The sequence below is a fragment of the Yoonia vestfoldensis DSM 16212 genome (genome assembly GCF_000382265.1).
GTDB classification, from domain to species: Bacteria; Pseudomonadota; Alphaproteobacteria; order Rhodobacterales; family Rhodobacteraceae; genus Yoonia; species Yoonia vestfoldensis.
On sequence record NZ_KB907977.1, the window covers coordinates 57,672 to 167,525 of the forward strand.

General features: G+C 62.7%; 115 protein-coding genes (2 of these 115 running past the window's edge). 51 read left to right on the plus strand and 64 right to left on the minus strand.

What is annotated here, in order from left to right; translation table 11 throughout:
• The 3 genes in view from mdoH to H147_RS0106180 are tightly spaced (at most 3 nt apart) and all read right to left on the minus strand, a layout consistent with a single transcriptional unit that may run on beyond the window.
• Positions 1–735: the start of a glucans biosynthesis glucosyltransferase MdoH gene (gene mdoH, locus H147_RS0106170; protein WP_019954477.1), read on the minus strand. Its footprint begins 1,056 nt before the window's first position; the window shows 735 of its 1,791 coding nt (coding positions 1–735); it begins with the start codon at positions 733–735; the stop codon falls past the left edge of the window.
• 3 nt (positions 736–738) lie between these two features.
• Complete coding sequence (locus H147_RS0106175; protein WP_019954478.1) at positions 739–918, minus strand: hypothetical protein; 180 nt, start codon at positions 916–918, stop codon at positions 739–741.
• On the minus strand, positions 911–2,500 hold the full coding sequence (locus H147_RS0106180; RefSeq protein ID WP_019954479.1) for an OpgD/OpgG family glucan biosynthesis protein: 1,590 nt from the start codon (positions 2,498–2,500) through the stop codon (positions 911–913). Before H147_RS0106180 ends, H147_RS0106175 begins: the two co-directional genes overlap by 8 nt.
• A 311-nt stretch (positions 2,501–2,811) precedes the next feature.
• On the opposite strand from H147_RS0106180, the gene H147_RS20495 reads away from it, so the two are divergent.
• Positions 2,812–4,731: an acyltransferase family protein gene (locus H147_RS20495; RefSeq protein ID WP_019954480.1), complete on the plus strand. Its 1,920-nt coding sequence runs from the start codon at positions 2,812–2,814 to the stop codon at positions 4,729–4,731.
• Between the two features lie 77 nt (positions 4,732–4,808).
• Here H147_RS20495 and H147_RS0106190 read toward each other — a convergent pair whose 3' ends face one another.
• Positions 4,809–5,690: an MBL fold metallo-hydrolase gene (locus H147_RS0106190; RefSeq protein ID WP_026352297.1), complete on the minus strand. Its 882-nt coding sequence runs from the start codon at positions 5,688–5,690 to the stop codon at positions 4,809–4,811.
• Positions 5,691–5,989: 299 nt separating this feature from the next.
• Between H147_RS0106190 and rsgA the strand changes: the two genes are divergently transcribed.
• Complete coding sequence (rsgA, locus tag H147_RS0106195; RefSeq protein ID WP_019954482.1) at positions 5,990–7,027, plus strand: ribosome small subunit-dependent GTPase A; 1,038 nt, start codon at positions 5,990–5,992, stop codon at positions 7,025–7,027.
• Positions 7,028–7,096: 69 nt separating this feature from the next.
• Here the strand turns inward: rsgA and H147_RS0106200 are convergent, their stop codons facing one another.
• Entirely contained in the window at positions 7,097–7,552 is a 456-nt protein-coding gene (locus tag H147_RS0106200; protein ID WP_019954483.1) for a protein-tyrosine phosphatase family protein, read from the minus strand.
• 117 nt (positions 7,553–7,669) lie between these two features.
• Here H147_RS0106200 and H147_RS0106205 point away from each other — a divergent pair, with 117 nt between their 5' ends.
• The 5 genes from H147_RS0106205 (at position 7,670) to H147_RS0106225 (ending at position 12,707) form a co-directional block, all read left to right on the plus strand.
• Positions 7,670–9,397 (plus strand): DNA polymerase III subunit gamma/tau, encoded by a 1,728-nt coding sequence (locus H147_RS0106205; protein WP_019954484.1) that lies wholly within the window; start codon positions 7,670–7,672, stop codon positions 9,395–9,397.
• Positions 9,398–9,458: 61 nt separating this feature from the next.
• Positions 9,459–9,803 carry a YbaB/EbfC family nucleoid-associated protein gene (locus tag H147_RS0106210; protein ID WP_026352298.1) on the plus strand — a complete coding sequence of 115 codons (345 nt, stop codon included), beginning with the start codon at positions 9,459–9,461 and terminating at the stop codon, positions 9,801–9,803.
• A gap of 70 nt (positions 9,804–9,873) precedes the next feature.
• A complete protein-coding gene (recR, locus tag H147_RS0106215; protein ID WP_019954486.1) occupies positions 9,874–10,467 on the plus strand; it encodes a recombination mediator RecR in 594 nt (197 codons plus the stop codon).
• Positions 10,468–10,560: 93 nt separating this feature from the next.
• A complete protein-coding gene (locus tag H147_RS0106220) occupies positions 10,561–11,871 on the plus strand; it encodes a hypothetical protein (protein WP_019954487.1) in 1,311 nt (436 codons plus the stop codon).
• Positions 11,868–12,707, plus strand: coding sequence for a hypothetical protein (locus H147_RS0106225; RefSeq protein ID WP_019954488.1), 840 nt, complete (start codon positions 11,868–11,870; stop codon positions 12,705–12,707). Before H147_RS0106220 ends, H147_RS0106225 begins: the two co-directional genes overlap by 4 nt.
• Positions 12,708–12,764: 57 nt before the next feature.
• On the opposite strand, the gene H147_RS0106230 is transcribed toward H147_RS0106225, so the two are convergent.
• Both H147_RS0106230 and H147_RS0106235 read right to left on the minus strand, forming a co-directional pair.
• Positions 12,765–13,532, minus strand: a complete 768-nt coding sequence (locus tag H147_RS0106230; RefSeq protein WP_026352299.1) for a DUF1013 domain-containing protein — start codon at positions 13,530–13,532, stop codon at positions 12,765–12,767.
• Between the two features lie 168 nt (positions 13,533–13,700).
• A complete protein-coding gene (locus H147_RS0106235) occupies positions 13,701–14,474 on the minus strand; it encodes a hormone-sensitive lipase (RefSeq protein WP_019954490.1) in 774 nt (257 codons plus the stop codon).
• Between the two features lie 68 nt (positions 14,475–14,542).
• On the opposite strand from H147_RS0106235, the gene H147_RS0106240 reads away from it, so the two are divergent.
• Positions 14,543–16,021, plus strand: coding sequence for an NAD-dependent succinate-semialdehyde dehydrogenase (locus H147_RS0106240; protein ID WP_019954491.1), 1,479 nt, complete (start codon positions 14,543–14,545; stop codon positions 16,019–16,021).
• 28 nt (positions 16,022–16,049) lie between these two features.
• Here H147_RS0106240 and H147_RS0106245 read toward each other — a convergent pair whose 3' ends face one another.
• The gene (locus H147_RS0106245; RefSeq protein ID WP_019954492.1) at positions 16,050–17,060 is read right to left on the minus strand and encodes a serine hydrolase domain-containing protein; all 1,011 of its coding nucleotides are present in this window, start codon (positions 17,058–17,060) and stop codon (positions 16,050–16,052) included.
• A gap of 455 nt (positions 17,061–17,515) precedes the next feature.
• Positions 17,516–18,103, minus strand: a complete 588-nt coding sequence (locus H147_RS0106250) for a DUF1285 domain-containing protein (protein WP_019954493.1) — start codon at positions 18,101–18,103, stop codon at positions 17,516–17,518.
• 70 nt (positions 18,104–18,173) lie between these two features.
• Here H147_RS0106250 and H147_RS0106255 point away from each other — a divergent pair, with 70 nt between their 5' ends.
• From H147_RS0106255 to H147_RS0106270, 4 genes are all read left to right on the plus strand, one after another.
• On the plus strand, positions 18,174–19,181 hold the full coding sequence (locus tag H147_RS0106255) for an AAA family ATPase (protein ID WP_019954494.1): 1,008 nt from the start codon (positions 18,174–18,176) through the stop codon (positions 19,179–19,181).
• Positions 19,178–20,047 (plus strand): DUF58 domain-containing protein, encoded by an 870-nt coding sequence (locus H147_RS0106260; protein ID WP_019954495.1) that lies wholly within the window; start codon positions 19,178–19,180, stop codon positions 20,045–20,047. Before H147_RS0106255 ends, H147_RS0106260 begins: the two co-directional genes overlap by 4 nt.
• Positions 20,047–22,800 carry a DUF4159 domain-containing protein gene (locus H147_RS0106265; protein WP_019954496.1) on the plus strand — a complete coding sequence of 918 codons (2,754 nt, stop codon included), beginning with the start codon at positions 20,047–20,049 and terminating at the stop codon, positions 22,798–22,800. Before H147_RS0106260 ends, H147_RS0106265 begins: the two co-directional genes overlap by 1 nt.
• A 115-nt stretch (positions 22,801–22,915) precedes the next feature.
• Positions 22,916–24,985, plus strand: a complete 2,070-nt coding sequence (locus H147_RS0106270) for a membrane protein (RefSeq protein WP_019954497.1) — start codon at positions 22,916–22,918, stop codon at positions 24,983–24,985.
• Here H147_RS0106270 and H147_RS0106275 read toward each other — a convergent pair.
• Positions 24,982–25,674, minus strand: coding sequence for a DUF599 domain-containing protein (locus H147_RS0106275; RefSeq protein ID WP_019954498.1), 693 nt, complete (start codon positions 25,672–25,674; stop codon positions 24,982–24,984). The genes H147_RS0106270 and H147_RS0106275 overlap by 4 nt on opposite strands.
• Before the next feature lie 88 nt (positions 25,675–25,762).
• Between H147_RS0106275 and H147_RS0106280 the strand changes: the two genes are divergently transcribed.
• The 5 genes from H147_RS0106280 (at position 25,763) to H147_RS0106300 (ending at position 31,140) form a co-directional block, all read left to right on the plus strand.
• Positions 25,763–27,196 carry an FAD-linked oxidase C-terminal domain-containing protein gene (locus H147_RS0106280; protein ID WP_026352300.1) on the plus strand — a complete coding sequence of 478 codons (1,434 nt, stop codon included), beginning with the start codon at positions 25,763–25,765 and terminating at the stop codon, positions 27,194–27,196.
• A gap of 67 nt (positions 27,197–27,263) precedes the next feature.
• A complete protein-coding gene (locus H147_RS0106285; protein WP_019954500.1) occupies positions 27,264–28,358 on the plus strand; it encodes an FAD-binding protein in 1,095 nt (364 codons plus the stop codon).
• A complete protein-coding gene (gene glcF, locus H147_RS0106290) occupies positions 28,358–29,677 on the plus strand; it encodes a glycolate oxidase subunit GlcF (protein ID WP_019954501.1) in 1,320 nt (439 codons plus the stop codon). Before H147_RS0106285 ends, glcF begins: the two co-directional genes overlap by 1 nt.
• Positions 29,678–29,732: 55 nt before the next feature.
• Entirely contained in the window at positions 29,733–30,542 is an 810-nt protein-coding gene (locus tag H147_RS0106295; RefSeq protein WP_026352301.1) for a trypsin-like serine peptidase, read from the plus strand.
• Positions 30,543–30,672: 130 nt separating this feature from the next.
• Positions 30,673–31,140, plus strand: coding sequence for an Hsp20 family protein (locus H147_RS0106300; RefSeq protein ID WP_026352302.1), 468 nt, complete (start codon positions 30,673–30,675; stop codon positions 31,138–31,140).
• A gap of 89 nt (positions 31,141–31,229) precedes the next feature.
• Here the strand turns inward: H147_RS0106300 and polA are convergent, their stop codons facing one another.
• Positions 31,230–34,040 (minus strand): DNA polymerase I, encoded by a 2,811-nt coding sequence (gene polA, locus H147_RS19425; protein ID WP_019954504.1) that lies wholly within the window; start codon positions 34,038–34,040, stop codon positions 31,230–31,232.
• A gap of 40 nt (positions 34,041–34,080) precedes the next feature.
• A complete protein-coding gene (locus tag H147_RS0106315) occupies positions 34,081–34,260 on the minus strand; it encodes a zinc-finger domain-containing protein (protein ID WP_019954505.1) in 180 nt (59 codons plus the stop codon).
• A gap of 86 nt (positions 34,261–34,346) precedes the next feature.
• Here H147_RS0106315 and H147_RS0106320 point away from each other — a divergent pair, with 86 nt between their 5' ends.
• Positions 34,347–35,270: an ABC transporter ATP-binding protein gene (locus H147_RS0106320; RefSeq protein WP_019954506.1), complete on the plus strand. Its 924-nt coding sequence runs from the start codon at positions 34,347–34,349 to the stop codon at positions 35,268–35,270.
• A gap of 2 nt (positions 35,271–35,272) precedes the next feature.
• Here the strand turns inward: H147_RS0106320 and H147_RS0106325 are convergent, their stop codons facing one another.
• Positions 35,273–35,635, minus strand: coding sequence for an HIT domain-containing protein (locus H147_RS0106325; protein WP_019954507.1), 363 nt, complete (start codon positions 35,633–35,635; stop codon positions 35,273–35,275).
• Between the two features lie 9 nt (positions 35,636–35,644).
• Entirely contained in the window at positions 35,645–37,222 is a 1,578-nt protein-coding gene (locus H147_RS0106330) for a DUF5928 domain-containing protein (RefSeq protein ID WP_019954508.1), read from the minus strand.
• A 144-nt stretch (positions 37,223–37,366) separates the two neighbouring features.
• Here H147_RS0106330 and H147_RS0106335 point away from each other — a divergent pair, with 144 nt between their 5' ends.
• A complete protein-coding gene (locus H147_RS0106335) occupies positions 37,367–38,164 on the plus strand; it encodes a sulfotransferase family protein (RefSeq protein ID WP_026352303.1) in 798 nt (265 codons plus the stop codon).
• 302 nt (positions 38,165–38,466) lie between these two features.
• Positions 38,467–39,192, plus strand: coding sequence for a hypothetical protein (locus H147_RS0106345; protein WP_019954511.1), 726 nt, complete (start codon positions 38,467–38,469; stop codon positions 39,190–39,192).
• On the opposite strand, the gene H147_RS0106350 is transcribed toward H147_RS0106345, so the two are convergent.
• Together H147_RS0106350 and nth are read right to left on the minus strand one after the other, a co-directional pair.
• Positions 39,158–40,150 carry an adenosine kinase gene (locus H147_RS0106350; RefSeq protein ID WP_019954512.1) on the minus strand — a complete coding sequence of 331 codons (993 nt, stop codon included), beginning with the start codon at positions 40,148–40,150 and terminating at the stop codon, positions 39,158–39,160. The genes H147_RS0106345 and H147_RS0106350 overlap by 35 nt on opposite strands.
• Positions 40,147–40,791 carry an endonuclease III gene (gene nth, locus H147_RS0106355; RefSeq protein WP_026352304.1) on the minus strand — a complete coding sequence of 215 codons (645 nt, stop codon included), beginning with the start codon at positions 40,789–40,791 and terminating at the stop codon, positions 40,147–40,149. Before nth ends, H147_RS0106350 begins: the two co-directional genes overlap by 4 nt.
• A 94-nt stretch (positions 40,792–40,885) precedes the next feature.
• Here nth and H147_RS0106360 point away from each other — a divergent pair, with 94 nt between their 5' ends.
• From H147_RS0106360 to H147_RS0106370, 3 genes are all read left to right on the plus strand, one after another.
• Positions 40,886–41,761, plus strand: a complete 876-nt coding sequence (locus H147_RS0106360; protein ID WP_019954514.1) for a methylated-DNA--[protein]-cysteine S-methyltransferase — start codon at positions 40,886–40,888, stop codon at positions 41,759–41,761.
• Positions 41,762–41,850: 89 nt separating this feature from the next.
• Entirely contained in the window at positions 41,851–42,507 is a 657-nt protein-coding gene (locus H147_RS0106365; protein ID WP_019954515.1) for a YiaD family glycine zipper/OmpA-like lipoprotein, read from the plus strand.
• Positions 42,508–42,615: 108 nt separating this feature from the next.
• On the plus strand, positions 42,616–43,383 hold the full coding sequence (locus tag H147_RS0106370; RefSeq protein WP_026352305.1) for a FadR/GntR family transcriptional regulator: 768 nt from the start codon (positions 42,616–42,618) through the stop codon (positions 43,381–43,383).
• A 6-nt stretch (positions 43,384–43,389) separates the two neighbouring features.
• Here H147_RS0106370 and H147_RS0106375 read toward each other — a convergent pair whose 3' ends face one another.
• From H147_RS0106375 to H147_RS0106400, 6 genes are all read right to left on the minus strand, one after another.
• Positions 43,390–44,130: a CPBP family intramembrane glutamic endopeptidase gene (locus H147_RS0106375; protein ID WP_019954517.1), complete on the minus strand. Its 741-nt coding sequence runs from the start codon at positions 44,128–44,130 to the stop codon at positions 43,390–43,392.
• 125 nt (positions 44,131–44,255) lie between these two features.
• Positions 44,256–44,813 (minus strand): F0F1 ATP synthase subunit B, encoded by a 558-nt coding sequence (locus H147_RS0106380; RefSeq protein ID WP_026352306.1) that lies wholly within the window; start codon positions 44,811–44,813, stop codon positions 44,256–44,258.
• Between the two features lie 3 nt (positions 44,814–44,816).
• Positions 44,817–45,362 (minus strand): F0F1 ATP synthase subunit B', encoded by a 546-nt coding sequence (locus tag H147_RS0106385; RefSeq protein ID WP_019954519.1) that lies wholly within the window; start codon positions 45,360–45,362, stop codon positions 44,817–44,819.
• Between the two features lie 81 nt (positions 45,363–45,443).
• Positions 45,444–45,668 (minus strand): F0F1 ATP synthase subunit C, encoded by a 225-nt coding sequence (locus H147_RS0106390; RefSeq protein ID WP_019954520.1) that lies wholly within the window; start codon positions 45,666–45,668, stop codon positions 45,444–45,446.
• 58 nt (positions 45,669–45,726) lie between these two features.
• Positions 45,727–46,479, minus strand: a complete 753-nt coding sequence (locus H147_RS0106395) for a F0F1 ATP synthase subunit A (RefSeq protein ID WP_026352307.1) — start codon at positions 46,477–46,479, stop codon at positions 45,727–45,729.
• Positions 46,469–46,804, minus strand: a complete 336-nt coding sequence (locus H147_RS0106400; protein ID WP_019954522.1) for an AtpZ/AtpI family protein — start codon at positions 46,802–46,804, stop codon at positions 46,469–46,471. The genes H147_RS0106395 and H147_RS0106400 overlap by 11 nt, the downstream gene beginning before the upstream one ends.
• Positions 46,805–47,011: 207 nt before the next feature.
• Between H147_RS0106400 and H147_RS0106405 the strand changes: the two genes are divergently transcribed.
• Complete coding sequence (locus H147_RS0106405; RefSeq protein ID WP_019954523.1) at positions 47,012–47,368, plus strand: ArsR/SmtB family transcription factor; 357 nt, start codon at positions 47,012–47,014, stop codon at positions 47,366–47,368.
• Here the strand turns inward: H147_RS0106405 and H147_RS0106410 are convergent.
• On the minus strand, positions 47,328–48,206 hold the full coding sequence (locus H147_RS0106410) for a DMT family transporter (protein ID WP_019954524.1): 879 nt from the start codon (positions 48,204–48,206) through the stop codon (positions 47,328–47,330). The genes H147_RS0106405 and H147_RS0106410 overlap by 41 nt on opposite strands.
• On the minus strand, positions 48,203–49,075 hold the full coding sequence (locus H147_RS0106415; protein WP_019954525.1) for a LysR family transcriptional regulator: 873 nt from the start codon (positions 49,073–49,075) through the stop codon (positions 48,203–48,205). Before H147_RS0106415 ends, H147_RS0106410 begins: the two co-directional genes overlap by 4 nt.
• 112 nt (positions 49,076–49,187) lie before the next feature.
• Here H147_RS0106415 and H147_RS19430 point away from each other — a divergent pair, with 112 nt between their 5' ends.
• From H147_RS19430 to trmD, 8 genes are all read left to right on the plus strand, one after another.
• Entirely contained in the window at positions 49,188–49,559 is a 372-nt protein-coding gene (locus H147_RS19430; protein WP_019954526.1) for a hypothetical protein, read from the plus strand.
• Between the two features lie 172 nt (positions 49,560–49,731).
• The gene (gene ffh / locus H147_RS0106425) at positions 49,732–51,222 is read left to right on the plus strand and encodes a signal recognition particle protein (protein WP_019954527.1); all 1,491 of its coding nucleotides are present in this window, start codon (positions 49,732–49,734) and stop codon (positions 51,220–51,222) included.
• Complete coding sequence (locus H147_RS0106430; RefSeq protein WP_019954528.1) at positions 51,219–51,779, plus strand: GNAT family N-acetyltransferase; 561 nt, start codon at positions 51,219–51,221, stop codon at positions 51,777–51,779. The genes ffh and H147_RS0106430 overlap by 4 nt, the downstream gene beginning before the upstream one ends.
• A complete protein-coding gene (locus H147_RS0106435) occupies positions 51,772–52,068 on the plus strand; it encodes a chorismate mutase (protein ID WP_019954529.1) in 297 nt (98 codons plus the stop codon). Before H147_RS0106430 ends, H147_RS0106435 begins: the two co-directional genes overlap by 8 nt.
• Before the next feature lie 48 nt (positions 52,069–52,116).
• Positions 52,117–52,503, plus strand: a complete 387-nt coding sequence (rpsP, locus tag H147_RS0106440) for a 30S ribosomal protein S16 (protein ID WP_026352310.1) — start codon at positions 52,117–52,119, stop codon at positions 52,501–52,503.
• A gap of 51 nt (positions 52,504–52,554) precedes the next feature.
• Positions 52,555–52,707 carry a hypothetical protein gene (locus tag H147_RS21165; RefSeq protein WP_019954531.1) on the plus strand — a complete coding sequence of 51 codons (153 nt, stop codon included), beginning with the start codon at positions 52,555–52,557 and terminating at the stop codon, positions 52,705–52,707.
• Entirely contained in the window at positions 52,700–53,215 is a 516-nt protein-coding gene (rimM, locus tag H147_RS0106450; RefSeq protein ID WP_019954532.1) for a ribosome maturation factor RimM, read from the plus strand. Before H147_RS21165 ends, rimM begins: the two co-directional genes overlap by 8 nt.
• Positions 53,208–54,014 carry a tRNA (guanosine(37)-N1)-methyltransferase TrmD gene (gene trmD, locus H147_RS0106455; protein ID WP_019954533.1) on the plus strand — a complete coding sequence of 269 codons (807 nt, stop codon included), beginning with the start codon at positions 53,208–53,210 and terminating at the stop codon, positions 54,012–54,014. Before rimM ends, trmD begins: the two co-directional genes overlap by 8 nt.
• Positions 54,015–54,086: 72 nt before the next feature.
• Here the strand turns inward: trmD and H147_RS0106460 are convergent, their stop codons facing one another.
• Together H147_RS0106460 and H147_RS0106465 are read right to left on the minus strand one after the other, a co-directional pair.
• Positions 54,087–54,785 (minus strand): hypothetical protein, encoded by a 699-nt coding sequence (locus H147_RS0106460; protein ID WP_162561641.1) that lies wholly within the window; start codon positions 54,783–54,785, stop codon positions 54,087–54,089.
• Between the two features lie 2 nt (positions 54,786–54,787).
• Complete coding sequence (locus H147_RS0106465) at positions 54,788–55,564, minus strand: porin family protein (RefSeq protein ID WP_211216521.1); 777 nt, start codon at positions 55,562–55,564, stop codon at positions 54,788–54,790.
• Positions 55,565–56,067: 503 nt separating this feature from the next.
• Between H147_RS0106465 and rplS the strand changes: the two genes are divergently transcribed.
• The 3 genes from rplS to H147_RS0106485 all read left to right on the plus strand — a co-directional run bounded on the left by rplS (position 56,068) and on the right by H147_RS0106485 (position 57,379).
• Positions 56,068–56,451, plus strand: coding sequence for a 50S ribosomal protein L19 (rplS, locus tag H147_RS0106470; RefSeq protein ID WP_019954536.1), 384 nt, complete (start codon positions 56,068–56,070; stop codon positions 56,449–56,451).
• A gap of 11 nt (positions 56,452–56,462) precedes the next feature.
• Positions 56,463–56,684, plus strand: a complete 222-nt coding sequence (gene rpmE / locus H147_RS0106475; protein WP_019954537.1) for a 50S ribosomal protein L31 — start codon at positions 56,463–56,465, stop codon at positions 56,682–56,684.
• A 317-nt stretch (positions 56,685–57,001) separates the two neighbouring features.
• On the plus strand, positions 57,002–57,379 hold the full coding sequence (locus H147_RS0106485) for a hypothetical protein (RefSeq protein ID WP_019954539.1): 378 nt from the start codon (positions 57,002–57,004) through the stop codon (positions 57,377–57,379).
• A gap of 73 nt (positions 57,380–57,452) precedes the next feature.
• On the opposite strand, the gene H147_RS0106490 is transcribed toward H147_RS0106485, so the two are convergent.
• Positions 57,453–58,778, minus strand: a complete 1,326-nt coding sequence (locus H147_RS0106490) for a DEAD/DEAH box helicase (RefSeq protein ID WP_026352311.1) — start codon at positions 58,776–58,778, stop codon at positions 57,453–57,455.
• Between the two features lie 394 nt (positions 58,779–59,172).
• Here H147_RS0106490 and H147_RS0106495 point away from each other — a divergent pair, with 394 nt between their 5' ends.
• Positions 59,173–59,982 carry a division plane positioning ATPase MipZ gene (locus H147_RS0106495; protein WP_019954541.1) on the plus strand — a complete coding sequence of 270 codons (810 nt, stop codon included), beginning with the start codon at positions 59,173–59,175 and terminating at the stop codon, positions 59,980–59,982.
• 3 nt (positions 59,983–59,985) lie between these two features.
• Here H147_RS0106495 and H147_RS0106500 read toward each other — a convergent pair whose 3' ends face one another.
• From H147_RS0106500 to H147_RS0106510, 3 genes are read right to left on the minus strand one after another with little or no spacing between them, the layout of a single operon-like run.
• Complete coding sequence (locus H147_RS0106500) at positions 59,986–60,963, minus strand: DMT family transporter (RefSeq protein WP_019954542.1); 978 nt, start codon at positions 60,961–60,963, stop codon at positions 59,986–59,988.
• Complete coding sequence (gene leuB / locus H147_RS0106505; protein WP_019954543.1) at positions 60,963–62,066, minus strand: 3-isopropylmalate dehydrogenase; 1,104 nt, start codon at positions 62,064–62,066, stop codon at positions 60,963–60,965. Before leuB ends, H147_RS0106500 begins: the two co-directional genes overlap by 1 nt.
• A gap of 56 nt (positions 62,067–62,122) precedes the next feature.
• Positions 62,123–63,019, minus strand: coding sequence for a LysR family transcriptional regulator (locus H147_RS0106510; protein ID WP_019954544.1), 897 nt, complete (start codon positions 63,017–63,019; stop codon positions 62,123–62,125).
• Positions 63,020–63,110: 91 nt separating this feature from the next.
• On the opposite strand from H147_RS0106510, the gene H147_RS0106515 reads away from it, so the two are divergent.
• On the plus strand, positions 63,111–64,019 hold the full coding sequence (locus tag H147_RS0106515) for an NAD-dependent epimerase/dehydratase family protein (RefSeq protein WP_019954545.1): 909 nt from the start codon (positions 63,111–63,113) through the stop codon (positions 64,017–64,019).
• Here H147_RS0106515 and H147_RS0106520 read toward each other — a convergent pair.
• The 5 genes from H147_RS0106520 to H147_RS20290 all read right to left on the minus strand — a co-directional run bounded on the left by H147_RS0106520 (position 63,957) and on the right by H147_RS20290 (position 69,308).
• On the minus strand, positions 63,957–64,922 hold the full coding sequence (locus H147_RS0106520) for an endonuclease/exonuclease/phosphatase family protein (protein ID WP_019954546.1): 966 nt from the start codon (positions 64,920–64,922) through the stop codon (positions 63,957–63,959). The genes H147_RS0106515 and H147_RS0106520 overlap by 63 nt on opposite strands.
• A gap of 17 nt (positions 64,923–64,939) precedes the next feature.
• A complete protein-coding gene (locus H147_RS0106525) occupies positions 64,940–65,719 on the minus strand; it encodes a hypothetical protein (protein ID WP_245541114.1) in 780 nt (259 codons plus the stop codon).
• A 327-nt stretch (positions 65,720–66,046) separates the two neighbouring features.
• Positions 66,047–66,652 (minus strand): 3-isopropylmalate dehydratase small subunit, encoded by a 606-nt coding sequence (gene leuD, locus H147_RS0106530; protein WP_019954548.1) that lies wholly within the window; start codon positions 66,650–66,652, stop codon positions 66,047–66,049.
• Positions 66,652–68,055, minus strand: a complete 1,404-nt coding sequence (gene leuC, locus H147_RS0106535; protein ID WP_019954549.1) for a 3-isopropylmalate dehydratase large subunit — start codon at positions 68,053–68,055, stop codon at positions 66,652–66,654. Before leuC ends, leuD begins: the two co-directional genes overlap by 1 nt.
• A 182-nt stretch (positions 68,056–68,237) precedes the next feature.
• The gene (locus H147_RS20290; protein ID WP_019954551.1) at positions 68,238–69,308 is read right to left on the minus strand and encodes a calcium-binding protein; all 1,071 of its coding nucleotides are present in this window, start codon (positions 69,306–69,308) and stop codon (positions 68,238–68,240) included.
• A gap of 163 nt (positions 69,309–69,471) precedes the next feature.
• Here H147_RS20290 and H147_RS0106550 point away from each other — a divergent pair, with 163 nt between their 5' ends.
• Positions 69,472–70,836, plus strand: coding sequence for a mechanosensitive ion channel family protein (locus H147_RS0106550; protein ID WP_110570928.1), 1,365 nt, complete (start codon positions 69,472–69,474; stop codon positions 70,834–70,836).
• 88 nt (positions 70,837–70,924) lie between these two features.
• Entirely contained in the window at positions 70,925–71,239 is a 315-nt protein-coding gene (locus H147_RS0106555; protein WP_026352315.1) for a hypothetical protein, read from the plus strand.
• 58 nt (positions 71,240–71,297) lie between these two features.
• Here H147_RS0106555 and ureG read toward each other — a convergent pair whose 3' ends face one another.
• The 12 genes from ureG to H147_RS0106615 form a co-directional block, all read right to left on the minus strand.
• Positions 71,298–71,921, minus strand: coding sequence for an urease accessory protein UreG (ureG, locus tag H147_RS0106560; RefSeq protein WP_019954554.1), 624 nt, complete (start codon positions 71,919–71,921; stop codon positions 71,298–71,300).
• Positions 71,921–72,556 (minus strand): urease accessory protein UreF, encoded by a 636-nt coding sequence (locus tag H147_RS0106565; protein WP_019954555.1) that lies wholly within the window; start codon positions 72,554–72,556, stop codon positions 71,921–71,923. Before H147_RS0106565 ends, ureG begins: the two co-directional genes overlap by 1 nt.
• On the minus strand, positions 72,549–73,004 hold the full coding sequence (locus H147_RS0106570; protein ID WP_019954556.1) for an urease accessory protein UreE: 456 nt from the start codon (positions 73,002–73,004) through the stop codon (positions 72,549–72,551). Before H147_RS0106570 ends, H147_RS0106565 begins: the two co-directional genes overlap by 8 nt.
• Positions 73,004–73,591 (minus strand): hypothetical protein, encoded by a 588-nt coding sequence (locus H147_RS0106575; protein WP_019954557.1) that lies wholly within the window; start codon positions 73,589–73,591, stop codon positions 73,004–73,006. The genes H147_RS0106570 and H147_RS0106575 overlap by 1 nt, the downstream gene beginning before the upstream one ends.
• Positions 73,592–73,670: 79 nt before the next feature.
• Positions 73,671–73,895 (minus strand): DUF1127 domain-containing protein, encoded by a 225-nt coding sequence (locus tag H147_RS0106580; RefSeq protein ID WP_019954558.1) that lies wholly within the window; start codon positions 73,893–73,895, stop codon positions 73,671–73,673.
• 114 nt (positions 73,896–74,009) lie between these two features.
• Complete coding sequence (gene ureC / locus H147_RS0106585; protein ID WP_019954559.1) at positions 74,010–75,770, minus strand: urease subunit alpha; 1,761 nt, start codon at positions 75,768–75,770, stop codon at positions 74,010–74,012.
• A gap of 1 nt (position 75,771) precedes the next feature.
• Entirely contained in the window at positions 75,772–76,077 is a 306-nt protein-coding gene (locus H147_RS0106590) for an urease subunit beta (RefSeq protein ID WP_019954560.1), read from the minus strand.
• Positions 76,078–76,122: 45 nt separating this feature from the next.
• On the minus strand, positions 76,123–76,425 hold the full coding sequence (locus H147_RS0106595) for an urease subunit gamma (RefSeq protein WP_019954561.1): 303 nt from the start codon (positions 76,423–76,425) through the stop codon (positions 76,123–76,125).
• A 3-nt stretch (positions 76,426–76,428) separates the two neighbouring features.
• Positions 76,429–77,262: an urease accessory protein UreD gene (locus H147_RS0106600; RefSeq protein WP_019954562.1), complete on the minus strand. Its 834-nt coding sequence runs from the start codon at positions 77,260–77,262 to the stop codon at positions 76,429–76,431.
• A gap of 139 nt (positions 77,263–77,401) precedes the next feature.
• The gene (locus H147_RS0106605; RefSeq protein WP_019954563.1) at positions 77,402–79,690 is read right to left on the minus strand and encodes a glycosyl hydrolase family 28-related protein; all 2,289 of its coding nucleotides are present in this window, start codon (positions 79,688–79,690) and stop codon (positions 77,402–77,404) included.
• A gap of 102 nt (positions 79,691–79,792) precedes the next feature.
• A complete protein-coding gene (locus H147_RS0106610) occupies positions 79,793–80,197 on the minus strand; it encodes a DUF4864 domain-containing protein (protein WP_019954564.1) in 405 nt (134 codons plus the stop codon).
• Between the two features lie 126 nt (positions 80,198–80,323).
• A complete protein-coding gene (locus H147_RS0106615; protein WP_019954565.1) occupies positions 80,324–81,898 on the minus strand; it encodes a lysine--tRNA ligase in 1,575 nt (524 codons plus the stop codon).
• 111 nt (positions 81,899–82,009) lie between these two features.
• On the opposite strand from H147_RS0106615, the gene H147_RS0106620 reads away from it, so the two are divergent.
• A complete protein-coding gene (locus tag H147_RS0106620) occupies positions 82,010–82,429 on the plus strand; it encodes a tellurite resistance TerB family protein (RefSeq protein ID WP_019954566.1) in 420 nt (139 codons plus the stop codon).
• A 54-nt stretch (positions 82,430–82,483) separates the two neighbouring features.
• Here the strand turns inward: H147_RS0106620 and dacB are convergent, their stop codons facing one another.
• The 6 genes from dacB to mgrA form a co-directional block, all read right to left on the minus strand.
• The gene (dacB, locus tag H147_RS0106625; protein WP_019954567.1) at positions 82,484–83,956 is read right to left on the minus strand and encodes a D-alanyl-D-alanine carboxypeptidase/D-alanyl-D-alanine endopeptidase; all 1,473 of its coding nucleotides are present in this window, start codon (positions 83,954–83,956) and stop codon (positions 82,484–82,486) included.
• Positions 83,950–84,561, minus strand: a complete 612-nt coding sequence (locus tag H147_RS0106630; protein ID WP_019954568.1) for a nicotinate-nucleotide adenylyltransferase — start codon at positions 84,559–84,561, stop codon at positions 83,950–83,952. Before H147_RS0106630 ends, dacB begins: the two co-directional genes overlap by 7 nt.
• A gap of 44 nt (positions 84,562–84,605) precedes the next feature.
• On the minus strand, positions 84,606–84,986 hold the full coding sequence (locus H147_RS21325) for a TolB family protein (RefSeq protein WP_019954569.1): 381 nt from the start codon (positions 84,984–84,986) through the stop codon (positions 84,606–84,608).
• A gap of 120 nt (positions 84,987–85,106) precedes the next feature.
• Entirely contained in the window at positions 85,107–85,427 is a 321-nt protein-coding gene (locus H147_RS21330; protein WP_019954570.1) for a TolB family protein, read from the minus strand.
• On the minus strand, positions 85,424–87,010 hold the full coding sequence (locus H147_RS0106640) for a glycoside hydrolase family 43 protein (protein WP_019954571.1): 1,587 nt from the start codon (positions 87,008–87,010) through the stop codon (positions 85,424–85,426). Before H147_RS0106640 ends, H147_RS21330 begins: the two co-directional genes overlap by 4 nt.
• Positions 87,007–88,041 carry an L-glyceraldehyde 3-phosphate reductase gene (gene mgrA / locus H147_RS0106645; protein ID WP_019954572.1) on the minus strand — a complete coding sequence of 345 codons (1,035 nt, stop codon included), beginning with the start codon at positions 88,039–88,041 and terminating at the stop codon, positions 87,007–87,009. The genes H147_RS0106640 and mgrA overlap by 4 nt, the downstream gene beginning before the upstream one ends.
• Positions 88,042–88,111: 70 nt before the next feature.
• On the opposite strand from mgrA, the gene H147_RS0106650 reads away from it, so the two are divergent.
• The 4 genes from H147_RS0106650 (at position 88,112) to H147_RS0106665 (ending at position 91,182) form a co-directional block, all read left to right on the plus strand.
• A complete protein-coding gene (locus H147_RS0106650; RefSeq protein ID WP_245541116.1) occupies positions 88,112–88,828 on the plus strand; it encodes a DUF2306 domain-containing protein in 717 nt (238 codons plus the stop codon).
• Positions 88,825–89,757 carry an aldo/keto reductase gene (locus tag H147_RS0106655; protein WP_019954574.1) on the plus strand — a complete coding sequence of 311 codons (933 nt, stop codon included), beginning with the start codon at positions 88,825–88,827 and terminating at the stop codon, positions 89,755–89,757. The genes H147_RS0106650 and H147_RS0106655 overlap by 4 nt, the downstream gene beginning before the upstream one ends.
• Entirely contained in the window at positions 89,754–90,824 is a 1,071-nt protein-coding gene (locus H147_RS0106660) for an NAD(P)/FAD-dependent oxidoreductase (RefSeq protein ID WP_019954575.1), read from the plus strand. The genes H147_RS0106655 and H147_RS0106660 overlap by 4 nt, the downstream gene beginning before the upstream one ends.
• 64 nt (positions 90,825–90,888) lie before the next feature.
• Positions 90,889–91,182, plus strand: coding sequence for a hypothetical protein (locus H147_RS0106665; protein WP_019954576.1), 294 nt, complete (start codon positions 90,889–90,891; stop codon positions 91,180–91,182).
• Here the strand turns inward: H147_RS0106665 and H147_RS0106670 are convergent.
• The 3 genes from H147_RS0106670 to H147_RS0106680 form a co-directional block, all read right to left on the minus strand.
• A complete protein-coding gene (locus tag H147_RS0106670) occupies positions 91,179–93,671 on the minus strand; it encodes a GcvT family protein (RefSeq protein WP_019954577.1) in 2,493 nt (830 codons plus the stop codon). The genes H147_RS0106665 and H147_RS0106670 overlap by 4 nt on opposite strands.
• Before the next feature lie 126 nt (positions 93,672–93,797).
• Complete coding sequence (locus H147_RS0106675) at positions 93,798–95,009, minus strand: hypothetical protein (protein WP_019954578.1); 1,212 nt, start codon at positions 95,007–95,009, stop codon at positions 93,798–93,800.
• A gap of 106 nt (positions 95,010–95,115) precedes the next feature.
• Positions 95,116–96,102 (minus strand): 2-hydroxyacid dehydrogenase, encoded by a 987-nt coding sequence (locus tag H147_RS0106680; protein WP_026352316.1) that lies wholly within the window; start codon positions 96,100–96,102, stop codon positions 95,116–95,118.
• 107 nt (positions 96,103–96,209) lie between these two features.
• On the opposite strand from H147_RS0106680, the gene H147_RS0106685 reads away from it, so the two are divergent.
• Both H147_RS0106685 and H147_RS0106690 read left to right on the plus strand, forming a co-directional pair.
• On the plus strand, positions 96,210–96,740 hold the full coding sequence (locus H147_RS0106685) for an SH3 domain-containing protein (RefSeq protein WP_026352317.1): 531 nt from the start codon (positions 96,210–96,212) through the stop codon (positions 96,738–96,740).
• 45 nt (positions 96,741–96,785) lie between these two features.
• Positions 96,786–97,694, plus strand: coding sequence for a cation diffusion facilitator family transporter (locus H147_RS0106690; RefSeq protein WP_019954581.1), 909 nt, complete (start codon positions 96,786–96,788; stop codon positions 97,692–97,694).
• Positions 97,695–97,759: 65 nt separating this feature from the next.
• Here the strand turns inward: H147_RS0106690 and H147_RS0106695 are convergent, their stop codons facing one another.
• From H147_RS0106695 to H147_RS0106715, 5 genes are all read right to left on the minus strand, one after another.
• Positions 97,760–99,781 carry a M3 family metallopeptidase gene (locus tag H147_RS0106695; RefSeq protein WP_019954582.1) on the minus strand — a complete coding sequence of 674 codons (2,022 nt, stop codon included), beginning with the start codon at positions 99,779–99,781 and terminating at the stop codon, positions 97,760–97,762.
• Positions 99,778–100,845, minus strand: coding sequence for a HesA/MoeB/ThiF family protein (locus H147_RS0106700; RefSeq protein WP_019954583.1), 1,068 nt, complete (start codon positions 100,843–100,845; stop codon positions 99,778–99,780). Before H147_RS0106700 ends, H147_RS0106695 begins: the two co-directional genes overlap by 4 nt.
• Complete coding sequence (gene dut, locus H147_RS0106705) at positions 100,842–101,297, minus strand: dUTP diphosphatase (protein WP_019954584.1); 456 nt, start codon at positions 101,295–101,297, stop codon at positions 100,842–100,844. The genes H147_RS0106700 and dut overlap by 4 nt, the downstream gene beginning before the upstream one ends.
• Positions 101,294–102,487 (minus strand): bifunctional phosphopantothenoylcysteine decarboxylase/phosphopantothenate--cysteine ligase CoaBC, encoded by a 1,194-nt coding sequence (gene coaBC / locus H147_RS0106710; RefSeq protein WP_019954585.1) that lies wholly within the window; start codon positions 102,485–102,487, stop codon positions 101,294–101,296. The genes dut and coaBC overlap by 4 nt, the downstream gene beginning before the upstream one ends.
• Before the next feature lie 66 nt (positions 102,488–102,553).
• On the minus strand, positions 102,554–103,432 hold the full coding sequence (locus H147_RS0106715) for an RNA polymerase factor sigma-32 (RefSeq protein ID WP_026352318.1): 879 nt from the start codon (positions 103,430–103,432) through the stop codon (positions 102,554–102,556).
• Positions 103,433–103,522: 90 nt separating this feature from the next.
• Between H147_RS0106715 and cobU the strand changes: the two genes are divergently transcribed.
• From cobU to H147_RS0106735, 4 genes are read left to right on the plus strand one after another with little or no spacing between them, the layout of a single operon-like run.
• Entirely contained in the window at positions 103,523–104,038 is a 516-nt protein-coding gene (cobU, locus tag H147_RS0106720; protein ID WP_019954587.1) for a bifunctional adenosylcobinamide kinase/adenosylcobinamide-phosphate guanylyltransferase, read from the plus strand.
• Complete coding sequence (locus tag H147_RS0106725) at positions 104,035–104,613, plus strand: histidine phosphatase family protein (RefSeq protein WP_019954588.1); 579 nt, start codon at positions 104,035–104,037, stop codon at positions 104,611–104,613. The genes cobU and H147_RS0106725 overlap by 4 nt, the downstream gene beginning before the upstream one ends.
• Positions 104,614–104,671: 58 nt before the next feature.
• On the plus strand, positions 104,672–105,361 hold the full coding sequence (locus H147_RS0106730) for a glutathione S-transferase (protein WP_019954589.1): 690 nt from the start codon (positions 104,672–104,674) through the stop codon (positions 105,359–105,361).
• A 42-nt stretch (positions 105,362–105,403) separates the two neighbouring features.
• Entirely contained in the window at positions 105,404–106,918 is a 1,515-nt protein-coding gene (locus H147_RS0106735; RefSeq protein WP_019954590.1) for a YifB family Mg chelatase-like AAA ATPase, read from the plus strand.
• Positions 106,919–106,956: 38 nt separating this feature from the next.
• Here H147_RS0106735 and gshB read toward each other — a convergent pair whose 3' ends face one another.
• The 3 genes from gshB to rsmI all read right to left on the minus strand — a co-directional run bounded on the left by gshB (position 106,957) and on the right by rsmI (position 109,191).
• The gene (gene gshB / locus H147_RS0106740) at positions 106,957–107,910 is read right to left on the minus strand and encodes a glutathione synthase (protein ID WP_019954591.1); all 954 of its coding nucleotides are present in this window, start codon (positions 107,908–107,910) and stop codon (positions 106,957–106,959) included.
• 67 nt (positions 107,911–107,977) lie between these two features.
• Positions 107,978–108,334, minus strand: a complete 357-nt coding sequence (locus H147_RS0106745) for a YraN family protein (protein WP_019954592.1) — start codon at positions 108,332–108,334, stop codon at positions 107,978–107,980.
• Positions 108,331–109,191: a 16S rRNA (cytidine(1402)-2'-O)-methyltransferase gene (rsmI, locus tag H147_RS0106750; protein ID WP_026352319.1), complete on the minus strand. Its 861-nt coding sequence runs from the start codon at positions 109,189–109,191 to the stop codon at positions 108,331–108,333. The genes H147_RS0106745 and rsmI overlap by 4 nt, the downstream gene beginning before the upstream one ends.
• A gap of 105 nt (positions 109,192–109,296) precedes the next feature.
• Between rsmI and H147_RS0106755 the strand changes: the two genes are divergently transcribed.
• Positions 109,297–109,854: the 5' portion of a penicillin-binding protein activator gene (locus tag H147_RS0106755; RefSeq protein WP_019954594.1), read on the plus strand. It continues 621 nt past the right edge of the window; the window shows 558 of its 1,179 coding nt (coding positions 1–558); it begins with the start codon at positions 109,297–109,299; its stop codon lies beyond the right edge, outside the window.

Genomic DNA, 109,854 nt, shown 5'->3' on the forward strand with positions numbered 1-109,854 from the left:
GACGGGGGAATTGAACGCCGCCGAAAACTGCATCGCGCGGCCAAACCGTGACCGGGCCTGAATGATGCGCGGCAAGGTCTGAAGCAGGCCAAGCTTGGGGTCCGCTTGGATGCGGCGCGCCATCTCGACCATCGTGGCCCCTTCGATCAGGCTGTCGGCATCGAGGATAATGGCGAAATCATACGCCGCCCCCGAGGACCGGATGAAATCCTCGACATTGCCTGCTTTCTTGCCCTTGTTGCTGGCACGCCTGCGGTAGAATATCCGCCCCTGACCGTCGCGGTCGCGCAGCAGGCGCAGATACCAAATCCGTTCGCGCGCCGCGACAAGATCGTCACGTGTGTCGGACAGGATTGCGAAATCGAAACTGTCGCCGTGACCGGTTGCCTGCAAGGACATGTCCATCGCGGCAATCCGCGCGAAAGTGGTCACCGGATCCTCTTCGTAGATCGGCACAAGGACGACGGTCCTTCCATCCAACGGCCCGGTGCGGTCGATGTCGGGCGCCGAGCTTTGGGTCATCAGCCCAAGGACGGCTTGCATCGCCCCCCAGGACAGCCAGAAGGTCGAGACCAGCAGCAGGCCGCTGCGCAATACGTCGATGGCGTCCAGGCCGTCAGCGGCCCCAAATCGCAGAAAAAAGAAGAAAGCGACGAAACCGGCGGTGACGCTGGCCGCCAGCGCCACTGCACGCACAGCCGCCACATTGCGGTCAACCTGCACCGCGTCGGCCATGATCTACTGGCCAGCTTTCTGTGTGAGAACACCCAGCAGACGCGGAAAGAACCCGTGTTGCGGATGCGCTCTCGCGCGTTCAAGGTCCTGACGCACGACGACCATCGGCGCGGCGGGAGGCGCGCCGATCAGGGCGACCATGTGTTCGATATCGAAATCGTCTTTGTGTGCAGTATCACGCATCAGGTCTGATCCATTGGTAGAGCCATGTTTCTGTCAGCTTGCGACCATAACCCGCGACATGCGCAGAAAGTTCAACGAGAGCGTCGTCAGATTGGATATCCAGCACGATGCGCCAGATGTCGCCGTCATCAACAGGGCCAAGCGTGGCGCTGACCACGGTGCCGCCCATGACGTTGACAACTGGTGTCACCTCGTCCGCTTCGGTCAGGCGGGACAGAAAGCCACCCTTGAAATCAGTAACGAATTTGCGCTTGTTCTCGGGGTTGATCACGCCCGACACGCCCCCGGCCCCGGCGCGGGTCTCGACCACATGGGCCAGTTCGGCATTGTCGTTTTCGGGCAAATCGCCCCAACGCAGCCGATAGGCGAATTCACGCGTATCGCCTGCGGTGACCGTACCCTCGGGGATGAAATAGGCGACGATATTGTCTTCCACTTCCAGTTCGGTCGGGATTTCGATCAGGCGGACATGGCCCGGACCCCAATCACCCATCGGCACGACTTCGAGAGAGGGGCGCATTTCATAATGCGCGCCGGCATCGAGGTATTTCGCGAAATCGCGTTCGCGCTGGTGCAGGGCAAAGCTGACCGGATTGTTTTCCACGAAATATGACCCTGCAAGACGCGACGGGTTGTTCAGCGGTCGCCAGAGAACATCACCGCCGCGCTGCACGATCCGCAGGCCGTCGCTGTCATGCACACGCGGGCGGTAATCGTCAAAGCCGGCGCGGTTAATCCCGTTGAACAAAAACATTGACGTCAACGGCGCGATGCCCAGTTCAGTGACGTCTGCTCGGAAAAACAGCCGGGCGGTGACGTCCATCTCGGTCGTGTCACCGGGGCGGATGACAAAGCGGTAGGCGCCGGTGACGCTGGGGCTGTCAAGCAGCGCATAGACCACGACCTCGGCAGCAGAATCGGACGCTCGTTCAAGGTAGAACCGCGTGAAACGTGGAAATTCCTCGGGCTGGGGGCCTGCCGTATTCAACGCCAATCCCCGCGCGCTCAGCCCATAGCGGCTGTCGCGCCCCAACGCGCGGAAATAGCTGGCGCCCAGAAAGGATACCAGTTCGTCGAACCTGTCGGGATGGTTGAGCGGCGTGTTCAGCCGAAACCCTGCAACGCCCGGAAGCTCGGCATCGGCGGGCACACGGTCGGCCAGATCATTGAGATATTCGAAATCCTCGGTCGAAAAGACCATCGGGGTGGCGGTCATGCTTTCCCCGGTCCCGGTGACCTCGAACAGCTTCACGGGTTCGCCGAACAGCCAGCCCGTGTGGAAGGAATGAACATGAAACCGTGCATCCGTGTCGGCCCAGCGCGCACGATCAGCCCTGAACCGGATCAGCCGGTAATCGTCATAATCCAGCGAGCCCAAAAATCCTTCGGGGCGCGCAGGCGCGACATAGGGCTCTGCGGCTTTTGTCTGTGCCAGTTCAGTCAGCACGTCAAAGGAAAACGGTGCCGGTACGGTCTGGGCCGCGACATCCTGCGCTGCGCCGCGCCCGGCCATCAGCACCGCTGCGGTTGCAGCGCCGGATTTCAACAGATGACGCCTGTTCATGAGTGTCGCAAAAACCATGTCAGTTCCTAAACTATCCGAGTCCACAAGTTGTCATCGCACCAGCGATTCTGCAGCATGGCCCCGAAAGCTGCACATATTGCTGCACCGCAACAAAGCACAAGGAGCAGCGATGCAACGCATTGAAAATAGGCTCGGTTCCGCCGGTTTCCAGATTTTCTGGCCCGATGCATGCCTGTTTTTCATGCGCCCCGCGAAGAAACACGATGATCCCTGCGCGCAGAGACGTTCACCACAGTCTTTGCTATTCAGCGAACAGCCCCGATGGTACATGTTGGGACCATGTCATTCATCACCGCCCCATAGCCAAGATGCATTACAGACGAGAGATCGACGGACTCCGCGCGGTCGCTGTGTTGCCGGTCATTTTCTTTCACGCCGGCTTTGGCGTCTTCAGCGGCGGCTATGTCGGCGTCGATGTGTTTTTCGTGATCAGCGGCTTTTTGATCACCGGCATCCTGATCGACGAAATGGAAACCGGCCGTTTTTCAATCTTGCGTTTCTATGAACGCAGAGCGCGGCGCATTCTACCGGCGTTGTTCATCGTGATACTGGCCTGCCTGCCCTTTGCGTACCTGTGGATGTTGCCGTCGCAATTGCAGGATTTCGGGCAAAGCCTGATCGCGGTGGTCTTTTTTGGATCAAACATCCTGTTCTGGCAGGAAGGCGGTTATTTCGCCGCTGCGGCCGAGTTGAAGCCATTGCTGCACACCTGGAGCCTGGCCGTCGAAGAGCAGTTCTATCTGCTGTTTCCGGTGTTTCTGCTCTGGGGTTGGCGCTTTGGTCGCAATCGTGTGCTTTGGGGCATCGTCGCGGTCGCAGTGCTGAGCCTGCTGCTGTCTGAATTGACCCTGCGTCGTGATCCCGAGGCGAATTTCTATCTGATCAGCACGCGGGCATGGGAACTGCTTGCAGGGTCGATTTGCGCCTTTGCAACCCGTGGCCGGGCGCAGCGGTCCAGCGGCATCCTTGCGGCGCTTGGCCTGGCGCTGATCGTGTTTTCCGTTTTTTATTTCGACAGCCATACACCGTTTCCGGGGCTCTATGCCCTGCTGCCCGTTGCGGGAACAGCGCTGATCATCCTGTTTGCCGACAAGGACACATGGACTGCAAGACTGCTTTCGACCCCTGCTTTTGTCGGGATCGGACTGATTTCCTACAGCGCCTATCTGTGGCACCAACCCCTGTTCGCTTTCGCCCGCTTGCGCAGCAGTACCGAACCAAGCGATGCATTGATGATGGTTTTGGCCTGTGCGACCTTGCTGCTGGCATGGGCAAGCTGGCACTGGGTAGAACAGCCGTTCAGGACCCGCCCCCATCCGCGGATCGCATCGCAACGCGGTGTCTTTGTGGCAAGCGGCACAGTCGGCGCGGTGATCGTGGCGACTGGTCTGGTCGTCCATTTCGGGGATGGCTTCCCGTGGCGCAAGAACGGCGACGTCACTTTCGCGAGCCTCGACGAAAGGCTTGCCTGGAACGTCGGACTGAATCTGGGCTGCCAGGGGACGTTCGTCACGGCACCACCGTGCCAAACGTCGCCAACGCCGGATGTCTTGCTGTGGGGGGACAGCTTTGCAAGCCATCTCGCCCCCGGCATGTTGGCCAGCGAACCCGGCATCGGGATGCAACAACTCACATTGCAAAGCTGTTCGCCGGTCATCGGCATCGCGCAATTCCACACGCGGGAGTGGGCCGAGGGATGCATCGCCTTCAACGACCAGGTCATGGAATGGGTGCGCGCACAGGATAACCTGCGGCTTGTCGTGCTGTCATCGCCATTCGACCATCTTTTCCGTGACAGGTTGATCGTCGCAGGCGGCGATGTCGTCCGCGGATCGGATATTTCGCTTATCGAGGCCCGGTTGGTCGCGACGGCCGACGCGATCCGGGAAACGGGCGCGGATGTCGTGATCGTGTCCCCGACGCCCCGCACCGGCTGGGATATCGGTCAATGCCTGATGCGCAGCGTCTATTTCGGCATGGACGAATCCACTTGCGACTTTGCCTTGCAGACCGACACGGCAACAAACGCCATGCTGCGCAATGTCAGCCAAGAGGTTCCTGTCTACTGGCTCCATGACGATTTCTGCCGCGATGGCGTCTGTGATGTTCTGACGGACGGCATTTTCGTCTACATGGACTTCGGGCATCTGAGCGACGAAGGCAGCGCGCATCTGGGGCGCGTGAACGATTGGATGGGACAGTTCCGGGCGATGGGACATGAGCGGTAGCGCACCGCGTCCAAGGGCCAGGCGCCACGATCAGGCAGCGTCCGGCGGCGTTGGACCTCGGAAAAGACCAAGCCCGATTATTTGCCGGGGCGCGCCTGGAAATAATCCAGCGGCAATTTGAGATAGTGGCGTCCGTTGCTTTCAGCCTCTGGCGCGCGACCACCGCGAATGTTGATCTGTAGCGCGGCCAGCATCAGCTTGGGCAAGGGCAGCGTCGCGTCGCGTGCATCGCGGCGGGCCTGAAACGTGGCCTTGTCAGGGGCATCGGCCAGATGGATGTTCGCGCGGCGCTGTTCCGCTACGGTGGCCATGCAGGCAGGCTCTCGTCCCGGCGCATAATCGTGCCCGACATAAAGACGTGTATCATCGGGCAGCGCGAGGATCCGCCCAAGGCTGTCAAACAAATCCGCGGATGACCCGGCGGGGAAATCCGCGCGGCTGGTCCCGCTGTCGGGCATCATCAGCGTATCATGCACAAATGCCGCATCCCCCACCACATAGGTGACAGATGCCATCGTATGTCCGGGCGAGAAGAGCACATTCACCTTCAGACTGCCGACCATGAACGTGTCGCCATCCGCAAAGAGGCGGTCCCACTGCCGGCCGTCTGTGGCGAAATCATCGCCGAGGTTGTAGATATCCTTCCACAGCGTCTGCACCCTGACGACATGTTCACCTATGCCGGTCTGGGCACCCAGTCGATCCTTCAGCCAGACAGCGGCGGAAAAATGATCGGCGTGCGGGTGCGTATCGAGAACCCATTCGACATCGATCCCGTTGGCGCGCACATAATCGAGCACGGTTTGCGCGTCGCGTGTCGCGGTCGCACCCGACAGCGGATCGAAATTCCAGACCGGATCGACGATCGCGCCTTTCATCGTGGCGGGGTCGTGGAAAACATATTGCCAGCTTCCGGTCGGTTCGTCCCAGAAGGCGGCGACTTCGGGTGTATGTGTCATGTCGTATCCTTTCGGCGGCCAGCGCTCCGCCACCGCGGTGCGCATCGGGCAGGTTTTGCAACACTAATGCGTTTTGGTGCGAAAACACCAATCCCCGGGTTCGTATGCGTGGCAGACCTGCGCGACGGCAGCCACGGTCGCTTGCGCGATCCTGCGACCCCGCGCAACAGGCTTGCGGTGCGGTGCTGCCCTGCGTACGATCACCGGCACGACCAGACGAACCGGGCGGGCAAAGCCTGTTGTTCTGTGCGATAACGAAAGGGTGCTCCGATTACCGAATCCCGCGCAAGCTGCCCGCAATGGTGATCGCCCCGATGCGGCTGGAAGACCTCGGATGGCATGATGCCCAGCAGGCGCAACTGGCCCCCGAAGACGCTGATCTGACACCGGCGCGCATCGCCAATGTTCACCGCGACCGCGTGGTGGCGTTGACCGAGGCCGGACCGCTCGAGCTGACGCTAGACCCCGGCCTGACGACAGCTTCTGTCGCGGTGGGTGATTTCGTGCTTTGTGCGCCGGACCAATACCGGCTGATCCGCGTGCTGGACCGGCAGACCGAACTGTCGCGCGGCACCGAATACCACACCGGCGACAAGCAGCTGATCGCCGCCAATCTGGATACATTGTTCATCACGACATCCTGCAACGCCGATTTCAACCCCGCGCGGCTGGAACGCTATCTGGCGCTGGCGCATGACGCGGGCGTGCGCCCTGTGATCGTGCTGACCAAGGCCGATCTGACCGACGAAGCCGACCGCTTTGCCGATCAGGCGCGTGCCTTGGGCCGCGATCTGGATGTGCTGGCGGTCAATGCCAAGGGCGCGGATCTGGTCGCGCAGTTCGCCCCCTATTGCGGGCCGGGGCAGACCGTGGCGCTGGCGGGCACCTCGGGTGTGGGCAAGACGACGATCGCCAATGCGCTGACCGGGGGCAATGCCGCGACCCGCGACATCCGCGATGATGACGCGCGCGGACGGCATACGACAACGGGACGGTCGCTGCACCGGATGCGGACGGGGGGCTGGCTGATCGACACGCCGGGCATGCGCGGGCTGGGGTTGGCGGAGGTGGGGTTCGGCATCGACGCGACCTTCCCCGAAATCTCGGAACTGGCAGAACAATGCAAATTCCGCGATTGCGCGCATGAGGGCGAGCCGGGCTGTGCCGTGCAGGCCGCTGTGAAGGCAGGACAGGTCGACCCCGACAGGCTGGCGCGCTTCAAGAAACTGAAATCCGAAAACACACAAGCGACCGAGGCCATTGCGCTAGCCCGCGACAAGGTGCGCAAACAGGGGCGCACGGCCAAAGGCAGCAAAAAGCCGCGTCAGAAGTCCTGACGCGGGCGGGGAAAAACTTTTAGGCCTCCGGCGGGGATATTTGTGCTCGGAAGATGATGAGCCCGGCGGCTAACCTTCGGCCCATGCGAATTGTGCATCGGTTTCCACCGCACAGGGGCGCAGCGCGCGCAAGCGGTTCAGGGCGGGGTCCGCTTCCTCGCCCGCCGCGATCATCAGGCGCAGCGCCATCATCCCCGACCGCCCGCATCCGGCGCGGCAATGCGTCAGCACCTTGCCGCCCGCGCGCAGCGTGGCAAGGGCTGCGCCTTCGATCACGGTGATATCGAGCAAAGCGGGCGTGCCATAATCCGCCACCGGCAGGTGATGCCAGCCGACCCCCGCCGCGCGCAGGACCGCGCCCAAATCGCCCGCGCCAAGGCTGTCCATTTCCTCCTGCGCGGTCATCGACACGACCAGATCGGGGCCCCAGTCCAAGAGCACCTGCAAGGCCGGCTCCACCGGCAAAGGCGACAAGGCGAGCGTGCCGCCCGCGACGGGCAAAGCGAAAATCTGAAAGTCCGACATCGGCTGCTCCCTATCCACCCGTAGCCTGCCCGATGGCGCAGGAAGCGGCAACAGCTTGGTGGACCTCTGCCGCGCGTGGCCCTAGGCTGCGGCATCGCCCGAATCCCGAAGGCCGCCATGACCGATCAACCGCGTTACCAAGTGCTCGCCCGGAAATACCGGCCCGAAACCTTTGCCGATCTGGTGGGGCAGGATGCGATGGTGCGGACCCTGCGCAACGCCTTCGCCGCCGACCGGATCGCGCAGGCCTTCATGATGACGGGGATCAGGGGGACAGGAAAAACCACTACTGCACGCATCATCGCCAAAGGGATGAACTGTATCGGGCCTGACGGCACAGGCGGGCCCACGACCGACCCCTGCGGTGTCTGCGAACATTGCGTGGCGATCATGGAAGGCCGCCATGTCGATGTGATGGAAATGGATGCCGCAAGCCGCACCGGCGTCGGCGATATCCGCGAAATTATCGATTCCGTGCACTACCGCGCGGCCTCGGCCCGCTACAAGATCTACATCATCGACGAAGTCCACATGCTGTCGAAGAACGCCTTCAACGCGCTGCTCAAGACGCTGGAAGAACCGCCCGCCCATGTGAAATTCATCTTTGCGACCACCGAAATCCGGCAGGTGCCGGTCACGGTCCTGTCGCGCTGCCAGCGCTTCGATCTGCGCCGGATCGAACCCGAAACCCAGATCGCCCTGTTGCGCAAGATCGCCACCGCCGAAGGGGCGCAGATCAGCGACGATGCGCTGGCGCTGATCACCCGTGCCGCCGAAGGGTCGGCGCGCGATGCGCAATCGCTGCTGGATCAGGCGATCAGCCATGGCGCGGGCGAAACCAGCGCGGCTCAGGTCCGCGCGATGCTGGGGCTGGCCGACCGTGGCCGTGTTCTGGACCTGTTCGACATGATCCTGCATGGCCGCGCCGCCGATGCGCTGACCGAGCTTTCGGGCCAATATGCCGATGGCGCCGATCCCATGGCCGTGCTGCGCGATCTGGCCGAGGTCTGCCACTGGGTCAGCGTCGTCAAGATCACGCCCGAGGCCGCCAACGATCCCACTATCGGCCCCGATGAGCGCGCGCGCGGTCAGGCCATGGCGGATGGTTTGCCGATGCGCGTGCTGTCACGGATGTGGCAGATGCTTCTCAAAGCGCTGGAAGAGGTGGCGATGGCCCCCAACGCGATGATGGCCGCCGAAATGGCGGTGATCCGGCTCACGCATGTGGCCGACCTGCCCAGCCCCGACGATCTGGTGCGCAAGCTCAAAGACGCGACCCCGCCGCCATCCAGCCCCGCCCGCGTGCCGCCTGCCCCGCCTGCCCCGCCTGCGGGCGGACCCAGCGCGCGCAGCACCTCTATCACCCACGGCAGCGCACAAACCGCCCCCGCGCTCGCCCCCGATGGCCTGCAACATTACGCGCGCTTCGAGGATGTGGTCGAACTGATCCGCCGCCACCGCGATGTCAAACTGCTGGTCGAGGTCGAAACCGGCCTGCAACTGGTGTCCTACCAGCCCGGCCGGATCACCGTGCAGCCGACCGCAGATGCGGCTTCTGATCTGGTGGGGCGTCTCGGGGCGCGTCTGCAACTTTGGACAGGCAATCGCTGGGCCATTTCGGTGGTCAGCGAAGGCGGCGCGCCGACCATCGCCCAGACCCGTGACGCCGCTGAAATCAGTCTGCGCGACGAGGCAAGCGCCCACCCGCTTGTGCAGGCCGTAATCGCAGCCTTCCCCAAGGCGCGCATCACCGATATCCGTACCGCCGCCAGCAAGGCGCAGGAGGCCGAAGCCGAGGCGTTGCCCGAGGTCGAAGACGAATGGGACCCGTTCGAGCAGGATTGACCCGCTTGCGGGGCCGCCCCCAAAGACCTATCTCAGGAACAGACCACGAGGGAGACATCCGATGCTCAAAGGACTAGGCGGCCTTGGCGACATGGCCAAGATGATGAAGCAGGCGCAGGAAATGCAGGGCAAGATGGCCCAGATGCAGGACGACCTCGACCATATCATGGTCGAAGGCGTCAGCGGCGCGGGGCTCGTCAAGGCCACGGCGACGGCCAAGGGCGAATTGAAAAGCCTCGATATCGACCCGTCGATCTTCAACGGCGACGACAAGGAAGTGGTCGAGGACCTGATCCTTGCCGCGATCAAGGATGCGCAGGCCAAGGCGGCCGAACGCAGCCAGCAGGAAATGGGCAAGATGGCCGAGGCGATGGGCCTGCCTGCGGGCATGAAACTGCCCTTCTGATCGCATCTTCCGAGCCCAAATATCCCTGCCGGAGGCATCAAAGTTTTTGGCGGCCAGCACATAGGCCCACATGTCGCACGGCACCGAAGACCTTGACCACCTGATCGCCATGATGGCAAAGCTGCCGGGGCTGGGGCCACGCTCTGCACGGCGCGCCGTGCTGCATATGATCAAGAAACGCAGCCTTGTGCTGCTGCCCTTGGCTGATGCCCTCCAAAAGGTCGGCGCGACGGTGCGCGAATGTCTCAACTGCGGCAATATCTGCACCGCCGATCTCTGCGACATCTGCCTGTCGGACAAACGCGCCACCGGCCAGATCGCCGTGGTCGAGGATGTGGCCGATCTTTGGGCGATGGAACGCTCGGGCGTGTTCAAAGGGCGCTATCACGTGCTGGGTGGCACGCTGTCCGCGCTTGACGCGGTCGGGCCGGACGAATTGCGCATCCCCAAGCTGATCGACAGGACTGCCGCCGAAAACGTGACCGAAGTCATCATCGCGCTGGGGGCCACCATCGACGGGCTGACAACGGCGCATTACATCGCCGATCAACTGCCCGGTGTGACCGTCACATCGCTGGCGCAAGGCGTGCCGGTGGGCGGTGAACTCGACTACCTTGATGACGGCACGATCACTGCGGCGCTGAATGCCCGCAAGGCCTTGTAAGGCACCGCGCAAGATACCTTCAATTTGCCGCAGATTGGTACTGCATCCGACAGAATTCGGACCTATGGCCAGGACCGTATGGTGGATTCTGGTATGAGTAACGATAAACGGCCCAATGATTTCTCCGAACGCTTGCGACGGATCGAGGAACTCAACAAGCAGCCCCGCACGACGATTCCTTCGGAGGTGCGCAAGGACCTGACCTATGACAACAGCGGCGCGCCCGATGACAATCGGCTGCGCAATGCGATCATCTGGGCGGTGATCTGCACGGGCATGGGCACCGGCGGATATTTCGCGCTGCAGGCAGTGCCACCCGAAATGTCGGCCAGCCTTGCCGGCATCAGCGCGGTGTTTTCGTCAGGTTCCGCCGGGCAATCGACCGACACGTCCGGTGCCTTCGCCAGCGACAGCCTGCCAAGCCCCGGCACGCGCGGAGCGAACCTGCAAAGCCCTGCGATCGCCAGCACCCTGCCCGAACCGCTGGCACTGGCCGATCTTGTGACGGATGCCAGCCTGCCGGGGGACACCACGGAAATTGGTCGGATCATCCCCTTCGACCGCAATGACCAGTGCAACCTGCGTCGCCCCGGCGACGGCGAACAGATCGTCAATGTCCGTATGGAAAACGGCGCTTTGCCTGTACCTGTCCGTGCTTTTTCCGATGCCGCGATGATCGACCAACTGGCCCGCAACATCGCCGGTGTCACGCAGGAGGGTCGCCCCTATGATTGGGGCGCGCAGGTGCGTGGCGAGATGACAGGCGTCGATGTGTTCCTGACCGACACCAGCGCCCCGATCTATCTGGTGTTGCAAAATCTCGGCAAGGGGGTCGTCTGGAACGTGCAAACCGCGCCCGGCGTGACGCTGGCGCATGTGGCCATTGTGTCATCGGGATCCTCGGGCCTTGTCCGCCCGCCAGAGGCCGTCACGTTCGAGGCGCTGCTGGTCAGCGATTTCGTCCCGGAGCATGCGTTCGGTGCCGACGATACGCTCCGCGCCTGCATGATCCGTCCATGGCGTGACCCGCAACCCGACTGGGTCGCGGTCCAACAAGCCGACGGCAACGCGTCATACAGCAATCAACTCCAGAGTATCACAACGGGCTATGCGGCCTATAACGCCTGGTACACCGGCACGCTGGGCGTCGATGCCGGCACCAATCTGGTCGCGGCTGAAACGGCCGCCCATGTTCATGTCGGACCGATGCCAGCCGCGCCATTCACCTATCGGGGCATAAGTGGACAGGATGTATACCTGATGCGGACCGACCATATGATCACCGGCGACCCGGTCACGCTGCAAGCGACGATCGACGCACTGCACGGCGCGCTGCTGAATGAGGCCATTGGCGGCGACGTGACCTTGCTTGATCCCGCGCCTGTGGCACGGGTGACGCCATGAAACTGCTGCGCCTCATCGTTGCGCTCTGCGTGGGGTGCGCGGCAATCGCGCTGATCGCTCTCAATATCGACAGCCTGCGGATGTCGCTGGGGTCGGACGAAAGGGCTGCCTCGAACGCGGCCGCGGTCGCGGCGGGCCAGGCGGCGCCGGATCGATTGCTTCCCGCCAGCCCCTTGCAGTTCATGCGTGACCGCAGCGCGCTGCGCGACACGTTCGGGACGGAAACCCTGTCTGCGCAACGCGTCGTCGCGATCACGATTATCCTGCCTGTCGCTGAGCTTCTCGCTGCGGATGAAAGCTTGCCCGACCCGATCCGCCTGCCGCTCTATGCCGCGGCGCGGGCACCTGCACGGATGATCCGCTATTGCGACGACGTGATCACCCGGTTCGCAACCGCCTGCGACGTGGCCCGCACATCCAGCCAAGTGCTGCCTGATGGCCGGATCGAGATTTCAGCCGATCTGGCCTATATTCCTGCCACGTTTCCCGGTGACCCCGTCAACGTGATCAACGGTGCCTTTTTCACTGTCGCCGTCCCGCTCCACGACATGCCGGACAGGGACAAGCCGGTGTTCAACGCCGCCGCGCGGATCGATGCGATGCGCACCGCGCAGGAGCTTTGCGATGCGGTGCGCAACGCTTTTGGCAATTGCGTGGTCTCTCGCCTTGAGCTTGCCACGGCAGAGCTTTGGATCACCGATCTGGAACGGCTGCCAGCAGGAACCAACCCGCAGCGGCTGCGGGCGACGGCAGAGATCACGGTCTACGCCAACCAGTCCGAAACCAGCGATGAAAGGCTGCGCGATGTCCTGGGCCTGCTGGCCAGCGCGGACTGACAAACGCAAAACGCGCGCCCCAAGGGCCGCGCGTTTTTCATTCAGGCAAGCGCCGGATCAACGACGGTCGTCGTCATCCTCGTCATCGTCATCATCGGGCAGATTGAAAAAGCTGTCCGCATCCTTGACGTCGCGGGCGTCTTCTTCGTCTTCGGCATCATCGCGCGGATCGCTGAGGCTGAATGTCTCAAGCCCCGCCATCGCCGTCGGCATCTTGGGTTCGGGGGCCATGCCCAGCGATGTTTCCGTGCTCACCAGCTTGCGGCGTTCATCGTCAGTCATCGCACCGCCTTCGCGGGCTTTCTTGGCATTGGCCTTTTGCACGGCGGCATCAAGCTCCGACTGCTTGCACAGGCCAAGGGCGACCGGGTCGATCGGATCAAGGTTGTTGATGTTCCAATGCGTGCGTTCGCGGATCGCAAGGATTGTGGGTTTCGTCGTGCCGACCAGTTTCGCGATCTGGGCATCCGACAATTCGGGGTGGAATTTCACCAGCCAGTAGATCGACGCCGGACGGTCCTGCCGTTTGGACAGGGGTGTGTAACGCGGGCCACGGCGCTTTTCCTCGCCAGAGGCTGCGGCGTAGAACTTCAGCTTGAGCTTGTAGGCCGGATCAGCCTCGCCTTTGGTGATTTCTTCCTGCGTCAACTGGTTGTTGGCGACGGGGTCGAACCCCTTGACGCCGACCGCTACGTCGCCATCGGCGATGCCCTGCACTTCCAATTCGTGAAACCCGCAGAAATCGGCGATCTGCTTGAAGGTCAGCGTGGTATTGTCGCAGAGCCAGACGGCGGTCGCCTTGGCCATGATTGGTTTATCAGACATCTTTGGTCTCCTGATCTGACGGACAAGCCTTACCCAAGCCCTTGCAGGGGCAGACCACATGGGCCGGGTTCACATTGTCGGGGAACTTGCCATCCTTATAGGGGCGGCAAGGCCAAGAGGAAAGATCAAAAATCCGTCCTGTTTGCGCAGCTTTTCAAGGGAAATGGCCTAGGCCACCACCGCCATGGTCAGCGGGCTGGTGGGCAGGGCAAGGTCCTCTATCACGTTGAAGTGATGATGATTTTCCGCAATCGTCAGCGGGCAGGCCCAGACATGGGCCAGCTTGGTCGCCTGTTCGACAAATGCAGGACGTTCCGCACCGCCGACCCAGACCGTCACCGGACAAGGCGGCACGGGCGAATTGACGGGGCTTTCGGCCTGCGCGATTTCCGGGGTGATGCGCAGATCGGCATTCATCGTGGTCTGCATTAACGGGGCCAGATCGGCCACGGGAGAGACCGGCACGACGCAGGCCACGCGTTGCTGCCATGCCGCCCCGTGACGCGGCGCCATCGCGCGGGCCACCAATTGCCCGCCCGCCGAATGCCCGACCAGCCGCACAGGCCCCGGCACACGCCGCGCGATCACGTCGATGGCGCGCACGATCTGGTCGCCGATCTGCGGAATCCCGACCTTGGGGCATAGATCATAGGACGGCATCGCCACCGCCCAGCCCAGCGCCAGCGGCCCCGCCGCCAGATGCGACCAGAAGGATTTGTCGAAGCGCAGCCAATAGCCGCCGTGCACAAAAATCACGACCCCCCGCGCCAACCTGTCGGGGTGGAACAGATCAAACCGCTGGCGGTCGGATTCGCCGTAGACCAGATCAAGCTCGCACCGCGCCGACTGACGAAAGCTGGCCGCCTGCGCAGCCCAGCGATCAGGATAGTCCGCACCGCCGGGGATATAGGCCGCATTTGCATAAGCTTCGTCCAGATCCATGTGGCGGTCCCCCCTTTACCTTCCCCCCTTGCAGGGGCCACATTAGGCCAAAGTCACAGGAGACTACCATGCTCGATGATACGACCAACCTCAAATCCCTGCTGCGCCGTCCCGATCTGGTCTGTGACGCTGCGTTTGTCGGCGGAGAATGGACGCAAGCCGCCAGCGGGAAAACCTTTGCCGTCACGAATCCCGCGCGCGGCGACGTGATCGCGCAGCTGCCCGATCTGAGCCGTGCCGAAGTCGCCCAAGCGATCGATGCCGCGCAAAAAGCGCAGAAACCCTGGGCCGCGCTGGCCGCCAAGGAACGGGCGAAAGTGCTGCGCAAATGGTACGACCTGATGATGGAAAATCAGGAGGATCTGGCGATCATCATGACCTCTGAACAAGGCAAACCCTTGGCCGAGGCGCGCGGAGAAGTCGCCTATGGCGCGTCCTTCGTGGAATGGTTCGGCGAAGAGGCCAAGCGCGTTTACGGCCAGACGATCCCCGGCCATATGCCCGACAAACGCATCACCGTCATCAAGCAGCCCATCGGTGTGGCGGCGGGAATCACGCCGTGGAATTTTCCCAATGCGATGATTGCGCGGAAAGTCGCCCCTGCGCTGGCCGCAGGCTGCGCCTTCGTCGTGCGGCCCGCGTCGCTAACGCCGTTGTCGGCCCTTGCTATGGCGAAACTCGCCGAAGAAGCGGGCGTGCCGAAGGGGCTGTTCTCGGTCGTGACCTCGACCTCTTCTTCCGAAGTCGGCAAAGAATTCTGCGAAAACCCCATCGTGCGCAAACTGACTTTCACCGGATCGACCGAAGTGGGGCGGATCCTTCTGAAACAGGCCGCCGATCAGGTGATGAAATGTTCAATGGAGTTGGGCGGCAACGCGCCGTTCATCGTGTTCGACGATGCCGATCTCGATGCGGCCGTCGAAGGGGCCATCGCCTGCAAATTCCGCAACAACGGGCAGACCTGCGTCTGCGCCAACCGGATCTATGTGCAAAAAGGCGTCTATGACGCTTTTGCCGCCAAGCTCAAGGTCGCCGTCGAAAAACTGCGCGTGGGCGACGGCTTGGCCGATGGCACCACGCTGGGGCCGCTGATCGAACCCGCGGCGGTCAAGAAGGTGCAGGAACATCTGGACGATGCTTTGGCCAAGGGTGGCAAGGTTCTGACCGGCGGCAAGCCGCATGATCTGGGCGGTCAGTTCTTTGAACCCACCATCGTGACGCATGCAACCAAGGACATGCTGGTCAGCACGGATGAGACCTTCGGCCCCTTCGCGCCGCTCTTCATGTTCGAGGATGAAGACGACGTGATCTTTCAGGCCAATGACACGATCTTCGGCCTTGCGTCCTATTTCTACGCCAAGGACCTGTCCCGCGTGACCAAGGTGGCCGAGGCGCTGGAATACGGCATCGTCGGCGTGAACACGGGCATCATCTCGACCGAGGTGGCGCCTTTCGGCGGCGTCAAGCAATCCGGTCTGGGCCGCGAAGGGTCATCGCATGGCATGGATGATTACATGGAGATGAAATACATCTGCACCAGCGTGTAAACCTGTAGGGCGGGGCTTGCCCCGCTCTTCACGCCAACTGACTGCGCGCCAGCGGGATCACGTCACCTTCGATCAGCCGCATGATATCGCCGAAATGCCCTGCGGACCGCGCGGGCAGGTTCGGGTCCGATGTCAGCGCCAGCGTCTTTTCCAGCGCCGGCACCATGCAGATCACCTGCCCGCCGTAGCCGCGCGCCAGCGCATATCGCACCCCGTCCGCCTGCCCCAAAAACCAGCCATACCCATAGCTGAGGCCCGAGAACTGCGACCGCGTGCGCGGTTCCAGCGACCGCGCGACCCAATCGGCACTCAGCACCTGCGTGCCGCCGAACTGCCCGCCCATGCGGTACATCTCGCCGAACCGCGCCATGCCATCCAGCGTCAGCGCCATTTCGTTGCCACCCAGATACCGCCCCTGCGGATCGCGGGTCCATGCGGGGATGTCGATGCCCAAAGGCTGGCCCAACCGTGTGCGCGCAAGGTCCAGCAAGGACCGCCCCGACACTTCGGACAGAACCGCGCCAAGGATGTGGAACGACCCCGTGGAATAAAGCATCTGCGCGCCCGGTTCCGCCACGAAAGGCCGCGACAGCGCATTGGCAACCCAGTTGCGGCTGTTCACCCAAGGCCCGTAATTGCTGCCCGAGGTCCGCTCCAACCCCGCCTGCATGGTCACGAGGTTTTCGATGGTGATGCCTGCCACGCGCGGATCGGCCCCCGACGGGATCAGGTTCGGCGCAACCTCGCCCAGGGTCGCATCGAGCGATGGCAATTCCCCGCGATCCAGCGCCGCCCCCGTTAGGGCCGCGACGATGGTCTTGGACACCGATTTCACCGGCACCGCCCGGCCCAGCGACGGCCCGCGAAACGCCTGAGACAGCACCTCGGCCCCCGACTGCCGGATCACGATGGCGCGGCACTGGTCAAGTGCGCGCACACGCTCGGCCACAGCGGCCCAAGGGTCCGACTGTGCGACCAGCGGCGTTCCGAACGTGGCCGCAGCCCCCAACAAGACAGCGCGGCGTCCCAGCATCGGCATGGCAAATCCTTTTGTTACTCGGTGCTAGGATAGGACAGCGCGCGGGAGGTGCCAGTTACATTTGCGTGTGTGGGGGGTTTGGGAATGAACCGCCGACTGTCAGGTACGAAGGTCTGACAGGCGGGACCTTACGCCCCCTTGGTTTAGTGCGTTCTAAGGTCAGCTTAGGTACACCGTCCAACAACCGGCGGTTTCTAGAGTTTCAATTTCAACCCAGAGGGTGCGAAAATTTTACGTTTATCGGCTGTTGCTATGATCAGTCATGAATCCTGACATGGCGCTCTTCGCGATTTCAACTTGGTCATATCCGGCACCTGGACGATGCGCGGTGTGCGTCTGGCGCGGAGCGCGCGCTTTTCTGTAACGCCTAAGTGCTACCGTCACGACCACTGTGATCGCGAAAATCACAAAAACCAAAGCAATGATGATTTGACTAGCTGTCATACAAAAGGCCCCTACCCCAACTCCGCCGACGGAATGATCGCAAAGAACGCACCCCTAGACCGCACCCCGAACCACCGCTCGCCCTCGTGCTCGGCATGTTCGCCCAGATCGACCAGCCGGTAGAACGACTTGCGGTCAATCAGCGCTTCGAGGTTCGCGCGGACCAGCACATAGGGCGACGGCTCGCCCGTTTGCGGGTCACGCACCACGCGGATCGGGTTCTCAGGGCCTGCGGTCACTTTGTCGCCCACGTTGGTGCGGAAGATCAGATCGTCCCCCTGCCGGTCCACGTCCACCGCCACGAAAGGCGCGTCATCGACCGTGATCCCGACCTTTTCGACCGGAGTTACCAGCACGTAATCATCCCCGTCGCGCCGCAGGATGGTCGAGAAAAGGCGCACCAGCGCTTCTCTCCCTATGGGCGTGCCCATGTAGAACCATGTCCCGTCGCGCGCGATCCGCATGTCGATATGCCCGCAATGCGGCGGGTTCCACAGATGCACCGGCGGCAAACCGCCTTTGGGGCCGCTTTTTTGGGCAGCAAGCGCACTTTGGGCCAGTCCGTCGGCGGTGGGGGCAACAATCTTTTGTGTGGTCATTCTTTTTGCCATTGGGATCGACAGGATTATCTGTTCTCTTGCAGCATATAGGTAATCCAAGGGGAAAGTCATGGCCGACGACGCCGATCTTGTCGCACAGATAGACGCATTGGGTGCAAAACTGGGTGCCGCGCGCGACAGTATCGCCGCCCGTTTCATTGGCCAGCGGCGCGTCGTGGACCTGACCTTGTCGGCGCTGATCTGCGGCGGTCACGCGGTGCTGATCGGCCTCCCGGGCCTTGGCAAGACGCGGCTGGTGGATGCCCTGTCCACCGTCATGGGGCTGGACGGCAACCGCATCCAGTTCACGCCCGACCTGATGCCCGCCGATATCCTCGGGTCCGAAGTGCTGGAAACCGCCGCAGACGGCAGCCGCGCGTTCCGGTTCATCGAAGGGCCCGTGTTCTGCCAGTTGCTGATGGCCGACGAAATCAACCGTGCCAGCCCGCGCACGCAATCCGCTCTGTTGCAGGCGATGCAGGAAAAAGAGGTCACGATCGCAGGCCAGCATCGCCCGCTGGGCGTGCCGTTCCATGTGCTGGCCACCCAGAACCCGCTGGAACAGGAAGGCACCTATCCCCTGCCAGAGGCGCAGCTGGACCGCTTCCTTGTCCAGATCGACGTGCCCTATCCTGACCGGCAGACCGAAAAGGACATCCTGATTGCCACGACAGGGGTCGAGGATGCGCAGGCTGTCGCCGTGTTCACCGCGCAGGAATTGCTGGCCGCGCAGGCGTTGCTCCGCCGGATGCCGGTCGGGGAAAACATTCTCGACATGATCCTCGATCTGGTGCGCGCCTGCCGTCCCGATGACGCCACAGCACCCGATGTGATCCGCCAGAACGTCAGCTGGGGCCCCGGCCCGCGTGCCGCACAGGCGCTGATGCTGACGGTGCGCGCCTCGGCGTTGCTGGATGGCCGCTTGGTGCCATCGGCAGAGGACGTGCGCAACATGGCGGTGCCGGTGCTGGAACACCGCATGGCACTGTCCTTTGCGGCACGCGCGCGTGGCGAGGATGTGCAATCCATCATCAACGAAGTCGCAAGCCAAATCACACAGGTCGCAGCGGCGGCATGACGACACCGCTGACGCTTCGTTCGCAGGCGGAAACGCTTGCTGCCCATCTGCCGCCTCTCTTGGCGGAGGCAGAGCATCTGGCGTCGACCGTGCTGCTGGGCGAACACGGGCGCAGGCGGGCGGGCACTGGCGATACGTTCTGGCAATACCGCCCAGCCCAGAACCACGATGCCGCGCGCAGCATCGACTGGCGCCGGTCCGCACGGTCTGACGCGCGCTTTGTGCAGGACAAGGAATGGCAGATCGCGCAATCCATCATCCTCTGGGTCGATCAGGGGGCGTCGATGGGTTTCGCCTCCGACGATCACGCAACAAAGGGCGACCGGGCGCGCACGCTTGCGATGGCGCTGGCGGTGCTGCTGATCCGGGGCGGTGAACGCGTCGGGCTGACCGGCCTGCGCCTGCCGCCACGGCGGGGGTCGCTGCAATTGCAGCAGATGGCGCAGATCCTGTCAGAAAACGCCACGACCGACCACGGATCGCCTGATGCAACGGGCATGCTGCCGCATTCGCGGGCGCTGTTCGTCAGCGATTTTCTGGGCAATATCGACGGCGTGCGCGACGCGCTGCACCGTGCCGCGGATCGCGGGGTGAAGGGTGCGCTACTGCAGGTTCTCGACCCGCAGGAAGAGGCGTTTCCGTTCGACGGGCGCACGATCTTTCAATCCATGACCGGCAGCGTGCAGCATGAAACCTTGCGCGCCCGCGATCTCAAATCACGCTATCTGGACAGGTTGGCCGCGCGCAAGGATGAACTGGCGCAGCTGGCCCGCCTTACCGGCTGGCAGTTTCACACGCATCTGACAGGGCAATCCGCGACGCAGGCGCTGCTCTGGCTTTACGGCGCGCTGGAAAGGCGACGCTGATGTTCATGATCGGACCTATCGGATTTGTGGCACCGATGCTGCTGCTTGGCCTCATCGCCCTGCCGATCCTGTGGATATTGCTGCGCGCGGTCCCGCCTGCGCCTGTGCGGCGGCGGTTCCCCGGTGTCGCACTGCTGCTCGGGCTGACAGACGACGAAAGCCAGTCCGACCGCACCCCATGGTGGCTGCTGTTGTTGCGTCTGTTGGCTATCGCCGCCGTCATCATCGGCTTTGCGGGGCCGACGCTGAACCCGCAACAGGCGCGCGACGGGCGCGGCGATCTGGTGATTGCACTCGACGGCACGTGGGCCGGTGCGCCCGATTGGCAGGCCAAGATCGACCGGGTGTCGGCGCTTTTGACCGAAGCCGCAGCCAGTGAGCGCCGGGTCGCCGTCGTCACGCTGACCGGGCTGCCACTGGCCGAACCGCTGCCCTTTGCAGCACCGAACGCCTGGCAGGAACGGCTGGCGAACCTGCAACCGCAACCGTGGCAACCTGTTGCTGCTGCTCCTTATTTCGTAGATCAGGGAGATTTCGAGACCTATTGGATCAGCGACGGCCTCGACTATCCGGGCCGCGACGACCTGCTGGCCGCCTTCGAGGCGGCGGGCAATGTGACGGTGTTCCAGACACCACGTCAGGTGACCGGCCTGCGCCCTGCACGGTTCGAAGATGGCGAGGTCCGCGTGAGTGCTGCCCGCACGCCGGTTGGTGCACCCAGCGAGACGACAGTCACCGCCATCGGTCTTGATCCCGCAGGCGTGGAACGGGCGCTTGCCACTGTGCCTCTAATGTTCGAGGCCGGTCAGCAAGTGGCCGAAGCCACGCTCGACCTGCCGCCCGAATTGCGCAACCGGATCACCCGGTTCGAGCTGACGGGCACCCGCTCGGCCGCCGCCGTCAGCCTTGGCGATGATGCCTTGCGGCGGCGAGAGGTTGCGCTGATCGCAGGCCGAGATGACCGTGAAGGGCTGGAATTGCTGTCGCAACTCTTTTACCTGCGCGAGGCGCTGGAGCCCACCGCCGACCTGATCGACGGCAATCTGGAAGACGTCCTGCTTGCCAATCCCGATGTGATCATTCTGGCAGATGTCGCGATCCTGACCGATATCGAGGCGCAGGGCATCGCCGATTGGGTTGATCAGGGCGGGCTTTTGTTGCGTTTCGCCGGACCGCGTCTTGCGGCATCCGACGTGGGCCGCCGCGCCGAGGACCCGCTGTTGCCCGTCCGCCTGCGCGAAGGTGGCCGCAGCGTCGGCGGCGCGATGAGCTGGGGCGAACCCAAGGCGCTGGCGCCCTTTGCCCCCGATACGCCGTTCTTTGGCCTGACCATCCCCGACGATGTGACCGTCACCAGTCAGGTCATGGCGCAGCCCGACCCGACGCTGGCTGACCGCGTGATCGCTCAGCTGGCCGATGGCACGCCCTTGGTCACACGCAAATTTAGCGGTGACGGGCAGGTGGTGCTGGTCCATGTGACGGCAAATGCCGAATGGTCGAGCCTGCCTTTGTCGGGCCTTTTCGTGCAGATGCTGGAACGGCTCGCTGTGTCCACCCGCCCCGCGACGCCCGATGCCACAGAGCTTGAAGGCACGACATGGCAGCCGCAGGAATTGCTCGATGCTTACGGACGTTTGCAGGACGGGCGTGATCTGGCCGGTGTCGCGGGCGAAGTGCTGGCCGCCGGCATGACCGGACCGCAATTGCAGCCGGGGCTCTATGCCGAGCGCGACCGCCAGATCGCGGTGAACGTGATCGGGCCGGACACTGTGTTGACCGCCGCCCAATGGCCCGCGCGGATCGCTGTCGAAGGCATGGATGTGCTGCGCGCGACCGCGCTGAAAGGCTGGCTGCTGACGGCGGCACTGGCGCTGCTGCTGGTCGACCTGATTGCGTCGATGGCCGTGGGCGGCCGCCTGCGCGGGCCGCGCGCGGATGTCGCGGCGGCTGTTTTGCTGGCATTCTTCATCGCGCCGGATGCGCAGGCGCAGGCCACCGAGGACTTTGCGATCCAAGCCACGTCAGAGGTGGTGCTGGCCCATGTGCTGACAGGCGATCCAGAGGTTGACGAGGTGACGGCCGCAGGCCTGTTGGGCCTGTCGCAGACTTTGTTCCGGCGCACCTCGATCGAACCTGCGGCCCCGATGGGTGTGAATATCGAAACTGATGAATTGGCGTTCTTTCCGTTTCTTTACTGGCCGATCACGGCGGATCAGCCGCTGCCCAGCCGCGAGGCCTATGGCAAGCTGAACCGCTATCTGCGATCGGGCGGGATGATCCTGTTTGACACCCGCGATGCCGATACTGCGCGGTTCGGGTCCGGCTCTCCCGAGGGTGCGCGGTTGCAGGCGATTGCGCGGTCGCTGGATATCCCGCCGCTGGAACCGATTCCGGCCGACCATGTGCTGACACGCACGTTTTATCTGTTGCAGGATTTTCCGGGCCGCCACGCCAGCCGCGATGTCTGGGTCGAGGCCGCACCCGTGGATGCCGTCCAGATCGAGGGTGTACCGTTCCGCAATCTGAACGACGGCGTGACGCCGGTAGTGATCGGTGGCAACGACTGGGCGCGCGCCTGGGCCGTGACATCGAACGGTGGGCCGATGTTCCCTGTCGGGCGCGGCACAGCAGGCGAACGCCAGCGCGAGATCGCGCTGCGGTTTGGCGTCAACCTGATCATGCATGTGCTGACGGGGAATTACAAATCCGATCAGGTCCATGTGCCGGACCTGCTTGACAGGCTCGGGCAATGAGAATGCGGCTGAACTTGACCTGTCAGATGTCACGACATCTGACGCCTCCGGCGGGGATTAACGTGAATTGCCACAGGCAATTCACGCGGCACGGAAGAAGTGGGGATTTCGGTAAATGACCGGCACGGTGATCTTTGACCCGCTGATCCCGCTGATCGCGGTTTATGGTCTGGCGGGGCTGGTCGTCGTGGCCGTCACGCTCGCCGTCTGGCGGCGGTTGCCGGGCTGGTGGCTGCGCGGGCTGGCGGGCGTGGCCTTGCTGGCCGCGATGGCGAACCCGTCCTTGCAGCGCGAGGATCGTGCCCCGCTGAGCGATATCATCATGGTCGTCGTGGATGAAAGCGCCAGCCAGCGCATCGCGGGCCGCCCCGACCAGAATGCGCAGGCACTGGCGAACATCACCGAAGAACTGGAACGCCAGCCCAATACCGAAATGCGCCTTGTCACTTTGGGCGATGCCGAGGGGGATCAGGGCACCGCCCTGATGACAGCGCTGTCGCAAGCGCTGGCCGAAGAACCGCAAGGCCGGGTCGCGGGGATCGTCGTGATCTCGGACGGGCGTGTGCATGACATGGAAAATGCGCCTGCCCTGCCCACGCCGCTGCATCTGCTGCTGACGGGCGAGCCTGACGATTGGGACCGCAGGTTGGTCGTGTCCAATGCCCCCGCCTTTGCCATTCTGGGCGAGACATTCAACCTGACACTGCGGATCGAGGATCAGGGTGCCGCACCGGAGACACAAACGGTCGACCTGTCGATTTCCATCGATGGCGATACACCAATGACCCTGCCCGTTCCCATCGGCCGCGACATCGAACTGCCCGTGCAGCTGGAGCACGCGGGCATGAACGTGCTGCAATTCACGATTCCGACCGCCGAGGGCGAGTTGACCGACCGCAACAATGCCGCCGTCATCCAGATCAACGGCGTCCGCGACCGGCTGAGCGTGCTCTTGGTGTCTGGCGAGCCGCATCCGGGCGAGCGGACCTGGCGCAACCTGTTGAAATCGGATGCGGCCGTGGACCTCGTGCATTTCACGATCCTGCGCCCGCCCGAAAAACAGGACGGCGTGCCGGTCAATGAATTGTCGCTGATCGCCTTTCCCACGCGCGAGCTGTTTCTGGAAAAGATCAACGATTTCGACCTGATCATCTTTGATCGTTACCGCCGTCGGGGTATTCTGCCGAACGCTTATCTCGACAATATCCGCAATTACGTCGAACAAGGCGGTGCCGTGCTGATCTCTTCCGGACCGGAATACGGGTCCGCTGAAAGCATCTATCGTTCGCCTCTTGGTGCTGTGCTGCCTGGTGCGCCGACCGCGCGCGTGTTCGAGGAAGGTTTCGTGCCGCAAATCACCGATCTGGGTGCCCGCCATCCGGTGACGGCCGGTCTTGACGATCTGTCGCCGCCTGCGGCCGACGGCGACGGGCCGGGCTGGGGCCGCTGGTTCCGGCTGGTCGATGTGCTGGTCCCGCAGGAAGCGTCGGTCGTCATGTCTGGCATCGATGACCGCCCCCTGCTGATCCTGAACCGGATCGGGGAAGGCCGTGTCGCGCTGATGGCTTCGGATCATTCCTGGCTTTGGGATCGCGGCTATGAAGGCGGCGGTCCGCAGCTGGAACTACTGCGCCGGTTGGCGCATTGGATGATGCGCGAACCTGAACTGGAAGAAGAGGCGCTGTTCGTCGAACCAATGGGCCAGCAGATGCGGATCATCCGCCGCACCCTGTCGGAAACCACCGGTGACGTGACGATCACCCACCCCGACGGAACCGACACCACCGTGCCATTGACCGAGGTCTCGCCCGGCCGGTTCGAGACCTTGTGGGATGCGCCCGAAATCGGGCTTTACCGGCTTGACGACGGTGACGAACAGGCCGTGATCGCCCTTGGCCCCACGGCACCGCGTGAATTCGAACAGACGATCGCCACCGGCGAGGTGCTCGCCCCGATGATCGACGAACAGCGCGGCGGGGTCATGCCCGTGTCGGCGGGGTCCGTCGATATCCGCGCCGTGCGTCCGGGCCGTCCTGCCGCCGGGCGTGGCTGGATCGGGATCACCCCGCGCGAGGCATTCCAGACGGCGGATATCAAGATCACGCCGCTGGTGCCTGCCTGGCTGTTTTTGTTGCTGGCCGCGATGTTGAGCGTGGGGGCGTGGCTGCGCGAAGGGCGGCGCTAATCGTTCATCAACACGTTGCGCGGCAATGACGCAAATTCGCGCGACCAGATGATCCAGGCGACGATGATCGTCGCCACGACCAACGCGCCAGGACCGGCCAGCCAGGCCAGCGCCGCAAGCGCGAAATACATCGACCGCAGGCCACGGTTGAAATTCATCGCCGCGCGGATGTTCAGCTCTGCCGCTTGTGCTGCACGCGGATAGGCGATGGGGTCCGCCGGATCGTTCGGCACCGAGGCCATGACCACAGCGCAATAGCCAAAGACGCGGTTGGACCAGACAAATTTGAGAAACCCGTTGGTCAGGAACAGCGCCACAAGCGCAAGCTTGATCTGCCAGATCAGGACGGGCACCTGGGTATCCGTCACCTCTGCCGCGACGCCGCGCAGGCTTTCGGTATTGCCGAGCAATGCCAACACGCCGCCGATGGCGAACAGACTGGTCGAGGCGAAAAATGCCGTGCCTTCGCGCAACCCCCCCAATATCTGGCTGTCGAAGATCCGCGGTTCGCGGGTGACAAAAACCTTCATCCAGTCGCGCCGCCGTTCGGACATCAGCGTGGTCACAGAGGGGTTCTTTGCGCCGGGATGTTCGATCCGCCAGCCGATCACGAACCAGACCAGCACGATGAGCGCCGCAGCGATGGCGTCGAACAGGCTGAGCAAGGCAAGATGATCAAACAAGGTCATGCAAAATCTGTAACGGGTCCAGTTACGACTTGCCAGACGGCAAAATTGGTCATATAATTTTACCAGTCGCAGCGATAGGAGGTCCTCAATGCAAATGCCATTGCCGAACGCGGGTGTCTTGTCCCGCAAGGACCAGATCGTCGCCCGCTTGACCGCCGTGCTGCCGCCCGATGCGTTGATGTCCGATATCGCGGAAACCCGCGCCTATGAATGCGACGCGCTGACCGCTTATCGCTGCCCACCGCTGGCTGTCGTGCTGCCATCCACGACCGCAGAAGTCGCCGCAGTGCTGAAGGTCTGCCACGAACTCGGTGTTCCGGTTGTGCCGCGCGGATCGGGGACCTCGCTGGCGGGTGGTGCATTGCCGACGGCGGATTGCGTGATCCTTGGCGTCGCGCGCATGACACAGGTGATCGAGACGAATTACCCCGACCGCTATATCCGCGTGCAGACCGGCCGCACCAACCTGTCGGTGACAGGGGCGGTCGAGGCGGACGGGTTTTTCTATGCCCCGGACCCCAGCAGCCAGCTTGCCTGTGCCATCGCAGGCAATATCGCGATGAATTCGGGCGGCGCGCATTGCCTGAAATACGGGGTGACAACCAACAACCTGCTGGGTGTGACGCTGGTCACGATGGACGGCACGGTGATGGAGATCGGCGGCGCGCATATGGATGCCGGCGGGCTGGACCTGCTGGGCGTGATTTGCGGGTCCGAGGGGCAGTTGGGTGTGGTGACAGAAGCGACCCTGCGCATTCTGCCCAAACCCGAAGGCGCGCGGCCTGTGCTGATGGGTTATGACAGTTCCGAAGTGGCGGGTCAGGTCGTGACCGACATCATCAAGGCGGGCATCCTGCCCGTCGCCATCGAATTCATGGACCGTCCCTGCATCGAGGCGACCGAAGCCTTTGCCCACGCAGGCTATCCGATCTGCGAGGCGCTGCTGATCGTCGAGGTCGAAGGATCGCCCGCCGAGATCGACGCGCAGCTCGCCCTGATCATGGACATCGCGCGCAACCACAAGCCGGTGGAATTGCGCGAGGCCAAGGATGCCGCCGAGGCGGGCCGCATCTGGCTGGGCCGCAAATCTGCCTTTGGGGCGATGGGGCAGATCAATGATTACATGTGTCTGGACGGCACGATCCCTGTATCGGCGCTGCCTTATGTGCTGCGCCGGATCGGCGAGATGTCCAAGGAATACGGATTGGCCGTGGGCAATGTGTTCCATGCCGGTGACGGCAACATGCATCCGCTGATCCTGTTTGATGCCAATAAACCCGGCGACCTGGAACTGTGCGAGGCGTTCGGTGCCGATATCCTGCGGCTGTGCGTCGAGGTCGGCGGCTGTCTGACCGGCGAACATGGCGTGGGGATCGAAAAGCGCGACCTGATGCATGTGCAATTCGCCCCCGCCGACCTGGAAGCGCAGATGGCGGTCAAAGATGTGTTTGATCCGGCCTGGTTGCTGAATGCGGCCAAGGTGTTTCCGCTGGATAGCTCTGCCCCCAGGCGCGCGGCTTGAGGGGGCTTTGCCCCCGCCCCGGACCCTGTCCGGGACTCCCCCAGGATATTTGTGCTCGGAAGATGATATGAGACCAGAGACGGAAGAGGCGCTGGCGCAAATGATCGTGTCGGCGGACGGCCCGCTGCGGATTGTCGGGGGCGGCACGCGGCCCATCGGGCGTAGTGTCGGCGCGGCACTGTCATTGGCCGGGATGGCGGGGATCACACTGTATGAACCCGGCGCGCTGACGCTGGTGGCCAAGGCGGGCACGCCTTTGGCCGAAGTGCAGACGCGGCTGGCGGCGGAAAACCAGCGGCTGGCGTTTGAACCGATGGATCACCGAGCACTTTTGAGCACAAGCGGAGAGCCGACGATCGGTGGCATGGTCGCGGCGAATGTATCGGGGCCGCGGCGGATTGCCGTAGGGGCCTGCCGTGATTTCATGCTTGGCGTGCGGTTTGTCGATGGCGCGGGCCATATCATCAAGAACGGCGGCCGCGTGATGAAGAACGTCACGGGCTATGATCTGGTCAAGCTGCTGACAGGGTCCTATGGCACCTTGGGTGTGCTGACGGAAGTCTCGCTCAAGGTGCTGCCCGATGTGGAAACGCAGGCGACGCTGGTGCTCGACGGGCTGGATGACGCCACGGCCGTGGCCGCGATGGCGGCGGCCATGTCCTCGCCTTTCGAGGTGACGGGGGCGGCGCATGATCCCGCAGCGGGGCGCACGCTGTTGCGGCTGGAAGGCTTTGCCGCCTCGGTCGCGTATCGTGCGCAGGCGCTGGCGGGGGTCCTCGCGCCGTTTGGCACGGTGACGGTGCTGGATGATCCCGCGCAAGGGGCGGCAATCTGGGCCGCAATCCGCGATGTGACCGCATTCGCGGGGCAAGAGGGTGATGTCTGGCGGTTGTCAGTCAAGGCGTCGGACGCGCCTGCGCTGGTGGCCAAGGCGGGCGCGCGGGCGGCAATCTATGACTGGGCGGGCGGATTGGTCTGGCTGCTGACAGATGGCGATCTGCGCGCGAGGCTGGGGGATTTTGCGGGCCATGCGACGCTGATCCGGGGGCAGGCGGATGTGCCGGTGTTCCAGCCGGAACCGGCCCCTGTCGCGGCGCTGAGCGCAGGGCTGCGCGCGAAATTCGATCCGCGCGGGATATTCAATCCGGGGATGATGGGCTGATGCAGACGACTTTCACACCAGAGCAACTGGCCGATCCCGGCACGGCGCGGGCCAACCAGATCCTGCGGACCTGCGTGCATTGCGGGTTTTGCACGGCGACCTGCCCGACCTACCAGATTTTGGGCGATGAATTGGACAGCCCGCGTGGCCGGATTTACCTGATCAAAGACATGCTGGAAAACGAGCGTGTGCCCGATGCCAAGACGGTCAAACACATCGACCGCTGCCTGTCGTGTCTGGCCTGCATGACGACGTGCCCGTCCGGCGTGCATTACATGCATCTGGTCGATCATGCCCGCGCCTATATCGAAAAGAATTATGACCGGCCGTGGTCGGACCGGGCCTTGCGCTGGATTCTGGCGCAGGTGCTGCCCTATCCGATGCGGTTCCGGCTGGCGCTGCTGGGGGCCAAGATCGGGCGGCCATTCGCGCGGTTCATGCCCGACCCGCGCCTGCGCGCGATGCTGGAGATGGCGCCGCGCACGATACCGCCGGTCAGCCGCAATGACGATCCGCAGACCTTTGCCGTGGCGGAAAAGAAGATGCGCGTCGCGCTCATGACGGGTTGCGCGCAAAAGGCGCTGAACACCGATATCAACGATGCCACGATCCGGCTGCTGACCAGATTCGGGGCCGAGGTTGTCGTGGCGAAAGGGGCGGGCTGTTGCGGGGCCTTGACGCATCACATGGGCAAGGAAAAGGAAAGCCACGCCGCCGCCGCCGCCAATATCCGCGCCTGGGTGCGCGAGATGGATCAGGGGGGCTTGGATGCTATCGTAATCAATACCTCGGGCTGCGGGACGACGGTCAAGGACTACGGGCATATGTTCCGCAATGATCCGCTGGCCGCCGATGCCGCGCGCGTTGCCGCGATCGCGATGGATGTGTCCGAAGTGCTGATGAAACTCGACCTGCCTGCGGGTGCCGATAAAGGCACCAAAGTCGCCTATCATGCCGCCTGTTCGCTGCAGCATGGCCAGAAGATCAAGACTTTCCCGAAGGATTTGCTGAAAAAGGCCGGTTTCACAGTGCTGGAACCTGCAGACAGCCACCTGTGCTGCGGGTCGGCCGGCACCTATAATCTGATGCAGCCCGAGATTTCCAAGCAGCTGAAGGCCCGCAAGGTCAAGACGCTGGAGGCGCTGGTGCCCGATATCATCGCCGCAGGCAATATCGGCTGCATGATGCAGATCGGCAGCGGGACGGGCGTGCCGATTGTCCACACCGTCGAATTGCTGGATTGGGCGACGGGCGGGCCGCAGCCGCCTGCGCTGACGGCACCTGGTAAAACTGCACCGCCAGTGCCGATCCTGCGCTAGCGTCACAATCCTGCCTTGTGTATCATCAACCCATCGGACGAGGATGGGAGACAGGATGCGCCAGTTGATAGCGTCGGCTTTGATGGTTCTGACCAGTGCCTTTGCGGCGACGGCGCAGGAACGCGAACTTGTCACGTTGCAGACAAGGCAGGACAGCGAAGGCTGGGAGGCCGTAGGCAGGCTTGATATCGCAGGCAAGGGATTTTGCACGGCAGCGCTGATTCGCGAACGGCTGATCCTGACGGCGGCACATTGTCTTTATGACAGCGACGGATCGTTGATCGCGGCGGACAGGTTCGAATTCCGTGCCGGACTTCGCGACGGGCGCGCTGCGGCGACGCGAGGGGTGCAGCGCGCCGTGGCCCACCCCGATTACATGCACGACGAAGCGCTGACCCGCGCATCAGCCGTGGCGATGGATATCGCCGTGCTCGAGCTTGACAGGCCGATCCGCGAAACCCGCTTGCGGCCTTATCTGATCGCAGAGCGGCCCCTGACCGGCGACGAGGTCGGCGTTGTGTCCTATGGGCGCGGGCGCGAAGAAGCCCCTAGCCTGCAAGAGGTGTGCAGCGTGCTGGGCCGGCAGACCGGCGTCATCATCATGACCTGCGATGTCGATTATGGGTCCAGCGGATCGCCCGTGTTCATCGTACGCGACGGGGAAACACGGATCGCGTCGGTGGTATCCGCCATGGCGCATGTCGGTGGGGAAAAGGTGTCGCTTGGCACCTCGCTCGCAGAGCCGCTGACCACGCTGATGGCACATTTCGCCTCGGTCGCACCGGCGCGCCCGGGCGGCACCCAGCGGGTCATGACACTGGGCGAGCGTAACGACACCGGCGCCAAGTTCGTCACCATCGACTAGGGTCTTGAAACGCCGCATTTCCTTTCCCAGATAAACGTCAGCGGGGTGCCAATACCGGGCCCCGCCACACCGGTCTGTCCAGACATGGAAGGCCAGACAATGTTATCGCTTGATGAAAAGGATGACCAAGATGCGTAGTTTCGACCTGACCCCCCTTTACCGTGCCACTGTCGGTTTCGACCAGATCGCCGACCTGCTGGACCGTGCGCTGGCCACCGATGTGGGCCAGAACAGCTATCCCCCCTATAACATCGAAAAAACCGCCGATGACGGCTGGCGCATTTCCATCGCCGTGGCCGGTTTCGCCGACCATGAGCTTGCCATCGAGGTGAAGGACCGCGCGCTGCATGTCACCGCCCGCAAGGACGGCGACGACAGCGACCGCAAATTCCTGCATCGCGGCATTGCCACCCGTGCTTTTGAGCGGCGGTTCCATCTGGCCGACCATGTCGAGGTGACGGGTGCCTTGCATGAAAACGGCATGCTGCATATCGATCTTGTGCGCGAAGTGCCCGAGGCGCTGAAGCCCCGCCGGATCGCGATCGCGCCTGCGCGTAAATCCGAGGCCAATCTGGTCGAGGCCAAGTCGGTGAACTGATCCGCCGCTTACGCGACGGAGCTCTCCGCGCGGGAGTATTTTTGGAAAAAAGAAGTTGCGGGCGCGGGGGTTGACCTCGCGCCTTTTTTTCAATGTGCGGTGGCCCAGTTGGGCCCTTGGCCTGCATCCACGGCCAGTTTGACGTCGAGTTTGACGGCCGGGTCGCTGGCGGTTTCCATCACCTGCCGCGCGATGCCGATCAGGTCCTCGGCGGCGGTTGCATCGACCTCGAACAGCAATTCGTCATGGACCTGCAGCAGCATCTTGGCGGGCAGACCGGCGATGGCCTTTGGCATTCGGATCATCGCGCGGCGGATCACATCGGCGGCGGTGCCCTGGATGGGCGCGTTGATCGCGGCGCGTTTGGCGAAACCGGCCTGCGGGCCTTTGGCGTTGATTTCAGGCGTGTTGATGCGGCGGCCGAAGAGGGTCTGGACGTAGCCGTAATCCTTGGCGAAGGCGATCGTGTCGTCCATATATTGCCGGATGCCGGGGAAGCGTTCGAAATAGCGGTCGATGAAGCCTTGGGCATCACTGCGCGGGATACGCAGGTTGCGCGCAAGGCCAAAGCCCGAAATCCCGTAGATCACCCCGAAGTTGATCGCCTTGGCCTGACGGCGGATGTCGGGCGTCATCTGGTCGAGCGGCACGTCAAACATTTCCGACGCCGTCATGGCATGGATGTCGATCCCGTCGAGGAAGGCCTGTTTCAGCGCATCGATCCCCGCGATATGCGCGAGGATGCGCAATTCGATCTGGCTGTAGTCGAGACTGACGATCACATTGCCGGGGGCTGCGACGAAGGCTTCGCGGATGCGCCGCCCTTCCTCGGACCGGACGGGGATGTTTTGCAGGTTCGGATCGGTCGAGGCGAGCCGACCGGTGATCGCCCCCGCGATGGAATAGGACGTGTGAACGCGGCCCGTGTCGGGGTTGATGTGGTCCTGCAGCGCGTCCGTATAGGTCGATTTCAGTTTCGCCAATTGCCGCCAGTCGAGGATTCGCCGTGGCAGGTCGTGGATCGTGGCGAGGTCTTCGAGCACATCGGCACCGGTGGAATAGGCACCTGTCTTGCCTTTGGCGGGCAGTTTGCCATCGGGCATCGCAAGGCCGAGTTCATCGAACAGGATTTCGCCCAGCTGTTTGGGCGAGCCCACGTTGAACGGGCGGCCTGCCATTTTCTGGATCTCGTCCTCGAGTCCCGCCATCTTTTGTGCAAAGGCATTGGACATGCGCGACAGCGTATCGCGGTCGACCTTGATACCGTGCATTTCCATCTGCGCCAGCACCGGCACCAGCGGGCGTTCCAGCGTTTCATAGACCGTGGTGACGCGGTTCAGATGTAGTTGCGGCTTGAAGGTCTGCCACAGGCGCAGGGTGACATCGGCGTCTTCGGCGGCGTATTTCACCGCATCGGCGACCGGCACGCGATCAAAGGTCACGGCGGATTTGCCGGTGCCCAGAAGCGGCTTGATCGGGATCGGCGTGTGGCCCAGATAGCGTTCGGACAGCGTGTCCATGCCGTGATTATGCAGGCCCGCATGCATCGCGTAGGACATCAGCATCGTGTCGTCGATGGGCGCGACATGGATATCGAGAAGCGCGAAGATCTTGGCATCGTATTTCATGTTCTGCCCGATCTTGAGGATGCTCGCATCCTCCAGCACAGGTTTGAGCATGGCCAGGCATTGCGCCATGTCCATCTGCCCTTCGGCCCGCGCATCGGAGCCGAAAAGGTCATCCGCCCCCGCCTTATGCGCGAGCGGGATATAGCAGGCCTGCCCTGCCGCCACGCAAAGCGAGATCCCAACCAGATCGGCGCGCATTTCATCCAGCGCCGTGGTTTCGGTATCGACGGCGACATGGCCAGCCTCGTAAATCCGGTCGATCCAGACCTGCAAGGCAGCGGCATCGCGCACGCATTCATAGCTGTCCGCGTCGAAAGGCACGGCTTCGGCGGCGGCGGTTTCGGTCGCGGGGGCAGGCGCCTCGATCACGGGGGCCGCGACGCCCAGCTTGTCCGCGATCCGTTTGGACACGGTGCGGAATTCCATCTTGGCCAGAAACGCCAAGAGTGTGTCGGGATCCGGCGTGCGGATTTCCAGATCGTCCAGCCCGAAATCCAGCGCCATGTCGCAGTCCAGCTGGACCAGTTTCTTGGACAATTCGATCTGCGCGCGGTGGTTGACCAACGTCTCGCGGCGTTTGGGTTGCTTGATCTCGCCTGCGCGGTCGAGGAGGCTTTCCAGATCGCCGAATTCGTTGATCAGCAAGGCGGCGGTCTTGATCCCGATGCCCGGCGCCCCAGGCACGTTATCGACAGAATCGCCCGCCAGCGCCTGCACATCGACGACGCGGTCGGGATAGACGCCGAATTTTTCGAACACGCCGTCGCGGTCGATGCGCTTGTTCTTCATCGGGTCGAGCATTTCGACGCCGTCGCCAACCAGTTGCATCAGGTCCTTGTCGGAACTGACGATGGTCACACGGCCCCCCGCACGGCGCGCCTGATGCGCAAGGGTCGCGATAATGTCGTCGGCCTCGAACCCTTCGACCTCTTCGCAGGCGATGTTGAAGGCGCGGGTCGCATCGCGGGTCAGCGGGATCTGCGGGCGCAATTCCTCGGGCATCGCCTCGCGGTTGGCCTTGTACTGGTCGAACATGTCGTTGCGGAACGTGTGGCTGCCCTTGTCGAAGATCACCGCGACATGGGTTGCCGCATCCGCGCCGGAATTGTTTTCGACATAGCGTTGCAGCATGTTCACAAAGCCGCTGACAGCGCCCACCGGCAGACCATCGGATTTGCGCGTGAGCGGTGGCAGCGCGTGATAGGCGCGAAAGATGAATGCCGATCCGTCGATCAGATGCAGGTGACAGCCTTTGCCGAATTGGGTTGTCATGACGTCCCTCCGTTCCGGCGACACTGTGGCTTGGGCAAGGTCAGACCTTACCTTCGAAATCCTTGTGGATCAGCTTGGCATCGCAATAGGGGCATTCGACCCAGCCGCGATCCTGCGGGATTTGCAGCCAGACCCGCGGGTGGCCAAGCGCACCTTCGCCACCGTCGCAGGACACACGCCAGTCTTGCACGATGCGGGTCTCGGGGGCGGGTGTGGTCATGGATATTGCCTGTCTGATTGCCGCGGGGCGCTGCCCGCCTTATGTGTCACCCTATACCGCAGCTGCGGCAAAGGGGAAAGACCAGCATGACCGACAATGCCATCGAACTCACGGGGTTGCGCAAGACCTACGCCGCGACCGCCCGCGCACCTGCGCATGAAGCGCTGAAAGGCATCGACCTGAATATCCCGCGCGGGTCGATCTTCGGCCTTCTGGGGCCGAACGGGGCGGGAAAATCGACGCTGATCAACATTCTGGCGGGGCTGGTGGTGAAATCGGCTGGCACGGTGAAAATCTGGGGCTTTGATCAGGACAAGAATCCGCGCCAGTCGCGCGCGGCCATTGGGATCATGCCGCAGGAACCGAATCTTGACCCGTTCTTTACCCCTGCCGGGTCGCTGGACGTGCAGGCAGGGCTTTACGGTGTGCCGAAATCGCAGCGGCGGACGGCGGAAATTCTTGATCTGATCGGGCTGACCGACAAGGCCGACGCCTATGCGCGCTCGCTCTCGGGCGGTATGCGGCGCAGGTTGCTGCTGGGCAAGGCACTGGTGCATTCGCCCCAAATTCTGGTGCTGGACGAACCGACGGCAGGCGTCGATATCGCGCTGCGCAACATGCTCTGGGATAATGTGCGCAAGCTCAACGAGGATGGCATGACCATCATCCTGACGACGCATTACCTCGAAGAAGCGCAAGAAATGTGCGACGAGATCGCGATCATCAACCATGGCGCTGTGGTGATCCGCGACAGCACCAGCAACCTTCTGGGGCGGCTTGACAGCAAGACGCTGGTGATCACACCGACGAAAGCCGCCACCCTGCCCGCCCTGCCTGCCGGGATTACCGGACAGGCGCATGACGACGGGCGGCTGAGTTTCACCTACAGCGCAGGGGCGACACCCGCTGACGCGATCCTGTCGCTGGTGCGCGACGCGGGCATTACCATCAAGGACGTGCAAAGCCGCGAGGCCGATCTGGAAGACGTGTTCCTGTCACTGACGTCCTGACATCAGCCTTGCAGCATCCGCCCCAATTGCCGGCCGCCGATGATGTGCAGGTGATAATGCGGCACGTCCTGCACGCCGTGGGTGCGGGCGTTGGCGATGGCGCGGAACCCTTGGGCCACATCGGTCAGGCGGCAGACCTCGGCCACGGCCTGCATGAAACCGGCCTGTTCGGCGGGTGACGCGTCGCGCGCGAAATGGTCAAGGCTGACATAGGCCCCCTTGGGGATCACCAGCACATGCACGGGCGCTTGCGGGTTGATATCGTTGAACGCCAGCGCATGGTCGTTTTCATAGACCGTCTGGTTGGGAATTTCCCCGCGCAGGATTTTCGCAAATATGTTCTGGTCGTCATACTCAAAGGTCATCGGTCTTCCTCAATCGACAAACAGGTGCGGCGTCTGTGCCAGCGTCAGCGCCGTGGCGTCATCCACCTCCAAAAACGCCGCGATGGCTGCCGCGTTCTCTTGATCACGGGCCGTTTCGCGCAGACGACCCGCATTCTTGAAACGGGCATCGCGGATCGCGTCGCGTTCATGGGTCATGTCACGCCGGATGGTGGGCAGCAAGCGCGCGAAGGTGGCAGGCGATGTCTGCGGCCCGGCAAGCCCGACGCGGATCGCGTGGCCGATCAGATAATCATCGCCAAGATCGCATTCGATCTCGAGAAGGCGGACATCGGCGCGGTCTGCATGGAAATCCGCAATCAGATCCAGGCTCGATGTATCCAGACAGATCACCGCCTGCTCTGCGCGTTCGTGATCGAACAGCATCCGCAAGAAGGCGCGCCTGTGCCGCCCGCGTTTGCCCAGCGACTTTTCGATGCCACCCATATCGGGCAGCGGCGTGTCCTCTTCGTTGAACAGGTAGTCAAAGGCGGGAATTTCCGTATGGCGGCGGATCGCCTCGGTCAGCCGCTTGGCGACATGCCATTTCTTGCACACGATGATCCGCAAGGCGCGCCCCGGGCCGATCGCCGTTTCGGCCTCCCAGAATCGTGGCGCGAATCGGCGGCCGGTCCGCCCCCGTTCCGTCAGGAACCGGAACAGGGTACGCCCCTCGTTCGAAATCGTGAAATCCGTCCGGTCGCTGACATAAAGCGCGCCCAACGCCTGTTTCAGCCGGGTCGCGTCCGGGCTGATCTTGCGCGCGAACAGCGCATCCTGCGCCAGCAGCAGATCCTCCTGATCGTTGTAGAACGACACCGGCATCCCGTAATCGCTGAACATCAGGAAAGTCAGTGTGCGATTCTCGATTTCGCGACCGGGCACCAGATGGCGAACCAGCGTCTGAAAGAAAGTCTCGTCGGGGATCCAGGTCGTACGGAAGAACCGGGTCACATCGGGGCGCTTGCGGGTGAAATCCAGCACCGCCTCGACGCTGCGGCGGCGCAGGCACCACCACTGGCTGCCGATCATGACCTGAATGCCCGGCGGCAAGGGCCGGGTAATGCCGAACCTTTTCTGCACGGCGAAGGCGGCATAAAACCTCCGTTTCTGCGTGCGTTCGTTGAAATAATGGCGGTAGATCAGCCGTTCTTCGCGAAAGCCGGTCTTGATCCAGTCGCTGTCGAAGAAATCGAAACTTTCGATGTAATCCCTGTCGCTCTCGTCAAGGAACCTGTGCGCATAAAGCGCGGATTTGATCGGCATGCAATCGCCGGAGACCATGTAGAAATGGGTCGCGCGGTCGAAAGCGGACAGCGCCACCTGCAACGTGCGCAGGGTCGCCTCTACAAGGCTCCATGCGCCCCAGCCGCATTTCACACGGCGCTTGACGAAAGCGACACTGGGATTGTCTGCAAGCCCCGCCGTGATCCGGCGGTAATCGGCGGGGTCGGCGGAGGCGTCGAAATGGATCGCTACGTAATCACCGGCCGCCGTCAGCCGCGCAACCTGATCCAGAACGGCATCAGGGTCCTTGTGACACAGCAGGATAAAGGCGACACGTGCCATGGTGATCGTTCGTTCCGCGAATGGCTTTGTCGCGTCTTAGCGCGAAGAGCCATTGAAGTGACAGGGTTTCTTTGCCTTTATGACGCCATGCGGGAACATCAAGCCGCAAGGGAGCACATCTTGGCCAATTTTCCGGGAACCTGGATGACCACCAGCGAAAGCATGGTCTACCGTGTCGTGCCGAAATGCGCCTGTTCGACCATCGGGCAGATCATGTATTATTCCGATCACGGCAGCTTCTTTGACGGCGATATCCATGACGCCAGGACCGGGCTGCACAAATGGGCCATAGAAGGCAGCCAGCAGCCGATCCGCGACAACGTGCTGGCGCATAAAAGCTTTGCCTTCACCTGTGTGCGCAACCCCTATACCCGCATCCTGTCGTCCTTCTTCGACAAGATCTGCGGCGTGCAGCGCAGCGGCAATTATTACCGCGGCAATCTGGTCCCGCAGCTGATCCAGAAATACGGAATCGACGTCGGCAACCCGGCGGATGGATTCGCCTTTGACCAGATCAAGAGCTTCCGACGGTTCCTGCTCTTCGCGCGGGACACGATCCGCTGGCGCAAACCGATGGAGCCAGACATCCACTGGTCCGCCATGTCCGGCCATATCGCGACCTTCATCGCCAACGGCGGGCGGTATGACCATATCTTCTGGACCGAAAAGTTCGACGACGGGATGCAGGTCGTGCTGGACCGGACCGACCGGCCCCACGCGATCGATCTGGCCACGATCCCGCGGTTCAACGAAAGCGAAGGGCACGGTCCTAAGCGGCTGCATCCGGTCGCGGATTATTTCGACGATCTGTCGATGCATCTGGTCTATGAAATCTACAAACGCGATTTCCGGCTGTTCAAATACGATTTCGAAAACCCGGGCAACAAGATGCCCGTGGGCGAAATCGACCTCGACGAGGTGCATGCCAAGCTGGGGCGGTAAGGGGGCTGTCTGCCCCCTCGGCGCTGACGCGCCTCACCCCCGAGGATATTTTTGCTCGGAAGATGCAACTTAATGAGATTTTAAGGATAATCCGGGATGATGATCGCGCGGTACAGGCAGGGATGCCGATGACCGCCGACGAAGATGCCGTCACCTTTTGCGCAGCGCCGGGCGACTGACGCATCAGGTGGCGGTTATCTTTTCATCTTCCGAGCCCAAATATCCCCGCCGGAGGCATCAAAGTTTTTCTCGACAACGGCACGCGCTGCCTTATCTGCCAACCATCGGGTGAAACGGGGAAAATGGCGATGTCGGTGGTTCTGGTGCTGGGCAGCGGCCCGAATGTCGTTGAAAGCCGTGACTGGCCACGGCCACCTTTCGACCGTATCGTCGCGATCAACAACGCCTGGGCCGTGCGCAGCGACTGGGATGATCTGATCCATCCCGATGATTTCCCCGCAGATCGCATGCCACGCACGCTTGCCCCGCAACAGCGGATCATCAGGTCGGCCGATTACGTCCCGTTGCAGAACGCCTTGGGCGGTTTTGTCTATGCGGGCGGGACGATGGCCTTTACCGCAGGCTATTGGGCGCTGGCCGCGCTGCGCCCGCGTGTCATCGCGATGATGGGCTGCGACATGGTCTATCCGGCCAGCAAACAGACCCATTTCTACGGCACCGGCACGGCTGACCCGCTACGCGCGGATGTGACGCTGCGCTCGCTCGAGGCGAAATCGGCGCGGTTCATGCTGATGGCCGCCGCACGCGGTTGCGCCGTCGTCAACCTGTCGCAGGATGCAAGCCGGCTGGTCTTTCCACGCGCCACACCGCTTGCCGCGGCCATCGCGCGGCCGCAGCCGCTTGATCGTGCCGAAGTCGACGCCGCCCTCGCAGAGGAACGGCGCCTTGGCTATTACGTGCCATCAGGCAAATACTGGAAAGAAGAGCACCGGTTCGATCCCGCGGCGATCGACGCGCTGGACCGGCGCTGGCTTAAAGCAGCCGGTGTTCTGCAAACAGCGTCTTAAGATCGGTTTCCGGCCGCGCGCCGATATGGCTGATCACCTCGGAGGCGGCGAGGTTGCCCATCTTGCCGCAGGTTTCAAGATCAAACCCTGCGGTCAGCCCCCAGAGGAACCCTGCCGCGAAAAGATCGCCCGCGCCTGTCGCATCGACGATAGCGGTGGGCACGGCAGGCACATGCCAGCGCGCGCCATCCGACAGGATATGCACCCCGTTGCCACTATCGGTGCAGGCCACCATGTCCACATCCGCCGCCGCACGGGCGAGGGCAGCCTCGAAATCGGTGGTCTGGTACATCGACAGCATTTCTGCGCGATTGCAGAACAACAGGTCCACATGGTCGCGGATCATCGTGGCAAAGGCAGCGCGGTGCCGTTCGATGCAGAACGGGTCGGACAGGGTGATCGACACGCGCCCGCCCGCCCCCTTGCAGGCCGCGATGGCCTTGGCGAAAGCGGCGTGGCTGTCGGGTCCGTCGAAACGGTAGCCTTCCAGATAGATCCAGTCGGCATCGGCCATCTGGCTTTCGTCAATGTCGTCGGGGGACAGGAATTCGGTCACCCCGAGATAGGTGTTCATCGACCGTTCGCCATCAGGGGTGACGATGACGATGCAGCGTCCGGTTTCGGCCACTTCGGTCTTTGGCGCCAAGCGGGTCGCGTAATCGGCACCCTGCGCGCGCAGGTCATGGGCGAAGATCGCGCCGAGTTGGTCGTCCTTGACCTTGCCGACATAGGCGGTGCGCCCGCCAAGCTGCGCGATCCCCGCGATGGTATTGGCGGCCGATCCGCCGCTGATTTCCTTGGCCGGGCCGATCCGGTCGTAAAGATCGACCGCGCGGTCCATGTCGATCAGCTGCATGATCCCCTTTTGCACGCCAGCGGTGTCCAGAAATCCGTCGTCGGCCCGCGCCAGCACATCGACCATGGCATTGCCGATGCCGACAACCTGATACTTTTTCATAGGTTCTTTTCCTCATAGAGACAGAGATCGCGGATCAGACAGACACCGCATTTCGGGTTGCGTGCGACACAGACATAGCGCCCGTGCAGGATCATCCAGTGATGCGCGTGCAGCTGATAATCCGCGGGGATGTGATCTTCAATCGCGCGTTCGACCGCCTCGACATCCCGCCCCGGGGCCACACCGCTGCGGTTGCCGAAACGGAAGATATGCGTGTCCACCGCCTGCGCGGGCTGGCCCCACCACATGTTCAGCACGACATTGGCGGTCTTGCGCCCCACACCGGGCAGCGATTGCAGGGCGGCGCGGGAATTGGGTACCTCGCCGCCGAAATCGTCGACAAGGATCTGGCTCATCTTGATGATGTTCTTGGCCTTCTGGCGGTAAAGCCCGATCGTCTTGATATGTTCGGTCACGCCGTCCAGCCCGAGATCGAGCATCTTTTGCGGTGCGTCGGCGACGGCGAACAGGCTGCGTGTCGCCTTGTTCACGCCTTTGTCGGTCGCCTGCGCCGACAGGGCCACGGCCACGACCAGCGTATAGGCGTTGATATGTTCAAGCTCGCCTTTGGGCTCGGGCTCGGCGGCCTGAAAGCGCGCAAAGATCGCGCGGATGGAATGATAATCAAGCTGCTTTACCATTCCTTCGGTATGCAACGCCCGTTGCGGCTGGGCAAGCGCAGGATGCGCAATATTCGGGTCGCGGGGCGCGCGCGGAATCACTAGGGTCGGCGCTATGGAACACACGGACACATATCATTACAACGTCATGCGCCGCGCCATCGCGCTGATCGATGCGGCGGGTGACGCGCCACTATCGCTGGCCGATCTGGCGGGGCAGATGCAGATGAGCCCCGCGCATTTCCAGCGGCTGTTTTCGTCATGGGTCGGGGTGTCGCCCAAACGCTATCAGCAGTACCTGACCCTGTCGCATGCCAAGACCCTGTTGCGCGACCGGTTCACGACGCTGGACACCGCCCATGCCATCGGGCTGTCGGGCAGCGGGCGGCTCCATGATCTTTTCCTGCGCTGGGAGGCGATGAGCCCCGGCGATTACGCCCGCGATGGCGCGGGACTTGCGATCACGTGGGGCTGGTTTGACAGCGCCTTTGGCCCTGCGCTGGTCATGGGCACGGATTGCGGGATTTGCGGTCTGGCCTTCGCGGCTGAAACCGGCGCTGATGCCGCGATGGCAGATCTGTGCAGCCGCTGGCCCGCCGCCTCATTCGTCGAAAACCCCGCAGCCTTGCGCGATTGGGCCGAGGCCGCCCTTGGCATGACGGGCGAGACTCGGCTGCATATGATCGGCGCGCCCTTCCAGCTCAAGGTATGGGAGGCGTTGCTGGAGATTCCGTCCGGCCATGTGACGACCTATGCCGAAATCGCCAGCGCCATCGGCAATCCCAAGGCGGTGCGCGCCGTGGGCACGGCGGTCGGGCGCAACCCGGTCAGCTGGCTGATCCCCTGCCACCGCGCCTTGCGCAAATCGGGAGGGTTGGGCGGATATCATTGGGGTCTTCCGGTCAAACGGGCGATGCTGGCTTGGGAATCCGCGCGAATTGACGCAGGTGGAACAATGGGCGGAAAAGTTCTGGAACCAAAAGGTATGTAAAACCGTTATTGGATAGCAGTCCGCTTATTGTCATAAGAAAGCGTGTAAACCGTGCAGAACTGCGCACTCATAATAATGGAATCTTTGTCATGATCCTATCCAAATTCCCGCTGGCTATTGCCGCGTCGTCCATGCTTCTCGTCGCGGCCTGCGACCCCGGAATGCCCAATCAGGGCGAAAACACCCGCCAAGGCGCTTTGATCGGTGCACTGGGTGGTGCGGCTGCGGGCGCGCTGGTCGGCGGTGACGGCACCGTGCGCGAACGCAACCGTGCGGCGCTGGTCGGTGCGGCACTGGGTGCCGGCGTCGGCGGCGGGATCGGCAACAGCCTTGACCGTCAGGCAGAAGAACTGCGCCGCGCGCTGCGCAGCGACGTGGGCGTGTCCAACAACGGCAACAACCTTGTCGTCGTGCTGTCGCAGGACCTTCTGTTCGCAACCAACAGCACGCAGGTGTCGGCCCAGTCCCAGAACGACCTGCTGATCGTTGCACGCTCGTTGAACAACTACCCCAACTCGACCGTCAACGTGATCGGCCACACGGACAACGTCGGTTCTGCCGCGTTCAACCAAGACCTGTCGGAACGTCGTGCGCAATCGGTGGCATCCGTCCTGCGCAGTGGTGGCGTGTCGTCCGCCCGTATCCGGTCGATCGGTGCCGGCCTGAACCAGCCGATCGCGTCGAACGCGACTGCCGAAGGCCGTCAGTTGAACCGCCGTGTCGAGATCATCATCACCCCGAACTGATCTTCGAGACATCGACCTGCAAAGGGGCTGCATCACGCGGCCCCTTTTCATTTGATCAATTCAGGCGAAATGTGGTCATGTGATCTGACCAATATGGAAAGTATGCACATGCCGTTCGAGCCGGTTCTTCAGGAAAAACTGTCGCAAGGGGTCGTTCGCCAGATCGAAGGCCTGATCCTGCGTGGCATCCTGCGCCCCGGTGAACGTCTGCCGTCAGAGCGCGAGTTGAGCGAGACAATGGATGTGTCCCGCCCGTCGCTGCGCGAGGCTTTGGCCGATCTGCAAAGTCGCGGGTTGCTGATATCGCGCGCCGGTGCGGGGGTGTTCGTGGCCGACGTGTTGGGGTCGGCATTTTCGCCCGCGCTCGTCACGCTTTTTGCGTCGCACGACGAAGCGGTGTTCGACTACATCAGTTTCCGCCGCGACATGGAAGGCTTGGCCGCCGAACGCGCCGCCCGGCTGAGCAGCGACACCGACCTGAAAGTCATCGACACGATCTTTCAGAAAATGGAAGCCGCCCATCAAAAACGCAATCCCGCCGAAGAAGCGAGCCTCGATGCGAACTTTCACCTTGCGATCATCGAAGCAAGCCACAACATCATCATGCTGCACATGATGCGGTCGATGTACGACCTGCTGCGCGAAGGTGTGTTTTATAACCGCAGCATCATGTTCAAGCAGCGCACGACGCGCGACGCGCTGCTGGATCAGCATCGCCAGATCAACAGCGGTTTGCAGGCACGCGATCCCGCGGCCGCGCGTGCGGCCGTCGAGGCGCATCTTGATTATGTGGAACAGGCCTTGTCCGACCAGCAGCGGGCGGATCGCAACGAAGGTTTCGCACAAAAACGGTTCCAGCACGAGTTGCGCCGCTGAGCGGGCCTATCGCGCCCTGTGGTGCCTAGCGATGTCCTGCCAGAGCCAGCCAGCGATGACGGCCTGTATCAGCACACCCATCAGCGCAAGGCCATGCTGCACACCGGCGATCTGGCTGGCAAAGATCAGCATGTTCCAGACGGCATGCCAGATGATCAGCGGCCACAGGTTGCCCACCCGCAGCGCGACCGGCGCAAGGAACAACCCGACCGTCAACGCAAAAAGCGCGTTCTGAAGCGTTGCCGATGCCGGTTGTCCGATCAGGCCGGTCGGCGTGTGCATAACCGCGAAAAGCACCGCGCTCATCGTCATCGCCGCGATGACCGACCATGCGGTCAGGGCACTGCGCAGGACGATCCCGCGAAACATCACCTCTTCGCCGAACCCGATCAGCAAGGGCACACCGATCAGCAAAGTCCATGCCAGCAGGCCAAGATCGGCAAAGACGCCGGCACGCCATGCCGGCAACAGACCCGCAGCCATCGCCGCCATCACGATGACCGATGGCACAAGCCAGATCAGCGCCAGCCAGTTCACGTTGCCAAAACCAAAAACACGCCATCCGCCGAAACGCCGCACGTAAAGCACGCAGCCGACGACGAGCAGAACCTGTAAAGGCAAAAGGCGCAGCAAGGTCGCCATCATGTCGCCCGGCGGTTCGGCGACCCGAAAGGTATAGGCGGTCGCGACCAGAATACACAGGATGTATAGGGCGGCGGCCAGCAGCCCGCGCCAAAGTTGCGACATTACGCCTTCTCCTGCCCGCCCCGCCGCACAGTTTTCCGAGGCTGCCGGTTCATGTCAACGCAAAAGCCCAGACGCTCTGCAGCATCCGGGCTTTTGATCTGTCCTAAGGCGCGGCAAGTGCCGCATCAATGCATTTTGTCAGCAACGACAGCGATGGAATCGTCGATCAGCGACCCGGCGGATTTGGCGTCCATCTGACCCGCGAGCACCTCTTTGGCGACAGCGACCGCGACAATCACCGCTTGATCCCGTACATCCTTGACGGCCGCGGCCTGCGCCGAAGCAATCTGTTCTTCCGCTGCGATCATGCGGCGGCTGATGGATTTCGCGATATCCTCTTTTGCGGCGGCGGCGGCGTCAGTCGCTTCCTGCTTGGCAGATGCAACAATCCTGTCCGCTTGCACCTGAACGTCTTTCTGCTTGCGTTCGTAAGAGGCCAACAGCGCCATCGCTTCTTCGCGCAGGGCTTTCGCTTCGTCGAGTTCGGCACGGATATTCGCGGCGCGCTTGTCCAGCATCCCGGTGACCAGCGTCGGCACCTTGTAGTAAAGCAGGATGCCCACGAAAATCGCAAAAGCGATCATCACGACGAAATCGGTGTTCCGCAACGAGACGAACGGATAATCGACAGCCAGCGCGGGCGAGGCGGCGACAGCGAGCAAGGCAGTGAATAGAATTCGCATGGCTTACCCTTTCATCCGCGCGTTGACGGCAGCGGTGATTGTCTTGGCATCGGCGTTTCCACCCATGGCCAGTACCAGTTCCTTGGCCGTATCTTTGGCGACCTCGGTGATGTTCTTGACGGCGCTGTCGCGGATCCCGGCAATCGCCGCTTCGCTTTCGGCAGTCTTGGCGGCGATTTCGGCATCAGCCTTTTGCAGCTCCACGTCGAGTTCGGCCTGAATTTCCGCCTTGGCCTTTGTGATGATCTCCTGCGCCTTCGCGCGGGCATCTTTCAGCGCCTGTTCATAGGCTGCTTCGGCTTCGGCGGCCTTGTTCTTGAGGTCTTCGGCGGCAGCGATGTCGTTGGTGATGGTGCCGGACCGTTCAGCCAGAACCGCACCGATCCGTGGCAGCGCGATCCGCGACATCACGAAAAAGATCGCGATCAGGGTGACGACCAGCCAGAAGATCTGGTTTGGCATCCATTCGGCGCAAAGTTGCGGCATGCCAAGGGCGTAACCCCCAGCATCGACGCAGGCCCCTGCAATGTTTGTTGTCTCTGTTTCCATGATGGTCCCCGGATACCTTGCAGGTTTACCAACCGACGCGGGTCAATCGCGTCGGCCGGTCGTAAGGATATGGGTCAGGTCTTAGACTGCGAACATCAGCAGAAGCGCGACGAGGAATGCGAAGATCCCCAGCGCTTCGGCGAATGCCAGACCGATGAACAGCGTCGCTGTCTGGCCAGCAGCGGCAGATGGGTTGCGCAATGCGCCTGCCAGGTAGTTGCCGGCAACGTTGCCAACGCCGATCGCGGCAAAGCCGGAACCGATTGCAGCCAGGCCAGCGCCGATATGTGCGAGTTCGCCTTCCATGTGAATTCTCCTTACGATTGGAAGTTGAGAGAGCGGATGGGTGATATCACCCAACCAATTAGTGATGCGGATGAAGCGCGTCCTTGAGATAGACACACAGCAGGATCGTGAAGACATAGGCCTGAATGCCGGCAACCAGCACCTCCAGCCCATAGATGGCGACGATGCCGACGATCGCCGCGGGGCTGGCGATGGCCAGTGCCGCGAAACCGGCGAACACCTTGAGAACGACGTGACCGGCCGCGATGTTGCCGCCCAGACGAATGGACAGGCTGACCGGGCGGACCATGTAGGAGATCACCTCGATCACGGCGATGATCGGACGCAGGAACAGGGGTGCGTCGGACATCCAGAACAATTTCAGGAACGACGCGCCATGTTTGACGAAGCCAAGGATCGTGATGGCGATAAACGCCCCGAAGCCCAAGGTCGCCGTCACAGCGATCATAGAGGTCGGACTATATGACATCGGGATCAGGGCAAGATAATTGGCGAACAGGATGAACACGAACAACGTCATGATATAGGGGAAATACTTGACCCCGTCCTTGCCGGTGATGTCCTCGATCATCTTGTAGATGAAACCATACATCAATTCACCGATCGACTGGACCCGCGACGGGATGATCGCCCGGCCACGGCTGCCCAGCACGAACAGTGCAAAAATCGCGAGCAGGATGATCCCCATCCACACGGTGACGTTGGTCACCGTATACCAGTTGACGGCGCCATCCCCAAAAGCGGGTTTGACGATGAACTGGTCCAGCGGATGGAAGACAAGACCACCTTGGGTTTCTGGTTCAGTCGCCACGAGCGTCACCCTTTTCCTGCGCAGCCTTGTGCTGCTTCAACTGCACCTCTGCCGCCGAGCGCATCATCGTCTTGACGCCGGCGGCGAGGCCGAAAAATATGAACAGCACCAAGAACACCGGCATGGTCCCGAACAGGGTATCCAGGCCGTATCCGATGCCGAAACCGATCCCCAGACCGGCCACGAGTTCGATCACCATCCGCCAGGCAAGTTGCGCCTGAGAATAATGTTCTTCCGAATGGTCCTTGACCTTGGCCGGTGTCTTGAGCGCCGCAATCTTCGCTTCGAGCGCCTTCAGGCGGTCTGCGTCCTGCGGTTCCGGCATGTTTCTGGTCCCCTCGGAAGGTTGCGCAGGGTTTAGGGTGGTGCAGACACAGAGTCAAGCCGCGACATGAGCATATCAACCATTTGTTTTAATTGAGTATTTTTGGAAAAAAGAAGTTGAAAGAAAGGCGTGCTGCGTCTGTTTCGCCCGATATCCATATTCAACCGGATGGTTGACGTTTTGATCACCTATGCCTTAGTCGCTGTTATGGCTTCATCACTAGACATCACCTTTGCAGCACTTGCGGACCCCACGCGCCGCGCGATCCTGTCGATGCTGCTGGAAGACGACATGGCCGTGACCGATGTGGCGGAGCCTTTCGCCATGTCGCTGGCCGCGATTTCCAAGCATCTGGGTGTGCTGACCGCGGCCGGGCTGATCAGCCAGGAAAAGCGCGGCCGCGTGAAATGGTGCAAGCTCGAACCCGATGCGCTGCGGGCCGCCTCGGTCTGGATGGCGGGGTTCGGGCAGATGGAACCTGTCGATCTGGACGCGTTCGAGGCGTTTCTGGACCACGAATTCGCTAGTCTTCCCGCAGAAGCAGAACCAGCGCCAGGATCGTGATCCCCAGCCCCGCCGTGACGACGGCGGGTGGCGTCGCGCCCCCCAGCGCCACCCCCCAGACGATAACCCAACTTGGCACCAGATAGGTATAGGCCATGACCTTGCTGCTGGGCAGGCGCATCGTCGCGAATTGCAACAGGGTAAAGGTGGCCGCGCTTGCGAAGACAGCCGTGTAAATGATCGTGATCCAGACCACGGCAGGCAGCGCTGTCCAATCGGTCGCGCGCAGATCGGCCCAGCCGACCACGGTCAACAGGATGGCCCCCGCCAACAGCACCCCGAAGCTGAACACCAGCGCAGGCTCGCCCCAGTTCAGCCGCCGCACCAGCGGGGTATAGACGGCATGGGCAAGGCATCCGCCGAGATAGATCGACTCTCCGCGCCCGATCTCGAAGCGCAACAGGGCCGCCACATCGGCGCGAAAGATCACCCAGAGCGCGCCGATCCCGCCGATGAGCAAAGCCAGCAGGATGCGCGGCGTGAACCGCTGGCCCAGCATGAGCCAGCCGAAGCCCCCCGCCATCAGCGGCGTGAGGGTAAAGACGGCGGCGGCGCTGACCGGCGGGGCGGTCTTCAACCCTTCGAACATCGCGACGAAATAGGTCGTCAGGAATGCCGCCAGCACCGGATAGCGCCAAAGCCCTGCCACCGCCCCGCGCGTCATGCCGCCGGTCGCAAGCACCGCCGCACCCAGGATCAGCACCGCGATCCAGAACCGGACCGCGTTCAGCGCGATGGGCGCGATGTCATTGGCCGCGAGCGCCCCCAGCGCGAAAGACCCCGCCACCAGCGTCGAGAACACGAGCATCGCCAGATGCCCGGCGCGGGCCTGCGTCATGGTGCGGTCTTCATATGGTCCTTGAGGAACCGCAGGAAGGCCTGCACCTTGGTCGTGCGGTGCAGATCGACATGCGTGACAAGCCAGAGCGGGGCTGACCAGTCTTCGAGGCTGGGGATCACCTCGGTCAAGTCGTATTGCGCACATTCCTGCTGCATCACGAACCCGATCCCCGCCCCCGCAAGGATCGCGTCGAGCATGTTGCGCGGGTCCGACGCGCGGTACATCAAGGCTGCGTCCGGCACGCGGTGGCGCAGCCAGCGTTCGAACGGCGCACGGGATTTTTCATCGTCGCTGACCACGAAACGGTGGCGCGGCAGATCGTCGGCGCCATCCGGCAGGCCGAAGTGGTCGATATAGGTGGCCGAGGCCACCAGCGACATCCGCTGCGACATGAAAGGCTGCACCACGTTGTCGGGTTCTTCGGGCATCGCACCGGCGCGGATCGCGACATGCGCCTCGCCGTATTCGAGCCGGAACACGCGGTCGCCGGTGCGATAGCGGATGCGGACCTCGGGGTATTCGTTCTGGAACGCCACCATCACCGGGGTCAGCCGGTGCGACAGCATATCCAGCGAGGTAATCACCAGATCGCCCGACACGCCTTCGCCCTGCCCCTTGATCCGCCCGGCAAGCTGGGTGAACTGGTCGTCGGTCGCCTGTGCCACCTGCAACAGGTCCTGCCCTGCCTCGGTGGCGGTATAGCCGCGCGCGTGCCGCTGAAAGAGCTTCACCCCAAGCCGCTGTTCCAACGCGTCGATATGGCGGATCACAGTGGCATGATGCACGCCCAGTTCCTCGGCCGCGCCGCTGACGGTTCCCTTGCGCGCGACCTGAAAGGCGGTACGGATCTCGTCCCAGTTTTCCATCTCGGTTCCGTGCGCTGACAAACACTCCACGCCGAAACTCTTGCAAACCGTTCGTCAGCGCAAGGGAAAACACGCGCCCTTGATAATCGGCTACGCGGCCTAGCTGTTGGTCATGACACAGCCCGCCTTCCTTGTAGCCCTGCGCGCCGCCCTGACTGTCGCCTTCCTCTATTTCGGCCTGCGCAAGCTGACTGGCTACAGCACCGATGTCGCGATCTACGAGGCGATAGGCTTCGGCCAGTTCCCCCGCTACGTCACCGGATCGGTCGAGGTGCTGGGTGCTTGCCTGCTCTGGTGGCGCGGCTGGGAAGGGATCGCAGGACTGCTGCTGCTGGTCACCATGATCATCGGCCTGTCCGCCCTCCTGATCTGGGTCGGCCCCCCCTACTTGCACATGCTGGTGCTGATGGCCGGCACCGGCACGATCGCCTACGCCTATCGCGACCAGACCAAGCGGAAGATCGCGCAGCTGCAGGGCGGTTGACTCGGCCCGACTGTCGGCATAAATGCCAGATATTCCGGATTGCCACAGCATTCCGGTCCCCGCATTCAGGGGATCGCCCTCCGTCAGCGCGTTGCGCCCACGGGGGCGTTCCTGCTTTGGCCTGTCCGGTGTAGGATAGGCCGCAACCGAAACGACAAAAGGGCCATGGCCTATGTTTGAAAATCTCTCCGAACGCCTGTCAGGTGTTTTCGACAAGCTCACCAAACAGGGTGCGCTGTCCGAAGATGATGTCAAAACCGCCCTGCGCGAAGTCCGCATCGCCCTGCTGGAGGCGGACGTGTCCCTGCCTGTCGCGCGCGATTTTGTCGCCGCTGTGCAGGCCAAGGCCATCGGTCAGGCTGTCACCAAGTCGATCACGCCGGGCCAGCAGGTCGTCAAGATCGTACATGACGAATTGCAGCGCGTCCTGACCGGCGACGAAGACCCCGGCGCGCTGAAGATCGACAACCCGCCCGCGCCCATCCTGATGGTCGGTCTGCAGGGGTCTGGTAAAACCACCACCACAGCCAAACTTGCCAAGCGTTTGAAAGAACGCGAGGGCAAGAAGGTGCTGATGGCCTCGCTCGATACCAACCGCCCTGCGGCGATGGAACAGCTTGCAATCCTCGGGATGCAGATCGGCGTCGATACCCTGCCCATCGTCAAGGGCGAAACACCTGTCCAGATCGCCAAACGTGCCAAGGTGCAGGCGTCACTTGGCGGCTATGACGTCTATATGCTCGACACCGCGGGCCGGTTGCATATCGACGCGGAACTGATCGCACAGGCTGCCGCCGTGCGCGATGTGGCCAACCCGCGCGAAACGCTGCTGGTCGTCGACGGCCTGACGGGTCAGGACGCCGTGAACGTCGCGCAGGAATTCGACGACAAGATCGGTGTCACAGGCGTTGTGCTGACGCGGATGGACGGTGACGGGCGCGGCGGTGCGGCGCTGTCGATGCGCGCGATCACCGGCAAGCCGATCCGCTTCGTCGGCCTTGGCGAAAAGATGGACGCGATCGAAACCTTCGAGCCGCAGCGCATCGCGGGCCGCATCCTTGGCATGGGCGACATCGTGGCGCTCGTCGAAAAGGCGCAGGAAACGATCGAGGCCGAACAGGCCGCGCGCATGATGAAACGGTTCCAGCAGGGCCGGTTCAACATGAACGACCTCAAGATGCAGCTCGAACAGATGCTCAAGATGGGCGGCATGGAAGGCATGATGGGCATGATGCCCGGTGCCGCCAAAATGGGCAAACAGATGGCGGCGGCCGGCATGGATGACGGCATCCTCAAACGCCAGATCGCGCTGATCAATTCGATGACCAAGAAAGAACGCGCCAACCCTGACCTGCTGGCCGCGTCGCGCAAGAAACGCATCGCGGCGGGCGCGGGGCTTGAGGTGTCCGAACTCAACAAGCTGATCAAACAGCACCGGCAGATGGCCGATATGATGAAGAAGATGGGCAAGGGCGGGATGCTGAAACAGGCGATGAAAGGCATGTTCGGCAAAGGTGGCGCACCCGAAGGCATGCCCGACATGAACGACCCTAAAGCCATGGCCGAAGCCGCCAAGGCCCTGCAAGGGCGCGGCGGCCTGCCGGGTCTGGGTGGCGGGATGCAACTGCCCGCCGGTCTGTCGGGGTTCGGCAAGAAGAAATGACATCTTCCGAGCCCAAATATCCCCGCCGGAGGCTTCAGGTTTGCCAAAACCTGAAAACCGACCTGCTGACCCTGCGCCGCCCCACGGCGGATGACTGGCCTGCCTTTCATGATTTCATGATGTCGGACCGGTCCAGCGCGTTTGGCGGGCACAGGGATCTGGGCAAGGCGTGGCGCAGTTTCGCCTCGGAACTCGGCCATTGGGAGATTTTCGGCTATGGCATGTGGGCGGTCACGCGGCATGACGACGACACGGCGCTTGGTCTTGTCGGCCCGTGGACGCCCCCCGACTGGCCTGAAACCGAAATCGGCTGGATGATCCTGTCGGATGCCGCCCAAGGCACCGGCATCGCGACCGAAGCCGCACGCGCCGCGATTGCCCATGCCTATGACAGCCTCGGCTGGGACACGGTGGTCAGCTATATCGCGCCCGACAACACCCGCTCGATCCGGCTGGCCGAAAAGCTGGGTGCTGTGCTTGACCCGCAGGCGGCTGGCCTGAAGCCCGACACGCTGGTCTATCGCCATCCCCATCCGAAAGGACAGGCCCATGTCTGACGCCATCACCCGCGCCGCACAGATCCTGAAAGAGCATCGCGCCAGCATCGACCGGCTGGATGCGATCCTTGTCTATACCTTGGGCGAGCGTTTCAAACACACACAGGCCGTGGGCCGGCTGAAAGCCGAACACGCCCTGCCCCCGTCCGATCCGGCGCGCGAAGCCGCCCAGATCGCACGGCTGACCGAACTTGCGGAACAGGCCGATCTCGACCCTGAATTCGCCAAGAAATTCCTGAACTTCATCATTCAGGAAGTGATCCAGCATCACAAACAACATCAATCGTAGGGCGGGGTTCACCCCGCCACCCCCAGACATTCTAAAAGGAGAAACACAATGTCTATGAAAATCCGGCTCGCCCGCGGCGGTTCCAAAAAGCGCCCGCATTACGCAATCGTCGCGGCCGACAGCCGCATGCCGCGCGATGGCCGTTTCATCGAGAAGCTGGGCACCTATGCCCCGATGCTGCCCAAAGACAGCGAAGACCGCGTGCGCATGGACATGGACCGCATCCAGCACTGGCTGGGTCAGGGCGCACAGCCGACCGACCGCGTGGCCCGCATGCTCGAAGCGGCTGGCGTGATGCCGAAGAAAGACCGTGCCAACCTGAAAAAAGGCACCCCCGGCAAGGCCGCAACCAAGCGCGCCGAAGAAAAAGCCGCCAAGGCCGCTGCCGCGACTGAAGCCGCAAACGCACCTGCCGAAGACGCCGCCGCCGAATAAGCGGCGGATCGTGGCCCGGACCTGAGGTCCGGGCTGCCCCCCTCACCCCCGATGTTTCGCTTGCTCCGCACCCTCATCCTTGTGATGTTCGCCTTTGTGGCGGGGATGCTCTATGAACGGCAAGGTCGGCAAGAGACCTGCGAGGCCGGTGGGGGCCTGTGGATCGAGGACATCTGTCTTGCATCGGAGATGATCAATGAATGACCGCGTTATCGTCGGCATGATCGGCGGCTCTTTCGGCGTCAAAGGCGAGGTGCGTCTGAAATCCTTCTGCGCCGATCCGGCCGCCATTGCCGATTACACACCGCTTTACACCGAACACGGCGATAGCATCGCGCAGGTGGTGCTGACGGGCCAGCTCAAGGGCGGGTTCACCGCGCGCTTGTCCGGCGTCGTCACCAAGGAAGACGCCGACGCCCTGCGCAACGTCGCCCTTTACGCCGACCGCGCGGCAATGCCGTCGCTGCCGGATGACGAATATTACTATGCCGACCTGATCGGGCTTGCCGTGCTCGACACCGGCGGTGCCGCCTTGGGCAAGATCAAATCCGTCGTCGATCACGGTGCTGGCGCGCTTTTGGAACTGCATGTGCCCGGCCAGTCCGACACCGTGCTGTTGCCTTTCACCCGCGCCGCCGTGCCGACCGTCGATCTGGAAGCAGGGCGCATCATCGCGGACCCGCCTGCCGGGCTTTTTGCGACCGATGACTGACACGCCGTCCCGCGCCATCGGGCGCAAGTCGATCAGCGCGACAGTGAAACCGCGCGAATTGATGACCGACACGCCTCTGCTCGCGGGTGCGTGGACCGCGCAGATCATCACGCTGTTCCCGCAGGCCTTTCCGGGCGTGCTGGGCGAAAGCCTGACAGGGCGCGCTTTGCAGGACGGGCTGTGGCAACTGCAGACCTATGACCTGCGCACGTTTGGCATCGGCAAGCACCGCAATGTCGATGACACGCCCGCGGGCGGCGGCGCGGGCATGGTCCTGCGCCCCGATGTGCTGGAATCCGCCATCGTCGAGGCCCGCAGCGCCGCCAAGGGCATCATGCCATTGGTCTATCTGTCCCCGCGCGGGCGCAGGTTCGACCAGACGATGGCGCGCAACTGGGCGCGCATGGATGGCGTGACCCTGCTTTGCGGTCGCTTCGAAGGCGTGGACGAACGCGTGATCGAGCATTTCGGCATCACCGAGGTCTCGCTGGGTGATTTCGTCCTGACAGGGGGCGAGATCGCAGCGCAGGCGATGATCGACGCCACTGTGCGGCTGTTGCCCGGCGTATTGGGCAATGCCGAAAGTGCGGTCGAGGAAAGCCATTCCCACGGCCTGCTGGAGCATCCGCAGTACACCAAGCCCGCCGAATGGCGGGGTCGCGCCATCCCTGACGTGCTGATGTCGGGCAATCACGCGAAAATCGCCGCTTGGCGGCGGGCGATGTCGGAACGGATCACGCAGGAACGTCGCCCGGATTTGTGGGCCGCAGTGCAGGCCGGTCGCCCGCCCAAAGAATAAAGCGCCCCGCGATGCGGGGCGCTTTGGCGATCAGACCGGGCCGCGGTTATCCGCCGCGACCGGATCAGTCTCTCAACGGATCATTGGATCAAAACCGCTGCACTCGGGCGCTGCGGGATTAATGTCACAAGGGTTCATCGGGATGCCGCCACCACATTCAGGCGACATCATGTCTATCATGCACATGTCACCACCGCATCCGGGTGCCATCGGGTTCATCATGCAAATGTCGACAGCGCATTCAGGTGACATCGGGTTGGCCGTGCAGAAATCGGGCCCGCCGCCACATTCGACCGCGGTCGGATCGATCACACAAGGATCCAGCGGATCAACCGGATCGATCGGATCAGTCGGATCCGTTGCTTCGATCAGGTCGGTTGGGGTATTGGTGCCATCGGCCTGGTCTTGCGTCACCTGTTGTGCGGCCTCGGCAGCGGCGTCGCTGACCGGGACCGGGATCGGCGCTGTTGCTTGCGGCGTGTCGGTCACGATGACAAGGCTCGACGGACGCCATTCCTTGTCCAGCGTGTTGTAGGCCTTGTACTCTTCTTCGAACTTGTCGACCTCTGCCTGATAGACCGCTTCAGGGCCTGGGGGGGTCGTATATTCGACATCATAGGATTGCTCGCCGCTGGCGCCGTCCGTCTGAATGGAAATCACGCCTTTGCCATCACCTGTGGCGCGCGCCTGACCTTCGATGGTGAATGTCACGCAACCGGCCAAGGACAAGGCCGCGGCGGCAATCGCAGTCAATTTGAAAAAATGCAACATCGTCATGCTCCTGGAATCGTAAAGCGCGCCACAAGGCGCAAACCGAAATCATCGCCGTCCTGCGACAGGCCATAGGTCGTGTCGAGCCCGACCGTCACCCGTTCGTTCACGCGGTAGGCCGCACCCAGACGCAAGGACTGCTGTTCGGTGTCGCCGTCCAGATTGACAGACTGGTTGGACCAGCGCGCAGTCACGCCGCCGATCAGGGTCCAGTCCGGGGTCAGACGGTGGCTGATGGTGGACGACAGGGTCAGGCTTTCGGTATCCTCGGACGGCACACCGACATAGGTCAGCGCGAAACTGGAAAACGTGGTCGCCCCAAGCGGCACCGGCTGGCTGATGCCGACGGCAAAGCCGGATGTCTGTGCATCGGACACTTGACCGCTACCTGTGATGTCGGATTCGAGCTGGTTGGCAAAGGCCACCGCCGCCAGCGATGTATTGTAGGACCCGACCTTCGCTGTCAGGCCGATCCGACCGCTCAGCGCGCTGGCATCGGTCTGCCCCATGACCGACGGCGTGGTCGAGGTGGCCGTGGTGAATGACAGGCCGAATGTCGTGCTGAGCCGGTCGTTGACGGGGTTGGAAAACCCCAGCGACAGGCTCTGACTGTCGGATGTCTGTCCGTCGGTGCCCGTCTTTTCGGTATCGCCGATCGAAACGGTGACGGTTCTGTCGGCATCGGGGTTGTTGATCACACGCAACAGGTCCTGCGCAGACGCGCCAGACCCGCCGACGCACAGCAGCAACGCTGCCATACTGGGGATATTTCTATACATTCTGAGGGAATAACCTTTGAGCAGAGTTTACTTGGCAAATCGCGCCCGAAGGCGTCCGCACACACAAGGGGCAGGCGGACTGAAACGTAGCGGTCAATGACCTTTGCTAGGCTTGGGCAGTGCCGCAAGTTTGTTTTCAATAAGGTATATTTATGTCTGTAAATCAGGCACATAGATACCCAGGCGGTTTCAGCCAGCGGTTGCAGATGCGCCCCGGTTTCCGCCTGTTCAAAGCCGCTCTCGCACTGTCGAAAATGGCTTGAATATATAGGGCAAGGCGCATATACCGCGCCAATCCGGCGTCTGTGGCGCGTGGATTCGATTGCCATGTCAGATGCCGCACGTTCTTCGGTGCACCGCAGACATCGGCAAACGCAATGAACGAATGACGACCTGACCTCTGGCGGGACTATCCTTTGATAGGGACCCGGACGAAGACCAAGAGCTATCTGGTGGCACAGAAACATTGCGGACCACCGCAAGTATCATAAGGAGCGCTTCAGATGAACCTGATCGCACAGATCGAAGCGGAGCAGATCGCTGCGCTGGGGAAGACGATCCCCGATTTCAAGGCGGGTGACACCATTCGCGTCGGTTACAAGGTGACCGAAGGCACACGCACCCGTGTGCAGGCCTACGAAGGCGTCTGCATCGCCCGCAAGAACGGATCGGGCATCGCCGGATCGTTTACCGTGCGCAAGATTTCCTTTGGCGAAGGCGTAGAACGCGTGTTCCCGCTGCATTCGACCAACATCGACAGCATCGAAGTCGTCCGTCGCGGCAAGGTCCGTCGCGCCAAGCTGTATTACCTGCGCGCACGTCGCGGGAAATCCGCACGCATCGCCGAAGTCACCAACTACAAGGCGCCTACCGGCGCTCAGGCATAAGGACGGGTCCCATGAAAAAAGACATTCATCCCGATTACCACATCATCGACGTGAAATTCACCGATGGCACCGTGGTCCAGATGAAATCCACCTGGGGCAAGGAAGGTGACCAGATGTCGCTGGAAATCGACCCCTCCGTGCACCCCGCATGGACCGGTGGCGGCACCCGCCTGATGGACGCCGGCGGCCGCGTGTCGAAGTTCAAGAACAAATACGCCGGTCTGGGGTTCTAAGCACCCGTCAGATGGCGCAACCGCGTCGCCGGACCAAAACCGAAACGCCGCTCCTTCAGGGCGGCGTTTTGCGTTCCAATGACACGCGGTCGCGCCGATCTGCCTTGATTGGCACTGCAGTTTTGCCGCGCATGAAATCTGACGTGCGCGCCTTGGAATGACCATTTTATCCAGTTACCGACAGCTACGCCTGGCGCTTCAGCACACGCGCGGGTTTAAACCCTTGACGTTTCGGCATCATTCTTTACGACAAAAAACAACCGAACCATCAGCGATGACTGCTTAGTTTCAGGTATCTCGCGCCAAAAGGAAAAAACATGAAGCGAATTGCTACGATTTCAGTTATTCTGACACTCCTCTCCGGTTGTGCTGTTGATCCGCAGGCCGCAGCCGAGCGGCGGGAAAATCTGATGGTATCTGTTTTTCCTCAGGCAGCTGACAGGCAGGGGCTCTTTCTTGTGTTTCCACTCGAAAGCGGACGCCTTTACGATACGCTGCTGATCACTCATTTCGTGGATGAGGTCAGCCGTCAGGAAGTGGTGAACCGCGTTGCCCGGTACTGCGCCGGTCTGGGCTCGCCGCGGCTTTCGGGGCAAGCCACACTTGTGAGAGAGCTTGGGACGGCCACGCGGCCGCGCAGCGATGGGACACAGGGGACAACCCTCGAAGCAAGATACGATTGTACCGAGGCCTGAACCCGCACTGCAGGCACGCCCGACATGCCGTCTTCACAAAAAAAGCCCCGGTGTTTCCACCGGGGCTTTTTTGTCAGGCCGCAGACCGGCCGCGCGACCGGCCACCGCCGCCACCGCCACCTGTCCGGCGACCACCTTGCGGTTTGCCAGCGGCGCCTGCGGGTTTCCCCCCCGGACGTGGCGCAGCACTCCGGTTTCCACCGCCGCCGCCACCACGACGACCGCCACCGGCACCGCCGCCGTTGGGCCGTTTTTTCTGACCGGGCATGATCTCCCACGGACGACCGGATGCGACGGGAATGGTTTCCTTCATCGCCTTTTCGATGTCCTGCAGTTCGATCATCTCATCGGGTGCGACCAGCGCGATGGCCGATCCGTCAGCGCCAGCCCGTGCTGTCCGGCCGATCCGGTGGACATAGTTTTCCGCGACATTGGGCAGGTCGTAGTTGTAGACATGCCGCACGCCGGGAATATCGATGCCGCGCGCCGCGACGTCAGTCGCCACCAGCACGCGGACCTTGCCGGCCTTGAACGCCTCGATCGCGCGTTCGCGCTGGCCTTGAGATTTGTTGCCGTGGATGGATGCGGCGGCAAACCCCTTGGCTTCAAGCGTTTTATAGAGCTTTTCGCAGCCATGTTTGGTGCGGCCAAAAACCAGCGCCAATTCGTCCCGGTGCTTGTCGAGCAGTTCCACCAGCAGGTCGGTCTTTGCAGCCTGCGCGACGAAATGCACCGATTGCGCGATCTTCTTGACGGCCTGCCCCGGAGGATTGACCTGCACACGCACGGCATCAGTCAGGAAGGCATCGGCCAGTTCGGACATCAGTTTCGGCATGGTAGCCGAGAACATCATCGTCTGGCGGTCCTTGGCGAGCAAGGGCGCGATCCGGCGCAGCGCGTGGATGAACCCCATGTCGAGCATCTGGTCGGCCTCGTCCAGCACCAGATAGACGGTTTCATCAAGCCGCACAGCGCGGCGGTCAAGCAGGTCGATCAACCGGCCCGGTGTGGCAACGAGCAGATCGACACCGCCCGCAAGACGTTTGGTCTGGGCGGTGATCCCTGCCCCGCCCACGACAAGTGCCACCTTCAGATGGCTGCCCTTGGTATAGGCGGTCAGGTTGTCGGCGATCTGCTTGGCCAGTTCGCGCGTCGGTGCCAGTACCAGACCGCGCACCGCCTTGGGGTTGGGTTTCACACCCGCCTTCATCAGCGCGTGGATCATCGGCAGCCCAAAGGCCGCCGTTTTCCCGGTGCCGGTCTGGGCAAGGCCCATCACGTCACGGCCGTTCATCGCATGCGGAATCGCCTGCGTCTGAATGGGGGTGGGGTCAGTTATGCCCTGTTCTTTCAGAACGGCAATCAATCGGGGCGCAAGGCCCAGCATGTCAAAATCCATCGTGGATATCCTGTTTTCAGCGAACCGCAGCCCGCGCATATGGGTGTGACCCATGGGCGAGCCCCAGAGGTCATAGCAAGGTTGCGCCATATGCTGACTGCCTGAACCGCATTGTCCGGGCGCCGATCTGGCGCGGGACCCCTGCGTGATCTGGGAACCTGAAATTCAACGGATGCCTTGCGGGTGTCTCCCGCTCTGCTCACGCGGCAGCTTGCATCGGTTGGGTGTCACATGATCGCTTGTACGGCACTTGTCAAGCGGCACGGACCACAGCGGGCAAGATGGGTGAAAAACCACATCTCTCAAAAACCATGGAAATACGCGATGCTGCGCTTTTCCTTGGCATTTCCACATCATATAGTGGGCGCAATTCGGCCAGAACAAGGATTTCAGCGTGGCGCATATCATCGTTGTCGGAAACGAAAAAGGCGGCGCGGGCAAGTCCACGGTTTCCATGCATGTGGCGACAGCGCTGGCGCGTCTTGGCCACAAGGTCGGCGTGCTTGACCTTGACCTGCGGCAACGCACGCTGGCGCGCTATCTGGGCAACAGGACGACTTTTCTGGCCAAATCCGGCCTTGATCTGGCAACGCCTGTTTATCACGAACTGCCCGACGTCGACGAGAACGGTCTGAAACCGGGCGAAAACGCCTTTGATCATCGTCTGTCGATGGCCGTTGCCCGGCTTGAGCAGGAATGCGATTTCATCTTGATCGACTGCCCCGGATCGCACACACGGCTCAGTCAGGTGGCGCATAGTCTGGCTGACACGCTGATCACGCCGCTCAACGACAGCTTCGTCGATTTCGACCTGCTCGCCCATGTCGACAGCGAGGGTGAGGAAATCACCGGCCCGTCGATCTATTCAGAAATGGTCTGGAACGCGCGGCAGTTACGCGCACAGGCCGGGCTAAAACCGATCGACTGGGTGGTCGTGCGCAACCGGATGGGCGCACAGGCCATGGTCAACAAGGAAAAGATGCAGCGCGTGATCGACAAGCTGGCCCGCCGGATCGGGTTCCGCACCGCCCCCGGTTTCAACGAACGGGTGATTTTCCGCGAATTGTTCCCGCGCGGGCTGACCCTGCTGGATTTGCGCGACATCGGGGTGAAGGGGCTGAACATCTCGAACGTGGCCGCGCGGCAGGAATTGCGCGATCTGGTCAAAGCGCTGGACCTGCCGGGTGTCAAAGCCAATTTCTGACCGCTAGTCGGGGGCTTTTTCCTGCCCCGGCAAAGTCTTGCCAGAAACGCGCACCAGCATGCTGATCCGGGGAATGATGCCGGTTTCGGACCGAGATCGCGTGCGAAGGACGGGCGTGTTTTCGGACGCGCCACTGCGGCTTTCGCGCAGGACGATATACATGCCGCTGGCGATGATGATGCTGGCACCGACGGCGGTGTTCAGATTGATCAATTCATCAAAGAAGAAAAAACCGAAAATCGTGGCCCAGATGATCTGGCTGTATTGCATCGGCGCGATGATCGCCGCCTCGCCCGCCTGATAGGCCGATATGATCATCCGGCTGGCGATCCAGGCAAAGATCGCGATGACCCCAAGCAGCCCCAGATGTTCGATCGGCATCGGCTGATAGACGAATGGCAAGGCTGCCGCCATCACCACGAAATTCAGCGCCATGGGGTAAAGCAGCATGACGACGGGCCGTTCCTCGGACCCGATCTTGCGCACGATGATCGAGGCGACAGATCCGCCGATCGCCGCCGTCAGCGCCGCCAGATGGCCCAGCGACAATTCCGTTGATCCGGGGCGCAAGACAACGAGCACGCCGATCAGCCCCACGATTACGGCCGCCCAGCGCCGGATGCGGACCGTTTCGCCCAACACCGGGATTGCAAGAACCGTGATCAACAAGGGCGATGCGAAAAGGATCGTATAGACCTGCGCAAGTGGCAGCACCGAAAAGGCGTAAAACGCTGTGAAGCCGGTGATGACCGTCGCCACTGCGCGCGTGGCCATCCACCATGGATGGATCGGCACCAGCGTCCCCGGTTTGCTGTCGCGCATGAGCGTGAAGGTCGCCAGCGGAAAGCTGAGCAGCACGGAGAAGAACACGATCTGGACCGGCGAATAGATGCCGCCCAGAATTTTTACAACGACGTCATGTGTCGCGAAAACGCCAAAAGCGGCCAGCGCAATCAGCGCACCTTTGGCGTTCGGGGCCATCACAGGCTTGCGTCGAGCGCGCCGAGGATCGCGTCACCCATCTGTGTTGTGGACAGCGGCACGCCGCCTTCGGGGCCCATCAGATCGGCCGTGCGCGCGCCATCGGCGAGCACTTTTTCGATCGCGGCTTCGAGACGGTCAGCTTCTGCGCCTTGGTCGAAGGAATAGCGCAGCGCCATCGCAAACGACAGGATACAGGCGATCGGGTTCGCCTTGCCTTGGCCCGCGATATCGGGGGCGGAGCCATGAACGGGTTCGTACATCGCCTTTGGCCGGCCATTGGCCATCGGCAGACCCAGCGAAGCGGACGGCAACATGCCAAGGCTGCCGGTCAGCATCGCGGCGCAATCGGACAGGATATCGCCGAACAGGTTGTCGGTGTAGATCACGTCGAACTGCTTGGGCGCGCGGACCAACTGCATCGCGCCATTGTCGGCGTACATGTGCGACAGGGCGACCTCGGGATAATCGCGGTGCACCTCGGTGACGACATCGCGCCACAGGATGCCGCTTTCCATCACGTTGGCCTTTTCCATCGAACACAGCTTCTTGCCCCGCTTCATCGCCAGCTCGAATGCCGCGCGCGCGCCGCGCTCGATCTCGGCCTCGGTATAGCGTTGGGTGTTGATGCCCACGCGCATGTTGTCTTCCATATGGATGCCGCGCGGTTCGCCGAAATAGACGCCCGACGTCAGTTCGCGCACGATCATGATATCAAGACCGGCGACGATATCCTTTTTCAGCGACGAAAAATCCGCCAGCGCGTCGAAACACTGCGCAGGACGAAGGTTGGCGAACAGGTCCATTTCCTTGCGCAGGCGCAACAGCCCGCGTTCGGGTTTGACGCTGAAATCGAGGTTGTCGTATTTCGGCCCGCCTACAGCGCCGAGCAACACGGCATCAACCGCCTGCGCCTTGGCCATCGTGTCGTCATGCAGCGGCACGCCGTGTTTGTCATATGCAGCACCGCCCACCAGATCCTCGGATACGTCAAAGGCCAGATCGCGTTTCGCGCCGAACCAGTCGATGATGCGTTTGACCTCGTCCATGACCTCGGGGCCGATGCCGTCACCGGCGAGGATCAAAAGGGATGGGTTGGCCATTGGGTGTGTTCCTTGCAAGAGATGTTGTCTTGGCGTAACGCGCCGCGCGCCAAGGTTCAAGATACCAGAGGCCGCAACCCCGCCGCCAAGATATCCCAGACCCGCCTGATGCGGGGTGTCTGGCGCATCGCCTCGTGGGCTGTCAGCCAGACCGGCAGGACAGGCAGCGGCAGATCCAGGTCGAGGTGTTCGACCAAGGGATCGGCCCGCCCGACGGATGCCTGCGCAAAACCGATCCCGCAGCCCGCGCGCACCAATTCCCAATAGGCGATGTTGTCGTCGCAGCGTACCGAGAAGAACTGGCGCGGCACGTCGATGCCTGCGGCACGGAATCCGTCGATGATTGCAGGGCTTGTGTCATAGCCGACAAAATCATGCTGCATCAGGTCGGCTTTGGTCCGGGGTGTGCCGCGCGTCGCCAGATAGGTCTTGGCGGCGAAAATCCCCAACTGCATGTCCCCGATATGCTGCGTGATCAGGTCAAGCTGTGTCGGGCGGTACATGCGCACGGCGATATCTGCCTCTCGGTACAAAAGGTTGCGGGTGTCATCGCTTGGCACCAGCTCGATCTCGATCTGCGGTTCGAGCGCGCGGATACCGGCGATGATCTGCGGCAGATGCAGCGCCGAGGTCGACACGCTGGCGGTTATGCGGACCGTGCCCGCAAGGCTGGCCTGTCTGCCCGCCGCTGTAAGCGCGATGCGTTGCACGGCATCACGCATCGCGGTCGCAGGCGGGACAAGTGCTGCGCCGATATCAGTCAGCGCCAGACCGCGCGGCTGCCGAAGGAAAAGCTCGGCCCCCAATTGCCGCTCGATCTGCCTGACTTGCCGCCCCAAGGTCGGCTGGCTGGTGCCAATCTGGCGCGCAGCCGCCGACAGACTGCCGGTTTCGGCCACGGCCAGAAACGCCTGCACCAAAGACCAGTCGAGCGAGGTGAGCGGTTTATTCATTCACAAATGAATACATGATCAACGCATTTAGGCAATATTCTGCGCAACCTGAATAGGTAAATCTTGCCCTATCAGTAGCAGGAGACATGCGATGTCGCAGAATGTTCTTATCCTCGGCGCGTCCGGCAAGATCGGCAGCCATGCCGCCGAAGCCTTCTGGAACGCCGGTTGGACCGTGCGCCAGTTCAACCGCGCAACCGACGATATGACGACGGCGGCCATGGGCTGCGACGTCATCGTGAACGGGTTCAACCCCGCCGGTTATCGCAACTGGGCGCAGGCGATCCCCGCGATCACGGCGCAGGTCATCGCCGCCGCCAAGGCCAGTGGAGCGACCGTCATCATCCCCGGCAATCTCTACAATTACGGCAACCAACCTGGCGTGCTGGATGAAAACACACCGCATCTGGCGACCACCCGCAAGGGCCGGATCAGGATCGCGATGGAAGCGGCCTATCGCGCGGCGGGCGTGCGGACCATCGTGCTGCGGGCGGGCAATTTCATCGACCCCGTGGGCAATGACGACATCATGCGTCTGTTCGTCCTGCGCGACATCGCCAAAGGCCGGATCACCCATGGCGGCGATCCTGCGGCGTTGCAGGCCTATTGCTATGTGCCCGACTGGGCACGCGCCGCCGTGATGCTGGCGGACAGGCGGCACAGCTTGGACGATTTCGCGGACATCCCCTTTCCCGGTCATGCCTTCAGCGCGGAGGACCTGCGCGCCGTGATCCAGACTGTTAGCACACGACCCATCACCTTGCAGGCGTTTCCGTGGTGGCTGATGACCGTTCTCAGCCCTGTCTGGCCGCTGGCCTATGAGATGCGCGAGATGCGGTATCTTTACACCATGCCGCACCAGATCGGCGGAGGCCGGTTTGCAGAACTCCTGCCCGATTTCCGCGCGACCGACCTGCGGTCCGTGATGTTGGCGGGCCTACCGGCGGACATCCACCCAGACAAGATGATGCGCCCCGATATCCGGTCCGTCACCGCCTGACGCGGGCCAAACCACACCGGCATCGACCACCTGCCAATCCCGTGACGGCAGGACATAGCTGACCCGCAGCATCCCGATGCCAAGGTCGCGCCAGTCGGCGGTGGGCTGGCCCGGCAAAGGGTCCTGCAACACAGGATGCGCCAGAAACGCGGCCATGGCGGCGCGGTCGCCATCACCGCCCAGCGGGTCAAGATTGGCATTGCCTGCGATCAGGAAATCATCCGGCAAGGGGCCGAAATCCCCCGCCAGCACCTGTTCCCACAGCCGCAATTCATCACGGTTGCGCAAGACATTCCGCCGCTCTGCCCCGTCAAAGGCGGGGGGACTGGCCGAAAACGCCATGACCGCAAAAGGCGGCGCATCGGGCGGCAGGACCGGCACGACCCAATGGCCGGTCGTAGACAGGCGCTGCACGTCCAGCACAGCCTGCGGAAAGAACGGTGCGCTATCCTGCACCGGCAGATCGGCCCCCGGCAGATCGCGCCACAAGAGCGCGGACAGGTCGGTGACGCCGCCTGCGTCGATGGGCAGACGCGACAGGATCGCCATCCCGCCATTGCCGTTGAAAAGCCCGTACCCCTGCGCATCGCGCGGCTCGCCCAGCCGTCCGTTCTGGTCGATGTCCAGCCCTGTCGGCATCCCCGTATTGGGCCGCAGCGCAAAGACATGCGGATAGGCCGGGTCGAACAGCGCCGCAAAGGCCGCCAGTGCGAAACCGTCAAGATCATAGTCGAAATCCGTCAGCACCAGCACATCGGGATCGGCTTGCGCGATAATCGCGACAATCCCTTCGATCTGCGGATCGTCGCCGCCCAGAATATCGCGCAGCAGCAACCCCGGCCCTTCACGGTTGAGAGGTGCAGCATAGGTCGCGATGCGCAGATCGTCGGCGGTGGCAGCCAAGGGCCACAATCCGATTGTCAGAGCTCTCCCAAGGCTGCGGAGGCCGCGCGGTCGCGGACCTTGTCGCGCTGCATCTGGATCATGTCCGCGACGCGGGTCAATGCGACACCGCGCATCAGGATACTCGCAGGCAGAAACGCCCATGCCGTCACCGTCCAGATCAAGGTATGCGGGTTTTCCAGATTGATCGGCGTGCCAAAGACCGACAACAATTTGAACGCCGCCGGGACCAGAAATGGCAGCAAAAACCCTAAGATGATGTTAACGCGGCCGTCGCGTTGCAACCGCGTCACGACGTCTCCGCCGGCTGTCGGATCGAATGTGGGCAGGTTGACCCAGACATTGAACGCGCCGCCGCGCCGTGGCCAGCGTTGCAACCGCAAAAGCAGGATGAACCAGACAATCGAAAACAGCGCGATCAGATAACTTAGCCCCGCCGCATGCCGCATCCGGTCCAGCAAGGCCGGATCGGTGCCTTCGGGCATCATCAGCACCATCAGCCTGACGGGTGAATAGGGGAAATCGATAACTCTGCCGATCGCCACGCCGCTGGCTTCGAACATGGCGGTCATTTCGGACGGGTTGTCATACCCTCGAAAGATCATCGAAAGACAAAGCACCGTGGCAAACAGCGCCGAGAATCGCATCCTGTTGAACGGCGGCGCATCGCGGAATTCCACAAGGCTGGGGCTGGCAGCGCTATACTCGACAATGGTGAAGAGCGCGGCAAAGATCGCCACCAGCACAACAACCTGTGTCGCATCGGTGCCGCTTCCAAGAAGCAGCGCCGATGGCATGATGACAAGCATCACGACAAGGATCGCCCTCACAATCGCCGCTGGCAGTCGTAACAACACTGCAAGTACTCCCAGATGACCGCAAAGCAGGCCCTGCGATCAGTGTCTTTGCCGGCTGCAACGCGATCCGCATCACAACAAGCCCCCGCCTTACAATTTGGCCTGAACGACCTTCGGTCTGCAAGGGCGGGGGATCATTCAAGGAACAGGTTCAATGATTTAGGCGGGGACTGGTGCGTGATTGCAACCATCGCGCTGCGGCTGCAAATGTCCTGAAAACGCGAAAGCCGCACCCGAGGATGCGGCGTTCAGGCGATGGCGCGGGGGTCAGACCCAGGGGCGTTCGGCGCTTGCCTTTGCTTCGAAACCGGCAATGGCTGCCGCTTTTTCCTGCGTCAGGCCGATATCGTCCAGCCCGTTCATCAGGCAATGTTTCTTGAAGGAATCGACCTCGAAATGAAAGACATCCCCGTCCGATGATGTGATCGTCTGCGCCTCCAGATCGACTTCGATCCGTGCGTTGGACCCTTTTTCGGCGTCTTTCATCAGGATATCGACCTGATCCTGTGGCAGGGTGATCGGCAGGATGCCGTTCTTGAAACAGTTGTTGTAAAAGATATCGGCATAGCTCGGTGCGATCACGCAGGTGATGCCGAAATCGGCAATCGCCCAGGGCGCATGTTCGCGGCTTGACCCGCAACCGAAATTCTCGCCCGCGACAAGGATCTGGGCATCACGGTATTGCGGTTTGTTCAGCACGAAATCGGGAATTTCGTTGCCGTCCTGATCATAGCGCATTTCATCGAACAGGTTCACACCAAGGCCCGACCGTTTGATCGTTTTCAGAAATTGCTTGGGGATGATCATATCGGTGTCGATATTGACCAAGGGCAAGGGTGCGGCGATCCCGCTGAGTTTGGTGAATTTTTGCATTACATCATCTCCCGCACGTCGGTCAGTTTTCCGGTGATCGCCGCTGCCGCCGCCATCGCGGGCGACATCAGATGGGTGCGACCGCCGCGGCCTTGGCGGCCTTCAAAGTTGCGGTTGGATGTAGCGGCACAGCGTTCGCCGGGGGCAAGCTGGTCGGGGTTCATCGCAAGGCACATGGAACAGCCTGCAAGCCGCCATTCAAAACCGGCATCAATGAAGATCTGCGCCAGACCCTCCTCCTCGGCCTGGGCGCGGACCAGACCGGACCCCGGGACGACCATGGCGCGCAGCCCGTCTTTTTTCTTTTTGCCCTTCAGGATCGCGGCGGCAGCGCGCAGATCCTCGATCCGGCCGTTGGTGCAGGACCCGATGAACACGGTATCAATCGCTATATCGGTCAGCTTGGTGCCCGGCGTCAGCGCCATGTAATCAAGCGAGCGTTGCGCCGCCCCGACCTTGCCGCCCGTGAAACTGTCAGCCGCAGGCACGGTCGCCGTGATCGGCAGCACATCCTCGGGCGAGGTGCCCCATGTCACGACAGGTGCGATGTCTTCGCCACGCAGGGTGACGACCTTGTCGAAATGCGCGCCTTCGTCGGTGAAAAGGGTCTTCCAATAGGCAACAGCCGCTTCCCATTGCGCGCCTTTAGGGGCGTGCGGGCGGCCTTTGCAGTATGCGAATGTCTTTTCGTCAGGCGCGATGATGCCGGCCCGCGCGCCGCCTTCGATGGCCATGTTGCAGACGGTCATCCGCCCTTCCATGCTCAGATCACGGATCGCTTCGCCGCAATATTCGATGACATGGCCGTTGCCGCCTGCGGTGCCCGTCGCGCCGATGATCGACAGGGTGATATCCTTGGCAGTCACACCGGGGGCCAGTTTGCCGGTGATTTCGACCTTCATGTTCTTGGATTTCTTCTGGATCAGTGTTTGGGTCGCCAGCACATGTTCCACCTCTGACGTGCCGATCCCGTGGGCCAGTGCGCCGAATGCGCCATGGGTCGCGGTATGGCTGTCGCCGCAGACGACGGTCATGCCGGGCAATGTCCAGCCCTGTTCGGGGCCGACGATATGGACGATGCCCTGACGCACATCGGAAACAGGGTAATAATGGATGCCGAATTCACGCGCATTGGTATCGAGCGCCTCGACCTGAATGCGCGATTCCTCGTTCATGCCGCCATTGGCACGGTCGAGCGTCGTGGGTACGTTGTGGTCAGGCACGGCGATGGTCTTGTCGGGGGCGTGCACCTTGCGACCGGCCAGACGCAGCCCTTCAAAGGCTTGCGGGCTGGTCACTTCATGGACCAGATGGCGGTCGATATACAGCAGGCAGGTGCCGTCTTCGGCCTCATGCGCGACATGCGCATCCCAGATTTTGTCATAAAGCGTTTTGGGGGACATTGTCCTCTCCCGTATCAGATTTCAGATGTGTGCAGGCGTGCGGAAACGGCGGGCGTCAGCCCCGCGCGAGGATCGTGCAAGTCGCGCCGAAAAACCGCCAAGGCAGGCGTGCGCGGTCATCCATGTCGAAAACCTGTTTCATGGCGCCGTGGATACACCCTGCCCGCGCCGCCCGCAAGGGATCAGATAGGGGCAGGGTTTGCCGGAATCACGCTTTTGATGAAAGCGACGGTCGGTGCCGGATCAAAATAGTCGGTGGTTTCGGCATTGGTCTGGACGACTTCGATATTGATCGACTCGCGGGAGACATCGGTCCGTTCGCCGGTATCCAAGGTCGCACCACGCAGGAAAGCAGACGATCCTTCGTACTGGTCAGGTGCAAGACCAGCGGGGTCGGTAAGGGTCGCCGTGACCAAGACGCCGGGCACCCCGTTGAGCGTTGTCGCCGTCAGCGCATAGTCCAGACCAAGCGGGGCTGTCGTTTCGGCATCGACGGTCAGGATCAGGCGATGGGTTTCCAGCCTGAACTGGGTGATCGTCGCCTGCGTCTGGAGGCCGTCATCGAGATTGGCGAGAACAAAGAAATCGGTGGTGCCTTGCAAATCTTCCAATGTTGCAGAGCCCGAAACAAGGATCAGTTCGTCCTTTTGGTCCAGCACCGCGCCGTCTTCGCCGACGACATCGGTATCGTTGCGGCCACCGGATGCGAAACCGCCTTCTTTGCCCGCGACGGTCGGATCGCCGCCCCAGATATAGATCGTGTCCTCGCCACCTTCGCCGCGCAAGGTGTCGTTGATATCGGTGGCAAGCACGTAGTCGCCATTGTCGTCCAGCCGCGCGGCCGGGCCGCCAAAGATCAGATCGTCGCCTCGCCCGGCACGAATGACATCCTGACCATAGCCGCCGTCGATCGTGTCGTCGTCAGCGCCGCCTTCGATCGTGTCATTGCCTTCGCCACCGTCGATCATATCGTCGCCCGGACCACCAAAAAGGATGTCCCGTCCGTCGCCACCCGTGATCGTGTCGTCGCCTTCGCCGCCATAAATCTCGTCGATGCCGCCGAGCCCGGAGATGGTATCGTCACCCTTGTAGCCATAGATCACGTCATTGCCGTCGGTGCCGACGATCACGTCATCCTCGAAGCTGCCCTTGATCGTGTCATCTTCGTCGTCATCGCCGTTGGAGCCGCCGCCGACCAATGGAATGACCAACGCCCCAAGCCCCAACAAGACCAGCAGGATGCTGACGTCCATGATACCGCTCCACACCAATAAACCTGAGCGCGAAACTATCCGCCCCGCCCTGATCCGGCAAGCGGTTTCAGATCCCAAGCTGCGTCACCCGCGTCGGTACGCGCCTTGCGAAGCACGCGCGGGGCGTGCAAAGTCGGCGCAGCGGAACGACGAAGGGACCGAGATGACCCGCCACCCTCTATTCCACCGCGCGCAGATATCGCCCGACACGCTGCCTTTGGAGGATCTGGACCAGATTATTTCCGTCGGCAGCGATCTTCTGGGCCAATTGCAGGTCTTCGTGATCGGCATGCTGCGGCCCTGGAACCTGTATCAGATCGGGATCATCCTGCTGTTGTTCGCGCTGGCGCATCTGCTGCGGGCGACGCTGGGGCCACGTATCCGCGACTGGATGGGATCGCGCGAGAACTGGCCGAAATGGCGCATGCGCATTCTTGTAGTCATCCACCAGCGGCTGCGCGCGATCTTCTTTGTCGCGCTGTTGTGGCTGGTTATCCTGATCATGCGCGAAGTGACATGGCCCAGCCGCAGCTATCTGCTGAGCGTCGCGGGAACGCTGTCTTTTGCATGGCTGGCCATCGTTTTCGTCACCCGTCTGATCAAAAGCCAATCCTTGCGGCGCTTCGTCCGCTACGGGGCCTGGACCTATGTCACGCTGCTTATTCTGGACCTCGTCGATCCCGCCGAACAGATCCTGGACGGGGCCGGTTTCGCGATCGGCGAGATCAGGTTTTCCTTGCTGTTGCTGGTGCAGGCGCTTGTCATTCTGGGCGCGCTGATCACGATGGCGCGGTTCTTTACGGCAACGACCGCGCGGCGCGTCAGGGCCAACGAGGATATCAGCCCCTCGATGCAGGTACTGATCGTCAAGGGCGTGCAGATCGCGTTTTACGGGGCCGCGTTCTTTCTGGGGGTCCGCGCGCTCGGGATCGACCTGACCGGCCTTGCGGTGCTGTCCGGTGCGATCGGCGTAGGGCTGGGGTTCGGGCTGCAGAAGGTGGTTTCCAACCTCGTATCAGGCATTATCATCCTGCTCGACAAGTCGATCAAGCCGGGGGACGTGATCAGCCTTGGCGACACCTTTGGCTGGATCAATGCGCTGGGTGCGCGCTATGTGTCGGTCGTCACCCGCGACGGGCGCGAATATCTGATCCCCAACGAGGATCTGATCACCGGACAGGTGGTCAACTGGTCGCATTCCAACGAATTCGTACGGCTGGACATCCATTTCGGCACGTCCTACGGCGACAACCCGCATCTGGTGCGCAAGGTCGCCATCGCGGCGGCCCAAAGCGTGGACCGCGTGCTGGTATCCCGCCCTGCGGTCTGTCACATCGTGGGCTTCGGCGACAGTTCGGTCGATTACATCCTGCGGTTCTGGATCAGCGATCCGACGGCCGGGCTGACCAATATCCGTGGCAATGTGTTTCTGGCGCTGTGGGATGCGTTTGCCGACAACGGGATCAGCATCCCGTTTCCACAACGCGAGGTGCGGATGCTGAATGGCGACAAGATGTCCGAGGCCTGAACCCATTGCGGATCAGCGCGTTATGCACATGTAACTGGTGTGGCGCATCCGCGCGCTGCATACAGATCGCAACATCGAAAGGACCGTCATGCAATTCCAACTGAACACCGACGCACATATTCAGGGCGACGAGCGGCTGGCCGAAGTCGCCGAAACGATCGTGACCGGCGCATTGGGCCATCTGACCGATCGTCTGACACGCGTCGAGGTGCATGTCGTCGATGTGAACGGCGGCAAGGGCGGAGCGGATGATATCAGATGCACCGTCGAAGGCCGTCCCGAGGGAATGCAGCCGCAGACCGTCACCCATCACGACGCCAATGTCGAAGCGGCCTTGCGCGGCGGGGCCAAGAAACTGCGCGCGCTTCTCGATAGCGAGTTCGGCAAGCTCGGGCGGCGCTGATTTCCCCTGCGGTGCAGGGGAACGCTCCGCGGGGGATATCTGGGCTCGGAAGATGAGGTCAGAGACCGCCGATACGGCGGATCAGGGCGATGATGTCGTCTACGCCCTGCCCGTTGCGCAGGCTTGCAAAAACCACCGGCAGCGCACCGCGCATCCGTGCGGCGTCCGCTGCCATGACTTCGAGCGAGGCGCCCACATGGGGGGCGAGATCGGTCTTGTTCACGACCAGAATGTCCGACCGCGTGATCGCGGGGCCGCCTTTACGGGGGATATCCTCGCCCGCCGCCGTGTCGATCACATAGATCGTCAGGTCGGCAAGTTCGGGACTGTAGGTCGCGGACAGGTTGTCGCCGCCGCTTTCGATCAGGATCAGGTCCAGATCGGGATGGCGCGCGCGCATTTCGGCGACGGCCGCGAGATTGATCGACGCATCCTCGCGGATCGCGGTATGCGGGCAGCCGCCGGTTTCCACGCCCATCACGCGGTCGGCGGGCAGTATCTGCATCCGCATCAGGGCTTCGGCATCTTCCTGCGTGTAAATGTCATTGGTGATCACGCAAAGGCTGAGTTCGTCTTTCAGCGCCCGCGCGAGCGCGGCCGTCAACGTGGTTTTGCCAGCGCCGACAGGACCGCCGATACCAACGCGCAAAGGACCGTGGGGGGACATGCTGAGACCTTTCATCAAGACCGGAAAATGCGGGAATATTGCGCGGCATGCTGCATAGAGGCGGTATCGACAGCGAATGCTGCGCTGCCGATATCGTCAAGCCCGGCGCTTGTCGCCTCTGCCCCGATGCGCAGGCAAAGCGGCGCAAGACCCGCCAAAATCCGCTGCGCCTCGGTCTGGCCGAGGGGCATCAGGCGCTGTGCCGCCTGCACCAGATTGCTGGCGAAGCTTTGCAGCCAAAGTTGTGCGACAGGCAGAACCGGCAGGTCCATCAGCCGGGCCGCGCGCCCCACAGCCACGGGATAGGCCATTTCGGGCAGATCAAGCCCCCAGACCGCGCGGGTCGTCGCGGCAAAGGCTGCCCCTTGTTGTAACGTCTCCATCCGGCGTTCGCGACTGGGTGTCAGTGCCGCCGCGAGGTCGGCGATCGGCGTCACATCTTCTGCCGCATGGGCCGCACAGAGCAGGATTGCATCACTCCGCCCCGCCCCGTGGACGAGCACATCGGCAAGCCAATCCGCGAGCGCTGCGCCGTCGCGGACATCGCCACGCCCGATGGTGCGTTCCAACCCGTGCGACCACGCGAAAGCGCCCACCGGATAGGCCGGCGACAGCCATTGGGCCAGCGTCAGCAGCTGCGCGTCACGCATGGGAATGGCTGTGGTCATGCCCCATCGTCCGCCCGTGGCCATAGGCCCCGCCTTCGGGGGTGAACGGCCCATCGACATCCGTGACGGTCGCGCCAAGCTGTTCCAGCATCCCGCGCATCACCTTTTCGCGCTGCACAACCAGCGCATCGGGCAGGATCGCGCAGGGCATGTGCCGGTTCCCGATATGCCAGGCCAGCCGCACCAGATCGCCAGTCACGCGCATCAACGCCTCTTGGGCCGCGACGACGGCAATCTGGCGGCCGTCCTCAAGCAGGAACACATGGCCCGCGGCCACCGATGTCGTCTGCGGCAGATCGACCAGAAACGGCTCTCCTGCGTCGGTAACAAGCCGCTTGCGCCGCAACAGACGGGCGTCATACGTCAGGCTGACCGTGCCTGCGACAGGGCCATGGGCGTGGTCATGGGTCGCGAGGGCGCGGGCGCTCATCAATCTTCTCCGACGGCAGTGATGGACAGGATCGTATATGTGTCGATACTATCGCTATCATCCGAGGCGAAGGACGCCATATATGCGATGCCAAGGTCAGGCAGGTAATGCAGGCCCTCGGTCTGGCGATAGCCTTCGCCGCTATAGACGATTTCGCCGGGGATGACTGTATAGATGCAATCGCCATAGGTCATCGTCGTCATGTCTGACCAGCTGGCGGTCATCTTGTCGTCGTAGATGCCGTCGACCACGGCGCGCGTGCGCCAGACCTCGCCCGGAGCGGGCAGCGGCATCGCCTCTACCGCCACCGGATAGGCATAGGTCGATATGGTATCCGGATTGGGCAACGCGTTGTAAAGCTCGACCACGTCAAGCACGTAGACGCCCTGCCCCAGCGTGCTGCGATCAGCATAGCCGTCGTCATATGCAACGATCAATTCGATGACATGTGGCCGCAGGGTGCGGTAGGTCTCGACCGCCCCATCATCGCCGATCAGCCTGATACCGGTGGCAAGGTCGGCCGCAACAGGGCAAGCAGCCATCGCAGGGGCCGCCAGACATGACAAGAACATCGCACGGTAGATCATTCGCACCTCCCCGGTATTGCGCCAAAGCTAGCAAGGGCGACGCTGCTTGTCATCACGCACAGAGGAGCGGCCGCGCGGATCAGATGTCGTGCGGAAACGCCATCGCCACGACCTCGGCCCGCGTCAGCCCACGCGCGGCAAGCTGATCGTCCGAGATGGCGGCCAGTGCGCGCAACGTCTGTGCGCGGGAATTGTTCTCGGTCAGATAGACGATGCCTCTGCCCAGCGCGCGCAGAGGCGTCATTGCCAGTTCGACGATCATCTCGCCGGTGGACATCAGGGTATTGTCGGATTGGAAAGCCATGTTGCACCTCTTGAATGCGTGTTTCTTTCCTCCCTGCACCCAAGTTAGCCCCCTGACGCCCGGTCAACAACGCCACAAACTGCAATCCCATTATGCGTTTTCTGCAATGCAGCATCAGAAGAGGAAATACCTCTGCGCCATCGGCAGCACATCCGCCGGCGCACAGGTCAAAAGCACACCATCGGCGCGGACCTCGTAGGTTTCGGGGTTCACCTCGACATGCGGCATGGCGGTGTTCAACTTCAGATCCGCCTTGCCGATGTTGCGGGTATTGACGACCGGCAGCGTCTGCTTGGCCAGCCCCAGCGTGCCCCTGATCCCTGCATCCTGCGCCGCCGCACTGACAAAGGTGACAGCGGAATGTTCCACCGACCGCCCGTGGGCGCCGAACATTGGGCGCGTATACACAGGCTGCGGCGTCGGGATGGACGCATTGGGGTCACCCATCTGTGCCGCAACAATCGTGCCGCCCATCAGGATCATTTCCGGTTTCACGCCAAAGAACGCGGGGTTCCACAGCACCAGATCGGCGCGCTTGCCGACCTCGATTGATCCGACATGGGCGGAAATGCCATGCGCAATCGCCGGATTGATCGTGTATTTCGCGATATAGCGGCGCACGCGCATGTTGTCGTTGTTGCCGGTTTCCTCGGCCAGTTGCCCGCGCTGGACCTTCATCTTGTGGGCGGTCTGCCACGTGCGGATGATCACCTCGCCCACACGGCCCATCGCCTGACTGTCAGAGGCGATGATCGAAAACGCGCCCATGTCGTGCAGGATGTCCTCGGCGGCAATCGTCTCGCGGCGGATACGGCTTTCGGCAAAGGCCACGTCCTCGGGGATGGATTTGTCCAGATGGTGACAGACCATCAGCATGTCGAGATGTTCGTCGATCGTGTTGACGGTAAAAGGCCGCGTCGGGTTGGTGGAGGAGGGCAGCACATTGGGCTGGCCGCAGATCTTGATGATATCGGGCGCATGACCGCCCCCCGCGCCTTCGGTGTGGAAGGCGTGGATCGTGCGGCCTTTCAGGGCGGCGACCGTGTTTTCGACAAAGCCCGCCTCGTTCAGCGTGTCGGTATGGATCATCACCTGCACATCCCAGGCATCGGCCACCGACAGACAGCAATCGATGGCAGCAGGCGTGGTGCCCCAATCCTCGTGCAGTTTCAGACAGGACGCGCCTGCCAGAACCTGTTCCTCCAGCGCGGCGGGCAATGACGCATTCCCCTTGCCCGCAAAGGCAAGGTTCATCGGAAACGCATCCGCCGCCTGCAACATCCGACCCAAATGCCACGGGCCGGGGGTACAGGTGGTGGCCAGCGTGCCATGCGCAGGCCCTGTGCCGCCGCCGATCATCGTGGTCAGGCCGGAAAAAAGCGCATCCTCGATCTGCTGGGGGCAGATGAAATGGATATGGCTGTCGATCCCGCCTGCGGTCAGGATACGGCCTTCACCGGCAATCGCCTCGGTCCCCGGTCCGATGATGATATTCACGCCCGGCTGCGTATCAGGATTGCCCGCCTTGCCGATGGCGACGATCCGCCCGTCTTTGAGGCCGACATCGGCCTTGATGATGCCGGTCCAATCGACGATCAGCGCATTGGTGATGACCGTATCCACCGCCCCCGCCGCGCGCGTGATCTGCGACTGCCCCATCCCGTCGCGGATCACCTTGCCGCCGCCGAATTTCACCTCTTCGCCGTAGGCCAGCGCATTGGGGCCTGTGCCGCCGGTCGTGGCGCGCCCGACAAGTTCTGCGGTCAGATCGCGCTCGACTTCGATGAACAATTCGGTATCGGCAAGCCGCACCTTGTCGCCCACCGTGGGGCCAAACATCGCGGCATAGTCGCGGCGGTTGATCGTTGCTGGCATCCTACAAATCCCCCATCACGGCTTGATTGAAGCCATAGACCTTGCGCGCGCCCGACAGCGGGATCAGGTTGACATCGCGCCGTTGCCCCGGTTCGAACCGCACGGCGGTGCCAGCGGCGATATCAAGCCGCATGCCGCGCGCGGCCACGCGGTCGAAATCCAGCGCCGGATTGGTTTCGGCAAAATGGAAATGCGACCCCACCTGCACCGGCCGGTCGCCGGTATTGGCCACCTGCAACACCAGTACGGGCGCGCCCGCGTTCAGCGTCAGATCGCCCGCCGCCACAATCACTTCACCCGGTTTCATGGCATGACCCCCAACTTCTTATTTCCAGAAATACTCATCTTCTTTTCAACGGATCGGATCATGGACCGTCACCAGCTTGGTGCCGTCCGGAAAGGTCGCCTCGACCTGCACCTCGTGGATCATGTCGGCGATCCCCTCCATCACCTGATCGCGGGTGATGACATGCGCGCCCGCCTGCATCATGTCGGCGACCGACCGTCCATCGCGCGCGCCTTCGACGACGGCATCCGTGATCAGCGCGATCGCTTCGGGATAGTTCAGCTTGACCCCCCGCGCGAGCCGCTTCCGCGCCACTTCGGCCGCCATTGCGATCAGCAATTTGTCTTTTTCACGCGGGGTCAGTTGCATGGGTCACAATCTCCAGACACGGGGGATGGGGGCGGCGGACAGCGCCTCGATCACGGGAATAAGGTCGCGGCGCAGGGTAAAGCCGTCACTGGCCAGAAGCCGGATCAACAACAGATCCTCCGCCAAAAGGCTGGCACCGGCGGTATCGGGCAAATCCAGCGCGCCCGCCAGCGCTGCCGCCTGCGGTGCCGCCAGCAAAAGCGTCGCCATCGCCCCCGCCCCGCCGGCGATGGCCTTGCGCGCCAGCAGGGCATCGGCATCGCCGATCAGGCGGATCGCATCGGCAAACACCAGCACGCCGTCGCGCCGGATGCGCCATTGGTCACGCAGATGCAGGGAATGCACGACCTCGCCCATCGCGACACGGCCAAAGATGACGGGTTCCACGATCAGGCATTGCGCGGACCCGGTCAGATCGACGGTCATCCGCCGGTCAAGGGCTGCGGCATCAAACAGGATGGTTTCCTGCGGCAGCCAGTCGATGCGCGCATCCTCCGCCACCTGCAGGGTCACATCGACGCGCGCCACCTGACCGTCAAGGGCGGCATAGCCGCGTTCCGCCGCCTGCGAAGACAGCACGACATGCGCGCCCGGACCTGCCACGACGTCCAGCGCCATGCGGTCGCCGCCCGTCAGCCCGCCCGATGTATTCAGGAAAACCGCATCAAGCGTGCGGCCATAGCTGCGCGGGAACAGCGCCTTGAGCGCGCCTTGCTGGCGCAGGTCCGCGATCACGCTTTGCGTGCCACGGCGCTTGGCCGACAAATGCAGCGCCCCTTGCGCGCGCGGTTGCAAAGGCGCGGCCCGGTCCATGTCGATCTGTGCGGGGTAGGTCATGTTCCGCCTTTCCTTGGCCTCTTTTGCCAAGGATCGACGGCGCAGGGCCAGTGATGGCGCTGCTTTTGCAGCACAAAATCCGCAACCCTGCGCGTGTTCGCCTAAAAATCAGGCAGTCGGGGCGGAATTCACGACGGCATCAGTCCGTTCGGTCCATCCGCACCTGATAGCGGACGTTGCCGCGCACAGGCGCGCTCCAATTCAACTGAACCGACCGCAGGTTCGCGCCTTTTTCGCCTTCGGCCCAAGGCAGGTCGTGCAGTCTGACATTGGCCGCGGTCGTGATCGCGCCATTGGGCATCACGAAATCGACATGCCGCGCCCGTCCACCGAACGGCAAGGCATCGCCTGTGTTCATCGTCCAAGTCGCCGCGGCGGTTGCCTGATTATGTGCAAGCACGGCGGGGTTCGCGACCGGGAAATCGACGTTGTGAAACGTGTTGGCACTGAATTCGAAACTGCGGGTGCGGCTGAAATCCAGATCGGCAAATGTCGTGTCCACGGTCTCGACCCGGTCGATCCGCCCATTGATCGACCGGAACACATTGCCCACGACCGCAAAACCGTTGATGAAGTGCCCGGGCCCATAGGGCTTGATGACGATGAAGTTGAACCAGGGGGCGACATCGTTCGTGGTGAACATGTTGCCCGTAATCGTCAGCCCGCCAAAGGAAAACTGTTCGCCCAACGCTGGGCTGCTGGAATGCTCGTTGGTCCATTCGATGAAATTGTTATCGCAGTAATTGCCGGTGAAGATGCTCTTGGGGTTCGGCAAGGTCAGGATGATTCCACCTTTGCGCACGCTATTGGGCTGGTCGTCGCCATGAAACCAGTGATTGGCCGTGATCAGGTTGCCCGACCCCGCGAGCACGCAGAAATGCAGGAACCGGCTTGTGCGGTTGTCGCGGATCTTCACGTCGTTGGCATTGGCGTTGAACCCGATGCTGACGCGGGCCGCGACCGGCACCGCCTGTTCGTCGGAAATGAACTGGCATCGGTCGATCATCATTCCCTGGCAGCCGTAGCCGGGCGAGGTGACACCCCGGTCGCGCGGCCGGTTGACAAAGCAATCGCGCAGATGAAACGTGAACCCGTCCGGGGCCATCATGATCCCGCTTGCCACACCACGGCCCTGGAATTCGATATCGGACAGGATGAATTGGCTCAGCTTCTCATAACCCGAGAAATCGAGCATGTATTTGAATCGGGTGAAGGTAAAAACCTGGGTGCCTTCGGCGTCATAAAGCGGATTGCTCAGCGTCAGACGCGCCTGCGGGATATCGACCGCGGTGACATAGACTTCGCGGCCGACACCGGCCCCCGTGACCAGTGACCCGACCGCGATGTTCGCGATCCCCGTCACATTGGTCAGCTGCCGGTCGTTGCTGGCGGCATATGTGGCCTGCGACGAAACCACGGACGTATCCCAGGCCGCGCTGTCATCGGGCTGGAACTGGCCGTTGCGGATGACGCGGCGGGTTTCGAACCGCAGGCGCGTGGGATCACAGGCCTGCATGTCCACAGGTGCGGTCAACCGGATGCGCCGCCCGCACAGATCAAGCGAATCGTGGTCGGCGAAGTTGATCAGCGCCTGATAGGCCTTCTTGAATGCCGTTTCCTGGTCCTTGAACGCATCAAGATAGGCGTCGTAATCGTACCCCTTTTGCAGGATGAAGCGATGCTCGGCCGCCTGCAGGATCCGCCCTTCGAAACGGGTGGTGTTCTGCATCGTGACACTGCCCGCCAGACGGTAATCGCCCGCAGGCACCATCACATTGCGCCCGCCCGCTGCGGCATCGGCGGCGATGAAGGCGGGCGCGTCATCGCTGACGCCGTCGCCCTTGGCGCCGAAATCACGCACATCGACAAGGCTGACCAGATCGCGCGTAAAGACGCTGCTGACATCCTCGATCGTGATGTCGTCGATACGCACGAGCCCGCCCGCAGGGCCGGTCAGATCAAGGCCAAGGTGCCCGTAATCCGCGCCGGTCCAGACCAGATCGACGCCCGTGCGTGCAGCCGTTGCGATGATCGCGCTGATGGTGACGACCGCGCCATAGGCGGTCAGTTGCGTGGCGGGGCCGGTTGTGGGCACGCCGGTCAGCAACGTGCCGTTGGCGCGACCGGGCCAGCCTGCGATGCGCACTTCGGGCAGCGGACCTGCCACCGCTTTCACTCGCGCGGTGACGCGCAGGTAGCAGCCGGGCAGCACCGGCGTTTCGCCCATGTAGCGCACCCGCGCGAGCGGGCCTACCTTCAGCACTTCCAGACAGCCTGCGAAATCCTGATCCGCTGCCACGAATACCCCCGACCCGCTGACGGCATAGGTGTCCGACCCCGGCGTGCCGTCGCCGCTGGACCAGACCCCAAGGCCCGCCGCAAAAGGCAACGGGTTGAAAACGATGGCGTCGGTGATGGCTTTGTTCATGGATGATCCCCAAAGGCTGTGCTGCGCAACTGCCAAGGGGATATCGCAAAGGGTTAAAGACCGGCTGACCCCACCGTCACGGTCAGCCGCGCAACGGGCCGATCAGGCCCCGACATCAGGTGCAGGCAACAGCGTGACACCGTTGATCTGCCAGCCATCCGCCGTTTCGATCATCTGGTAGTCCAGCACATGCAGCCCGCCCTGCGCATCGCGTATCATGACCTTTTGCCACAAAAGCCCCGATACATCGCGCAGTTCCAGAAACCGCACATCGGCATTGTCCCAGACCATCGGATAGCCTTGCTGGACCATCGCGCCGAAATTACCTTCGTTGCCGAACAACCGCTTGATGTTCGGGCTGGCATGGGACCATGCCGCCGCGACATCGCGGTCGTTGAAGGCCCGAAGCTGATCACCGATCACGCCTTCGATGGCGGCATTGTCCTGCGCGGCCAGGGCGGTGGCCGACAGCCAGAGCCCCAGAATGAATACAAAAATGCGCTTCATCGTCCTCTCCCTGCGTTTGCTCTGTCACAGATACGCAGCCAAAGGCCGATCAGTTTCATTTTCGCACGACATCCCCCATCGTTCGAGCGCAAATATCTCCGCCGGAGGCTCCGCGCCAGCGGACCCTCAGACCTCGCGGGATAGCTGGGCCTCGATCAGGGCGACAGTTTCATCCACACCATAAAGCGCGATGAACCCGCCAAAACGCGGACCCTGCGAAGCACCCAGCAGCACCTCGTAAAGTGCTGTGAACCAGTTGCGCAAAGGATCGAACCCATGCTCGTTGCCCACAGCAAAGACCATGGTCTGCAACGCTTCGGCATCGAGGCCCCCATCCCAGACCTTCAGCCGCAAAGCCAGATCTTCCAGCGCCGCGCGTTCCTGATCGGTGGGCGCGCGATAGGTTTTAGCGGGCTTTACGAAGTCATTGTAGTAGCGCACGGCGAACCCTGCCGCCTGATCCATCTGGGGGTTCTTTTCGGCAGACGCGTCCGGCGCATAACGACGGATGAACCCCCAAAGCGTGTCCTTGTCCTCGGCCCCCGACACCGAGGCAAGGTTCAGCAGCATCGCAAACGGCACAACCATGTCCGAGGCGGGCACGTTATAGCCATGGATATGGAAGACGGGGTTGTTCGCACGGCCCGCGGCGTCCTGATCGGCATAGGCGCGCAATTGCTGGTGGTATTCATCGACCGCCTTGGGGATCACGTCGAAATGCATCCGTTTCGCCGTCTTGGGCTTGAGATACATGAAATAGCTCAGCGATTCCGTCGATGCATAGGTCAGCCATTCGTCGATCGAAATGCCGTTGCCCGAAGATTTGGAAATCTTCTGGCCGTTCTCATCGAGGAACAGTTCGTATGAAAAATGGTTCGGCTTGCGCCCGCCCAAGATCTCGCAGATGCGGTCATAGATCGCGGTGTTGGTGGCATGTTCCTTACCGTACATCTCGAAATCGACGTCGAGTGCTGCCCAGCGCGCGCCGAAATCGGGCTTCCACTGCAGTTTCACATTGCCGCCCGTGACCGGCAGCGTCCATTCGCGGCCATCCTCATCGTCGAAGGTCACCTCGCCGCGCACGGCATCGACGTTCTTCATCGGCACGTAAAGCACGCGGCCGGTCTCGGGGTGGATCGGCAGAAAGATCGAATAGGTTTCCTGCCGTTCCTCGCGCAGGGATTTCAGCATGACGGCCATCAGGTCGTCATAGCGTGCGGCGGCCCGCAGAAGAATCTCATCGAATTGGCCCGTGCGGTAGAATTCGCGCGCCGAATAGAATTCATACGCGAACCCGAAGGTATCAAGGAAACGGCGCAGCATCGCGTTGTTGTAATGCCCGAAACTTTCGTATTCGCCAAACGGGTCCGGCACCGATGTCAGCGGCTTGTGCATGTGTTCCTTCAGCATGTCCTGCTGCGGCACGTTGCCGGGCACCTTGCGCATCCCGTCCAGATCGTCCGAAAAGCAGATCAGCTTGGTCGGGATATCGGAGATGACCTCAAACGCGCGGCGGATCATCGTGGTGCGCAGCACTTCGCCGAAGGTGCCGATATGCGGCAGGCCGGACGGGCCATAGCCGGTTTCGAACAGGACATAGCCCTTTTCGGGCGGACCGGATTCATAGCGTTTGAGCAAGGCGCGCGCTTCTTCGAAAGGCCAGGCCTTGGATGTCATCGCAGCGTCACGCAGATTGGTCATTGTCTTGCTCGCATTCAGGGGCGGCACCCCAAATGGCACCTGCACGCACACTCCCTATTGCGAGACGGACAAGGCGTCAATAAATGGGACATGCATCAAAAAGGATAGACCATGTCAGACGCCGGCCCATTGACTGCCCAGGACGCGCTTGTTGTGCTCATGATCGGGGTTTCGGCGGCGGACGGCAACATCCGCACGTCCGAACTGGTCAAGATCAGCAATGCGATCAACAACCTTCCGGTCTTTGCAGGCTATGATGTGGAACGCGTGCCGCAGATGTCGCAACTGGTGTTCGACCTGCTCGAACCCGAGGACGGGTTGGAAGCGCTGTTTGGCCTGATCCGCGATGCCTTGCCAAAACGGCTGTTCGAGACCGCCTATGCGCTTTCATGTGACGTCGCCGCCGCCGATGGCCGCATCGCAGGGCAAGAGGCGCGGATGCTGGAAGAAATCCGCGAAGAACTCGATCTCGACCGGCTCTATGCTGCCGCGATTGAACGCGGCGCGCGTGCAAGGCATATGACTTTGTAAAGAAAAGATTCTGGCCTCCGGCGGGGATATTTGGGCTCGGAAGATGCCAAGGACCTAATAGGCGCGCAGGCCCCATTGTTGCAGGATATCCTGCTGCAGGCGGCGTGACCGCGTGTTCCATGTCCGCGCACCGGGCGGTATTTCCTCGCCCAGCGCCTTGCCGCGGTCGCGCGCGTCCAGATCGGCGGCGAAGATCGCAAAGCTGAGGTCACGACCGCGTGCCGTGCGCACATATCCCGCCAAAGCCGAAACAAAGTTGAGCGTGCCGGTCTTTGCCCTGACGGTGGCCTGCCCCGCGTTGATAGGGTTCTGATTGGTGTCGACCAGCCTGATGTCGCGCATCACCGGGCGCAGGCGTGCCATCACATCTGGGGCTTGCAGGAAACGCACCATGTCGCTGGCGCTGATCTGTGACCCATCGCCGAGGCCTGAATGGTCCTCGAACTGCGGGGCGATGCCCGGCGCGCGTGCGGCGGTCCAGCGCGACATGGCCAAGGCCGAGGTATGCAGCCCGCGCGGTTGCCCCGCGATCGCGGCGCTTGCCGTCAGTCCCACCGCCTCGGCGGTGATGTTGGTGGAATAGCGCAGCATGTCGGTCAGAAGTTCAGGCAATTGCTGGCCATCGTGGCGCGCCAGTTCTGCCGCCTGCGGCAAGTCGGCGATGACGCGCGGCGCGCCCAGCACGATTCCCCGGCTGCGCGCGAAGGTCGCGAATACCTCGGCGGCATAAAGCGACGGCGCACGCACCGGCAACCAGCGCGAGCCTTCGGCGTTCAGCGCGGAGCGCGCGACTGTCCAGTCGTCCACATCGCCATCGCGGGCATGGGTGAAGATCGGCAGGTCACGGTCCACGATCTGCATCCGTGCAATCGTGACCGGCGGGCGGTAATTTTCGCTGCGCGCATCCATGGCGGTGATGAAGCTCTGGCCTTCCTGACGCCATTCGAAATGCACGCGGTTGAAATTCAGGTTCAGCCCGCCAAGGGCCGGATTATAGCCGACATGGGCCGGTTGCGTGGGGTCGATCTGGTCGAGATGCGGCAGCGCACCATCCCAGATCAGGAACGCGCCCGTCACTTCGCGCAGGCCCGCCGCGTGCAGCGCGTCTACAAGTCTTGCAAGATCGTCCGTCACCAGATTGGGATCGCCGCCGCCAGCGAGGATCAAATTACCATCGAGAATACCGTCTCTGAGCGCCCCTTGCGCAAGAACGCGCGTCGTGAACCTGTGATCCGCCCCCAACGTTTCCAGCGCATAAAGCGCCGTGACCGCCTTGGTCACGCTGGCGGGTGGCAGGCTGGCGCTGGCATTATAGCTTTCCAGCACGGCACCCGTTGCAGGATCGCCAAGCACCACGCCGATCTGCCCGGCAAGCCCCGCACGCGCGATGATGCCTTCCAGCGCATCGCGCGGCGCTGTGCGCGCGACGGGTCGGTAGGACCGCAGCGGCACGTCGGCATGGGCACCCGTGGCGACGCTTGCGATCGTTCCGGCAAGCATCTGGCGTCGCGTCAGCCGCATCACCATTCCCCCCGCGCCCGGATGGCGGACGAAGAATCGTGCGACATCGGCAGGTTGATGAAAGACCACGCAGGCGCCTGCGCCCGCCCCAGGATATGGCTGCCTCCGCCCGGCAATTGCGCGGCGGCATAGACCCGCGCCGTTTTCGATAGCCGTGCCGAAATCCGGTCGTCAGGTCGCGCGATCACGCCGACCGGCACATTGTCCATGATCCAGCGCCAGTCCTGCCAGCGGTGGAATTGCGCCAGATTGTCCGCCCCCATCAGCCAGACGAACCGCACGCCGGGATAGCGGCGGTGCAAGGCCACCAGCGTTTGCGCCGTATAGCGCGTGCCAAGCCGTGCCTCGATATCCGTCACCGTCACGCGGGGATGGTGCATCAACGCACGGGCGACTTGCATCCGGTCGGCCAGTGGCGCGGGTCCGTTGCGTTTCAGCGGATTGCCGGGGCTGACCAGCCACCAGACCTGATCCAGCCCGAACCGCGTCAGCGCGGATTTCGTGATGTGGACATGCCCATGGTGCGGCGGATCGAAGGACCCGCCAAGCAGCCCGATCACCTGTCCTGTCTTTGCCACCGGAAAGCCGTGCAAGGTCCTGCCCCATACCATCTTGCCGCAACAAGCAGGCTGGACGCCCAAATGTAAACCCCCCGTCAGGTCACAAAGCGCATGAAGGCAAAGCGGCGGCTGTCGGGTGCCCAGCAGGGCACGTTGATCGTGCCTTGCCCGCCGTGCAGATGCACCAGATCGCGCGGGGTGCCGCCAGCAGCGGGCATCAGGCGCAGTGTCACGTCCAGATTGGCCGGATGGCCTTTGGTGCGCGGCGGATAGGCGAGATAGAGAATGTGCAGGCCGTCGGGGCTCGGGTGCGGGAACCAGTTGACCGCCGCGTCATCGGTCATCTGTTCCAGATTGGTGCCGTCAGGGCGGATGCGCCAGAGATCGACCGCGCCGTCCCTTTCGGCGTTGAACCATATCCATGCGCCGTCGGGCGTGTAATCCGGCCCGTCGCAATGATCGAAAGCGTCGGTCACGCAGGTCTCATCCCCGCCCGCGACAGGGCAAGTATAGACCCCGAACGGCGCCCCGCGTTTGCCGACATACGCAAGTGTCGCGCCATCCGGTGACCAGCCGTGCCAGTAGGAGGGTACGTTTTACGTCACCCGTTCCAGCACACCGCCGCTGACGGGCAGCGTATAGACACAGCTTTGCCCGCTCTCATCCATTGCGCTGATGACCAGCGTCCGGCCATCGGGGCTGATCCCGTGGTCGTTGTTGCAGGCGGTGGCAAAGCCTGTGTCGATCTGCTCCAGCTTGGGCGCATCCAGCGGCACGCAGTATAGCAGCCCGCCGCCATTCACGATCAGATATCCGTCAGGGTGCCAGTTCGGCGCCTCGATATGGCCGTTGTGGTCGAGCAGGACGGTGACCTGATCCTGCGCCAGATCATAGATGCACAATTCGCTGCGCATCATGCTGTCCCGTCGGGGATATAGTCGAAGCGGGCAAAGCGCGCCTCTGCCCCCTGCCCTGTCAGATCGAAGGCGACCATGCCGACGAAAGCGCCGGTAAAGGACGCATGTTCGCCCCGCCCGCCTTCGTCCGAGATATGCGAAGCCTCGATTCGCGGACCCAGCTTTTGCCAGTCCCCGTCTTGCCGGAACCAGAATTGCTGGGCGGCCCCATCGAGCGCCACACGCAGATCGACAGGGCCATCCGCAAGCGCGACAGGGTCGGCAGGATAGCTCAGCCCCTCGCCCGGCCAGTCGCCCAGGCAGGACATGATCTGCAAGGCACGGCCCTGTTCGGGCAGGTGGGTGACAAGGGCGGCATGGAATTTCGTGCGGTTGTAATAGGTCGTCAGCCCTGCTGCCTGCTGATAGGTCACCGGCGCGAAATCGCAGGTGGTTTCGGCAACGTAAGCCGCATGTTCCTGCCGCCGCGCGACGAGCGATTGTTCGAACCAGTTGCCGATGCTTTGCCGTCCGATCAGGACCAGCGCGTCAGCCTCCATGCGGAAGATGCGGTCAGGATACGGCGTGCGCAGCCATTGAAATTCAGGCGGCAAGGTGCCGCCGAACGGACGCCGCGTGGCGGCGACAGGCGCAGGGTCCACCGCGACAGGCGACGGCACGTTCTCTCGCGGGACCATGCCGCCATGCGCAAGGTAAAGCCAGTCATCGCGCCAGACGACTTCTTCGATCCCGGTCTCGCGGCCCATCGGGCAGAAACGGCCATCCTGCGGGCGGCCCATCAGGAAGGTGTGGTAATGCTTACCCCAATGGGTTTCGACAGATTGGCCGTGGCCCGTGCGCTGGATCGGGCCATCGGTGCCTGCCGCACAGATCACATGCAGATCGGGGTGGTTTTCATACGGCCCCCAGATGTCGCGCGACCGCGCAAGCGTGACGGCATGGTCATAACCCGTGCCCCCCTCGGCAGTGGTCAGGTAGTAATAGCCGTTGCGCTTGAAAATATGCGGGGCCTCGGTCAGGCCCCGCGACGTGCCTGCGTAGATATTGCGCACGGGGCCGTAGAGCCCGCGATCCGGCGACCACGCCTGCAACAGGATGCCGTCGAATGCGTCATGCGCGGGGTTGCAGCCGGTGCCGGGGCCACGGTGGTTCCATTGCATGTTCATGAAATATTTGGTGCCGTCGTCATCGTGAAACAGCGACGGATCGAAGCCCGATGAATTGACATACCGCGGGTCGGACCAGTCGCCATCGATGGTGGCGCAAGTCGTGATATAGTTCGGCGCATCCTTGAACGCGCCGTCCAGCCGTTTGACATCTGTGTAAACCAGCCAGAACTTGCCATCCGCATGGCTCAGACAGGGGGCCCAGATACCACAGCTGTCAGGATTGCCCCGCATGTCCAGCAGGCCCGCCCGCGCCAAGGGGCGCGCCACCAGTGTCCAGTTCACCAGATCGCGCGAATGGTGGATCTGGACGCCCGGATACCACTCGAATGTCGAGGTCGCGATGTAGTAATCAATCCCCACCCGACAGAACGACGGGTCGGGATTGAAGCCCGGCAGAATGGGGTTGCGGATCATGCGTCGAGTTCGGCGGATTGCGCCCAGAGGTTGATCTGTTCCTCATCGGCATATTGGTCGATCAGCGCCAGTTCCGCGGCGGTGAAATCCAGATTAGCGATGGCGCCCGCGCAATCGGTCACCTGCGACGGTTTCGACGCACCGATCAGCGCCGTCGTGATCCCGCCATCGCGCAGCACCCATGCAATCGCCATCTGCGCCAGCGTCTGGCCCCTGCCTTGCGCAATCTCGTTCAGCTTGCGGATGTTCTGGATCGCCTTGTCGGTCAGCATCGACGGAAACAGCGATTTATCCTGCGCGGCGCGGCTGCCCTCGGGGATGCCGCCCAGATATTTGTTCGTCAGCATCCCTTGGGCCAGCGGCGTGAACGCGATGGACCCGATGCCAAGGTCTGTCAGCGTGTCCTTCAACCCGTCCTTTTCGACCCAGCGGTTGAGCATGTTATAGGATGGCTGGTGGATCAGGCAGGGCGTGCCGAGGTCTTTCAGGATCGCCACAGCCTCGCGCGTGCGTTCCGTGTTATAGGACGAAATCCCCGCGTAGAGCGCGCGACCAGACCGGACGATGTAATTCAGCGCGCCCATCGTTTCCTCCAGCGGGGTGTCAGGATCGAAGCGGTGCGAATAAAAGATATCGACGTAATCCAGCCCCATCCGTTTCAGCGACTGGTCGCAGGAGGCCACCAGATATTTGCGGCTGCCCCATTCCCCGTAAGGTCCGGGCCACATGCCGTAGCCCGCTTTGGAGCTGATGATCAGCTGGTCCCGATAGCCGTGGAAATCATTGGCGAGGATGTCGCCGAACGCCTCTTCCGCAGATCCCGGCGGCGGGCCGTAATTGTTGGCCAGATCGAAATGGGTGATGCCATGGTCGAACGCCGTGCGGCAGATGTCACGCTTGGTCTGGTGCGGGGTGTCATGGCCGAAATTGTGCCACAGGCCCAAGGAAATCGCGGGCAGTTTCACCCCCGATGCCCCGCAGCGGCGATAGATCATCTTCTCATAGCGGTCTTCGGCGGGGGTGTAGGTCATCGGTTTCCTCCTAAATCGATTTCGTGAAAGCATCACGGGTGCCGTGCGATGTCAACCGCAAGGCGGCGTGGTGCTGCACCTTGTTCCGTGGCTGCGCACCGCTATCCTTTGGGTCATGGGCAGGGTGTTTCTTCAGACAGGCGGTCTTTTGCTGGTGATGCTGCTGGCGGCACCCTTTGCCTTCTATGCCGCGGGTTTCGGACAGGACGGATTGCGCGGCACGCTGGACGGCCCGCATTACCTACTGTCGGAAAACGGCCCCGCCAATGCCGGTATCTTTTCGCATATGCTGCTGGGCGCGCTGATCACGCTGCTGGTGCCGTTGCAACTGATCCGGCCTTTGCGCGCGCGCCTGCCCGCGCTGCATCGCTGGACCGGGCGGCTGGTCACACTGGCGGCAGGGATCACGGCATTGGGCGGGCTGGCCTATATCGCGCTGCGCGGCACGATCGGTGGGGCGGTGATGGATGCAGGCTTCACGCTTTATGGCGCGCTGATGCTGCTGGCGGCGGTCCAGACCTATCGCCATGCCCGCGCGCGGCGGCTGGACCAGCACAACGCATGGGCGCTGCGGCTCTTTTGGCTGGTTCTGGGGTCGTGGCTGTACCGCGTGCATTACGGGCTGTGGTATCTGACGACGGGTGGCCTGTGGTCCACGCCCGCATTCACGGGTGCCTTCGATCTGGTGCAGAATTTCGCCTTTTATCTGCCCTATCTGATCGGGGTCGAGATTTACCTGCGCCGCCGCTTTTCATCGCCCGGACGCCGTGCCAAGCTGCCCGCATGACAGACCTGATGACACTGGACGGCACCCCCGTCTCCCGCCTGACCTTCGGCACGATGCAATTCGGCGGCAAGGCCGACGAAGCCGAAAGTGCGGCCATGTATGACGCCGCGCGCGGCGTTGGCATCAATCATTTCGACACGGCGGTCCGCTATACCGAGGGGGCCGCCGAAACCATCCTTGGCCAGTTGATCAAGAATGAACGGGACAAGATCTATCTGGCGACCAAAGTCGGCTATACCGGCGGATCAGGGCGCGCCAATATCCTTGCGCAATTCGACATCTGCCGCAGCCAGTTGCAGCAGGATCAGATCGATCTGCTCTATCTGCACCGCTTCGACGACGCTACGCCGCTGGAAGAAACCTTTGCCACGATGGCAGAGCTGCAATCGCAGGGGCTGATCCGGCAGATCGGCGTGTCCAACTATGCCGCGTGGCAGGTAATGAAAGCGCAGGCTGTGGCGCGCAGCTTTGGCACGCGGATCGACGTCATGCAGCCGATGTATTCCTTGGTCAAACGGCAGGCCGAGGTCGAGATTTTTCCCATGGCGCAGGATCAAGGCATCGCGCTGGTACCCTATTCGCCCTTGGGCGGCGGGCTGCTGACGGGCAAATATGCCAGCGGTGGCACGGGGCGGCTGACCGATGATCCGCGCTATGCCGTGCGCTACGGGCAGGGCTGGATGCATGACACCGCCGACCGCCTGACCGCTGTGGCGCGTGACGTGGGGACCGACCCCGCCACGCTTGCCGTGGCATGGGTCATGTCCCATGCGACAAGGCCATCGCCCATCATCTCGGCGCGGTCACTTGCGCAATTGCGGCCATCGCTCGCGGCGGCGGATTTCACGATGTCGCCAGCACTTTATGACGAGATCACCGCACTCAGCCCCGCGCCGCCGCCAGCCACCGACCGGCTGGAAGAGGCGTGATCGACTTTCTGATCATCGGCGGCGGTGTCGCAGGCCTTTCCGCCGCAGCACGGCTGTCGACCTTGGGCAGCGTCACCGTGCTCGAACGCGAGGATGCGCTGGCCTATCACGCCTCCGGCCGCTCTGCCGCCTTGTTCGAGGAACATTACGGCAAGCCGTCGACCGTCGCGCTGAACCGCGCCAGCCTTGATTTTCACCGCAGCGCCGACGTGCTGTCGCCGCGCGGCCTGATGCTGATCGGCAGCGCGGCCGAAGCCGATCTTTTCGCAGCCGACGTGCAGGCCATGCGGATGACCGAGATCACGATGGATGAGGCCCTGGCCCTGATCCCGGTGCTGAACCCCGACCATGTGGACCGCGCGGCCTATGATCCCGGTGCATGGGACATCGACACCGACAGGCTGATCCAGACATTCGCAAAAACCGCGCGCGGCAATGGCGCGCAGATCGTGACCAAGGCTGAGGTCACGGGGATTAGCCGCACCGCGCAAGGCTGGGCCGTGAGCACAAAGGGGGGCGAATTTGAGGCGCGCCAGCTCGTCAACGCCGCGGGCGCATGGGTCGATGTCATCGCCGCGATGGCGGGGGTGGCCCCTTTGGGGTTCCAGCCCTTGCGCCGGTCAATGGCGCGGATTCCGGCGCCTGACGGGCATGATGTCCGCGCCTGGCCGATGGTCTTTGGCGCGGGCGAAGGCTGGTATGCCAAACCCGATGCCGGCGCGTTGATCGTATCCCCCGCCGAGGAAGACCCCACAGACCCCCATGACGCCTATGCCGACGACATGGTGCTGGCCGAGGGTCTTGCGCGCTACGAGGCAAACGTGACCACGCCCGTCACCCGTCTGCTCGCGTCATGGGCGGGGCTGCGGACCTTTGCGCCGGACAGGACACTTGTGCTGGGGCCGGACCCCGCCCATCCCGGTTTCATCTGGTGCGCGGGCCAAGGCGGTTACGGGATGCAATCCTCGCCCGGGGCAAGCCAACTTTTGGCCGATCTCATCAGCGGAAACACGCCCGCGATCAGCCCGGATATGGTGGCGGCACTGGCGCCCGACAGGCTGCGCTGAATTATTCAACGCCGCGTGCCTGCGCGCCCTTTCAAACAGCGCAGCACTGACATATCTGCATCCGATGAACCGCGACAGCGACCGTAACCGAGCCAGATTTGACCGACAATATCGCAAGATAGCGCCGCTGGTGCCGGGTATGGCAAGCCTGCGCAAACCCGGCTGGATGATCGCGCGGGTTCTGGTCGCCGTCGTCTTCATTCTGGGCGGGTTTCTGGCGATCCTGCCGATTTTCGGGCTCTGGATGATCCCTGTGGGCCTTTTGTTGCTGGCCATCGACTTGCCCGCCCTGCAAGGCCCCGTATCGCGCCTGCTGATACGGGGGCGCAGGTGGATCGCGCTGCGGCGCAGGCGCTAGCCGTCGATCCGGATCTTGGCGTTCTGCGGATCGTATGGGCTGTCTTCGACGATCACGGCGGGCCAGAGCTTGTCCAGCATCTTGACCTGCAACTGCGTGCCGACAACCGCCAGTTCCGGTTTGACATAGCCCATCCCGATGGATTTGCCAAAAGCCACCGAATAGCCACCCGAGGTCAGACGCCCGACGCGCGTGTCGCCATGATAAAGCGCCTCGCGTCCCCATGGGTCGGCGTCATCGGGTCCGTCGATCAGCAGGGTCACGCATGTGCTGCGGATCCCCTTGGCCAGCATCGCATCCTTGCCGTGGAAATCCTTGGACAGGTCCACAAAGCGCGGCAGATCAGCCTCCAGCGGTGTCGCGTCGCGGCCCAATTCGTTGCCGAAAGCGCGGTATGATTTTTCCTGCCGCAGCCAGTTTTGCGCGCGTGCGCCGACCAGCTTCATGCCATGTGCAGCACCCGCCTTTTCCAGCAGATCGAACAGGTAGTTCTGCATCTCGATCGGGTGGTGCAATTCCCAGCCAAGCTCGCCGGTATAGGCCACGCGGATCGCGTTGACAGGGCACATGCCCAGTTCGATCTTTTGCGCGGATAGCCACGGAAAACGCTTGTTCGACAGGGCGGTCGCGGGGTCGGCGTCTTTGATCACGGCGGCCAGCACGTCGCGGGATTTGGGGCCAGCGATGGCGAAAACGCCCCATTGCGTGGTCACATCCTGCGCGTTGATACGGCCGAAGGTGGGTTCCATGTCTTCAATCGCCTTGATCAGGTAATCCTGATCGTAAGCGGTCCATGCGCCCGCAGAGACAAGGTAATAATCATTCTCGCCATTGCGGACGATGGTGTATTCGGTGCGCGTCGTGCCATGGGCGGTCAGCGCATAGGTCAGGTTGATCCGGCCAATTCGCGGCAGTTTGTTGGTGGTGAACCAGTCCAGAAACGCCGTGGCCCCCGCGCCCGTGATCCGGTGCTTGGTAAAGGCGGTGGCGTCGATCAGGCCAACGCCTTCGCGGATCGCTTTGGCTTCCTCCACCGCATATTGCCACCAGCCGCCGCGCCGGAAAGACCGGCTGTCATGGTCGTTGAACCCTGCGGGGGCATAGTAATTGGGCCGTTCCCAGCCGTTCACAAAGCCGAATTGCGCGCCGCGAGCGGCCTGGCGGTCATAGGCGGGCGATGTGCGCAGGGGGCGGCAGGCGGGGCGTTCCTCATCCGGATGGTGCAGGATATAGACGTGGTCGTAACATTCCTCGTTCTTGCGCGCGGCGAATTCGGTGGTCATCCAGTTGCCGTAACGCTTGGGGTCGAGGCTGGCCATGTCGATCTCGGCCTCGCCATCGACCATCATCTGCGCAAGATAATAGCCGGTCCCGCCAGCGGCGGTGATGCCGAAACTAAACCCTTCCGCCAGCCACATATTGCGCAACCCCGGCGCCGGGCCGACCAGCGGGTTCCCGTCGGGCGTGTAACAGATCGGGCCGTTGAAATCGTCCTTCAGGCCAGAGTTTTCGCAGGACGGAATCCGGTGGATCATCGCCATATATTGGTCTTCGATCCGTTCCAGATCGAGCGGGAACAGATCGGCGCGGAAGCTGTCCGGCACGCCGTATTCGAAACAGGCGGGCGCGTTCTTTTCGTAGACGCCCAGAATCCAGCCGCCCCGTTCCTCGCGCACATAGGATTGCGCGTCCGCGTCACGGATGACGGGATGTTCGACGTGGCCGTCGGCACGGAACTGCACCAGCGCGGGGTCCTGATCCATCACGATGAACTGATGTTCGACAGGGATCGCTGGAATCTTGATGCCAAGCTTTTTCGCGGTGGTCTGGGCATGGTTGCCGCTGGCGGTCACGACATGTTCAGCGGTGATGACGATCTGTTCCTCGGACGGCACAAGGTTGCCGCCCTTTTCCACCATGCGGGTCGCGGTCACGTCCCAATGGGTGCCGTTCCAGTGGAACGCATCGGCCTGCCATTTGCGCACAATCTCGACCCCGCGCTGGCGCGCACCTTTGGCCATCGCCTGCGTCACGTCGGCGGGGTTAATGTAGCCGTCGGTGTGGTGATAAAGTGCGCCTTTCAGATCATCCGTGTTGATCAGCGGCCATTTCGCCCTGATCTGATCGGGGGTCATCCAGACATAGGGCACATCGCAGGTTTCCGCCGTTGACGCATAGAGCATGAATTCATCCATGCGGTCCTGCGTCTGGGCCATCCGCAAATTGCCGACGACGGCAAAGCCTGCGTTCAGGCCGGTTTCAGCCTCCAGCGATTTGTAGAAATCGACGGAATACTTGTGGATATGGGTTGTGGCAAAGGACATGTTGAAGAGCGGCAGCAGGCCCGCCGCGTGCCATGTGGAGCCCGACGTCAGCTCGTCGCGTTCCAGCAGCATGACATCGTCCCATCCGGCCTTGGCCAGATGATACGCGATGGACGTTCCCACAGCACCGCCACCGACGACCAATGCTTTGACTTGCGTTTTCATGCTGACGATTCCCTCGGCGCTGCGTTGGGTGCAATCTGCTTGAAAGACGCAAGGCGCGACAGAACCAGCCGACGCCTTGTCGCACAATTGCGACAGCGGGCACCGGAACCGGAAAGCGTTGCAGGTCTAGTTGCTGCCGACGACGCAGCGGCGCACGCCGTTTTGCAACGTACAGGACTGCCCGCTGAACCCGCCTTGCACTGCGGGTCGTGTCGTCCCTTCATCAGAAGCGATCGCGACGCCGGTTTCAGGCAGCCGCGCGACAAGGGCCAGAACCTCCGGCGCGATATCGTAATCATTCGACAGATAATCCGCGAGGCTTTGCTGCGACGTCCCCGGTTTGCCGACTTCTGACAAGACGTAATATTCGTGGTTGTTCCACGCCCGCCCGCTGTTCGCCATCAACCGCGCATAGGTGCGCGCCGTGTTTTCCGCGCTGCCGTCTTCAAGCAGTTGCAAAACGTCGCCTCTGATAACCTCGAGGCTGGGATAATTCAGCAAAAGACCTGTCATGTCGGTGATCTCGAACGTCGCGATCTGGGTAACAAGCCGCTGGTTGAGCGTGTCCAGCGCCTTGCCTTCATTCAGCATCGCCATCGCGCGGTAGGCGGGTGTCGGGCGCGGCGGCAGGTCCGACAACGGGTCGGCGTCGCGCGGAACAAACCCAAGACCCGCCAGGACATCGCCCGATCGGGTGGGCAACCTGTCATTGACCGCGGCAAGGTCCAATCCGCCCAGCAACGCGGCAAGCGCAGCGTCGCTGCTGTTTGTCAGGATGGAAATCTCGACCGTTTCGGCGACCTCGGGATCACCGACCGTGGCGGACAGATAGCGGTAATTCACCGGGACAGGCACCTCGTTGCCGTCGATGACGGAATGACGCGGGTTCATGTAGAACGGCACCGCCTCAAGCGATCCGAAGACATCGCGCTCGGGTTCTTCCTCGACCGCGGCCGGACCATACCCAAGCCGTTCGGCAAAGCTAGCGCGGCGCTGCACGAAAGGCGCGGTCTGCATACGCAGCGCGATCATTTCCTCGCCAGAAGAGAATGTCAGCGCGACCCCGTCCTCGTTGCCGAGCCGTGCGCTTTCGAATGCGAACAGGATATCGTTCGTCGTGGTCGCGGCCGTTGGTGCCGGGTCGAAAAGCGCGCCGGTGATGGTTTCACCATCCGCTGTCTGGTAGGGTGCCGTGGTCCAGCCCGCCGGCGGCGTGATCGTCACCGATTGCAGGCTTCTGGCCAAGGTGTAGCTGTCCAATCCCTGCTTGAAAAAGAACAGGATCGCCGCCGCAAAAACGACCAGACCGACACCAAGAACAGGAAGAAGGATGCGCATGACGCTGGACCCCTTTGATGATACGTTTCACGATGAAAAACAAAGCAAACGCCGCATCCGGGATTTTCCGAAGTCGGGCAGAACTGGTTGTGATATCAGTGTAGCGTCATAACATGCTTGGCACAACCAGATCTGGCGGCCGATGCCCATCGGAAAAGGTCTTGATGTTAACAATTACTTTCTCGCCCATCTCGATCCGGCCTTCCAGCGTGGCCGACCCCATATGGGGCAGCAGGATCGCGTTGGGCAATTCCTTCAGACGGGGGTTGATCAGGTGGCCGCGCTCGAACACATCAAGGCCCGCGCCTGCGATTTCACCGGCACGCAGCATCCGCGTCAGCGCGTTTTCGTCGATCACCTCGCCGCGGGACGTGTTCACGATCACGGCGCTGGGTTTCATCAGTTTCAACCGGCGTGCGTTCATCAAATGGAAGGTCGACGGCGTATGCGGGCAGTTGATCGACAGGATGTCCATCCGCGCGACCATCTGGTCGAGACTTTCCCAATAGGTGGCATCCAGCGCCTCTTCCACCTCTGGGCGCAGACGGCGACGGTTGTGGTAATGGACCTGCAGACCAAAGGCAGCAGCGCGTTTGGCGACCGCCTGCCCGATCCGGCCCATGCCAAGGATGCCAAGACGCCGCCCCTTGATCCGGCCCCCCATCATCGCGGTGGGCGTCCAGCCCTGCCATGTGTCCGATTGCGCGAGTTTGATCCCCTCGCCCATCCGGCGCGTCACGCCAAGGATCAGCGCCATCACCATATCGGCGGTGTCATCGGTCATCACGCCCGGCGTGTTGGACACATGGATGCCGCGCTGGCGCGCGGTCGCCACATCGATATGGTCGACACCCGCGCCGTAATTGGCAATGAGCTTGAGCTTGTCACCCGCACGCCCCAAGATTTTCGCGTCGATCTGGTCGGTGATCGTGGGCACCAGTACATCGGCGGATTGCATCGCATCGACCAGTTCGTCCGGCGTCATCGGCGCGTCGGTATCGCGCAACTGCACGTCGAACAATTCCTTCAGCCGGGTTTCGACCTGCTCTGGCAATTGTCGCGTCACGACAACAGTAAGATGCTTTCCTGGCATGGTTCGTCCCTCTTGGCTTTTCAAATCCGGTCCTGCGTGGCAGGTTGCGCCAAAGGGACGCGCAGCACAAGAACGGCGCGCCCGAAACGGGCAGTAAAAGGTAGAAAATGAACAGTTTCGTTCGGTGGCCCCGCGTTGCGCGCATGGCCGTTTGCGCCGTGCTGCTGGCCAGTGCCGCCGCCGTTGCGCAAGAGGCCAGCGACGGCCCCGCAATCGGGCCTGAAACCAACCTGCCAGTGCCCCGTTTCGTGTCGCTGAACGCGGGCGAGGCCAATGTGCGGCGCGGCCCGTCGCTGTCGCACCGGATCGACTGGGTGTTCAAACGCCGCAATATGCCGCTGCAACTGGTCGCGGAATACGGCCAGTGGCGGCGCGTGATCGACCGCGACGGGCAAGGCGGATGGATTCACTACACGCTGCTGTCGGGCGCCCGCACGGTCCTTGTCAACGAAGAGCGCACCACGCTGCGCGCGCGCCCCGACCCGGATGCGACCGAGAACGCGATCCTCGAACAGGGTGTCATCGCGCGGCTGGGCGAATGCGAGCCGGACTGGTGCCAGCTCAACGCGGGCGGCTATCGGGGCTGGGTGCCGAAATCGGACATCTGGGGTGTCACCCCCGAAGAACTGCGCGAATAGCACCCGCGCATTGTCAGCGGCAGCGTGATTGCCTAAGCACCGGGGATGAGCACACAACATGACACCCGCCTGAACCTGTCCGCCGGGCTTTTGTCCGTTACGGTCGCCGCCGTGCTGGTCGCGGCCAAGCTGTGGGCACTGGCGGAAACGGGGTCGCTGGCAGTGGCCGCAACGCTGGCGGACAGCGCGCTGGACCTGATGATGTCGCTGGGCGGTCTGGCCGCCATCGCCTATGCCGCCAAACCCGCCGATGACGACCATAATTTCGGACATACCTCGGCCGAGGATCTGGCGGCGCTCGGCCAATCGTTGTTCATCCTTGTCTCGGCGGGGGTGATCGCAATCGCGGCCGTGCTACGGCTGCTCGACGACACCACGGCCATGCCGCAGGCCGAAGGGTTCGGGATGGCGGTCATGGTGTTTTCCATCATCGTCACGCTGGGGCTGGTGACCTGGCAGCGCCATGTCGCGCGGCGCACCGGCAACAAGGTCGTGCTGGCCGACAGCCTGCATTACATGGGCGATCTGATCCCAAATATCGGGGCGATTGTCGCGCTCTGGGCCTCGGCCCGGTTCGGGCTGTTCGAGATCGACAGCGTCGTGGCGCTGGGGGCTGCGGCCTTTCTGGCGGTCGGCGCGCTGCGGATCGGCAAGGGTGCCTGGGACGCGCTGATGGACCGGCAGGCTGATCCTGCGATGATCGCAGGCATCCGGCAGATCGTGGAAGGTTGCGACGGCGTGCGCGGGCATCATGACCTGAAAACCCGCGTCGCGGGCAGCCGTGTGTTTGTGAACCTGCATATCGAGCTTGATGGCGCGCAATCGCTGGACGCCGCCCATGCCATCGGGGCGCGCCTGCGCCGCGCGATCACCGCAGCCTACCCCAGCGCTGACGTGCTGATCCACAAGGACCCGGTGGGCGTGGAACGGCATCCCGACGACCCGCGCCGCTGATGGTGCAGGGGGCGCTGCCCCCGCCCCTGCGGGGCTCCCCCGGGATATTTAGGCTCGGAAGATGGTCAGGCGGCCAGACCGCGGCCTTTCAGCAAGGCATCCACCCCCGGCATCCGACCCCGGAAGGCGGTGTAAAGATCGGCGGCATCCACCGACCCGCCCGAGGACAGCACGGTTTGTTCCAGTTTGGCGGCGGTGGCGGGATCGAACGGATCGCCTGCTTCCGCGAAGGCAGCGAAGGCGTCGGCATCCATCACCTCGGACCACATATAGCTGTAATAGCCGCTGGAATAGCCGTCACCGGCGAAAACATGCGCGAAATGCGGGGTCGCGTGGCGCATGCCGATGGCGCGCGGCATTCGAATCTGTTCGAGGATCTCCGCCTGCCGCTGAATCGGATCGGCGGGGGCAGGCCCGTCGTGGAACCCCAGATCAACAAGGGCCGAAGCCACATATTCCACCGTCTGGAACCCCATGTCGTAATTTGCGGCCCCCAGCATTCGTTGCAGCAAATCGTCGGGCATCGCAGCCCCTGTCTCGGCATGGGTCGCAAATTCGGACAGGACGGCGGGAACCTCCAGCCAGTGTTCGTAAAGCTGGCTTGGCAATTCCACGAAATCGCGCGCGACAGAGGTGCCGCTGATGCTTTCATAGGTCACATCCGACAGCATCTGGTGCAGCGCATGGCCGAATTCGTGAAACAGCGTGCGCGCGTCGTCATAAGACAAGAGCGCGGGTTTGCCCGCTTCCGGTTTGGCGAAGTTGCAGACGTTGATGACATGCGGGCGGACATCGCCGCCCAGCCGTTTTTGCGACCGCATCGCCGAACACCACGCCCCCGACCGTTTTGATCCGCGCGCGAAGTAATCGCCGATAAACACAGCGACATGCTGGCCATCGCGCGTGACCTCCCACATCCGCACATCCGCGTGGTAGACGGGGCCGTCGATGGGGGTGAAATCCAGCCCGAAGAGCCTGTGCGCACAGGCGAAGGCCGCGTCGATCATCCGGTCGAGTTGCAGATAGGGTTTGAGTTCGGCCTCGTCCAGATCATGTAACGCGCGGCGGCGTTTTTCGGCGTAGTAGCGCCAGTCCCAGGGTTCCAGCGGGCCTGTGTGGCCGTCCGCCTGCAGCATGTCCGCCAGCACGGAGGCATCCGCTTCGGCGGCGGCTTTGGCGGGGTGCCAGACCTGCATCAAAAGATCGCGCACCGCAGCCGGATTGCCCGCCATTTCGGTTTCCAGCTTGAAATCGGCAAAGCTCGCGTAGCCCAACAGCGCCGCGCGTTCCTGCCGCAGGGCCAGCGTTTCGGCTGCGATCGCGCGGTTGTCGGTCGCCCCGCCATTGGCCCCGCGCGCACCCCAGGCCTGATAGGCCTTTTGCCGCAAATCACGCCGGTCTGAGAATTGCAGGAACGGCACGATCAGGGACCGCGACAGGGTGACGACCGGACCGTCCACGCCTTTTTCAGCCCCTGCAGCCCGCGCTGTCGCCCGCACGAAATCGGGCAGACCGTCCAGATCATCGGGGCCGAGCGGCATGAACCAGTCGCGTTCATCGGCCAGCAGGTTCTGCACGAATTGCGTCCCCAGCACCGACAGACGCGATTTCACGGCGCGCAGGCGGGCGGCTGCTTCGCCTTCCAACAAAGCGCCCGACCGCACGAATCCGCGTCGTGTCAGCATCAAGACGCGCTGTTTTTCGGCGGTCAGATCAAGCGTGTCGCGGGCAGACCAGAGCGCCTCGATCCGGGCGAAAAGCGCCTTGTTTTCGGAAATCTCGGAGGAATAGGCGCTGAGCAACGGCGCAAAATCGCGCTGCAACGCTTCGCGCGCGGGATTGCTGTCAGCGCCTGCGAGGCTGTAGAACGCCCCCAGCACACGGTTCAGCGTCGCGTCGGCCTGTTCCAGCGCCTCGATCGTATTGGCGAAATCGGGCGCTTCGGGATTGTCCGCAATGGCGGCGATATTCGCGCGGGAAGTGGCCAATGCGTTAGCCACCGCAGGCGCGAAGTCGTCGTCAGTGATCGCGGCGAATGGTGGCAGGCCAAAAGGCGTGTCCCAATCGGTCAAGAGCGGGTTGGTCATGGCAATTCTCCTTTGGATGGCGTCAGGCCCTTGCCCGCGCAGACCGCGCAATCTGGCCGCGGTGTGATCGTGATGGTCCGGGTCTGGGCATAAAGCGCGTCGTAGATCAGCAAACGCCCCGACAGCGTGTCACCCGCCTGCGTGATCGCCTTGATCGCCTCGACCGCCATCATCGCGCCGATCACACCGGGCAGCGGACCAAGCACGCCCGCCTCGGCGCAGCTGGGGACCAGCGCCGGATCGGGGGCCTGCGGGAACACGCAGGCATAGCAGGGGGTGCCATGGGCGGGGTCGTAAAGGCTGATCTGCCCTTCCCATTGCGTCAGGGCGGCGGCGATCAGCGGGATGCCCCGCGCCACGGCGGTGTCGTTGACCAGATAGCGGGTCGCGAAATTGTCGCTGCCATCCAGCACCAGATCGTAATCGGCGAAAAGATCGGCGGCGATATCCGGCGTCAGGCGGCGGTGATAGGGGCGCACGGTCACAAACGGGTTCTGCGCCACCATCGCCGCGGCGGCGGAATGCACCTTGGGCATCCCGATGTTCTTGTCCATATGGATCACCTGCCGTTGCAGGTTCGCGTTCTCGACACTGTCGTCGTCAATCACCCCGATGGTGCCGATCCCGGCAGCAGCCAGATATTGCAGCGCGGGCGCGCCAAGCCCCCCTGCCCCCACGACCAGCACCTTTGCGTCGCGCAGCGCCTTCTGCCCCGGTCCGCCGATTTCGCGCAGAACGATGTGGCGGGCATAGCGGTTCAGTTCGGTCTCAGAAAAGCTGCCGGGTTTGGTGACGGGCGCTGTCACCGGCGTGACGCGCGCGCGCAACCGGCCAAGACCCTTGCGATATGCCGCCACAATAAAGCCGAAGGCGATCAGCAGGCCCCAGAGCCGCGCATCGCCGCCTGTCGCCATGCGCAAAGGATGACCGGCGGGCAGGATCACATGCAGCATCATCACGCCCACCAGCAGGATCGCCAGCATCGTCCATCGCGCGTGATAGGGCGCTTTCATCGCGATGCCGATCCCCCATAGGGCGGCGGCCATGGCGCCCACCATGATCATGTGCCGGTGGACCCGAAACCGCCGGCGCCGCGCGCCGTCTCCGACAGACCGTCCACGAGCGCAAAACTCGCTTGCACGACGGGGGCCACGACCATCTGCGCGATGCGCATGCCGTGCGTGATGGTCACATCGTCTGTGCCGTGGTTGATAAGGATCACGCCGACTGGCCCGCGATAATCGCTGTCGATGGTGCCGGGGCTGTTGAGCAAGGTCAGCCCATGGCGCAGCGCCAGACCGGAACGGGGCCTGATCTGCACCTCGAATCCCGCAGGGATGTCCATGCGCAGGCCGGTGGGCACCAGCATCCGCGCGCCGGGGGCCAGATCGCGCGCCTGTCTGTCAGAGAAGTTGGCGCAAAGGTCGGCACCGGCGGCACCCTCCGTCGCGTAGAGTGGCGGGCCGAGCGTGGTATCAGCGCCTTCATCCCAGACGATCCGTATCTGCGGTGTCATGTGATCGCCTGCGCGATGCGTTGGGCCAGTTGGGCGGCGACCGCATCCTTGGTCATGCGGGGCCAGCTTTCGGCACCTTGATCGGTAATCAGCGTCACCGCATTCTCGGACCCGCCCATGATGCCTGTCGCGGGGGATACGTCATTCGCCACGATCCAGTCGCAGCCTTTGCGCAGCCGTTTGGCCGTGGCGTGGGCAATGACATCGTCGGTTTCAGCGGCAAAGCCCACGACCAGTGCCGGACGCCCTGCCCCCATCTGCGACACCGTCGCCAGAATGTCGGTGTTTTCGGCGAATTCCAGATGCGGCAGGCCGGTGGCGGTTTTCTTGATCTTGCTCTGGCCTGCATTGGCGACCCGCCAATCCGCGACGGCGGCGGCAAAGACAGCCGCGGCGGCGGGCTTTGCCGCCTGCACCGCCGCCAGCATGTCTGCTGCTGTCTGCACGTGCACGACATGCACGCCGTCGGGCGGCGGCACATCGGCGGGGCCGGTGATGAATGTCACCTCGGCCCCAAGTCCCGCCAGCGCGCGGGCAATCGCCGTGCCTTGTGCGCCCGATGACCGGTTCGCGATATAGCGCACGGGATCAATCGGCTCATGCGTCGGGCCGGATGTGACAAGGATATGCTTGCCTTTCAGCGGACCGTCGGACAGGGCGGCCCCGATGGCGGCGATGATCTGCGGCACTTCGGCCATCCGGCCGGGGCCGAATTCGCCGCAGGCCATGACACCTTCATCGGGGCCGGTCACCAGCACGCCGTCGCCGTTCAAGGTCGCCAGATTGCGCTGCGTCGCGGGGTGGTTCCACATCCGCACATTCATCGCGGGCACGATCAGCACGCGCTTGTCGGTGGCCAAAAGCAGGGTCGAGGCCAGATCATTCGCCAGCCCGCCGGCCATTTTTGCCACCAGATCGGCGGTGGCCGGGGCCACGACGACCAGATCGGCAGCGCGGGACAGTTCGATATGGCCCATTTCGGCCTCATCCGTCAGGTCGAACAGGTCTTGATAAACCTTCGATCCCGCCAGCGCCGACAGGCTGAGCGGTGTCACGAATTCCGCCCCCGCCTTGGTCAGAACAGGCGTCACGTGCGCGCCCTGATCGCGCAGTCGGCGCAGCAGGTCGAGCGATTTGAAAGCGGCGATGCCGCCGCCCACAATCAGCAGAATATGTCGCCCCGCCAGCATGGTCTTTCTCCGGTCAATTCCAGTCGGACCTTAGGGCGGAACCGACCGGAAAGACAATGTGGCGTCTCAGGCGAAGAAGGATTGCACTTCGTTGCTTTGCGCCTCGAGGCTTTTGCGCATCTTGCCAAAGGCCGCCGCCTCCAGCTGGCGGACGCGTTCCTTGGACAGGCCAAGCTCGGACCCGAGGCTTTCCAGCGTGCGAGGCGCGTCGCGCAATTTGCGTTCGCGCACGATGAATTGCTCGCGGTCGTTCAACGCGGACAGCGCCGTGACCAGCCACTGGCGCAGCGTGTCCGTGTCATGCGAATTCTCGACCTTTTCGGCGGCTTGCGGCGCGTTATCTTCGAGCGCGTCAATCCATTCGCGGCCTTCGTCATCGACCGATTGCGTGGCGTTAAGCGAAAAGTCGGACCCCGACAACCGACCGTCCATCATCTGCACGTCGTGCAATGGCACGCCGACCTCGACGGCAATCAGCGCGTGCAGTTCGTGCGTTTCGATGCTGCGCCCTTCGGCAGCGGCTTCGCGTTCCAGACGGGCCTGCACGCGGCGCATGTTGAAGAACAGCGATTTCTGCGATGATGTCGACCCGGTCCGCACCATCGACCAGTTGCGCATCACGTAATCCTGAATGGATGCCTTGATCCACCAGACCGCATAGGTCGAAAACCGCACGCCGCGGTCGGGGTCGAATTTGTCGGCGGCTTTCATCAGCCCGACGGATGCTTCCTGGATCAGGTCATTCATCGGCGCGCCGTATCGCTTGAATTTCGACGCCATCGAGATCGCGAGCCGCATATAGGCGGTGATCAGGCGGTGCAGTGCTTCTTCGTCGCGCTGGTCGCGCCAGGCGTAGGCCAGACGCAGTTCTGTTTCGGCATCCAGCAATTCTGCACGCATCGCGGTCCGTGACAGTGTTTGATCAGAGAAACCACTTACGGCCATTATTCTTCTCCCAGATTGTCGAGCGATGGATTAACTTTTCTTTATGACTTTGTTACGAAGCGGATCTGAAACCGGATCACTTAAACCGCCATGACATCATTGCCCAAACTGACGCTTGTGCTAGGAGGCGCTGCCTCTGGAAAATCGGCCTACGCCGAGGGGCTGGTTGCGGGCAGTGGCCTGCAAAAGGTCTATATTGCAACGGCCCAAGTGTTCGACGACGAGATGGTGGCCAAGGTCGCCCGCCACCGCGACATGCGCGGCACCGGCTGGACCACGGTCGAAGAACCGCTGGACGTGGGTGCCATCTTGTCGCAGCGCGGACCGGGCAGCGCGGTGCTGGTCGATTGCGCGACGCTGTGGCTGACCAACGTGATGCTGGCCGACCATGAAGTGCCTGCCGCCTCGGCCGCTTTCGTGCAGGCGCTTGCGGATTGCGCCGCCCCTGTCGTTGTTGTGTCGAACGAGGTGGGACAGGGCATTGTGCCCGACAACGCGCTGGCGCGGCGGTTCCGCAATGCGCAAGGCGCGCTCAACCAAGCCATCGCATCACAGGCCGACCGTGTGGTCGTCGTGATGGCGGGCTTGCCGCTGGTCCTGAAATGACGCGGTTTTGGTGGGTACGGCATGCGCCGACGCATGAGAAATCCTTTGTCGGCTGGCGTGATGTGCCTGCCGACTTGTCGGACACGGCCCTGATCGGGCGCGTCGCGGACCATCTGCCCAGCGATGCGGTGATCGTGGCATCCGACCTGCAACGGGCCTCGGCCACGGCGGATGCGATCGGGCGCGGGCGCCATCGCCTGCCCGATTTGCCCGCCCTGCGCGAGATGGATTTCGGCGTCTGGGACGGGATGGACTGGCGCGCCGTCGCCGCCCGCGACCCGGACCTCAGCCGCGATTTCTGGGAACAGCCGGGCGATCTGCGCGCCCCTGACGGCGAAAGCTGGAACGATGTCAGCACCCGTGTCGCCCGCGTGGTCGATGACCTCACCACGCGTTTTACGGGGCGCGACATCGTGCTGGTGGCGCATATGGGTGTCATCATGACGCAAATCCAGCGCGCCTCGGGCAGTACGGCCTATCAGGCGCTGGGCCACCAGATCGACAATCTGTCGGTGACACAGATGGCGCGTGACGGGGCGGGCTGGACCTTGGGCGCGGTCAATCATCTGCCGTGATGGGGCGGATCACGCGATGTGGCTTTGCCGCGCCAGCATTGGCGGCTAACCTTTGCCCATGACATATACAGTTTACATCGGTGACCGGACATTCAGCAGCTGGTCCTTGCGCGGCTGGCTGATGCTGGAAAAGTTCGGCTTGCCCTATCAGACGCGGATGGTCGGGCTTTATTCAGGCACGATGACGGCCGAGCTTGCCCGGATACCGCCCGCGCGTACCGTGCCTGCGATGACGACGCCGGAAGGCTTCGTTTTGACCGACAGCCTTGCCATGGCCGAAACTTTGGTCGAACGCCATCCGGACATCGCGCTTTATCCCACTGACCCCGCCGCACGCGCGCTGGCCCGGTCGATCTGCGCGGAAATGCATAGCGGTTTCGGCGCGTTGCGCGGCGACTGCCCGAACATCATCAGCCATGTCTGGGACGGTTTCACGCCGTCCGCCCCCGTGCTGGCCGATCTGGCCCGGATCGAGTCTCTCTGGTCGCTGGCGCGCGCGCGTCACGGGACCGACAGCCCCTGGCTGTTCGGGGACTATACGCTGGCGGATGTATTCTATGCGCCCGTCGCGATGCGGATCACGACATATGGTCTGCCCGTGAGTGCCGCCGCGCAGGCCTATGTCGATTCCCATCTGCGCGACCCGGCCTTTCTGGAGTGGCGCAAGGCGGCGATGACAGAGGTCCACGACCCTTGGCCTTACCCCATGGATCTGCCGCGCAAGGCCTGGCCCGTTAACCATTCGTAAACCGGCACCAGCTACCCGTTAACCAACAAGCGGGAGCAGCGCATGGTCGCCATCGCCTATACAGTGGCCTTCGAGGGGATCGAGGCCCGATTGGTCGAGGTGCAATGCGCCGTGACGCCGGGCGTGCCCGCGTTCAATATCGTGGGCCTGCCGGACAAGGCCGTCTCCGAGGCCCGCGAAAGAGTGCGCGCGGCGCTGACCGCGATGGCCATCGCGCTGCCGTCCAAGCGGATCACGATCAACCTCTCGCCCGCCGACCTACCCAAAGAGGGGTCGCATTTCGACCTGCCTATCGCGCTGGCGCTGCTTGCGGCACTCGACATCATTCCGCGCGACGAGGCGGCACAGACCGTGGCCTTGGGGGAATTGTCGCTCGACGGCACCCTGGTGCCCGTGGTCGGCGCCTTGCCCGCCGCGATGACGGCGGCCAGCGAAGGGCGGATGCTGCTATGTCCCGCTGCCTGCGGGGCAGAGGCCGCGTGGGTCGGGGTGGCCAATGTGATTGCACCGAAAAGCCTGGCCGCGATGGTCCGCCATTTCACTGGCCAAAGCGTGATCGCGCCATCGGTGCCAGGCGAGGCGCAAACCCTGACACGCAGCCGCGATTTCGCCGAAGTCAAAGGCCAGGAACGGGCCAAGCGCGCGCTGGAAATCGCCGCCGCCGGACGGCATCACCTGCTGCTGGTCGGCGCGCCGGGGTCTGGCAAATCCATGCTGGCCGCGCGGATCGCGGGTATCCTGCCGCCCTTGTCCCCCGCCGAGGCGCTGGAAACCTCGATGATCCATTCGCTCGCGGGATTGCTGGACGATGGCGGGATCAACCGCGAACGCCCGTTCCGCGAACCGCATCATACGGCGTCGATGGCGGCGATCGTCGGCGGCGGGCGCGGGGCGAAACCGGGCGAGATTTCGCTCGCGCATAACGGCGTGCTGTTCATGGACGAATTCCCCGAATTCCCGCGCACCGTGCTTGAAACCCTGCGCCAGCCGATCGAAACCGGCGAGGTCGTGGTCGCCCGCGCCAATGCGCATGTGCGCTATCCCTGCCGGTTCATGCTGGTCGCCGCCGCCAACCCCTGCAAATGCGGCTATCTGACGGACCCCGCGCGCGCCTGCACCCGCGCGCCCATCTGTGGCGAGGATTACATGGGCCGCATTTCCGGCCCCCTGATGGACCGCTTCGATCTGCGGGTCGAGGTGCCGCCGGTCGCCTTTCAGGACCTCGATCTGCCGCAATCGGGCGAAAGCTCTGTGGTGATCGCGGCGCGGATCGCGGCGGCGCGGGCGCGGCAGACGGCCCGGTTCGCAGGGCACACCGAGGCGCGGGTCAATGCCGATGCCGAAGGCCACCTGCTTGAACAGATCGCCACACCGGACGCCGAAGGGCGCGCGCTGTTGCTGCGCGTGGCCGAGAAATTCGGCCTGTCGGCGCGCGGTTATCACCGGATTTTGCGCGTGGCGCGGACGATCGCCGACCTGGACGGGTCGGACGAGGTTCACCGCAACCACGTGGCCGAGGCTGTGGGCTATCGGCTGGCCATGGCGAAAGAGGTCTAGTTTCGGCTTCCGTTGGGCTCCGAAACGCCGTGCGGAGATTACGTCAAATCGCGCGCGCGCCGGCTTTCGATCGCCTGCCAGATCTTTTCGGCGATGTTGACGCCGTCGAATCTTTCGAGTTCCTGAATACCCGTGGGCGAGGTCACGTTGATTTCCGTCAGCCAGTCACCGATCACGTCGATCCCCACGAAAACCTGGCCCTTTTCACGCAGAAGCGGCCCGATCCGGGCGCAGATTTCATGGTCGCGGTCGGTCAGCGCCACCTTTTCGGGGCGGCCGCCGACGTGCATGTTGGACCGCGTTTCGCCGGTTGCAGGGACACGGTTGATCGCGCCGACAGGCTCGCCATCGACAAGGATGATGCGCTTGTCGCCCTTGGACACCGCCGGCAGGAATTGCTGCATGATCAGCGGTTCGCGGTTGATGCCCGAAAACAATTCATGCAGCGACGCAAGGTTCGCATCACCCCCCGCCAGTTTGAACACACCCGCACCGCCGTTGCCGTAAAGCGGCTTGAGGATCACGTCACCATATTCCTCGCGGAACGCGCGCAGGGTCGGCAGGTCGCGTGCGATCATCGTCGGCGGTGTCAGGTCAGGGAAGTTCAGGACCAGCAGCTTTTCCGGGTAGTTGCGCACCCAGAACGGATCGTTGACCACCAGTGTTTCGGGGTGGATCATGTCAAGGATATGCGTCGTCGTGATGTAACCCATGTCGAACGGCGGGTCCTGACGCAGCCAGACCACATCCATGTCGCGCAAGTCGGTCTCGGTCGCCTCGCCCAGCCGGAAATGGTCGCCTCTGATGCGCTGAACATGCAAGGGCCAGCCGCGGGCGATCACGCGTCCCCGGTCATAGGCGAGCTTGTCGGGGGTATAATAGAACAATTCATGGCCCCGCGCCTGAGCCTCTTCTGCGATGCGGAACGTGCTGTCGGCATCGATGTTGATCGGCCCGATCGGGTCCATCTGAAACGCAACTTTCAACGCCATGGTGCAACCTTTGTCAGCGGGTGATACCGCTACATGCCGCAGCGCGCGGCCCGGCGCAATGGTGCGTTCAGGCTTCCATGAAGGCGTTTTCGATCACGTTGACCGCCCCGCGCCTGTCAACAAGCGCCAGATCGAATCGCATGTCGGTCAATTGTCCCATTGGCTCGCCTGCGAGATACTCCGACGCGCTGGCGCAAAGCCGGTCCATCTGCCGTCGCCCCAGACGCAGGGCAGCCTGCGCGAAGTTGGTGCTTTTCTTGACCTCGACGAAAACCAGCGTGTCACCGTCCCGCATGATCAGATCGATTTCGCCAGATTTGCCGCGCCAGCGCCGTGCCGCGACCTGATGGGCGCGCCCAGTGTAGTCGCGCGCCACGATATCTTCGGCGGCAAGGCCCGCGTGATAGCTGGTATGACCTGTCATGACTGCTCTCCCAAACCTAGGGCGATCTGGTAGACCTGCCGTCGTGGCAGGCCCAGCGCCCCTGCCACAACCGTGGCTGCATCCTTTACACGCATCGTTTTCATCGCTTCCTTCAACGCCGCCGTCACATCGAGATCGGCCACATCGGTCGCCCCAGCACGCCCGACCAGCACGACCAGTTCGCCCTTGACGTTGCGGTCAGCATAAAGCCGCGCCACATCGTCCAGAGTTCCGCGGGTCGTTTCCTCGAATCGTTTCGTCAATTCCCGGCAGACGACTGCTTGCCGACCACCGCCCAGTATATCGCGCAAACTTGCTAACATTTCCCCAACGCGTTTTGGGCTTTCGTAAAAAACCAAGGTAAACGGCACATCGCGCAATGCGGCGATTTCGGTTTCGCGTTGCTGACGCGCGGCGGGCAGAAAACCCACAAAGGCAAACCTGTCCGTCGGCAGGCCCGATACCGTCAGCGCGGCAAGCACCGCAGAGGCACCTGGCGCGGTCGTGACGGCGACACCCGCCGCGATGGCGGCACGTCCCAATTCATAGCCCGGATCAGCGACCAACGGCGTTCCCGCCTCGGACACATAGGCCACAGATTTGCCTGCAGCCATGTCAGCGACCAGCCTGTCGACAGCCCCTTCACCGCTGTGATCGTGAAAGGCGACGACCTTGCGTCCGTTCAGTGGAACGCCATGGATCTCCATGAGTTTCCGCGCGGTACGGGTGTCTTCGGCCGCGATCAGATCCGCTGACGCAAGAATATCGAGCGCCCGCAACGTGACATCGCGCGCCGACCCGATAGGCGTTGCAACGAAGTACAAACCGGCAGAGAGTGGCTTGCTCAGATGATTCATGGCTGGACCCTTGCCCCCCCTGCTTTATGATGTCGCCCAAACAATGCGCGGCGCGCCGGGTCGGTGGACCTGCCGCCTTGTGCAGCAATCAGAAGGAATAGCACGATGTTCGCCCCTTTTCGTCAGGCCTGCAAGCCGGTAGCGCGCCTTTTTGCCCTTTTGTCGCTTGCATGGCTCGCGGCGTGCGACACGACCTTGCAGGACGGCGCCAATGTCGGGCCGACGGTGGACCCATCCCAGCCAGTGCAAGTGGCGCTGCTGGTGCCGGGTGGGTCGGGCGAAGGCAGCGACACGTTCCTTGCACAAAACCTCGAGAACGCGGCACGTTTGGCCATCGCAGACCTGAACGGGCCGCAGATCGCCTTGCGTGTCTACAATACCGGATCTGATCCGACACAGGCCGCCAGTGTCGCGCGGATGGCCGTCGAAGATGGTGCGCAGATCATTCTGGGGCCTCTGTTTGCCGAGGCAGCGAACGCGGCGGGCGTCGCGGTGGCCGGAAGCAACGTCAACGTGCTCGCGTTTTCCAACAATACCAGCATTGCGGGCGGGAACGTGTTTATCCTGGGGCAAACATTCGACAATACCGCGCGCAGGCTGGTGCAATACGCAAGCCGGCAGGGCGTCAACCGCTTCATGATCGCGCATGGTCAGGACATCGGC

What these genes read in the sequence shown, in the direction of transcription:
- H147_RS0106325 (WP_019954507.1), bottom strand. Translation starts at nt 35,635, where the DNA reads ATGACCTTTGAGTATGACGACCAGAACATATTTGCGAAAATCCTGCGC.
- H147_RS0106515 (WP_019954545.1), top strand. Translation starts at nt 63,111, where the DNA reads ATGTCGCAGAATGTTCTTATCCTCGGCGCGTCCGGCAAGATCGGCAGC.
- H147_RS0106745 (WP_019954592.1), bottom strand. Translation starts at nt 108,334, where the DNA reads ATGACAGGTCATACCAGCTATCACGCGGGCCTTGCCGCCGAAGATATC.
- H147_RS0106190 (WP_026352297.1), bottom strand. Translation starts at nt 5,690, where the DNA reads ATGACACATACACCCGAAGTCGCCGCCTTCTGGGACGAACCGACCGGA.
- H147_RS0106375 (WP_019954517.1), bottom strand. Translation starts at nt 44,130, where the DNA reads ATGTCGCAACTTTGGCGCGGGCTGCTGGCCGCCGCCCTATACATCCTG.
- H147_RS20290 (WP_019954551.1), bottom strand. Translation starts at nt 69,308, where the DNA reads ATGGACGTCAGCATCCTGCTGGTCTTGTTGGGGCTTGGGGCGTTGGTC.
- H147_RS0106380 (WP_026352306.1), bottom strand. Translation starts at nt 44,813, where the DNA reads ATGCGAATTCTATTCACTGCCTTGCTCGCTGTCGCCGCCTCGCCCGCG.
- H147_RS0106175 (WP_019954478.1), bottom strand. Translation starts at nt 918, where the DNA reads ATGCGTGATACTGCACACAAAGACGATTTCGATATCGAACACATGGTC.
- H147_RS0106595 (WP_019954561.1), bottom strand. Translation starts at nt 76,425, where the DNA reads ATGCAACTGACCCCGCGTGAAAAAGACAAATTGCTGATCGCAATGGCG.
- H147_RS0106220 (WP_019954487.1), top strand. Translation starts at nt 10,561, where the DNA reads ATGAGTAACGATAAACGGCCCAATGATTTCTCCGAACGCTTGCGACGG.
- trmD (WP_019954533.1), top strand. Translation starts at nt 53,208, where the DNA reads ATGACTGACACGCCGTCCCGCGCCATCGGGCGCAAGTCGATCAGCGCG.
- H147_RS0106620 (WP_019954566.1), top strand. Translation starts at nt 82,010, where the DNA reads ATGTCAGACGCCGGCCCATTGACTGCCCAGGACGCGCTTGTTGTGCTC.
- H147_RS0106665 (WP_019954576.1), top strand. Translation starts at nt 90,889, where the DNA reads ATGAACCGCGACAGCGACCGTAACCGAGCCAGATTTGACCGACAATAT.
- H147_RS19430 (WP_019954526.1), top strand. Translation starts at nt 49,188, where the DNA reads ATGACACAGCCCGCCTTCCTTGTAGCCCTGCGCGCCGCCCTGACTGTC.
- H147_RS0106200 (WP_019954483.1), bottom strand. Translation starts at nt 7,552, where the DNA reads ATGTCGGACTTTCAGATTTTCGCTTTGCCCGTCGCGGGCGGCACGCTC.
- H147_RS0106715 (WP_026352318.1), bottom strand. Translation starts at nt 103,432, where the DNA reads ATGGCCGTAAGTGGTTTCTCTGATCAAACACTGTCACGGACCGCGATG.
- H147_RS0106335 (WP_026352303.1), top strand. Translation starts at nt 37,367, where the DNA reads ATGACCACCAGCGAAAGCATGGTCTACCGTGTCGTGCCGAAATGCGCC.
- rplS (WP_019954536.1), top strand. Translation starts at nt 56,068, where the DNA reads ATGAACCTGATCGCACAGATCGAAGCGGAGCAGATCGCTGCGCTGGGG.
- H147_RS0106510 (WP_019954544.1), bottom strand. Translation starts at nt 63,019, where the DNA reads ATGAATAAACCGCTCACCTCGCTCGACTGGTCTTTGGTGCAGGCGTTT.
- H147_RS0106360 (WP_019954514.1), top strand. Translation starts at nt 40,886, where the DNA reads ATGGAACACACGGACACATATCATTACAACGTCATGCGCCGCGCCATC.
- H147_RS0106410 (WP_019954524.1), bottom strand. Translation starts at nt 48,206, where the DNA reads ATGACGCAGGCCCGCGCCGGGCATCTGGCGATGCTCGTGTTCTCGACG.
- H147_RS0106180 (WP_019954479.1), bottom strand. Translation starts at nt 2,500, where the DNA reads ATGGTTTTTGCGACACTCATGAACAGGCGTCATCTGTTGAAATCCGGC.
- rpsP (WP_026352310.1), top strand. Translation starts at nt 52,117, where the DNA reads ATGTCTATGAAAATCCGGCTCGCCCGCGGCGGTTCCAAAAAGCGCCCG.
- rsmI (WP_026352319.1), bottom strand. Translation starts at nt 109,191, where the DNA reads ATGAATCATCTGAGCAAGCCACTCTCTGCCGGTTTGTACTTCGTTGCA.
- H147_RS0106490 (WP_026352311.1), bottom strand. Translation starts at nt 58,778, where the DNA reads ATGGATTTTGACATGCTGGGCCTTGCGCCCCGATTGATTGCCGTTCTG.
- H147_RS0106580 (WP_019954558.1), bottom strand. Translation starts at nt 73,895, where the DNA reads ATGGCTTTCCAATCCGACAATACCCTGATGTCCACCGGCGAGATGATC.
- glcF (WP_019954501.1), top strand. Translation starts at nt 28,358, where the DNA reads ATGCAGACGACTTTCACACCAGAGCAACTGGCCGATCCCGGCACGGCG.
- H147_RS0106205 (WP_019954484.1), top strand. Translation starts at nt 7,670, where the DNA reads ATGACCGATCAACCGCGTTACCAAGTGCTCGCCCGGAAATACCGGCCC.
- cobU (WP_019954587.1), top strand. Translation starts at nt 103,523, where the DNA reads ATGACATCATTGCCCAAACTGACGCTTGTGCTAGGAGGCGCTGCCTCT.
- H147_RS0106385 (WP_019954519.1), bottom strand. Translation starts at nt 45,362, where the DNA reads ATGGAAACAGAGACAACAAACATTGCAGGGGCCTGCGTCGATGCTGGG.
- leuD (WP_019954548.1), bottom strand. Translation starts at nt 66,652, where the DNA reads ATGCAAAAATTCACCAAACTCAGCGGGATCGCCGCACCCTTGCCCTTG.
- H147_RS0106730 (WP_019954589.1), top strand. Translation starts at nt 104,672, where the DNA reads ATGACATATACAGTTTACATCGGTGACCGGACATTCAGCAGCTGGTCC.
- H147_RS0106245 (WP_019954492.1), bottom strand. Translation starts at nt 17,060, where the DNA reads ATGCCGATGCTGGGACGCCGCGCTGTCTTGTTGGGGGCTGCGGCCACG.
- H147_RS0106365 (WP_019954515.1), top strand. Translation starts at nt 41,851, where the DNA reads ATGATCCTATCCAAATTCCCGCTGGCTATTGCCGCGTCGTCCATGCTT.
- H147_RS0106255 (WP_019954494.1), top strand. Translation starts at nt 18,174, where the DNA reads ATGGCCGACGACGCCGATCTTGTCGCACAGATAGACGCATTGGGTGCA.
- H147_RS0106680 (WP_026352316.1), bottom strand. Translation starts at nt 96,102, where the DNA reads ATGCCAGGAAAGCATCTTACTGTTGTCGTGACGCGACAATTGCCAGAG.
- H147_RS0106725 (WP_019954588.1), top strand. Translation starts at nt 104,035, where the DNA reads ATGACGCGGTTTTGGTGGGTACGGCATGCGCCGACGCATGAGAAATCC.
- H147_RS0106570 (WP_019954556.1), bottom strand. Translation starts at nt 73,004, where the DNA reads ATGAGCGCCCGCGCCCTCGCGACCCATGACCACGCCCATGGCCCTGTC.
- H147_RS0106250 (WP_019954493.1), bottom strand. Translation starts at nt 18,103, where the DNA reads ATGACCACACAAAAGATTGTTGCCCCCACCGCCGACGGACTGGCCCAA.
- H147_RS0106370 (WP_026352305.1), top strand. Translation starts at nt 42,616, where the DNA reads ATGCCGTTCGAGCCGGTTCTTCAGGAAAAACTGTCGCAAGGGGTCGTT.
- H147_RS0106465 (WP_211216521.1), bottom strand. Translation starts at nt 55,564, where the DNA reads ATGTATAGAAATATCCCCAGTATGGCAGCGTTGCTGCTGTGCGTCGGC.
- H147_RS0106590 (WP_019954560.1), bottom strand. Translation starts at nt 76,077, where the DNA reads ATGAAACCGGGTGAAGTGATTGTGGCGGCGGGCGATCTGACGCTGAAC.
- H147_RS0106350 (WP_019954512.1), bottom strand. Translation starts at nt 40,150, where the DNA reads ATGAAAAAGTATCAGGTTGTCGGCATCGGCAATGCCATGGTCGATGTG.
- rpmE (WP_019954537.1), top strand. Translation starts at nt 56,463, where the DNA reads ATGAAAAAAGACATTCATCCCGATTACCACATCATCGACGTGAAATTC.
- H147_RS0106280 (WP_026352300.1), top strand. Translation starts at nt 25,763, where the DNA reads ATGCAAATGCCATTGCCGAACGCGGGTGTCTTGTCCCGCAAGGACCAG.
- ureG (WP_019954554.1), bottom strand. Translation starts at nt 71,921, where the DNA reads ATGAAAGGTCTCAGCATGTCCCCCCACGGTCCTTTGCGCGTTGGTATC.
- dut (WP_019954584.1), bottom strand. Translation starts at nt 101,297, where the DNA reads ATGACACCGCAGATACGGATCGTCTGGGATGAAGGCGCTGATACCACG.
- H147_RS0106630 (WP_019954568.1), bottom strand. Translation starts at nt 84,561, where the DNA reads ATGGTATGGGGCAGGACCTTGCACGGCTTTCCGGTGGCAAAGACAGGA.
- H147_RS0106320 (WP_019954506.1), top strand. Translation starts at nt 34,347, where the DNA reads ATGACCGACAATGCCATCGAACTCACGGGGTTGCGCAAGACCTACGCC.
- H147_RS21165 (WP_019954531.1), top strand. Translation starts at nt 52,555, where the DNA reads ATGTTTCGCTTGCTCCGCACCCTCATCCTTGTGATGTTCGCCTTTGTG.
- H147_RS0106695 (WP_019954582.1), bottom strand. Translation starts at nt 99,781, where the DNA reads ATGACCAACCCGCTCTTGACCGATTGGGACACGCCTTTTGGCCTGCCA.
- H147_RS0106300 (WP_026352302.1), top strand. Translation starts at nt 30,673, where the DNA reads ATGCGTAGTTTCGACCTGACCCCCCTTTACCGTGCCACTGTCGGTTTC.
- rsgA (WP_019954482.1), top strand. Translation starts at nt 5,990, where the DNA reads ATGGTGATCGCCCCGATGCGGCTGGAAGACCTCGGATGGCATGATGCC.
- H147_RS0106225 (WP_019954488.1), top strand. Translation starts at nt 11,868, where the DNA reads ATGAAACTGCTGCGCCTCATCGTTGCGCTCTGCGTGGGGTGCGCGGCA.
- ffh (WP_019954527.1), top strand. Translation starts at nt 49,732, where the DNA reads ATGTTTGAAAATCTCTCCGAACGCCTGTCAGGTGTTTTCGACAAGCTC.
- H147_RS0106525 (WP_245541114.1), bottom strand. Translation starts at nt 65,719, where the DNA reads ATGCCATCGGCGCTGCTTCTTGGAAGCGGCACCGATGCGACACAGGTT.
- H147_RS0106210 (WP_026352298.1), top strand. Translation starts at nt 9,459, where the DNA reads ATGCTCAAAGGACTAGGCGGCCTTGGCGACATGGCCAAGATGATGAAG.
- H147_RS0106260 (WP_019954495.1), top strand. Translation starts at nt 19,178, where the DNA reads ATGACGACACCGCTGACGCTTCGTTCGCAGGCGGAAACGCTTGCTGCC.
- H147_RS0106265 (WP_019954496.1), top strand. Translation starts at nt 20,047, where the DNA reads ATGTTCATGATCGGACCTATCGGATTTGTGGCACCGATGCTGCTGCTT.
- H147_RS0106400 (WP_019954522.1), bottom strand. Translation starts at nt 46,804, where the DNA reads ATGCCGGAACCGCAGGACGCAGACCGCCTGAAGGCGCTCGAAGCGAAG.
- H147_RS0106435 (WP_019954529.1), top strand. Translation starts at nt 51,772, where the DNA reads ATGTCTGACGCCATCACCCGCGCCGCACAGATCCTGAAAGAGCATCGC.
- dacB (WP_019954567.1), bottom strand. Translation starts at nt 83,956, where the DNA reads ATGGTGATGCGGCTGACGCGACGCCAGATGCTTGCCGGAACGATCGCA.
- H147_RS0106415 (WP_019954525.1), bottom strand. Translation starts at nt 49,075, where the DNA reads ATGGAAAACTGGGACGAGATCCGTACCGCCTTTCAGGTCGCGCGCAAG.
- H147_RS0106230 (WP_026352299.1), bottom strand. Translation starts at nt 13,532, where the DNA reads ATGTCTGATAAACCAATCATGGCCAAGGCGACCGCCGTCTGGCTCTGC.
- H147_RS0106700 (WP_019954583.1), bottom strand. Translation starts at nt 100,845, where the DNA reads ATGATCATGGTGGGCGCCATGGCCGCCGCCCTATGGGGGATCGGCATC.
- H147_RS0106605 (WP_019954563.1), bottom strand. Translation starts at nt 79,690, where the DNA reads ATGAACAAAGCCATCACCGACGCCATCGTTTTCAACCCGTTGCCTTTT.
- H147_RS0106460 (WP_162561641.1), bottom strand. Translation starts at nt 54,785, where the DNA reads ATGTTGCATTTTTTCAAATTGACTGCGATTGCCGCCGCGGCCTTGTCC.
- gshB (WP_019954591.1), bottom strand. Translation starts at nt 107,910, where the DNA reads ATGGCGTTGAAAGTTGCGTTTCAGATGGACCCGATCGGGCCGATCAAC.
- leuC (WP_019954549.1), bottom strand. Translation starts at nt 68,055, where the DNA reads ATGTCCCCCAAAACGCTTTATGACAAAATCTGGGATGCGCATGTCGCG.
- H147_RS0106345 (WP_019954511.1), top strand. Translation starts at nt 38,467, where the DNA reads ATGGCGATGTCGGTGGTTCTGGTGCTGGGCAGCGGCCCGAATGTCGTT.
- recR (WP_019954486.1), top strand. Translation starts at nt 9,874, where the DNA reads ATGTCGCACGGCACCGAAGACCTTGACCACCTGATCGCCATGATGGCA.
- H147_RS0106500 (WP_019954542.1), bottom strand. Translation starts at nt 60,963, where the DNA reads ATGGCCCCGAACGCCAAAGGTGCGCTGATTGCGCTGGCCGCTTTTGGC.
- H147_RS0106430 (WP_019954528.1), top strand. Translation starts at nt 51,219, where the DNA reads ATGACATCTTCCGAGCCCAAATATCCCCGCCGGAGGCTTCAGGTTTGC.
- H147_RS0106550 (WP_110570928.1), top strand. Translation starts at nt 69,472, where the DNA reads ATGACCCGCCACCCTCTATTCCACCGCGCGCAGATATCGCCCGACACG.
- H147_RS0106240 (WP_019954491.1), top strand. Translation starts at nt 14,543, where the DNA reads ATGCTCGATGATACGACCAACCTCAAATCCCTGCTGCGCCGTCCCGAT.
- H147_RS0106610 (WP_019954564.1), bottom strand. Translation starts at nt 80,197, where the DNA reads ATGAAGCGCATTTTTGTATTCATTCTGGGGCTCTGGCTGTCGGCCACC.
- H147_RS0106270 (WP_019954497.1), top strand. Translation starts at nt 22,916, where the DNA reads ATGACCGGCACGGTGATCTTTGACCCGCTGATCCCGCTGATCGCGGTT.
- H147_RS0106555 (WP_026352315.1), top strand. Translation starts at nt 70,925, where the DNA reads ATGCAATTCCAACTGAACACCGACGCACATATTCAGGGCGACGAGCGG.
- mgrA (WP_019954572.1), bottom strand. Translation starts at nt 88,041, where the DNA reads ATGACCTACACCCCCGCCGAAGACCGCTATGAGAAGATGATCTATCGC.
- H147_RS0106330 (WP_019954508.1), bottom strand. Translation starts at nt 37,222, where the DNA reads ATGGCACGTGTCGCCTTTATCCTGCTGTGTCACAAGGACCCTGATGCC.
- H147_RS0106390 (WP_019954520.1), bottom strand. Translation starts at nt 45,668, where the DNA reads ATGGAAGGCGAACTCGCACATATCGGCGCTGGCCTGGCTGCAATCGGT.
- leuB (WP_019954543.1), bottom strand. Translation starts at nt 62,066, where the DNA reads ATGGCCAACCCATCCCTTTTGATCCTCGCCGGTGACGGCATCGGCCCC.
- rimM (WP_019954532.1), top strand. Translation starts at nt 52,700, where the DNA reads ATGAATGACCGCGTTATCGTCGGCATGATCGGCGGCTCTTTCGGCGTC.
- H147_RS0106600 (WP_019954562.1), bottom strand. Translation starts at nt 77,262, where the DNA reads ATGACCTACCCCGCACAGATCGACATGGACCGGGCCGCGCCTTTGCAA.
- H147_RS0106685 (WP_026352317.1), top strand. Translation starts at nt 96,210, where the DNA reads ATGAACAGTTTCGTTCGGTGGCCCCGCGTTGCGCGCATGGCCGTTTGC.
- H147_RS0106485 (WP_019954539.1), top strand. Translation starts at nt 57,002, where the DNA reads ATGAAGCGAATTGCTACGATTTCAGTTATTCTGACACTCCTCTCCGGT.
- H147_RS0106655 (WP_019954574.1), top strand. Translation starts at nt 88,825, where the DNA reads ATGACAGACCTGATGACACTGGACGGCACCCCCGTCTCCCGCCTGACC.
- H147_RS0106735 (WP_019954590.1), top strand. Translation starts at nt 105,404, where the DNA reads ATGGTCGCCATCGCCTATACAGTGGCCTTCGAGGGGATCGAGGCCCGA.
- H147_RS0106405 (WP_019954523.1), top strand. Translation starts at nt 47,012, where the DNA reads ATGGCTTCATCACTAGACATCACCTTTGCAGCACTTGCGGACCCCACG.
- H147_RS21330 (WP_019954570.1), bottom strand. Translation starts at nt 85,427, where the DNA reads ATGATGCGCAGCGAATTGTGCATCTATGATCTGGCGCAGGATCAGGTC.
- H147_RS0106295 (WP_026352301.1), top strand. Translation starts at nt 29,733, where the DNA reads ATGCGCCAGTTGATAGCGTCGGCTTTGATGGTTCTGACCAGTGCCTTT.
- H147_RS0106640 (WP_019954571.1), bottom strand. Translation starts at nt 87,010, where the DNA reads ATGATCCGCAACCCCATTCTGCCGGGCTTCAATCCCGACCCGTCGTTC.
- H147_RS0106565 (WP_019954555.1), bottom strand. Translation starts at nt 72,556, where the DNA reads ATGCGTGACGCGCAGCTGCTGACGCTGGCCCAATGGCTGTCGCCGGCC.
- ureC (WP_019954559.1), bottom strand. Translation starts at nt 75,770, where the DNA reads ATGCCAGCAACGATCAACCGCCGCGACTATGCCGCGATGTTTGGCCCC.
- H147_RS0106690 (WP_019954581.1), top strand. Translation starts at nt 96,786, where the DNA reads ATGAGCACACAACATGACACCCGCCTGAACCTGTCCGCCGGGCTTTTG.
- H147_RS0106670 (WP_019954577.1), bottom strand. Translation starts at nt 93,671, where the DNA reads ATGAAAACGCAAGTCAAAGCATTGGTCGTCGGTGGCGGTGCTGTGGGA.
- H147_RS20495 (WP_019954480.1), top strand. Translation starts at nt 2,812, where the DNA reads ATGCATTACAGACGAGAGATCGACGGACTCCGCGCGGTCGCTGTGTTG.
- H147_RS0106315 (WP_019954505.1), bottom strand. Translation starts at nt 34,260, where the DNA reads ATGACCACACCCGCCCCCGAGACCCGCATCGTGCAAGACTGGCGTGTG.
- H147_RS0106675 (WP_019954578.1), bottom strand. Translation starts at nt 95,009, where the DNA reads ATGCGCATCCTTCTTCCTGTTCTTGGTGTCGGTCTGGTCGTTTTTGCG.
- H147_RS0106615 (WP_019954565.1), bottom strand. Translation starts at nt 81,898, where the DNA reads ATGACCAATCTGCGTGACGCTGCGATGACATCCAAGGCCTGGCCTTTC.
- H147_RS0106275 (WP_019954498.1), bottom strand. Translation starts at nt 25,674, where the DNA reads ATGACCTTGTTTGATCATCTTGCCTTGCTCAGCCTGTTCGACGCCATC.
- coaBC (WP_019954585.1), bottom strand. Translation starts at nt 102,487, where the DNA reads ATGCTGGCGGGGCGACATATTCTGCTGATTGTGGGCGGCGGCATCGCC.
- H147_RS0106235 (WP_019954490.1), bottom strand. Translation starts at nt 14,474, where the DNA reads ATGGATCTGGACGAAGCTTATGCAAATGCGGCCTATATCCCCGGCGGT.
- polA (WP_019954504.1), bottom strand. Translation starts at nt 34,040, where the DNA reads ATGACAACCCAATTCGGCAAAGGCTGTCACCTGCATCTGATCGACGGA.
- nth (WP_026352304.1), bottom strand. Translation starts at nt 40,791, where the DNA reads ATGGTAAAGCAGCTTGATTATCATTCCATCCGCGCGATCTTTGCGCGC.
- H147_RS0106285 (WP_019954500.1), top strand. Translation starts at nt 27,264, where the DNA reads ATGAGACCAGAGACGGAAGAGGCGCTGGCGCAAATGATCGTGTCGGCG.
- H147_RS0106575 (WP_019954557.1), bottom strand. Translation starts at nt 73,591, where the DNA reads ATGATCTACCGTGCGATGTTCTTGTCATGTCTGGCGGCCCCTGCGATG.